Raw genomic sequence first — 115,343 nt, 5'->3', positions numbered from 1 at the left:
GTCGAGCAGGCGCGCCTGGGCCTTGTCCGGGTCGACCGAACGTGGCGCAGCGTATTCCTGCACGTGCACCCAGTCCTGGTACAGGTCGACCGCCAGGGCATATTCGGGCATGTCGGCATCGTACAGGCGGTAGCAATCGACCTGCTCGCGGCGCGCCCACTTGCCCAGTTGCCTGAGGTTTTTCTGCAGGCGGTTGGCGAACATCTGCGCCCCTTCCGACAGGCGCGCCGGCTCGCTGGCCAGCGCTGCCTGATGACGGATTTCCTCGCCTTCAGGCTGCGCCTCGCGACGCTCGCCGGTGACGAACTGGTCAGGCTGCACCTTGAACAGCAGCAGCTTGCACGGCAAGGCGCCGTTCCAGAACGCATACTGCTTGTGGCTGCGAATACCCATGCGCTTGCCCAACTGCGGCGCGCCGGTGAACACCGCCGCCTCCCAGCCCATGCAGGCCTGGCGCAGGCGCTCGCCGAGGTTCTGGTAGAGGTACAGCAGGCTGGCTTCATCACCCAGGCGCTCGCCATAGGGCGGGTTGCTGATGACCAGGCCTTTCTGGTTCTGGTCCGGGCGCGGCTCGAAGGTGCTGACCTCGCCCTGGTAGATCTTCACCCAATCGCCCAGGCCGGCACGCTCGACGTTGTTGCGGCCAGGCTGGATCAGCCGCGGGTCGGCCTCGTAGCCACGGATCCACAGTGGTGGCTTGGCCAAGCCGGCCTGTGCCCGCGCCTGCGCCTCGTCATGCACCTTGCGCCACAACGCCGGCACATGACCGAGCCAGGCACTGAAGCCCCAGCGTTCACGCTTGAGGTTGGGCGCGATATCGGCGGCGATCATCGCCGCTTCGACCAGGAAGGTACCCACACCACACATCGGGTCGGCCAGCGCGCCACCTTCAGCGGCAATGCGCGGCCAGCCGGCGCGGATCAGCACCGCCGCCGCCAGGTTTTCCTTGAGCGGCGCGGCCCCTTGCTGCAGGCGGTAGCCACGCTGGTGCAGGCTGTGCCCGGAGAGGTCGAGGGAGAGAATGGCTTCGCCACGGTCCAGGCGCAGGTGCACGCGCACATCAGGGTCGATCTTTTCCACCGACGGGCGCAGGCCTTCGCGGTTACGCAGCTTGTCGACAATCGCATCCTTGACCTTCAGCGCACCGAAGTGGGTGTTGTCGATGCCCGAGCCATGGCCGCTGAACTCCACCGCCAGGGTGCCGTCGGCTGCCAGGTGATCGGCCCAGTCGACCGCGTGCACACCGTCATAGAGGTCGTCGGCGTTCTTCATGGAGAAGCGCTTGAGTACCAGCAGCACCCGGTTGGCCAGACGTGACCACAGGCACAGGCGGTAGGCGGTTTCCATGTCGGCGGCGCCGCGAATGGCCGAGGTGTGCTCGCGCACGTCATCCAGGCCGAGGCCCCGGGCCTCGTCGGCAAGCAGGCCTTCCAGGCCTTTGGGGCAAGTGAGATAAAGTTCGAAACGGTCCGACATGAGTAATCCAGCGCCTTGGGCTATTTGACTGACGGGGCGACGCATCGCCCCGCGATGTTTGCCCGCACACCTTTCCAGCAGGCGTGCGGGTGGCCTTTCCCGGCACGCGAGCGTGCAATGAAAGGCCGGGCCGCCTGACCGATCTGCGCTTGGCCCAGTGGCAAAGACAGCTTAGATCATCAGGCAGTACGGAAAATTCTGGCGATATCGGGGGCGATGTGACCCTTCGTCGCATTTCAAATTATTTCTGTCATCCGCGAGCAACGCTGGCGAAATGACGTCAACGATCGGCAAACCCCGATCATAGCGGGCTCAACGCTAAACAAGGTTGAGTCGCATTTATTTACTTATCCCCTCACCCTTGGAAAGGTTACGTGCTTATGACAAATCGATCATTCACACCGTGACTCGCATTCGATAGAACTGGTCTCAGGCCACTTCGCAACGAGGTGGCACTTTCAGCTCGCCACGCCGGCAGCGAGCGCACACCGGCAGAAAGACTCTGCCCGGCCTCGGAGAGGCCGACGGGACATTACAGTCAACAAGTGAGGGCAACACCCTATGAGAAGACTTAAGCGTGATCCGTTGGAAAGAGCATATTCACGTGGCTACCAATATGGGGTCACCGGCAAATCCCGCGAACTTTGCCCCTTCAATCTTCCTTCTGTTCGCCAAGCCTGGATCAACGGCTGGCGCGAAGGTCGCGGTGATAACTGGGACGGAATGACTGGCACCGCTGGCATCCATAGACTCAACGAAAATCACGCCGTTGGCTGAACGAGGACACTGAATTCGATTCACCATGCACGCCCTATCCGGGCGGCGGGCGAAGGCCCAGGGGCCCCTTGATGGGGCCCTTTTTTATGGCTTCGAATCCATATCCGTGCGGGCTTCTTCGCGGGCTCGCCCGCTCCCACAGGTACAGCATCAGCTTCAGCAGTGCGCTGAGCCCTGTGGGAGCGGGCATGCCCGCGAATGGGCCGGCCAGGTCACCGCGGCATTGCCGCGATAGCGTCCACCGCCTCGCGAATCAGTGCCGGCCCCTTGTAAATGAAGCCCGAGTAAATCTGAACCAGGCTCGCCCCGGCAGCGATCTTCTCGGCGGCATGGCGGCCTTCGGTAATGCCACCCGCGGCAATGATCGGCAACTTGCCGCCCAGTTCACCCGCCAGCACCTTGACGATATGGGTGCTCTTCTCCAGCACCGGCGCGCCCGACAGGCCGCCCGCCTCGCCACCGTACGGCAGCCCTTCGACACCTTCACGCCCCAGCGTGGTGTTGGTGGCGATCACCGCATCCATGCCCGACTCCATCAGGGCGGCGGCTACCAGGGCGGTTTCTTCGTCGCTCATGTCCGGGGCAATCTTGATTGCCAGCGGCACGCGCTTGCCATGCGTGCCGGCCAGTTGCTCGCGGCGCTCGGCCAGGGCATCGAGCAACTGCTTGAGCGAATCGCCGAACTGCAGACTGCGCAGGCCTGGGGTGTTTGGCGAACTGACGTTGACCGTGATGTAACTGGCGTCGGTGTACACCTTGTCCAGGCAGATCAGGTAGTCATCGACGGCACGCTCCACCGGGGTGTCGAAATTCTTGCCGATGTTGATGCCCAGCACGCCGTTGTAACGCGCAGCCCGCACCCGGCCGAGCAGGTGATCAACGCCCAGGTTGTTGAAGCCCATGCGGTTGATGATGGCCGTAGCCTCCGGCAGGCGGAACAGCCGTGGCTTGGGGTTGCCCGGCTGCGGGCGCGGGGTGACGGTGCCGATTTCAACGAAGCCGAAGCCCAGTTGGGCGAAACCGTCGATGGCCGCGCCGTTCTTGTCCAGGCCGGCCGCCAGGCCCACCGGGTTGGCGAAGTTCAAGCCCATGACCGTAACCGGCAAAGCCGCCGGCTGCTTGCACAGCATGCCGTTGAGGCCGAGACGGCCACCGGCGCCGATCAGGTCCAGGGACAGGTCGTGGGAGGTTTCCGGGGAAAGCTTGAACAGCAGCTGGCGGGCCAGGGTATACATGGGCGGGCAAGGCTCGGGGTGAGTGAGGGGGCGATTATAGCCAGCGTGGGGCTGGCATGACAGCAAATCCTGGGGCTGAAACCTGTGCTGTACCTGTGGAGGCCAGTGCAGGCAGTACAAGGCAGTTGCTCCACAGTGCTGCAGCCAGATGGCACATCGGTTGCACCGGAGAAGCCCACAGCCTTATCAGTACGGGCGAGGAACCTTGTGAACACTGTACCCCGAGCAACGCCCCTGGCCTGGGTCAACGGCAGCGACGCGCCGGAAAAGCCCAGCCTGAACATCGGCTACATGGCCCTGACCGACTGCGCCTCGGTGGTAGTCGCCGCCACCCAGGGCTTCGCCCAACAGCACGGCCTAACCCTCAACCTCAAGCGCCAGGGCTCCTGGGCTGGGCTGCGCGACAAGCTGGTCAGCGGCGAACTGGATGCCGCGCACTGCCTGTATGGCCTGGTCTACGCCGTGCACCTGGGGATCGGCGGTGTACCCGCCAGTGCCATGGCCGTGCTCATGGGGCTGAACCAGAACGCCCAGGCCATAAATCTGTCCCCGGCCCTGCAACGCAAAGGCGTGACCAACCCTGAAGCATTGGCGCGCCTGGTGCACCAGCATGGCGCACGCCTCACCTTCGCCCAGACCTTCCCCACCGGCACCCACGCCATGTGGCTGTACTACTGGCTGGCCAGCCAGGGCATCCACCCGCTGCGCGATGTCGACAGCGTGGTGGTGCCGCCAGCGCAAATGGCCGCGCATATCCAGGCCGGGCGCATCGACGGTTTCTGCGTGGGCGAACCCTGGGCTGCCGATGCAGTGGCCACGGGCCAGGGCTTCACCCTGGCCACCAGCCAGTCGATCTGGCCGGATCACCCGGAAAAGGTCCTGGCCTGCGCCCGCGCCTTCACCGAACAATACCCCAACAGCGCCCGCGCGCTGGTCAAGGCGGTCCTCGCCGCCAGCCGCTTCATCGAGCAAAGCCCGGAAAACCGCCGCAGCACTGCGCAACTGCTCAGCGGCAGCGCCTACCTGGACACCCCGCTGGCGAGTATCGAACCGCGCCTGCTCGGCAGCTATCACGACGGCTTGGGCAACCACTGGCAAGACCCGCACGCCCTGCGCCTGCACGACCAGGGGCGGGCCAACCTGCCGTACCTGTCCGACGGCATGTGGTTCATGACCCAGTTCCGCCGCTGGGGCCTGCTGCGCGAAGACCCCGACTATCTCGGCGTGGCACGCCAGGTCCAGCAGTTGGCACTCTATGGCGAGGCGGCACAAAGTCTGGGCGTGGCCTGCCCCGAGCAGCCGATGCGCAGCAGCCTGTTGATCGACGGCAGCCGCTGGGACGGCAGTGACCCTTACGGTTATGCCCGCAGTTTCAGCCTGCATGCCCTGGGCGACCTGCCCGATGCCCGTGTCGGCGCGTGAGGGGGACCACCATGTTGCGCATCCTGCTGATCGACGACACCCAGAGCAAACTCGGCCGCCTCAAGGCGGCATTGAGCGAGGCCGGCTTCGAGGTCATCGAAGCCCCAGACCTGACCATCGACCTGCCCGCCTGCGTCGAAACGGTGCGCCCGGACGTGGTGCTGATCGATACCGATTCACCGGACCGCGATGTGATGGAACAGGTGGTGCTGGTCAGCCGTGACCAGCCGCGGCCCATCGTCCTGTTCACCGACGAGCACGACCCCGGGGTGATGCGCCAGGCGATCCAGGCGGGGGTCAGCGCCTACATTGTCGAAGGCATCCATGCCGCGCGGCTGCAGCCAATCCTGGACGTGGCCATGGCCCGTTTCGAAAGTGACCAGGCGCTGAAGGCGCAACTGCTTGCGCGCGACCAGCAACTGGCTGAGCGCAAGCGCATCGAGCAGGCCAAGGGTTTGCTGATGAAAATGAAGGACTGCAACGAAGAACAGGCCTACACCCTGATGCGCCGCCAGGCCATGAGCCGGCAGCAGAAGCTGATCCAGGTGGCCGAGCAGATCATTGCCATGCACGAGATGCTCGGGTGATGGGACTGGCATGAGATCTCCCAGGCGGTGAAAATCTCATGCCAGCCCCTGCCAACAGTTGGCCCATCTCTTGCTGAACAAATATCACCGGTAGCCAACGGCGGTTGCCCCACTTAATCCCCGACAAAGACGTCGCTCTCCCCTCCACCCACGTGGAGCGGGTAGCGGCGTCTTTTTCGTTCCGTTGCATTACCGAGTGAGGTGTTCGATGAGTACCAGCTTCTGGAAATCCGGGCATGTGCCCACGCTGTTCGCCGCGTTCCTGTACTTCGACCTCAGCTTCATGGTCTGGTACCTGCTTGGCCCACTGGCGGTGCAGATTGCCGCCGATCTGCAACTGAGTGCACAACAACGGGGCCTGATGGTGGCCACGCCGATCCTGGCCGGGGCGGTCCTGCGCTTCGCCATGGGCGTGCTGGTCGACCGCCTGTCGCCCAAGACCGCCGGGCTGATCGGCCAAGTGGTGGTCATCGTCGCCCTCGCCGCCGCCTGGCACCTGGGCGTGCACAGCTACGAACAAGCGTTGCTGCTGGGTGTATTCCTCGGCTTTGCCGGCGCCTCGTTCGCCGTGTCACTGCCGCTGGCCTCGCAGTGGTATCCGCCACAGCACCAGGGCAAAGCCATGGGCATTGCCGGTGCCGGCAACTCCGGCACGGTATTCGCCGCCCTGCTGGCCCCGGCGCTGGCCGCGGGTTTTGGCTGGAACAATGTGTTCGGCTTCGCGCTGATCCCGCTGTCGCTCGCCCTGGTGGTGTTCGCCCTGCTGGCACGCAATGCTCCACAGCGGCCCAAGCCAAAAGCCATGGCCGACTACCTCAAGGCCCTGGGCGACCGTGACAGCTGGTGGTTCATGTTCTTCTACAGCGTCACCTTCGGCGGCTTCATCGGCCTGGCCAGCGCCCTGCCCGGCTATTTCAGCGACCAATATGGCCTGAGCCCGGTCACCGCCGGCTACTACACCGCCGCCTGCGTGTTCGCCGGCAGCCTGATGCGCCCACTCGGCGGTGCCTTGGCCGACCGCTTCGGCGGCATCCGCACCCTGCTGGGCATGTACAGCGTGGCGGCCATCTGCATCGCGGCGGTCGGCTTCAACCTGCCCAGCGCAGCCGCCGCACTGGCACTGTTCATCAGCGCCATGCTCGGCCTGGGCGCAGGCAATGGCGCGGTGTTCCAGCTGGTGCCGCAACGCTTCCGCCAGGAGATAGGGGTGATGACCGGGCTGATCGGCATGGCCGGCGGCATCGGAGGCTTCCTGCTGGCGGCCGGGCTTGGCACCATCAAGCAGCACACCGGCGACTACCAGCTGGGGCTGTGGCTGTTCGCCAGCCTGGGCTTGCTGGCCTGGTTCGGCCTGCACGGCGTGAAACAGCGCTGGCGCACCACCTGGGGCTCTGCAGCGGTTACCGCAGCGCGGGTCTGAGGCACAGCCATGAGCCTGCAACTGAGCTTTGCCCAGGCCAGCGCCACCGGGCCGCGCGAGGAAAACCAGGACGCCCTGCGCCTGGTTACCCCGGCGCCGGAGCTGGCCGCCAGCAAGGGCTACCTGTTCGCCCTCGCCGACGGCGTCAGCCAATGTGCCGATGGCGGCCTGGCCGCCCGTGCCAGCCTGCAGGCGCTGGCCCTGGACTACTACGCCACCCCCGCGACCTGGAGCGTGCCCCAGGCTCTCGACCGCCTGCTGCTGGCGCAGAACCGCTGGCTGCGTGCCCAAGGTAGCGGCCAGCCATTGCTGACCACCCTCAGCGCGCTGGTGCTGCGTGGCCGGCGCTTTACCCTGGCACACGTAGGCGACTGCCGCGTGTACCGCTGGCACGCCGGACGCCTGCAGTGCCTGAGCGAAGACCATGTGTGGGACCAGCCCGGCATGCAGCATGTGCTCAAGCGCGCGCTGGGCCTGGACCAGCACCTGCTGGTGGACTATCTGGAAGGCGAGCTGCAGCCGGGTGAAAGCTTCCTGCTGCTGAGCGATGGCGTATGGGCAAGCCTGGGCGACCAGCACATCCAGGCGGTGCTGCGCGAGCAACCCGACCTGCAACTGGCCGTCGACACCCTGGTCGCCAGCGCACACCTCAACGGCAGCCAGGACAACGCCAGCGCCTTGTTGGTGCAGGTCGAGCAACTGGGCACGGCCAACCTGGGCGATACCCTGGCGCAGCTGCAGCAATGGCCGATACCCGGCCCGCTGCGTGAGGGCCAGGCAATCGATGGCTGGCAAGCTGAAAAGCTGCTTTCGCACAGCCGCCAGTCGCTGCTGTACCGAGTGCGCGATGGCCAGGGCCAAACCTGGCTGCTGAAGACGCTGCCAGCCGCGCGCGAGCAGGAGCCCGGAGCGGCGCAAGGGCTGTTGCTGGAAGAGTGGTTCCTGCGCCGGGTCGCTGGCCGGCACTTCCCCGAGCTGCACGCTGCCAGCCAGCGCCAGCACCTGTACTACGTGATGCGCGAATATTCCGGCCAGAGCCTGGCGGCGCTGCTGGCCGAGCACGGCCCGCTGCCCGTGCCGCAGTGGCTGGAGCTGGCCCGGCAACTGCTGCAGGCGGTCGGCGTACTGCACCGGCGCAACCTGCTGCACCGCGACATCAAGCCAGAGAACCTGCACCTGGGCAGCGATGGCCAGCTGCGCCTGCTGGACTTCGGCCTGGCCTACTGCCCGGGCCTGTCCGAAGACCCGCTGCACGAGTTGCCAGGCACACCGTCATACATTGCCCCGGAAGCGTTCGACGGCCAGCCGCCCAGCCCACGCCAGGACCTGTATGCCGTTGGCGTGACGCTCTACCACCTGCTGACCGGGCACTACCCGTACGGCGAGGTGGAGGCCTTCCAGCGCCCGCGCTTCGGCCAACCGGTCAACGCCGCACGCTACCGCCCCGACCTGCCGGAATGGCTGCAGCACAACCTGCAGCAGGCGCTGGCAGCCGACCCGGCGCAGCGCTTCGAAACCGCCGAACACTGGTTGCTGCTGCTCGAACGTGGCGACCGCCAGGAACTGCCCAGCCGGCCACGGCCGTTGCTGGAGCGCGAGCCGTTGAAGGTCTGGCGCACCCTGGCCCTGCTGTCCTTGCTGTTCAACCTGATATTGCTGCTCACCCTGCTCAAGGGCTGAACGCACCTTGCCGATGAGGAAACCCTGATGAATGCAAAAGTCTGGCTGGTTGGTGCTGGCCCTGGTGACCCCGAACTGCTCACCCTCAAGGCTGTACGCGCCTTGCAGCAAGCCGCTGTGGTGATGATCGACGACCTGGTCAACCCGGCGGTGCTGGAGCATTGCCCGCAGGCCCGGGTGATTGCTGTAGGCAAGCGCGGCGGCTGCCGCTCTACGCCGCAGGCGTTCATCCAGCACCTGATGTTGCGCCATGCGCGGCAAGGGCGCTGCGTGGTGCGGCTCAAGGGCGGCGACCCGTGCATCTTCGGCCGTGGCGGTGAAGAGGCGCTGTGGCTGCAGGGGCATGGCATCGAGGTGGAAGTGGTCAACGGCATCACCGCCGGCCTGGCCGGCGCCACGCAATGCGGGATTTCCCTGACCTCAAGGGGTGTGAGCCGAGGCGTGACGCTGGTCACGGCACATACCGAGGACGACAGCGAGCTGAACTGGGCGGCCTTGGCCCAGGGCGGGACGACGCTGGTGGTGTACATGGGCGTGGCCAGGCTGGAGCAGGTACGCCAAGGGTTGCTGGACGGCGGCATGGCACCGGGGATGCCGGTGGCGATGATCGAAAATGCATCGTTGCCACAGCAGCGGGAGTGCAGGAGCGATGTGCGCAGGATGGTGGAGGATGCGCGAGGGTTTGGCTTGCGTAGCCCGGCGATATTGGTGATTGGGGAGGTGGTTGGGGAACAGGTGGTTCAGGAATTGGTGGCAATTGCAGGATGATACAGTGCCTGTAAAGGCCCCTTCGCGGGCTTGCCCGCTCCCACAGGTTCGTCGTATCCCGCAGGCTATGCGCAATTTCTGTGGGAGCGGGCAAGCCCGCGAAAGGGCCGGCACACACCACACAAATCCCAGGCAAAGAAAAACCCGGCCGAGGCCGGGTTTTTCATGAAGCTTCAAACCAATTACTTGGCCTGGGCTTCTACCTGAGCTTCAACGCGACGGTTGATAGCGCGGCCTTCTTCGGTGGCGTTGTCGGCAACCGGACGGGTTTCGCCGTAGCCAACCGAGTCAACACGGCTGGATTCTACGCCGTACTGCTGGGTCAGGACCTGCTTGACAGCGTTGGCACGACGCTCGGACAGCTTCTGGTTGTAAGCGTCTGGGCCGACGGAGTCAGTGTGACCTTCCACGGTGGTGGTGGTCTGTGGGTACTGCTTCATGAAGTCAGCCAGGTTCTTGATGTCGCCGTAGCTGTTTGGCTTGACAACCGACTTGTCGAAGTCGAACTTGACGTCCAGCTCAACGCGAACGACTTCGGCAACAGCCGGGCAGCCATCAGCGTCAACGGTAACGTTGGCCGGGGTGTCAGGGCACTTGTCGACATTGTCGCAAACGCCGTCGTTGTCGGAGTCGGAGCACACTTCGGCAACTGGAGCCGGAGCGACTTCAGCTTGCTTCGGGCTACCGCCGAAGTTCAGACCAACACCAACGGTCGGACCCCACTCGGTGTTGCCGTTGTCGATGTTGTACATGGCTTCTACGCCAGCACGGGCGAAGAACATGTCGGTGATGTACCACTTGGCGCCAGCGCCAACGTTGGCGAAGGTGGAGTGGTCGCGGCCGCTACGAGTGGCCTGGCCCAGGCTCTCGTGAGCGAAACCGGCGGAAACGTACGGACGCAGAGCGTCGCCCACGGTACCGAAGTGGTAGGTGGCGTCGAGCTTGGTCTTGGAACCTTTGATGTCTTTGTTGAAGACTTCACCACGAGCGTTGTGGGTCTCGTTGTAGCCGAGGTCCAGGGAAACGTCGTCGGTCAGGAAGTAGCCCAGGCGAACACCAGGATTGGTGCCGTCGTTCTTGAAGTTACGTTCGCTGTCGTAGTACTGCTTGGTAACGTTGCCTTCGATTTCTACAGCGCCTTGGCCTTGAGCCAGAACGCCGAACGAAGTAGCAGCGACGAGCGAGCCAATGGCCAAGCCCAAGGTGTTTTTCAATTTCATCCGTTAAATCCCCATCTGGTGATAGTTAAGCAGTCCCACCACAAACAAGGGGGACAACTCGACGGCTAGTCTAGCAGAACTCGCCGGTTCGTTAGAGATATTTGCACGCCACTAAGTTTCATCGAGGCCGGCAAATTTCTCCCGAAGCTTGTCTAGCGCGCGCTTGTAGCGCATTTTTGTGGCGCTCAGGCCCATGTGCATGATGTCGGCAATTTCCTGAAATTCCAGCTCTGCGACAAAACGCAGCACCAGGATTTCCCGGTCAATCGGGTTCACATGCACCAGCCATTTGTCCAGCCCGCCTTTTTCTTCCGGCTTCGGAGCCTTGTCTTCGGACGCCTCTTCCACAGGGTCCAGACTCAAGGCATCCATCAACCGACGTTTACGGCGCTCCTTGCGGTACTGGGTAATGCATTCGTTGTAGGTGATGCTGTAGAGCCAGGTCTTGAACTTGGACTTACCCTCGAAGTTCTTCAGCCCGTACAGCACTTTCAACATGACTTCCTGACAGACATCGTCCGCGTCACGGTCGTTCCCCAGATAACGCGCACAGACGTTGAACAGGGTCCGTTGGTAGCGCCGCATGAGCTCCTCATAGGCGCGGGTAACGTGGTACAGCTCCTCATGCGAACGCGCCACCAACTCTTCGTCGGTGAGCTCGCGGGGGTCATAACGCATGGGCGGCGAATGAACTTTATTCAAAACGGATCTGGCCGACAGTCAGGTCAATGTCGCCGCGCGACCCCGTGGGTCGATTTTCGCGGCGGCATACATTAACAGCTTTGTGCGGTTAGCGGCTATTGACTCGCTGTTCAAGCAGCTCGCGGTTGGACAGCGACACCAGTTCGCCGTCATCGGTCAGCAGCGTCGTCTTCACCGTACCGATCTCCTCGATATGCCCTTCGACCTCTCCAATCCGCACCTGCTGGCCCACCTGGTACAGCTCGCGCACGTAGATGCCGGCCAGGATCTGCCCGGCGATTTCGCGGCTGCCAAGGCCCATTGCCAGCGCAACGGCCAGACCAACGGTAATCAGCCCGATCACGATCACATGGTTCAGCAGGTCGGTTTTCACCTCCAGCTGGCTGATGGCCACCGAGATGCTGATGATGATCACCAGGCCCTGGGTGATGCGCCCCAGGCCTGCCGAGTATTCCAGGCCGATGCCTTCGGCAGCGCCGCGCACCAGGCCGTTCGCCACCTGGGCCAGCAGCACGCCGGCCAGCAGCACCAGGGCTGCGCCGAACACCTTCGGCAGGTACAGGGCGAGCATGTCGAGGGTTGCCGAAACCCGCTCCAGGCCCAGCGATTCAGCGGCCGAGACCAGGAAGATGAGCAGCACGAACCAGTAGACGATCTTGCCGATCAGGGTCGAGATCGGTACCTGGATACCGACCCGGCCGAGCATCTTGGTCAGACCGGTGCCGGCCATCAGGCGGTCCAGGCCGAACTTGGCCAGCAGTTTGGACAGCAGCGTGTCGAGCAGCTTGGCCACCACGAAACCGAGCAGCACCACGACCAGCGCGCCGAACAGGTTGGGGATGAAGTTCGCTACCTTGGTCCAAAGGGCAGTCATGGCGGTGACCAGGCTCTGGGTCCAGAGATCGAGTTCCATATTCAATCGGCCTTATCTGCTTTGCCGCCGTTGGCAGCGTTGCGGGAAGAGTGTCGACGCACCGGCGCCACATGCGCCGCGCCATTGTTCACGGCGATCAGCAGCGCCTGGCTCCAGCGGCCAAGCAGGCTGAACAGATCACCTGCGCCAACCTGGCGGTTGGCGGTTTTCAGCACGCGACCCAGGCAAGCGGCGTCGTCCCGGTCATCCCGGTCATTGCCGGAGGGTGACGCCTTGAGCAGGTCGCGCAGGGATTCTTCAAACGGATCGTGCATGGGCACCTCGCGCAGTGTCAGTCAGAGACGAGATGGCCGGGCGATGGGTCACACATCGCATTGGGACGAGTGTTTCAAAATGAATGCGTGCCGGCTTCTTCGCGGGCACGCTCGCTCCCACAGGGACCCCACAGAAGGCTGTGGAGTACCTGTGGGAGCGAGCGTGCCCGCGAAGAGGCCAGAACAGGCAGAACATTTCTAGACCCACCGCAACCGCCGGAACAGCCACCACTGCCCCACCGCCAACCCCAGCACGACGATGCAGGCAAACAGGAAGCCATAGGGGTTTTCCGCCCCCGGGATGCCGCCGACATTGATGCCCAGCAGACCGGTGATGAAGCTCATGGGCAGGAAGATGCAGGTGATGATGCCGAAGCGATACATGGTGCGGTTCATCCGCTCGCTGCGCCGGCGATCCTGGCTTTCCAGCACCAGCGCGGCCCGCTCGCGGGTCAGTTCCAGCTCTTCGAGGTAGCGGATCAGGCTGTTGTTCAGCTCGTTCCAGTAATCGGCATCGGCATCGACGAACCAGCTCCATTTGCTACGCGACAGCTGGGCATAGATCTCCCGCTGCGGGGCAAGGAAACGTCGTAAGCCGGCGGCACGCCGGCGAATCTGCTGCAGGCAGCCGTTCTCCGGGGTGTACCGTTCGTCGGATTCAACCTTTTCTTCTTCCAGGTCGACCAGTTCAGACAGATCGCTGACCAGGCCCTGAACCTTTTCGGTCAGCAGTTCGCCCATCAGCAGCAACAGCTCGGAAGCCGATTTCGGCCCCCTGCCCTCTTCGAGCTGCTGGAGAATCTCGTCACTGGCGCGCAACGGCCGCAGGCGCAGCGAGATGACCCGCTGCGCCTCGGCGAAGATGCGCACCGAGACCATGTCCTCGGGCTCTGCACCCGGGTTGAGGTTGACCCCACGCAGGAACAGCAGCAGCTGTTCATCGGCCATGGGCAGCAGGCGCGGCCGGGTGTTTTCTTCCAGCAACAGCTCGCAGGCGAACGCACTCAGGCCGCTGTCGTGCAGCAGCCAGGTGCGGGTTTGCGGATGGCTGCGGTCCCAGTGCAGCCACAGGCTCTGCTCGGGTTGCAGCTGCAGGTCGTCCAGCTCGGTACGGGCAATCGAGCGCGCACCGCCTTTGCCATCGAGCACCAGGGCGTGTACCAGCCCCCACTGCGCGTTGTCTTCCTCGAACATCAAAGCTCCATCAGCGCGGGCGGCGCATCACGCTGGCATTTTCAGCGGGCTTGGCGAGACCAGCACGCCATTGTTGTCGGCGTACACGTACTCGCCGGGGCGGAAGGTCACGCCGGCGAAGGTCACTGGCACGTTGAGGTCGCCGATGCCGCGCTTGTCGGTCTTCATCGGGTGGCTGGCCAGGGCCTGCACGCCGACGTCGGTCTGGATCAGCACGTCGACGTCACGCACGCAACCGTAGATCACCAGGCCTTCCCAGCCGTTCTTGGCAGCCTTCTCGGCGAGCATGTCGCCGAGCAGTGCACGGCGCAGCGAGCCACCACCATCGACGACCAGGACCTTGCCCTTGCCATCGAGCTCGACCTGCTCCTTGACCAGCGAGTTGTCTTCGAAGCACTTGATGGTGACGATCTGGCCGCCGAACGAATCGCGGCCGCCAAAATTGCTGAACATCGGTTCCAGCACCTGCACCAGGTCAGGGTAGGCGTCACACAGGTCGGGCGTTACGTAATGCTGCATGGGAAGCTCCTGTCAGTCACAACGAAAGCGGGTATCGTCCAAGGCTACACCGTAGAGCCCATTGCAGTCATCCGGGACCAGGCAGTCAGTTGTGTTTTGCCTGTTTCGGCCCTTTCGCGGGCACGCCCGCTCCCACAGGGACCTCACAGCATTCAGGCCCTGTGTGATCCCTGTGGGAGCGGGCGTGCCCGCGAAAAGACCAATACAGGCGACGCAAATTCAACTGGCGGGCACAGGCTCCGCCATCACCGTGGACGCATGCACCGGCACCAGCGGATCCCGCAGCCAACGCTCCACCAGCGGCCACACCTGCACCTGCGCGGCCTTGCTCACCAGCATGTCGACATGCCCGAAAGCCTCGAACCCTTCCTCGGGGCCCAGCCGCAGAAACTGCTTTTGCTCACCGCCCAACTGCTCGAACAACTTGCGACAGGCCCACACCGGGTCCTGAAAATCCCCCGCGCCAGCCACGGCCAACAGCGGTACATCCACCTCGGTCAGCCCCGCCCACCAGTCGTTCTGCTTGTCGCCAAAACGTCCGAACAGGCCATGCCAGCGCATGTTCTCCAGCGCCAGGCCGATCGGCTCGTCCTCCGGCCCACGCTTGAAGCGCGGCCCGGAAATCTGCCCCCAGCGCTTGAGCAGCAGCTTCGCCCCCCACGTCAGTGGCGGTACCTTCAACGGCCAGTACACGCGGCTGATCTGGGTACCGAACAGCGCCACGCTAGCCACCTGCTCGGCAGCCAGAAAGCCACCGCCCAGCGCTGCCACCAAGGTCGTACCCCCCAAGGAGTGGCCGACCCAGTGCGGCGCCTGCCCCGACTGCTCGCGCACGAAAGCCGCAATCAGCGGCAGGTCATCGCGGGCATAGGCAGCAACGCTGTTGTGCTTCCAGTCATGGTTGCGCGGCGACAGGCCATGGCCGCGCATTTCCGGGATCCACACATCGAAGCCGGCGCGGGCGAGATAGGCCCCCAGGCCAACCCCTTTGGGCGAATACCAGAAGCGGCGGTTGGAGAAGCTGCCGTGCAGGAGAACGACCGGCACGCCCTGGGCCTGGTCCTGATCGGCCAGCCCCAGACGGGTGACAGCCAGCTCGACGCTGGGGTCAGGGCTGTTGCCGGCCTTGATCCGGTACACGTCTTCGCTGAGGTCGCCGCGGCGTTCGGCACTGAGCAGGGCCACGGGGAATAGAGTGCTGCTGCTTTGCATAAGGTTGCTTGGTGCACAAAAAAGGGCGGGATCCATTGCTGGAGCTCGCCCTGGAAAAAACCAGGCGGGGGTACGCCAGACGCACCCCCGCGTTTTACTGCATCAGACCGCGCCTTGGCCTTCAGCCAGGTAGAACCAGGTTTCAAGTACCGAGTCCGGGTTCAGCGACACGCTGTCGATGCCCTGCTCCATCAGCCACTTGGCCAGGTCCGGGTGGTCCGACGGGCCCTGGCCGCAGATGCCGATGTACTTGCCAGCCTTGTTGCACGCGGCAATGGCGTTGGCCAGCAGCTTCTTCACCGCTGGGTTACGCTCGTCGAACAGGTGGGCGATGATGCCCGAGTCACGGTCCAGGCCCAGGGTCAGCTGGGTCAGGTCGTTGGAGCCGATCGAGAAGCCGTCGAAGTATTCCAGGAACTCTTCGGCGAGGATGGCGTTGGACGGCAGCTCGCACATCATGATCACGCGCAGGCCGTTGTCGCCGCGGGCCAGGCCGTTTTCGGCGAGCAGGTCGACGACCTGGCTGGCTTCGCCCAGGGTACGCACGAACGGCACCATGATCTCGACGTTGGTCAGGCCCATCTCGTTGCGCACGCGCTTCAGGGCACGGCACTCGAGCTCGAAGCAGTCACGGAACGATTCGCTGATGTAACGCGAAGCGCCACGGAAGCCCAGCATCGGGTTTTCTTCTTCCGGCTCGTACAGCTTGCCGCCGATCAGGTTGGCGTACTCGTTGGACTTGAAGTCCGACAGGCGCACGATGACCTTTTTCGGGTAGAAGGCCGCTGCCAGGGTGCTGATGCCCTCGACCAGCTTCTCGACATAGAAGCCAACCGGGTCGTTGTAGCCGGCGATGCGCTTGTCGACACTGTCTTTCAGGTCGGCTGGCAGGCCGGCGTAGTTCAACAGTGCCTTGGGGTGTACACCGATCATGCGGTTGATGATGAACTCCAGGCGCGCCAGGCCGACACCGGCGTTGGGCAACTGGGCGAAATCGAAGGCGCGGTCCGGGTTGCCGACGTTCATCATGATCTTGAACGGCAGGTCGGGCATGGCGTCGACCGAGTTCTGCTTGATGTCGAAGCCCAGCTCACCCTCGAAGATGAAGCCGGTGTCGCCTTCGGCACAGGACACGGTCACACCCTGGCCGTCTTTCAGCACCTGGGTGGCGTTGCCGCAGCCGACCACGGCCGGAATGCCCAGCTCACGGGCGATGATCGCCGCGTGGCAGGTACGCCCGCCACGGTTGGTGACGATGGCGCTGGCGCGCTTCATCACCGGTTCCCAGTCCGGGTCGGTCATGTCGGAGACCAGTACGTCGCCCGGCTGGACCTTGTCCATTTCCGATACGTCGTTGATCACGCGGACCTTGCCGGCGCCGATACGCTGGCCAATGGCACGGCCTTCGACCAGTACGGTGCCCTTCTCTTTCAGCAGATAGCGTTCCATGACGTTGGCGCTGGAGCGGCTCTTCACCGTCTCAGGGCGCGCCTGGACGATGTACAGCTTGCCGTCATCACCGTCCTTGGCCCATTCGATGTCCATCGGGCGCTGGTAGTGCTGCTCGATGATCATGGCCTGCTTGGCCAGCTCGCTGACCTCGGCATCGGTCAGGCAGAAGCGCGCGCGCTCGGCGCGGTCCACTTCGACGGTCTTGACCGAACGGCCGGCCTTGGCTTCTTCGCCGTAGACCATCTTGATCGCCTTACTGCCCAGGTTGCGGCGCAGGATGGCCGGGCGGCCGGCCTGCAGGGTGTTCTTGTGCACGTAGAATTCGTCAGGGTTGACCGCACCCTGCACCACGGTTTCGCCCAGGCCGTAGGCGCCGGTGATGAACACCACGTCGCGGAAGCCCGACTCGGTGTCGAGGGTGAACATGACGCCGGCAGTGCCGGTTTCGGAACGGACCATGCGCTGCACGCCGGCGGACAGGGCCACCAGCTTGTGGTCGAAGCCCTGGTGCACGCGGTAGGCGATGGCACGGTCGTTGAACAGCGAGGCAAACACTTCCTTGGCCGCGCGGATCACGTTGTCGACGCCGCGGATGTTGAGGAAGGTTTCCTGCTGGCCGGCGAACGAGGCGTCCGGCAGGTCTTCGGCGGTGGCCGAGGAACGCACGGCAACCGCCATGTTGTCGTTGCCGGCAGCCATTTCGGCGAAGGCCGTACGGATTTCCGAATCCAGACGTGCCGGGAAGTCGGCTTCCATGACCCACTGGCGAATCTGCGCGCCGGTCTTGGTCAGGGCGTTGATATCATCCACGTCGAGTGCGTCGAGTGCGGCATGGATACGGTCGTTGAGACCACTCTGTTCGAGAAAATCGCGGTACGCCTGCGCCGTAGTGGCAAAGCCGCCCGGCACCGATACACCAGCACCTGCGAGGTTGCTGATCATCTCGCCCAGGGATGCGTTCTTGCCCCCCACATGCTCCACATCATGGACGCCGAGCTTTTCGAGGGAAACTACGTACTCTACCAAGGTGATCTCTCCACTGACTGTATTGGAAAAGCTCAAGGGCGCCCGCCTGCCTTCGTTGACTTGGCCGGACGCTTGTGGCCTGTACCTGGAAAATAAGTGAGAATGCCGACAGCCGCATTCGGCAAACCGAACTTATCATATCCAAGAAACGTCATCAGCTTAAGGCCCAGATCGCAAATGAAACGAACCGCGTTCTTCATCTCCGACGGCACCGGCATCACCGCCGAAACCCTGGGCCAGAGTCTGCTCGCTCAATTCGAGAGCATTCCATTCAGTAAATTCACCCGCCCCTACATCGATTCGCCGGAAAAGGCGCGGACCATGGTCCAGCAAATCAACGCTGCGGCCGAGCGTGATGGCGTACGCCCGATCATCTTCGACACCATCGTCAATCAGGACATCCGTGAGATCCTGGCTACTTCGAATGGCTTCATGATCGACATCTTTTCTTCGTTTTTGTCCCCGCTTGAACAGGAATTGACCGCCCATTCGTCATATTCCGTCGGCAAGTCGCACTCGATTGGCGGCAACTCCAACTACATGGAACGCATCGAGGCGGTGAATTTTGCCCTGGACAACGACGATGGCGCGCGCACGCACTACTACGACAAGGCCGACCTGATCCTGGTCGGTGTATCGCGCTGCGGCAAGACCCCCACCTGCCTGTACATGGCCATGCAATTCGGCATCCGCGCCGCCAACTACCCGCTGACCGAGGACGACATGGAGCGCCTGCAGCTGCCGGCGGTGCTGAAAAAGCACCACAACAAGCTGTTCGGCCTGACCATCGACCCCGACCGCCTCACCGCCATCCGCCACGAGCGCAAGCCCAACAGCCGCTACTCCAGCTTTGCCCAGTGCGAGTTCGAAGTGCGCGAGGTGGAAAGCCTGTTCCGCCGGGAGAACATTCCCAACATCAATTCCACGCATTTTTCGGTGGAAGAGATTTCGGCGAAGATTCTGGTCGAGAAAGGGGTGGAGCGCAGGTTCAAGTAAGCCTGTACCGGCCTCTTCGCGGGCACGCCCGCCCCCACAGGGACCTCACTACACTCAAGCCTTGTGATATCCCTGTGGGAGCGGGCGTGCCCGCGAAAGGGCCGGCACAGGAATAAAAAAAGCCCCGGCATCACTGCCGGGGCTTTCTTTTAGGACGGCACCACCGCCGCCTGCCCGCTCATGGCCAGGTCGACCAGCTCGCGGTTGGCCACCGCGTACATCGCATAGTCGGTGCCGGTGGCATTGCGCAAGTCATCCAGCATGGCGCGCCAGCGCTCCACCATCACCCGGTGCTGCTCGGCCCACAGCGCCACGCGGGCGTCCATGTCTTCCGGTGCATCGGCCATCTGCAGTACCGAGATGGTAATCGCCCGCTGCTGCAGGTCGATGTCGTCGCGGAACGCTTCGCGGGCCAGCGCCTGCCAGTTGTTTTCCACTGGCAGGTTGCTGATTTCCTGCAGGTACCAGGTCAGGTCCAGCGCGCTGCCCACGGCGAAGAACGCCTTGGCCACCTGCGCCGGGTCATGGCCGGTAACATCCGAAGCCTCGATGATCGGCAACAGGGTGTACAGGTGGGTAGTGCCAGCCACCATGCGCGCCAGCAACTCCGGCACACCGGCCTCGACGAAGCCCTGGTAGCGCACCATCCAGCGCTCGCGGGTCGGGCCTTCGAGCAACTCGTCGAGCTTGAGCCCCAGTTGCGCGATCTTCGGTCCGAAGTGCGCGGTGTCGCGCCCGGCGTCCTGCTCGTTGCGGCGGCTGCGCAGGAACCAGCGGGTGGCACGACGACCCAGGCGCATCAGCTCGTCCATCAGGGTCAGCTGGATTTCCGCCGGTACCTGGTAGTCCAGTGCCTCGATCTGGCGGAACCAGTGCGGCAGGTGGAAGATGTCGCGCACGATCACATAGGCCCCGGCCACGTTGGCCGGGCTCATGCCGGTCGACTCCTTCAGGCGCTGGACGAAGGTGATGCCCATGTTGTTGACCAGGTCGTTGGCGATCTGGGTGCTGACGATTTCGCGCTTCAGGCGGTGGCGGCGCATGGACTCGGCGAACTTGCTGACCAGCGACGGCGGGAAGGCGGTTTCCATGTCGCGGGTCAGGTAGTCGTCGTCCGGCACCAGCGACTTGAGCAGCTGTTCCTTGAGGTCGATCTTGCTGTACGAGATCAGCACCGACAGCTCGGCGCGGGTCAGGCCCTGGCCGGCGGCCAGGCGTTCGGCCAGCTGCTCTTCGGATGGCAGGAACTCGATGGCGCGGTCCAGCTTGCCACGGGCTTCCAGGTCGGCCATCAGGCGCTTGTACTCGGCAATCCGCTCGCGGGCGCGGCGGGCAGCCAGCGACAGTGCCTGGGTCTGCTTGTAGTTGTTGCCCAGCACCAGGCCGGCCACTTCGTCGGTCATGCTGCCCAGCAGCTGGTTGCGCTGCTTCTCGGTCATGTCGCCACCCTGCACCACTTCGTTGAGCAGGATCTTGATGTTGACCTCGTGGTCGGAGCAGTCCACGCCACCGGCGTTGTCGATGAAGTCGGTGTTGGTGGCGCCGCCGTGCAGGCCGAACTCGACCCGGCCGAGCTGGGTCATGCCCAGGTTGCCGCCCTCGCCCACCACCTTGCAGCGCAGCTCATTGCCATTTACCCGCAGCGCGTCGTTGGCCTTGTCGCCAACATCGGCGTGGCTCTCGGTGCTGGCCTTGACGTAGGTACCGATGCCACCGTTCCACAGCAGGTCTACCGGTGCCTTGAGCAGCGCGTTGAGCAGCTCGGTCGGGGTCAGGCGATCGGCATCAATGGCGAAGCGCTCTTTCATCTGCGGGCTGATGGCGATGCTCTTGGCACTGCGCGGGAAGATACCGCCGCCTTCAGACATGATGCTGGTGTCGTAGTCGCTCCAGGCCGAACGCGGCAGGTCGAACAGGCGCTTGCGCTCGGCAAAGCTGGAGGCAGGCTCCGGGTTCGGGTCGATGAAGATGTGCAGGTGGTTGAACGCGGCCACCAGTTGCAGCTTGTCGGACATCAGCAGGCCGTTGCCGAACACGTCGCCGGCCATGTCGCCGACGCCAATGACGGTGATCGGGTCTTCCTGCACGTTGATGCCGCGCTCGCGGAAGTGGCGCTGCACGCCCACCCAGGCGCCGCGCGCGGTAATGCCCATCTTCTTGTGGTCGTAACCGGCCGAGCCACCCGAGGCGAAGGCGTCGCCCAGCCAGAAGCCGTAGTCGATGGCGATGCCGTTGGCGATGTCGGAGAACGTCGCGGTGCCTTTGTCAGCCGCCACCACCAGGTACGGGTCGTCATCGTCATGCCGCACCACGTTGGCCGGCGGCACCACGCCACCGTCCTTGAGGTTGTCGGTGATATCCAGCAGGCCGGAAATGAAGATGCGATAGCACGCCACGCCTTCGGCGGCGATCTCGTCACGGCTGCCGCCCAGCGGCAGGCGGCGCGGCAGGAAGCCGCCCTTGGCGCCGACCGGCACGATTACCGAGTTCTTCACCTGCTGGGCTTTTACCAGGCCCAGCACCTCGGTACGGAAGTCTTCCTCACGGTCGGACCAGCGCAGGCCACCACGGGCGACGTTGCCAAAGCGCAGGTGCACGCCCTCGACCCGTGGCGAGTAGACGAAGATCTCGAACTTGGGCACTGGTTTAGGCAGTTCGGGGATCAGCTTGGGGTTGAACTTGAAGCTGAAGTACGACTTGTTATGGCCGTTGGCGTCCGGCTGGTAGAAGTTGGTGCGCAGGGTGGCCTTGATCAGGTCCAGGTAGCGGCGCAGGATGCGGTCTTCGTTCAGCACCTGCACGTCATCCAGCGCGGTCAGGATGGCCTGTTCCAGACGCAGTTGCTTGTCATCCAGGTCGTCCTGGGTGAGCTTGCGCGCCAGGTAGAAGCGGGTCTTGAACAACCGGGTCAGCTCGCGGGCGATGTCAGTGTGGTTGTTCAGGGTGCTGGCGATGTAGCCCAGGTCGAAGCCCAGGCGGATCTGCTTCAGGTACCGGGCGTAGGCACGCAGCAGCGCCACGTCGCGCCATGGCAGGCCGGCGGTCAGCACCAGGCGGTTGAAGGCGTCGTTCTCGGCATCGCCACGGACGATGTGGATGAAGGCGTCCTGCAGGATGTCATTGAGCTGCTGGATATCCAGGCTCAGGCCTTCGCTGTAGGTGAAGGCGAAGTCGTGGATCCAGTAGCCGCGGCCACTGGCATGGCGCAGGCGGTACGGGAACTCGCCGAGCACGCGCAGGCCAAGGTTTTCCAGGATCGGCAGCACGTCGGACAGCGCCAGCGGCGTGTCGGCGTGGTACAGCTTGCAGTGCAGGATGCGCTCGCCGGCCTGGGTCAGCGGCTGGTAGAAGCTCATCGCCAGCGGTTTGCTTTCCGAGAGGTTCAGCACGTGTTGCAAGTCGACCACCGCCGAGTGCGCGGCGAAGCGCTCGCGGTAGCCGGCCGGGAAACCTTTGGGGAAGTCGGCGAGGATGTTGGTGCCCTGGGCTTCGCCGAAGTTCTCGATCACCAGCGCCGAGTAGTCGTCATTCCACGAGCGGCAGGCCTGGATCACTTCGCGTTCCAGTTGCTGCGGGTCGATGTCGATGCGGTTTTTCGGGTCTACCCGCAGAATCAGCTGCACACGGGCCAGCACCGATTCGGAGAAGAAGGTCCAGAACTCGCAGTCGCTGGCCTTCAGGCGCTCCATCAGTACCTGCTGGATCTTCTGCCGCACTTCGGTGGAGTAGATTTCCCGCGGGACATAGGCCAGGCAGTAGCAGAAGCGGCCGTACGGGTCCTTGCGCAGGAACACGCGGATCTTGTTGCGCTCCTGGATCTGCACGATCGACATGACAGTGCTGAACAGCTCGTCGACCGGGGTCTGGAACAGATCGTCGCGCGGCAGCACTTCCAATACCTGGGCCAGTTCCTTGCCCAGGTGGGCCTTGGGATCGAAGCCCGAGCGGCGCTCGACTTCGGTGACCTTCTCACGGATATAAGGGATGGCATGCACGCTTTCGCCGTACACCGACGAGGTGTACAGGCCCATGAAGCGGTGCTCCTTGATCACCTTGCCGTCGGCATCCAGCTGGCGGATCGACACATAGTCCGGGTAGGCCGGGCGGTGTACGCGGCTTGGCAGCGCGGCCTTGGCGAACGACAGCAGCAGCGGCTCGTTGAGGTAGGCCACGGCGTAGTCTTCGATGCGCAGCTCGTCGCTGGTCAGGCCCACGCGCAGGCGCCGCGGCAGGCCGAGGAACGACTGCTCGTCGTAGACCATCTGGCCGCCTTGGGCGTCGCCCTTGACGGTGAATTCTTCATAGCCCAGGAAGGTGAAGTGGTTGTCCAGCAGCCACTCGAGGAACGCCTTGACCTCGCCCTTCTCGTGTTGCGCCGGGCCAAAGGCGGTCTGTTCCACTTCCGCCAGCACTTCACGCAGCTTGGCCTTCATCGGATCGAAGTCGGCAACCACCACCCGCACCTCGGCCAGCACCTGCTCGATCTCGCGGGCCAGCACCGTCAGCTCGGCGGCGTTGGCGCAACGGTCGATCTCCAGGTACATCAGCGACTCATGGCGTACGCCTTCGCCCTGGGTGCCCTTGGGCAGCAGTTCCAGCAGCTCGCCCTTGGCGCCGCGGCGTACGCTGAGCACGGTGGTCTGCAGGGTGTGGATGCTATAGCCGCGGCGGTTGAGCTCGGTACGCACCGAGTCGACCAGGAACGGCAGGTCGTGATGCAGCACTTCGACCACGGTGTGGGTCGATTGCCAGCCATTGCGTTCGTAATCGGGGTTGTACACCCGCACTTGCGGGTATTCGGGGTCGAAACGCTCGATGATGCGCCAGGCTGACAGGGTGCAGCCGGCCAGGTCGGAAAGCCTGCGTTGGGTGAGTTCGTCCAGAGAGATGATGCCGAAGAACTGCTCGGCGAACAGCGCGACTTGTGGCAGGGACTGTTCGCTGATGTGCTGCGCCAGGGCCGCTTGCAGTTGGTGCTGGAAGTCGGCTTTGCTGGCTGCGGTGAAGAACGCCATCTGTGGTACTCCGCTTGGGCTTTGTAATAGTTGAAGCGTCGCTGCGTGCGCCGTGTACGGATCAACGATAGCCAACCCGTGGCAAGGCGGACGGTAAAACCAGGCGTTGAACGTGCACAGGCACGCCCAGGGCTCGCCGAAGCTTAACGACTGATCGGTCATCAAGGCTTGCAGCGCTGCGACAATTTCGGTCAAGGGGCGGTAACTTTACGTTTATGCCTGCCGGCAAGACTGTCAGAATTCCCTTCCGTTTCCTTTGATCCGAGCCTTGTCCATGCAAATCAATACTGCCCTGCTGTTCGCCACCCCTTGCGATGACGAGGAAGACAACATGGCGACCCTGTGCTGCCACAGCGACAAGGGTCAGATGTTCCTGCTGACCCGCTACCCGGACGAAGATACCGTCGACCTGACCCTGGATGACGAGCCGTCGACGCTGGACGGGCTGAAAGTGACCCTGAGCGCCAAGCGCCTGCTGATTGAAGTCGCGGCCGGCGACCGCGATGCACTGAAGGGCGATGAGGTGCTGGAAATCAACCTGACCAGCGAGTTGAGTGACATGGATGAAGTGAAGGAAACCCTGGAGAACATCCTGGCCGGGACTGGTACCTTCGTCTGCGAGCTGTGACGAACTGAATACCGGCGCTGCCCCTGTGGGAGCGGGCATGCCCGCGAACACCGGCACAGCCGGTGCCATCCATCGCGTCGCCTGTTTCGCGGGCTTGCCCGCTCCCACAGTGACCGCGCCAGCTTTCAGGTTTTGTGCAAGGCAGTTCCCTCACAACGATCATGCCAGCGCTTGCTGCATCTCCCGGGCTTGCACCCGCAACGCCTGGCAAAACGGCTCCACCGCCGCCGACGCCGGCCGGTGGTCCGGCCTGATCAACATCACCTGGTATGGCACCGACACCCGCAACCTGCGGATCGGCAACCCGCCCTGCGCCGCCTCCAGCCCACTCAACGGGTTGATGATCGCCACCCCCAGGCCTTGCCGGACCATGGCGCATACCGAGGCAGCACTGGTGGTCTCGATGACCGTGCGGCGGTTCACCCCCGCTGCACGAAAGTGCTGGTCCAGGCGCTGCCGGTAGGTGTCCAGGCTGGCCAGGTTGATGAAGTCGACCTCGTGAAAATCGCTCAACTCCAGTTCGGCCCTGGCCTGCAACGGGTGCCCGTCGGGCAGCACACACACCATGTTGGCGCTGAACAGCAATTCGCCGTAGGCGCCACGCGGTATCTGCTCGACCTCGGTCAGGCCCAGGTCATGCTGCTGGGCCACCAGTGATTCCTCCAGCAAAGGCGACTCCTGCGCCAGGATACTCACGCTCACGCCCCGGTGCTGCTGGTGAAAGCGCTGGCAAGCCTTGGGTAGCAAGGTCTGGGAAAACAGCGGCAGGCAGGTGATGGCCAGCCGACCCTGTTCGAAATTGCGGATGGCCTGGGCAAAGCGGTCAATGCGCTCCAGCCCTACGTAGGCCCGCTCAACCTCCTCGATCAACAGCAACGCCTGGGCGGTCGCCACCAGGCGCCCACCCTCGCGCTCGAACAGGTTCAGCCCGGTTACCTGCTCCAGCCGCGCCAGTTCGCGGCTGACAGTGGGCTGCGAGGTGAACAGCAGGCGCGCCGCACCAGTGACACTGCCAGCGGCCATGATGGCGCGGAACACTTCAATATGGCGGACGGACAGTTTCACGGCAATACCTGGGAAGTCGGCAATGGTCATATCAGATATGAATGGCCGACAGAAAAATAGCTATTTTTCTGAATTCATGCTTTGGCTCATCCTCGTGGCCTTCCTTATATGAGTAGCACCACCATGACTGCACCCTTCACTCTTCTGGCCGAAGCTGTCCGCCAGCACGGCTCACCGCTGTGGGCCTACGACGCCAGCACCATCGCCGAACGGGTCGAACAGCTGAAGGTGTTCGACACCGTGCGCTTCGCCCAGAAGGCCAACCCCAACCTGCATGTGCTGCGCCTGATGCGCGCCCACGGCCTGGTGCTGGATGCAGTGTCGCTGGGCGAAATGGAACGGGCTTTTGCCGCGGGTGCAAGCGTTGATGGCGACCCTGCCGGCGTGGTGCTGACCTGCGATGCGCTGGACCGGCCGACGCTGGAGCGGGTGGTGGCCTCGAAGATCGAAGTCAATGCCGGCTCCATCGACATGCTGCGCCAATTGGGTGAACGCTCTCCCGGCCACCGCGTGTGGATCCGCATCAACCCCGGCTTCGGCCACGGCCATAGCCGCAAAACCAACACCGGTGGCGAGAACAGCAAGCACGGCATCTGGCACGAAGAGCTGGGCGAAGCGCTGGCCTGCGTGAAAACCCATGGCCTGCATCTGGTGGGCGTGCACATGCACATCGGCTCCGGGGTGGATTACCAACACCTGGAGCAAGTGGCCCGCTCGATGATCGAGCTGATCGGCCGCCTGGGCGTGGACATCGAAGCGTTCTCCATTGGCGGCGGGCTTTCCACCCCGTACCGCAGCAGCGACAAGCCGGTCGATCTGCAACGCTACGCCCAGACCTGGGCCGTGGCACGCAAGGAAATCGAAGCGATGCTGGGCCACCCCGTGCGCATGGAGATCGAGCCAGGGCGCTTCCTGGTGGCGGAATCGGGCTACCTGGTGGCCGAGGTGCGCGCCGTGAAGCAGGTGGGCCGCAATACCTTCGTCATGATCGACGCTGGCTTCAACGACCTGATGCGCCCGGCAATGTACGGGGCCTACCACCGCATGACCCTGCTCGACGCCAACGGCCAGCCGGTGGAGCGCCCACGGCAGCCGACCGTGGTGGCCGGGCCGCTGTGCGAGTCGGGCGATGTATTTACCCAGGATGACCAGGAGCTGACCCCGCATGACCTGCCCCAGGCGCAGGTAGGTGACCTGCTGGTGATCCACGACGCCGGGGCCTATGGCGCATCGATGTCGTCGAACTACAATAGCCGACCGTTGCTGCCGGAGTTCCTGATCGAGGAAGGTGCGCTGCGGATGATCCGCCGGCGGCAGACGGTGCAGGACCTGCTGAGCCTGGAGGCCGGCTTCTAAACACCGTTTTCGCAAGCTGTGGGAGCGGGCGTGCCCGCGAAGAATCCAACGCGGAACATGGCACGGGCTTCGCCCGTGTTCGCGGGTAAACCCGCTCCCACAAGTACGGCAGTGCCCTCAAGCCCGGCGCCATACCTATGGGAGCGGGTCTACCCGCGAAAGGGCCAGCCCGGGCAACACATCAACTGATGCGCTACCCACCGTCCATTGCCCCACCCCATACAATCCGGTTACCCTTTTTTCTTAATCCCGCCCTCCCCGGCCATACACCGCCCAGGCATGACTCCATGATCATTCGCCAAAGCATCGCTGCAGACCACCCGCAGCTGCTCGACATCTGGCTGCGCGCCGTGCGCGCCACCCATCACTTTCTGCAAGCGTCCGACATCGAGGCGCTGCTGCCGCAATTGCGCGACGTCTACCTCCCGGCTGTCGAACTCTGGGTTGCGGTAGACACCGATGACCGCCCGCTGGGCTTCATCGGCTTCAATGAAAACCACGTGGAGATGCTCTTCGTCGACCCCGAACGCCACGGCCAGGGCATAGGCCGCGCGCTGCTGGATTTCGGCCGCCAGTCGCGCAGCACGATGAGCGTCGATGTCAACGAGCAAAACCCGCAGGCAGTGGGGTTCTATCGGCACTACGGTTTCATCCAGACCGGCCGCTCAGCGCTGGACGGCGAAGGCCGGCCGTTCCCGTTGTTGCATATGAGCTTGCCCGCCCAGGCCTGATTTCCGGTGCCGCTTTGCGCCCCTGGCGCTGTTACAAATTCGCGAGACAGACCAACGGCATGAACCCGACACGCTATACCACCGTGGCAAAGGACTTGATGGAGGGCATCGCCAGCGGCCGCTACCCGGTGGGCAGCCTGCTGCCGACCGAGTTCGAGCTGTGCGACCTGTACGATGTCAGCCGACACACGGTGCGCGCGGCGATCAACCAGTTGCTCAACCAAGGGCTGGTATCGCGGCGCAAGCGCGTGGGCACCCGGGTCGAGGCCAGCAGCCCGCGCGGTGGCTACTCGCAGTCACTGGCCAGCGTGGCGGACCTGGCGCACCTGGCGAAAACCCAGCAACGGGAAATCCAGGACGTGCGCCACTTCGTCGCCGACTTGAGCGAGGCGGCGCGGCTGGGGCTGGTACCGGGCGAGCATTACTTCTGCGTGTCGAGCGTCCGCGTCGACCGTGTCCACAACGCGGCGCCGCTGTGCTGGACCGATGTGTACGCGCAGCGCGACTATGCCGGGGTCATAGATTTGGCCCGCGAGCACCCCGACCAGCTGATTGCAGGGCTGATCGAGCAGCACTATGGCCGGGCGATCGCAGTGGTCGACCAGCAGGTGCGGGCAGTGTTGCTGACCGCGGAAATAGCCCGGGTGCTAAAGGCCGAGGCAGGCTCGCCGGGGCTGAAGATCATTCGCCATTACCGTGAGGAAAACGGCGACCTGATGGCGGTTTCCGAGACGGTGCACCCGGATGACCGCTTTACCCTGGTTACCCAGATACGCCGCGATCGGTCGCTGTCCTGATTGGCCCATCGCCGGCAAGCCAGCTCCCAAAGCGTTCGCGCATGGCTGAGGTCAATGCGGTCGCGGTGGGAGCGCCGGGCGTGCTCTGGGGGAAAGCGGTTGCGGAGAAGATCGGGCAGGCCTATAAGAGCTCAACTTAACTTGAGGTCAATAGGCATGACAGCGGACAATACACGGATGCTAACGGTAGGTGAAGTGGCCAAACGCAGCGGCGTGGCGGTGTCTGCGCTGCACTTCTACGAGACCAAGGGGCTGATCGCCAGCGTCCGCACGGCGGGTAACCAGCGCCGTTATCCTTCGCTGGTGTTGCGTACGCTGGCCATTATCAAGGTGGCGCAACGCACGGGTATTCCGCTTGAGGAGATCAGGCAGGCCTTCAGCCGCTACGCGCCCAACAGCAAACTCACGGCAGCGCAATGGGGCGAGATGTCGACCGCCTGGCGCGAAGACCTGAACGCCCGTATTCGCACCCTGGAAGCGTTGCGCGACAGCCTGGACAACTGCATTGGTTGCGGCTGCCTGTCGCTGGAGGAATGCCCGCTGCGCAACCCCGAGGATGTGCTGGGCAAGGAAGGTACCGGGGCGCGGATTCTGGAAAAGAAGGCCCGATAAGGCTGCGCTGGCGCGAAGAGGACTGAATTTGCAAGCGGTCCGCGTACCCTGTGGGAGCGGCTTTAGCCGCGAAGAATCCAACGCGTTGCATGGCACCGGCTGCGCCGGTGTTCGCGGCTAAAGCCGCTCCCACAGGGGCCCTGCCAATTCATATGAGCCTTGTGCAGTTCCATGAGATCGCGCCCTCATGGTTCAGTCGCTTTTGCCCAGCACATACCGGTCAAAATGCTCGATATGCTCGTCCAGGTTGTCCTCGAGCATCATCCGGTACTGCTCGCAGAAATACTTCAACAGCTCCTCCCGCGCGGCAGCCAGTTCGGCACTGGTCTTGAAACTGCGGGCGCTCATCCAGGCGTTGAAGCGCGACGCGCCGAAGGTCAGCGAGGCACTGACCTTGCCCAGGTCTTCGATTTTCTCGATCTGCTGGTTGGCCAGTTCGATATGCGCATCCGCGCGGTCATAAAAAGCCTGATCGGTAGCTTGTGTCATTGCGGTTTACCTTGTTGCAGCATTCAAATTGAGCACATTGCGCGGTCCCAGCGGGAGCGGATTTAACCGCAAAAAATTGTACCCCTTACTCGTGAACCTGTATTCAGCCGCACAGTCTTAGCCGAGCCCTCAACTGGCCTTGCCGCCGACATCCACCAGAGCCATTCGCCCCATGCGCCAAGCAGTCCGCCGCTCCCCCTTTGTCTCGCTCTGCCTCATGCCGTTGTTCCCCCTGTTCGTCAGCCCCGCCCATGCCAGCGGGGAACGGCAGCTGGTGGCAGCCATCAACGACTATCGCGCCCAGCCACAGCGCTGCGAGCGGCGCATGATTCGAGGCTCGACGCCGCTGGCCTTGAAGCCGAAACTGGCGTTGCCGGTCGGCTACGGCGGTGGTTTGCGGGAAGGGTTGAAGGCTGCCGGTTATCAGGCGGTGAAGGTGCGGGCCATCCGCCTGGTCGGCGCGCAAGATGCCGAAGAAGCCTTCGACATGCTCCGCAGCGACTACTGCGCCGCCCTGCTCGATAGCCAATATGCCGATATCGGCGTCAGTCGCTCACGCAACGAGTGGCGGGTGCTGCTGGCGCGGCCCTTGCTCGATGCTCAGCTCGGTGATGGGCGATCCGCAGGCAAAGCGTTACTGGCACAGGTCAACGCAGCACGGGCGAAGCCGCGCCTGTGTGGTCGCCAGCGCTTCGCCGCTGCACGTCCGCTGACCTGGAGCACCGCCTTGGGAACGGCAGCGCAGCGACACAGTCGGGCGATGGCCAACGACAATTTCTTCGCGCACCGCGACCTCGACGGTGACTTGCCCGCAGACCGGGCATGGGATGCCGGCTACCGTGGGCGGCAGGTCGGCGAGAACATTGCCGCAGGCCAAGGCTCGCCGAGCAAGGCGATGGCAGGCTGGCTGGCCAGCCCCGGGCATTGCGCCAATCTGATGAACCCGATGTTTACCCAAGTGGGTGCAGCCTTTGCCGAGAACTCGCGTAGCGATAACGGTGTGTACTGGACGATGCTGTTCGGCGCCCCCTGAAAGGGCACGCGCCAGCCCTCTAAGCAGGGCTGGCCTGCCGATCTTTGCCTGCACCACCTCTGACAACCCCCGCCGTACCTGCCCCACCGCGCAGTCCAGATGACTGGCGCGGGTGATGACACATTGCTTGCATATGACACTTTGTGTCATTATTATCCAAAATGTGTCCTGATGGCTCTCCTCGCCGATCAGCAATCCATCGCCACTCCCCATGCAGGTACCGCCCATGACGACCACCATGCAGACCCCCAAGGACCAACTGGTCAAACACGCCCAGCTGCAAATGCTGACGGCACTGGCCGACAACACCTACACCCCACGACAGAAACTCGCCCTCACCTGCCGCATCCTGTTCGACGGCGGCCACGACTCTGGCCTGGCCGGGCAGATCACCGCACGCGCACAGGAACCCGGCACCTACTACACGCAACAACTTGGCCTGGGCTTCGACGAAATCGCCGCCTCCAACCTGCTGGTGGTCGACGAAGACCTCACCGTGCTGCAAGGCCGCGGCATGGCCAACCCGGCCAACCGCTTCCACAGCTGGCTGTACCGGGCACGCCCCGACGTCAACTGCATCATCCACACCCACCCGCTGCACAGCGCCGCCCTGTCGATGCTGGAAGTGCCACTGGCCATCTCGCACATGGACCTGTGCCCGCTGTTCGACGACTGCGCGTTCCTCAAGGAATGGCCCGGCGTGCCGGTAGGCAACGAAGAAGGTGAAATCATTTCCAGGGCGATCGGTGACAAGCGCGCGATCTTGCTTTCCCACCACGGCCTGCTGATCGCCGGCCGCTCGATCGAGGAAGCCTGCGTACTCGCCCTGCTGTTCGAGCGCGCAGCAAAGATGCAGCTGCTGGCCATGGGCGCCGGTGACATCCGCCCCATCCCGGATGCCCTGGGCAAGGAAGCCCACGACTGGATCTCCACCCCCAAACGTCATGGCGCCGCCTTCAGCTATTACGCGCGCCGTGCCTTGCGTGCCCATGGCGACTGCCTGGGCTGATTGAAGCTGTACTCTTTCCCCAACAACGGCAGAGGTGCCTGGTTATGTCTACATCTGTAATTCGCGGCGTTATCGGCTACACCATCACTCCCTTCACGGCAGACGGCACGCTCGACCTGGATGCCCTGGGCACGTCCATCGACCGCCTGATCGCCAACGGCGTACACGCCATCGCACCGCTGGGCAGCACCGGCGAAGGCGCCTACCTGTCCGACAGCGAATGGGAAACGGTGGTGCGCTTCAGCCAGACACGCATTGCCGGCCGCGTGCCCAGCGTGGTCAGCGTCTCCGACCTGACCACCGCACGCACCGTGCAACGCGCCCGCCTGGCACAGGCATGTGGCGCCGCGGCGGTGATGGTGCTGCCCATCTCATACTGGAAGCTCACCGAAGCCGAAGTGGTCGCCCACTACAAGGCGGTGGGTGCGGCCATCGACATTCCGGTCATGCTCTACAACAACCCCGGCACCAGCGGCACCGATCTGTCGGTGGAGCTGATCCTGCGCATCCTCGGCGAAGTGCCCAATGTGACCATGGTCAAGGAAAGCACTGGTGACATCCAGCGCATGCACCGCCTGTTCAAGGCCACCGATGGCCAGGTGGCCTTCTACAACGGTTGCAACCCGCTCACCCTGGAAGCCCTGGTGGCCGGCGCCACCGGCTGGTGCACTGCCGCGCCCAACCTGATCCCGGCCCTGAACCTGGCGCTTTGGGACGCGGTGCAGCAAGGCGACCTGGCTGAAGCCCGCGCGCTGTTCTACCGCCAGTACGAACTGCTGGAGTACATCACCCGCCGTGGCCTGCCCACCACCATCAAGGCCGGTTTGAACATGCTCGGCCAGGATGTCGGCGCGCCACGCCTGCCCCTGCAGCCGCTGGATGCACAAGGCAGCGACTATCTGAAGAGCCTGCTGGTAGAACTGGCCAACTGACCGCGACAACTGCCCCGGCGGCGTCCTGCTGCCGGGCCTCACCGCAACAGCTTTGCGTCCCCTTGGCTGGCCTCGACCTGGCGCAATACCTTCGCCAGTTTCGCCACGGCCAACGCCAGCTCGCCCGGGGTATGCGCCGCAAACCCCATCAACACTCCCGCTTCCCCCATCGACGACGCATACAGGCCGCTGAGCCCCAACAGGTCTATGCCTGCTGCCTGCGCCGCCTTCACCACCTGCTCTTCAGCCATCGGCCTGGTGAAAACACAGGGCATCTGCATGCCGCCCGCCGGCACGCGTGCGACAAGAAAGTCGGACAGCTGCACCTGCACCAGTGCCGCCAGAGCATCTCGGCGCTCGGCATAGATCGCCCGCATCAAGCGCACGTGGGCGCCGAAGTGCCCACCCTCGATGAACCTGGCAAGGGTCAGTTGTGCCAGCGAAGCCGTATGCCCGTCCTGCAACGTCCGCGCTGCGGTCATCGGCCCGACCAGTTGCGGTGGCAAGACCATGTAGGCAATGCGCAAGCCGGCGAACAGGGACTTGGTGAACGTGCCGATGTAAACCGTCCGGTCGTGGGCATCCAGGCCTTGCACGCACGCGGTAGGTTTGCCCGCATAGTGGAACTCACTGTCGTAATCATCCTCGATGATCCAGGCGCGTTGCTGCCGCGCCCACTCGATCACCGCCAGACGCCGGTCCAGGGACAGGGTCACGCCAGTAGGAAACTGGTGCGACGGGGTCAGGAAAACAGCCCTGGCATGGGGGGCCAACCGTGGGATCTGCTCGACCTGCATGCCGTCGGGGTCCACGGCCACGGCAATGCAATGCAGGCCAGCAGCAACCAGCGCCTTCCTGGCGCCATGGTACGCCGGGTCTTCGATAACCACCTGGTCGCCGGCATCGGCCAGTACGTGGGCACACAGGCTGAACGCCTGCTGCGAACTGGTGAGGATCAGCACACGATCGGCCGTGGCCTGTGCGCCCCGTTCGAGATTGACGTAATCGGCAATAGCCCGCCGCAGTGGGCCGGTGCCTTGCGCGGTACTGTGCTGCAGTGCCTGGGTGCCATGGTCCCTGAACACCTGCCGCTGCAGCTTTTCCCAGACCTGCAACGGGAAGTTGCGTGTTTCTGCCACCCCCGGCGCAAACGGGCGAGGGACGAAGAAGTCATGCACCCCGCCCTCCTGGCACAGCGCCTGGCCACGGCGGCTGAGCGCTGGCGGCTCGACCGGGGCTTTCACCCTTCGGCCCCGGGCGCGCGCCGGCAGGTGCTGCGCACGGGGTGAGACGAAGCTACCACTACCCACCCGGCGCTCGATGAAGCCTTCAGCGTGCAACTGGCCATAAGCGGCCTCGACCGTGTCCCGCGACACAGCCAGCGAGGTCGCCAGCGCACGGGAGGCAGGCAAGGCCTTACCCACGGGCAACGCCCCTTCGAGAATCAGCTGACGTATCGCCCGCTGGATACGAACGTGCAAGGGCAGCGACCCGCGCGCCGGGTCGCCGATCCAGGCTTTCACCGACTCCAGCTGTGCATGCTTGAACATTGGTATGGCCATGTCTTGAAAAGTGGCTGGGCAATACCGGCCATTCTAGCGCTATAAAAACCGGGCTTTCCAACCCTATGCGCCAGAACACCGGAGGCCCCCATGAACACGCCAGCACACACTGCTTCAACCCCGCTACGGCTGACAGACATCCTTCACCCCGTGGTGGCGGGGATCGTCTCGGTCATCGTCAATTATGGCGGCACCTTCATCCTGGTGTTCCAGGCCGCCAGGCTGGCCGGGCTGAGCCCGGAGCTGACCTCATCATGGGTCTGGGCCGTGTCGATCGGGGTCGGCGTCAGTGGCCTGGCCCTGTCCTGGTACAGCCGCGAACCGGTAATCACTGCCTGGTCCACGCCGGCCGCTGCGTTCCTGGTCACGGCGCTGGCCAGCGTGCCCTACAGCGAGGCCATCGGTGCCTATCTGCTGTCGGCCGCCGGCTTCGTGATACTGGGGCTGACCGGGTACTTCGAGCGCCTGGTGCGGGTCATTCCCGGCGGGATTGCCGCCGGGCTGCTGGCGGGTATCCTGTTGCAGTTCGGCATCGGTGCATTCGGCGGCCTGTCGGTCGACCCCGCGCTGGCCGGGCTGCTGATCGTGGCCTATGTGACGTTCAAACGCTTTACCGCCCGCTATGCCGTAGTAGGCATTCTGCTGCTGGGCCTGGGCTACCTGCTACTCCAGGGCCAGGTGGGCCTGGCAGCGCTCAAGCTGGAATTCGCATCGCCGTTGTTCACCGCGCCCACCTTCTCCCTCAACGCCGCCCTGAGTGTGGCCCTGCCGTTGTTCCTGATCACCCTCACCGGCCAGTACATGCCCGGCATGCTGGTGCTGCGCAACGACGGCTTCAAGACCAGTGCCAACCCGATCGTGGCGGTCACTGGCCTGGGGTCGTTGCTGATGGCACCGTTCGGGTCGCACGCCTTCAATATCGCTGCCATCACCGCCGCCATCTGTACTGGCAAAGAGGCCCACGAAGACCCGGACAAACGCTGGGTCGCGGGTATCGCTGCTGGTGTCTGCTACATCCTCGTGGGGGTGTTCGGAGTCACCCTGGCCAGTGTGTTCATGGCCCTGCCGGCCACCTTCATCACCACTTTGGCCGGCCTTGCCCTGCTAGGCACCATCGGCACCAGCCTGGCCAGCGCAATGGCCGATGCCCGTTCGCGGGAAGCGGCACTGATCACTTTCCTGGCGGCGGCGGCCAACATCAGCCTGTTTGGCATAGGCGGGGCGTTCTGGGGGCTGGTCATTGGCTTGCTGGCCTACGCAGTACTGAACGGTAGCCTCCGCGATTTAAACCGCTCTCCCCGGTAAGCGGGCTTTCCACCACCCTGCCGTGCGCCAGGTGCGCACGCCGTACAACAGGTATCGACATGCCCAAAGCTGGCCCCAAGCTTCTTCCTCAAATTGCTGCCGTGCACTTCGTCAGCCATGTGCACATCATGCTGATCCCGGCGCTGCTACCCGTGCTCCCCGGCTTGCTTGGAGTTGGGTTCGTCGAACTCGGCGTGGCCCTGGCCGTGTTCAACATCGTCTCCGCCCTGGTGCAGGCGCCGCTGGGTTATGCCGTCGACCATTACGGTGCGCGCAAAGTGCTCAAGGCAGGCTTGCTGCTGGGCAGCCTCAGCTTCCTGCTGGTTGCTGTCAGCCCCGGCTATACGCTGCTGTTGGTGGCGATGGCCATGGCCGGCCTGGCCAATGGCGTGTACCACCCGGCCGACTATGCGCTGCTGACCAACGGCATCGAACAAGGCCGCCTGGGGCGATCGTTCTCGATCCATACCTTTGCCGGTTTCCTCGGTTCGGCGGTAACGCCAGCAATGTTTCTTGGCATTGCTTCCATGTTCGGCACGCAGGCAGCCCTGGCGGCAGGCGCGGCAGTGGGGCTTGCTGCCTTGCTGTTGATATCGGTGCCAGGCAGTGGCGTCTATCAAGTCACCAGGCCTGGCAACACAGGTGGCGCTGACCCCACAGCAGCTCGTGCGCAACTGTTCACGCCCATGCTCGGGGTGCTGACGGTGCTGTTCATTCTGCTCAACCTGAGCACCAGTGCCATCGAGAAGTTCTCCGTAGCCGCCCTCGTCCAGGGCCAAGGCCTGACCCTGGCCTGGGCCAACACGGCGCTCACGGCGTTTCTGCTCAGCAGTGCCGTGGGTGTGCTATGCGGTGGAGCCTTGGCTGACCGGACCCGACGTCATGGCCTGGTGGCGGCACTGGCCTTTGCCCTGGCCGCGGCGTTGACGGCGCTGGTGGCCCTGGGACTGCTTCGGGGCTGGGGGTTGGTGGTGGTGTTGGGTGCCATTGGCTTGCTGACCGGGATCATCGCCCCGTCGCGGGACATGCTGGTCAAGGCGGCGGCGCCACGCGGGGCCGAGGGCAAAGCCTTCGGGCTGGTCTCGACCGGCTTCAACATCGGCGGCGCCCTCGGGCCGGTGGCGTTTGGCTGGATGCTCGACCAGCAACTGCCCAACGGGGTGTTCGTGGCGTCGATCGTGTTCATGCTGCTGACGGTGCTGCTGACCCTGGCACAGGAAGCGTATTCGGCCAGGAAACGTCGATACCCTGCATGAACCCTGGGGCTGCGTTGCAGCCCTATCGCCGGCAAGCCGGCTCCCACCTCGATCGCACTGCCTTCAAGGCCTGTGCAGTACCTGTAGGAGCTGGCTTGCCGGCGATTAGGCCGGTACAGGCTGATCAAGCTGCCGGGTTCGCATGCGCCACCCGCCCTCCTGACGCCGGCCGATTGATGAACAGCACATCCAGCACACTGTTACGCAACCCCTTCAACGCATTCCAGTTCGCCGACGCATGCACGTACCTGTCGCGCAACAAACGCTGCTCATCCTCGGTCAATCCAGGCTGCTCACACTCACCCAAGGCAAACCCATGCAACTTGCGGCTGATGCCCAGCAGCTCATCCGGCAGCCGATGCTCAGCCTGCCCGCCCAACGGCGCAAACGGCACCCCCGCCCGCACCGCCAACTCACGCATGATGCTCAGGTACACCCGGGAAAGCTGCCCCGCCACTACCCGCTCGCGGTACACCGCCGCATACACCTGCTTTTGCGCCTCACTCGGCCGGCCACCGGCAATCGGAACCTCCCAAGCCAGCACCCGCGGCCTTGGCGCGCCCATTTCGCCAAATGACGACGCCAGCAACGCACTGACTGAGGCATGCACACGAGTGTGCTCGGCGCGCATACCCAGCGGCACTCGCTGAGACTGCGGTTTGCACAGCAGCACCTGCTCCTGCGTGATATCCGGGTAACCACCACCAATGTTCGAGTGCACGCCCGGCAATACGATGTCATGGTCGCTGCGCACCAGCGGGAAGTTGTGCCGCTGTTCGTCCCCCGCCACCAACTGCACCACTTGCCGGGCAATGTCCGCGCCCAGACCCAGGCGCAAGCCACCGTTGCGGTCATCGGCGGGGTCAAGGTCTCCCTGCAGTGGCGCGATGATCGCCGCCACCGTGTCGAACAGGCCGATGAAGTTGATCACGATACCGCAGGACACAGCCAAGAGCTCGCCGCCGCCATCGTGCAGGAGGTTGGCCAGATGCCGCACCGCCGCCGCGCCGCGGCTGAAACCGAACAGGTCGAACTCGACCCGCTCGACCCTTGCCTGCGGATGCGCCTGGCGCCAGGCCCGTAGTTGCCCGGCAATCCCCGCCAAGGCCTCGGCGACCCGCGCCTCGGCCCCCCTGCGCCCACGCCCGGTGGCCGAGGCATAGGCATGATCCGCCTCACCCGCCAGGGTGCCCACGCCCTCGACATAGCGCTTCAGAAACGCCATGGTCCCATCAGCATTGGCCCCCTGCGCCGGGTACAGCGCATGCAACAGGGCCAAATTGCTCAAGGCGTTGCCATAACTGGCACCCTTGCCCCCCGGAGCATCCGCCGGCATCACATTGCTCAGGTTGTTGCCGGTACCATCGAAGAACACGCCAAAACGCAGGGTGACCGGCGTAATACGTGCTGTGCAGCCGCTTTTCAAGTCCATCCTCGTGCCTCCTGCTTGTGCAAAAACACAAGCAGGCGCCAGCACGCCGCAGCGGAACATCAGCCAATGGCCAGCCATATGCAGGACATTTCCGGACCTGCATGGCCCCCGGCAAGGATAAATTTCCCTACCGCCATTGGTCGCCACCCCCCCGGATGGATTAAAGTATCACCCCTTGCCAGGGCAGCTGCCTCCAGCCGCCTGCGGCCCCATACCAGGAACCGTCACCGATGGAACACCGTGAAGCGCTGATCGCGCTGCGCACCTTTCTTTCTTCCCAGATCCTAGGCCAGGAGAAACTGGTCGAGCGGCTGTTGATCGTGCTCCTGGCCGACGGCCACATGCTGGTCGAAGGTGCGCCGGGGCTGGCCAAGACCAAAGCCATCAAAGAGCTCGCCGAAGGTATCGAGGCGCAGTTCCATCGCATCCAGTTCACCCCTGACCTGCTCCCGGCCGACATTACAGGCACCGAAATCTACCGCCCGGAAACCGGCAGCTTCGTGTTCCAGCAGGGGCCGATCTTCCACAACCTGGTGCTGGCCGACGAAATCAACCGTGCCCCGGCCAAGGTGCAGTCGGCGCTGCTCGAAGCCATGGCCGAACGCCAGGTCAGCGTGGGTCGCAGCACCTACGACCTGTCGCCGCTGTTCCTGGTCATGGCCACGCAGAACCCGATTGAGCAGGAAGGCACCTACCCGCTGCCCGAAGCCCAGCTCGACCGTTTCCTGATGCACGTGAAAATCGGTTTCCCCGACGCTGCGGTAGAGCGGCGCATCCTGTTGCAGGCCCGTGGTGAAGCCCTGGGCGGCGAAACCAAGCCCGAGCGCCGGGTCAGCCAGCAGGCCATCTTCGCCGCCCGCAAGGAAATCCTCGGCCTGTACATGGCCGACGCGGTGGAGGAATACCTGGTGCAACTGGTGATGGCTACCCGCACCCCCGCCAAGTTCGACGCCGAACTGGCCGACTGGATCGCCTACGGCGCCAGCCCGCGTGGCTCCATTTCGCTGGACCGCTGCGCACGCGCCCACGCCTGGCTGGCCGGGCGCGATTTCGTCAGCCCCGAAGACATCCAGGCGGTGCTGTTCGACGTACTGCGCCACCGCATCATCCTCTCGTTCGAGGCCGAGGCGGCAGGGATCGACCAGGACCGCGTGGTCCAGCGTATCCTCGACGTCGTCGCCGTTGCCTGAGCCCATGCCCACCGCGTCGCTGGCCCAACCCGGCATCCGCATCGGCCTTGCCGAGCTGATCGACATGCGCCACCGCGTGCGCGAAATCCAGCTGTTTTCCCGGCCCGGCCAGCGCAGCCCGCTGGTGGGCCTGCACCATTCCAAGCTGCGCGGGCGCGGCGTGGACTTCGACCAGGTGCGCGTGTACCAGGCCGGCGACGATGTGCGCAACATCGACTGGCGGGTCACCGCGCGCACCCAGGAACCGCACACCAAGCTGTTCCACGAAGAACGCGAACGGCCAATCTTCATCCTCGTCGAGCAGAGCCAGCGGCTGTTCTTCGGCTCGGGGCTGATGTTCAAGTCGGTGCTGGCCGCCCAGGCTGCGGCGCTGTTCGGCTGGGCCGCGCTGGGCCACAACGACCGCATCGGCGGGTTGGTGTTCGGCGACAACGAACACCACGAAATCAAGCCCCGGCGCAGCAAGCAGAGTCTGCTGCAACTGCTCAACCGCCTGGCCAAGGTCAACCAGGCGCTGCACACCGAGGCCAGCCCCGGGGCCGACAGCCTCGGCCTGGCCCTGCGCCGCGCCCGCGAAGTGCTGCGCCCCGGCAGCCTGGCCATCGTGATCTGCGATGAACGCTCGCTCACCGCCCAGGTGGAGCAGCACCTGGCCATGCTTTCGCGCCATTGCGACCTGCTGCTGATGCCGGTGTCCGACCCGCTCGACCACGCCCTGCCCGCCGCCGGCTTGCTGCGCTTCGCCCAGCGCAGCGCGCAACTGGAGCTCGACACCCTGGACGCCAACCTGCGCCAGGCCTACCGCCAGCAGGCCGAAGCACGCATCGAGCGCTGGGAGCTGATGGCGCAAAAGCTGCGCGTGCTGCTGATGCCACTGAGCACCCAAAGCGAAATGATCGAACAACTGCGCGAATACCTGAACGCCCAGCGGCCACGGAGCGCGTCATGAAGAGCTGCGGCCAATGAACCCGCTTGACCAACTGCAGCCGCTGATCGCCCCCACGCCAATCGGCCTGTGGCCACCGGCACCCGGCTGGTGGCTGCTGCTAGCCCTGCTGCCGCTGCTGGCCTGGGGCCTGTGGCGGGTGCGCCGCTGGCGCCCGGGCAAACGCCGCATCGTACGCGCCGAGCAACCCTTGGACCCGGTACGCGTGGAAGCGCTGGCCGAACTGGCCCGCCTGCCGCGCCCCTACGACGGTGCCCCGGCCGGGGCCTGGCTGCAGCAGATCAACGCCCTGCTCAAGCGCCTGTGCCGCAGCCACTACCCGGGCGCCAACAGCCATACCCTCAACGGCCGCCAGTGGCTGGCGTTTCTCGACAACCGCTGCCCGGCCGCCGGCCTGACCCGCTGGATGGTGCTGGTCGAAGGCGCCTACAAACCCGAGTGCAAGCTCGATGACAAGGCCATCGCCGGGCTCAGCCAAGCCGTCGAAACCTGGATCCGCAAGCATGTTTGAACTGGCCTGGCCGTGGGTCTTCGCCCTGTTGCCGCTGCCGTGGCTGGCGCGCCTGATACTGCCGGCCGCCGACAGCGGCGAACCGGTGCTCAAGGTGGGCTTCCTCAACGAACTGGAAGGCCTGGCCGGGCGCCGCGCGCGGCTCAACCTGCCGACCTGGCGCCAGCAGGCGCCCTTTGTCGTCATCTGGCTGTTGCTGCTTTGCGCCGCCGCCCGTCCGCAATGGCTGGGCGACCCGGTGCCAGTGGCTGCCAGCGGCCGCGACCTGCTGGTGGCGGTGGATGTGTCCGGGTCGATGGACTTCCCCGACATGCAGTGGCAGAACGAAGACATCAGCCGCCTCGACCTGGTCAAGGCGCTGCTAGGCGACTTCCTGCAGGACCGCGAAGGCGACCGCGTGGGCCTGATCCTGTTCGGTAGCCAGGCCTACCTGCAGGCCCCGCTCACCTTCGACCGGCGCACCGTGCGCACCTTCCTCGACGAAGCGCAGATCGGCATCGCCGGCAAGAACACCGCCATCGGCGACGCCATTGGCCTGGCGGTCAAGCGCCTGCGCCAACGCCCGGCACAAAGCCGGGTGCTGGTGCTGATCACCGACGGCGCCAACAACGGCGGGCAGATCCACCCGCTGACCGCTGCCCGCCTGGCCGCCCAGGAAGGCGTACGTATCTACACCATCGGCATCGGCGCCAACCCCGAAGCCAGTGGCACCCCTGGCCTGCTCGGCCTGAACCCGAGCCTGGACCTGGACGAAGCCTCGCTCAAGGAAATTGCCGACATCACCCACGGTACCTACTTCCGCGCCCATGACGGCGCCGAACTGGACGCTATCGGCGACACCCTCGACCAGCTCGAACCTGTGGCCCAGCAACCGACCCAGGCACGCACGGCCAAGGCCCTGTATGCCTGGCCCCTGGCCCTGGCCCTGCTGCTGAGCGTGCTGCTGGTGGTGGCCGTGCAATGGCCCGACAACCTGCTGCAGCGCCTGCTGCGCAAGCCGCGCTTCCTGCAACCGCACCCGGAATGGCGCCAGCGCCTGAAGCGCCTGCGCCTGAGGAGGCGGCGATGATCGAACTGTGGCCCGAATGGTTGCGCCCGCTATGGCTGCTGGCCGTGCCCCTGCTCGGCTGGCTGCTGTACAAACTGTGGCACCGGCGCAAGCGCGCCGGGCGCTGGCAGATGATTCTGCCACCGGCGTTCCATGGTGTACTGCTAGGCGGTGGCAGCGGCAGCACCAGCAAGCTGCCGTGGGTGGCACTGGGCCTGGCCTGGGTGCTGGTGATCCTGGCCCTGCTCGGGCCCAGTTGGCAGCGCGTGGAAGAAAACCGCCAGCGCCCGGCCGACCCGTTGGTAATTCTGCTCGAACTGACCCCACAGATGCTCGCCGAGGACAGCCCGCCCAACCGCCTGGAACAGGCGCGGCGCAAAATCCTCGACCTGCTGGAGCACCGCCGCGACAGCCAGACCGCGCTGGTGGTCTATGCCGGCTCCGCGCACACCCTGGTACCGCTGTCCGATGACCTGGCCACCAGCCGCAACCTGCTCGAGGCGATCGACCCGTCGATCATGCCCAAACCCGGCCAGCGTGCTGACCTGGCCGTGCAAAAAGGCCTGGCCCTGCTGGCCCAGAGCGGCCTGGGCCAGGGCCGTCTGCTGCTGATCGGCTCGTCGCTCAGCGCCCCGGAACGCCAAGGCATCGCCCAGGCCCTTGGCCACCAGGGCCCGAGCCTGCTGATGCTGGGCATCGGCAGCCGCGAAGGCGCACCGGTGCGCCAGGCCAACGGCGAATACCTCAAGGACGACCAGGGCGGCATCCTGTTGCCGCGCCTGGACAGCGCCAGCCTCAAGGGCTTCATCAGCGGCACCGGCGGGCGCTACCGGCATGCCCGTATCGACGACCTCGACCTGCGTGGCCTGGGCCTGTTCGACAACCCGCGCGCCGGGCGCAATGATGGCCAGACCCTGCAGCTGGACAGCTGGGCCGACCAGGGTTACTGGCTGCTGCTGCCGCTGTTGCTGCTGGCCGCCTGTGCCGGCCGACGCGGCTGGCTGTTCTGCCTGCCGCTGCTGCTGGCCCTGCCCCAGCCCAGCCAGGCCTTCGAGTTCAATGACCTGTGGCTGCGTCCCGACCAGCAAGGCCAGCGCCTGCTGGAGCAAAACCGCCCAGCCAGCGCCGCGCGCCAGTTCCAGGACCCGCAATGGCGCGGCATGGCCTTGTACCAGGCGGGCGACTATACCGGTGCCGCCGAAGCCTTTTCCCAAGGCGACACGGCCGCCGCCCACTACAATCGAGGCAATGCCCTGGCCCGCAGCGGTGAACTGGAAGCCGCCCTGGACGCTTACGAACAAGCCCTGGAACGCCAGCCCGACCTGCAGGCGGCGCTGGACAACCAGGCACTGGTGCAGCAACTGCTGCAACAGCGCGAGGCCAAGGCCGAGGAACAACCGGCCAGCAGCGATACCCAAGGCACGCCCGGCAGCGAAACCGAAGGCAACAGCAGCTCGGCCAGCAGCCCGGCCCAGGGCACGCCCGGCAACGACGAACAAGCCAGCGCCGAACAGCCCGGCGAAGGCAGCAGCAACAGCCAGGTAGCGCCCGGCAACCAGGCGGGCGCGGATGACAGCGTCATCCAGCCGCCGCAGCGCCCGGTATCGACCAGCCTCGATGCCGAACAGCGCCAGGCCCTGGAACAATGGCTGCGGGAGATCCCCGACAACCCGGCGGAGCTGCTGCGGCGCAAATTCTGGTATGAACAGCAATTGCATCAGGAAACCCCACGATGAGTCGCTTCGGCGTCTTTCTCCTCAGTCTGCTGTGGGCCGTGCTGGCCCAGGCCGAACCACTGCTGCAGGCCAGCGTTGACCGTACCCGCCTGGAAGCCGGCGAAAGCCTGGAGCTGACCCTGGAAAGCCAGGACGTCACCCAGTTCGGCAAGCCCGACCTGCGCGCGCTGGAGGGTGACTTCGAAGTGCGCGGCACGCGCCAGTTGAACAGCCTGCACAGCCTCGACGGTGAAACCCGCGCCAGCACCCGCTGGATCATCACCCTGCTGCCGCGGCGCAGCGGCAGCCTGCGTATCCCCGAACTGCAACTGGGCCAGTCGCACAGCCAGGCCATCGAGCTGCAAGTCCTGCAGGCCGACGCCAACCATCAGGACAGCGCCTCGCAGGTGTTCATCGAAGCCACGCTCGACAGCAACGAGGTCTACGTCCAGGCCCAGGCCGTGCTGACCCTGCGCATCTACCACTCGGTGGCGCTATACGACGACAGCAGCCTCAGCCCGCTGCAACTGGAGAACGCCAAAGTCGAACCACTGGGTGAATCGCGCACCTATGAAAAGGAAATCAACGGCGTCCGTCACGGCGTGATCGAAACCCGCTATGCCGTGTATCCCCAGCAAAGCGGCACCCTCGACATCCCACCGCTGACCTTCACCGCCACTGCCGCCGCCAGCCCGGACGAAGCCCCACAAGCCAACGGCACGGCGCGGGCCGGCCGCCAGGTGCAGGTCAGCTCACTGCCATTGCACCTGGCCGTGCGGCCGATTCCGGCGGCCTGGCCGGCTGGCGTGCCATGGCTACCGGCCCGCAGCCTGACCCTGGAAGAACACTGGAACCCCGACCCTGGCAACCAGCAGGTGCAGATTGGCGACTCGCTGACCCGTAACATCACCTTGCGTGCCGAAGGCTTGTCCAGCACCCAGCTGCCACCGCTGCCAGCCACCGAAATCACCGGCCTGCGCCGCTACCCCGACCAGCCGTTGCTACGCAACGAAATCAGCGACCGAGGCATGATCGCCAACCGCGAAGAGCGCGAAGCCCTGGTGCCGACCCACAGCGGCGCGCTGGCCCTGCCGGTGCTGGAAGTGGCCTGGTGGAACACCCGCGAAGACCATCTGGAGCACAGCAGTCTGCCGGCGCGCACGCTGAACGTGCAGGACAACCCGGCGCTGAGTGCCGACACCCCGGCGGGCGATAACAGCAGTGCCAGCGGCTTGCTGTGGCCCTGGCAGCTAGCCACCCTGGTGTTCGCCCTCACCACCGTGCTGGGCTTTGCCCTGTGGTGGCGCGCCCGCTCGCAGCCAGCGGTGCTGCGCGCCGCGCAGGCCGGGCCGAGCCCGCGTACCCTGCTGGACGACCTCAAGCGCGCGTGCCAGGCCAACGACCCGCAGGCGACCCGCCAGGCGCTGGACGCCTGGGCCCGCCAGCAGCCGGAAACCCTGGCCGAGATGGCGGCGCGGTTCGTGCCGTTGTCGGATGCACTGGATGGGTTGAACGGGGCGCTGTATAGCGAGAGCGGGCAGTATTGGCAGGGTGAGGATTTGTGGCGGGCGATTGGTACGATTCCGCCGGCTGAGCAGGTGTTGTTGCCAGCGGGCGAGAACAGCAGCCTGCCGCCGCTTTATCCCAAGTAATGTGCTGCCTGTGCGGGCCTCTTCGCGGGCGTGCCCGCGAACACCGGCGCAGCCGGTGCCACCGTAAGATATTTCTGAACCTGCACCCCAATGCTTCAGGATCAACCCGCTTAGGAATTATCCTACGCGCGCTGCCGAACTATCGCTGTTGTCGGGGAAACACCTCACGGATAACGTTTCCGGGTCGCTTCGGTGACCGGGTGTGAGAACCCGACAGAGATTTTACGCAGCACCTCTATGGTGGCCGTACGTGGGCGGGCCTTGGCCTGGCCGAGTCTTTGCGTATTTCTCCTCGGTTTCTCACCCCGCGTACGGCTGCCACCCTCAATCCGTGAGAAAGATTCAGATGGCAGTTCCCTTCTCCTTCAGAGGAATACGCCATGAAGAAACTCGTGCCCGATCCACCCGTAAAACTAACGGCCCGCCCCTTCTACACCATCAACCAGGACACACCCTCGGTTGACGCCCTGATCCACACCCTCCAGCTGATGGCCGGCATCGAAGACTCGCTGGACGAATACATCTGCGCCAATGCCGGCGAGCCCGGCATCAACATGCTGGTCAACGCGGTACATCACGTACAGATGACCAAGGCCTTGGCCGAGTTGCTGCTACATCGGCAGACCGGGGATATCACCTGGCACTGACTACGGTCCTACAAAAAGCGTGATCGCGTCATGGCTGCCAGGTGTTCGTCACCACATTTCCGGCGCCTGCAAGATCGAGCGCCGCCCGCGCGGCGCTTCGCAGCACAAGGCTGCTCCTACATCTGTTTCGGGCCAATAATTCCTGTAACAGAGGCGCGCGCCCCTTTGGCGTCCACCTCGATATCGTGTCGGACAAACAAGGCGGTCGCGTGCATTGGCACAGGCTTTACTGGCCAGAAACAGATGTAGGAGCAGCCTTGTGCTGCGAAGCGCCGCGCGGGCGGCGCTCGATCTTGCAGGCGCCGGAAATATATCGACGAACACCTGCATGCACCGAAAATCCACCGACGAACACCTGCCCGCCCTAACCCCTTCCCCGCCCTGCACCCCGAACCCAGCTTGGGTTACCATACCGCCCTTGCGCAACGCCCATCCCCTAAGCCAAGCCCTCGCTTGCTCGACTCGACACCAACAGGTCATCCATGCGTCTGTTTCATACCTCCGACTGGCACCTGGGCCAAAGCCTGCACGGCCAGGAACGCGACTTCGAACACGCCTGCTTCCTCGACTGGCTGCTCGGCCAGCTGCGCCTGCGCCAACCCGATGCGCTGTTGATCGCCGGCGATATCTTCGACACGGTCAACCCGCCGGTCAAAGCCCAGGAACGCCTCTACGACTTCATCGTCCAGGCCCACGAACAACAGCCCAAGCTGGACATCGTGATGATCGCCGGCAACCACGATTCCGGCTCGCGCATCGAGCTGCCCGCCGCGCTGATGCGCCGCCTGCGCACCCATGCCCTGGGCCGTGTGCACTGGCTGGACGAGGGCCAGCTGGACGCCGAGCGCCTGCTGATTCCGCTGACCAACGGCCGTGGCAAGGTCGCAGCCTGGTGCCTGGCCCTGCCCTTCCTGCGACCGGCCGAGGTGACCGGCCCGCAACTGGGTGACGACTACCTGCAAGGCATCACCCAGGTGCACCAACAGCTGATCGCCGCCGCGCAGAAAAAACGCAAGAAGGACCAGGCGCTGATCGCCATCAGCCACGCGCACATGGCCGGTGGTGCGGTGTCGGAGGACTCCGAGCGTAGCCTGATCATCGGCAACGCCGAGGCGCTGCCGGCCAAGCTGTTCGACAAGGCCATCAGCTACGTCGCCCTGGGCCACCTGCACAAGCCGCAGAAGGTCAACCGCGAAGAACGCATCCGCTACAGCGGCTCGCCGATCCCGCTGTCGTTCGCCGAAATCAACTACCCGCACCAGGTGCTGGAAGTGGAGCTGGACGGCACCGGCCTGGTCAGCGTCGAACCGCGCCCGGTACCGCGCGCCGTAGCCCTGCAACGGGTCGGCCCGGCGCCATTGGGCGAACTGCTGGAACAGCTGGCCGACCTGCCAGTGATCGACCTGCTCGAAGACCCCAACCGCCAGCCCTGGCTGGAAGTGCGGGTGATACTGGACGAGCCGCAACCCGACCTGCGCCAGCAAATCGAAACCGCACTGGAAGGCAAGGCTGTGCGCCTGATCCGCATCAGCGCCGAATACGCCGGCCGCAACAACGCCGAAGACGATGACCTGGCCTTTGTCGAACTGGCCCAGATGACCCCGCAAGACCTGTTCAGCCGCGCCTGGGAGCAGGCCTATGGCAACCCCGCCGACGAACAGGCGCTGGCCGACTTCGCCCTGCTGTTGCAGGACGTGCAGCAGGAAGAGGAACAGCCATGAAGATTCTCGCCATCCGCCTGAAAAACCTGGCATCCCTGGCCGGCCCGGTCGACATCGACTTCACCGTCGAGCCCCTGGCCAGCGCCGGCCTGTTCGCCATCACCGGGCCCACCGGTGCCGGCAAGAGTACCCTACTCGATGCCCTGTGCCTGGCGCTGTTCGGCACCGTGCCACGGCTGAACGACATTGGCCGTGAAGCCAAGGTGCCGGACGCCGACGGTGAAATCCCCACCTCCGACCCGCGCAACCTGCTGCGCCGCGGCACCGGCAGCGGCTTTGCCGAAGTCGATTTCGTCGGCATCGATGGCCGCCGCTACCGTGCCCGCTGGGAAGCCAACCGCGCCCGCGACAAGGCCAACGGCAAGCTGCAGCACAGCCGCCAGAGCCTCTACGACCTGGACAGCGAGCAGGTGCTGGGCAGCGGCAAGAACGAATACAAGCAGCTGGTCGAAGCTCGCCTGGGCCTGAATTTCGAACAGTTCACCCGCGCGGTGATGTTGGCCCAGAGCGAGTTCGGCGCCTTCCTCAAGGCCGACGACAAAGAGCGCAGCGAGCTGCTGGAAAAGCTCACCAACACCGCCATCTACACCCGCCTGGGCCAGCGCGCCTTCAGCAAGGCCCGCGAAGCCGGCGAGGCCCACAATGCCCTGAAGGACCGTGCCAGCCACCTGCTGCCGATGGCCACCGAAGCCCGCGCCGAGCTCGACCAGCGCCTGGAGCAGGCGCAGCAGCAGTTCAAGGCCGACCAGGCTGGCGAGCGCCAGCTGGAACAGCAACGCAACTGGCTGAACGAGCAGCGCCAACTGCAGGCCCAGCACGCCGAAGCCGGCATAGCGCTGCAGGCCGCCGAACAGGACTGGCAACAACTGGCTGACCAGCGACTGGACCTCGTGCGCCTGGAGCGCCTGGCCCCGCAGCGTCACCAGTTCCACCGCCAACAGACACTGACCGCGCAACTGGCACCGGTGGCAGCGAAGATCGCCGAGCAACAGCAGCAGCAAGCCGAACTGCAGGTGCGTACCAGCGAACTCGAACAGGCGCTGGACGCCGCGCGTCAGGCGCTTGCCGATAGCCAGGCCCGACACAGCGAAAACGCCCCTCGTCTGCGCCAGGCCTTTGCCGCCCAGGACAACCTGGCCCGCCTGGACCAGGAGCTGGCAGCGCAGCGCAGCGCCAGCCAACAGGCCGAGCAGCAGGTTGCCGAGGGCCAGCAGCACCTGCAGCAGCTGGAGGACAACCAGCAGCGCAGCCAGCAGCAACTGGCACAGATCGACACCGCGCTCGCCGACAGCCAGCACCTGGCGGGCCTGGCCAATGCCTGGCACGCCTACCTGCCACAACTGAAGCAGGTGATGCTGATCGGTGGCCGCCTGGCCAAGGGCCGTGAAGAACTGCCCGGCCTGCAGGCCCAGGCCAGCCAGGCCAATGCGCACTTGCAGGCAGAGCGCGATGCCTTCGAGTTGCTGTTCCGCGAGGCCAAGGCCGAACCCCAGGCCCTGGCAGAACAGATCGACTTGCTGGGTGGCATGCTGCAGGACAACCGCAAGCAGCAGCGCGCCGTGGAAGAACTGTCACGCCTGCATGGCCGTGAACTGGAGCTGCGCCAGCAGCTGGAGGCCGTGCGCGAGCGGCAGCAGCAGGCCATGCAGCAACGCCAGCAGCTGATTACCGAAGGCACCGCCGCCAAAGCCGAGCTGGAAGCCGCCGAACAAGCGCTCAACCTCACCCGCCAGTTGCTGGAGCGCCAGCGCCTGGCACGCAATACCAGCGTCGAAGAGTTGCGCGGCCAATTGCGCGACGGCGAACCCTGCCCGGTATGCGGCAGCGCCGAGCACCCGTTCCACCAGCCTGAAGCGCTGCTGCAAAGCCTGGGTCGCCATGACCAGGCCGAGGAAGACGCTGCGCAGAAACAGGTCGAAACCCTCAACGGCAAGCTGGTGGAGCTGCGCACCCAGCTGGGTGTGGTCAACGCCCAGCTCAAGGACTACCAGCAGCAACAGCAGCACCTGGGCGAACAGCTGCAACCGCTGGTGGCCCAGGTGCAGGCGCACAGCCTGTGGCCCGCTCTCGCCCCGCAGGACGACAAGGCCCGCAGTATCTGGCTCGACAGCCAGCTGCGGCGCCTGGACGAGGAAATCGGCCAGGACGAGAAACGCCAGAGCGCCCTGCTCGCCCTGCAAAAAGATGCAGCCCGTCTCAACCAGCAACTGCAGGCCGCCCAGCAGGCGCAACAGCAGGCCCAGCGCCACCTGGAGCAACAGCACCAGGCCCTGGCCAGCGACGAGCAGCAATTGCAGCAAAGCCTTGAAGACCTGGCAGGCGTGTTGCCCGAAGAGGCCCTCAAGGCCTTGAACGACGACCCGGCCAATGCCTTCCTCGCCCTGGACCAGCAGATCGCGCAGCGCCTGCAGCAACTGGAGCAGCGCAAGGACGAACAGGAAGAACAGCAAGCCCGCCAGGCCCAGCTGGACAAGCTGCGCGACCAGCAACAGGCGCGCGTGCAGACCCTGCAGCAGTTGCAGCAGAAGCTTGCCGCCCTCGACGAGCAGCGCCAACAGGCCCAGGCTTCGCTCAGCGAACTGCTGGGCGAGCACGCCAGCGCCGAAGCCTGGCAACAGCACATGGACGCCGCGCTGGAGCAGGCCCGCGCCCTCGATGCCGACACTGCCCAGCGCCTGCAGGACCTGCGCACCCAAGGCGTGCAACTGGCCAGCGAACTCAGGGCCAACACCCAGCAGCAACAGGCGCTGGACGCCGAATGCCAGCAGTTGCAGGGTCAGATCGCCCAGTGGCGCGGTGAACACCCGGAACTGGACGACGCTGGCCTGGATCGCCTGCTGGCCATGGATGACACGCAGGTCAATGAACTGCGCCAGCGCCTGCAAGGCGCCGAAAAAGCCATCGAACAGGGCCGCGTGCTGCTGCAGGAACGTGAACAACGCCTGCAGCAACATGCCGCGCAAATGACCGTGGACACCTCGGCCGACGCCTTGGAACAGGCCCTGAGCGAACTGCGCGAACGCCTGGCCGGCCACGAGCAGCAATGCGCCGAACTGCGTGCACAGCAGGCCGATGACCAGCGTCGCCAACAGGCGCACCAGGCGCTGGCAGCGGAAATCGAGCAGGCCCATCAGCAGTGGCAACGCTGGGCTCGCCTGAACGCCCTGATCGGTTCGGCCTCGGGCGATGTGTTCCGCAAGATCGCACAGGGCTACAACCTCGACTTGCTGCTGCACCACGCCAACGCCCAACTGCGCCAGCTGGCCCGCCGCTACCGCCTCAAGCGCGGCGGCAGCGCCCTCGGCCTGCTGGTGCTGGACACCGAGATGGGCGACGAGCTGCGTTCGGTGCACTCGCTGTCGGGCGGGGAAACCTTCCTGGTGTCACTGGCCCTGGCCTTGGGCCTGGCCTCGATGGCCTCCAGCACGCTGCGCATCGAATCGCTGTTCATCGACGAAGGCTTCGGCAGCCTCGACCCCGAGTCGCTGCAACTGGCCATGGATGCCCTCGACGGCTTGCAGGCCCAGGGCCGCAAGGTAGCGGTGATTTCCCACGTGCAGGAAATGCACGAACGCATCCCGGTACAGATCCAGGTGCGCCGCCAAGGCAACGGCCTGAGTGACGTGGAGGTGTGCGGGTGATCCTCTACTCGTTCCGCCGCTGCCCCTGGGCCATGCGCGCGCGCCTGGCCCTGCGCTATGCAGGGTGCGAGGTGGAAATTCGCGAGGTGGCGATGAAGAACAAGCCGGCAGAACTGCTGGCCTTGTCGCCCAAAGGAACGGTGCCGGTCCTGGATACCGGTGCCGAGGTACTCGAAGAGAGCCTGGACATCATGCGCTGGGCGCTGGCACAAAACGATCCGCAGGACTGGCGGCTGCAGGCCGACCCTGGGGCCGCGCAGCAGGCTGAAACACTGATTGCGCGCAACGACAGCACGTTCAAGGCGCAGGTGAACCTGTACAAGTATGCCGAGCGCTACCCGGCGCATACCCGCGAGCATTACCGCCAGCAGGCCGAGGCCTGGCTGGCGGAGCTCGAAGGCCTGCTGGCAGGCAGGCCCTACTTGCTGGCCACACACCCGAGCATTGCCGATGCCGCGTTGCTGCCCCTGATGCGCCAGTTTGCCGGGGTCGAACCGCAGTGGTTCGCCGAGGCGGCTTATCCGCGGGTGCGGAGCTGGTTGGAGGGCTGGTTGGCTTCGGACCTGTTCAAGGCAGTGATGGCCAAGTAAACAACTATCAGTACACGGCCCCCTGTGGGAGCGGGCGTGCCCGCGAAGCAGACAGCGCGGTGCATGGCACCGGCTTTGCCGGTGTTCGCGGGCACGCCCGCTCCCACAGGGCCCGTGCCAGGCTTGAGTCAGTGGTGGTGCTTGCCACTCAAGGCCGCATGGAAATTGGCACTCTGGCGCAGGTACTGCTCGGTGTAGCTATGGGTAGCGGACGCCTTGCCGCTGCTGTCAGCGTGGGCATGCGTCGGCAATACCACCGAAGCGGAAATGGCGGATGCGGCAATAACCGGGAAGAGATTGAAGTTCATCTGGGCTGACCTCGACGGCGGTGGTTTGACGTTGGCCCGTTTGGGCCTTGGGTCAAACTTACGCCGCCGAAGCCGCAGGCAAAAATTCATTGCGGCAGTATCGATTATCACGCCGATCGATATCACTCGATGAACTTCAGGTCCGACGGTGCATCCTGCTTCAGCGTCTGCACCGTCTCCAACAGCTTGCCGCTGCGCGGATCGCGGCGTATCACCACGATCTGGTTGCTCTTCTGGTTGGCCACCAGCAGGAAGTTGTCACTCGGGTCGAGGGCGAACTCGCGGGGATGATCACCTTCCACCGAACGGCGCTGCAGGAACGTCAGTTGGCCGTCCTGCCTGCCCACGCTGAACGCCACGATCTCGTTGGCCGTGCCGCGGTTGCTCACATACAGGAAGCGCCCGTCTGCCGACAGGTGCAAGCCACCCGCCGCTTTCGCCGCGGCGTCCTGGCGCTCGGTCAGGGGCAGGCGCTGGCGTTCGACCAGGTTGCCCTCCTGCACATCGAACATTACCACTTCGGCGGTCATCTCCAGGGTCAGGTAGGCGTGCCGGCCCTTGGCGTCGAACAGCAGGTGGCGTGGCCCGCTGCCCGGCGGCAAGTCCACCGACGCGGGGATCGCCGGCGTCAGCGGGTGGTCGGCGCTGGCGCCATCGTAGCGGTAGATGAACACCTTGTCGGCACCCAGGTCGCTGGCATACAGGTGCCGACCGTCCGGTGACAGCACCAGCGAATGCACGTGGGCACCGGACTGGCGCTCGGGGTTGATCCCGCTCGCCTTGTGCCGTGCCTGTTGCACCACCGGCTTGAGCTTGCCGTCCTTGGCCACCGGGACCACCACCAGGCTGCCACCGGGGTCGGGCTTGACCGCATAGTTGGCCACGAACAGATAACGCTGGTCACGGCTGAGGCTGGCGTGGGTCGGCTCGTCACCTTGGCTGGCCACTTGGTTGAGGGGCTTGATTTCGCCTTTTGCACTGACGCCGAAACTGCTGGCATGGCCGTTCGGGGTTTCATTGACCGCGAACAGCTGGCGCTGATCGGCCGACAACACCAGCCACGAAGGGCTGACACTCTTCACCACTTGCTGCGGCGCAGGGTCGATATGGCCGGTCTTTTCGTCGAACTGATAGCGGTAGATGCCCTGGCTGGCGCCATCGGTGTAACTGCCCACCAGCAAGGTGGCGGCATGGGCGTGGAGAGTCACGCTCATCAGGCTAGCGGTCAGCAGGCTCGTCCAGATCCGGTTCATCTTCGTCATCATCCGGGGCGCGAAAGGCACTCATACAGACTAGCCGATGCTCGCCGTTGGCATCGTCGAGTTGCCACTCATCACCCACGGCAATGGCAGCAACGATCTGCTCGGGGGTGAAGGACCAACGGCGGAGCTGGCGGCCGTCCATGCATTCGATGGTGAGGCCGGATTCGTCGGAGGTGAAGTCGAAGGCGTGCAGACCGTCGATCAGGAGCATGTCGCAGGACTGCAGGGCGGTGGCGAGGGGGGACATGGGGGTACCAATCAGAAATGAGTTGGCATTATAACCCTGGGGCTGCTTAGCAGCCCATTCGCAGCACAAGGCTGCTCCTACAGGGGCCGCGAACCTTCTGTAGGAGCAGCCTTGTGCTGCGAATGGGCCGCACAGCGGCCCCCTGCGATCAATGAGCGAAAATGGAGCCCCCTTCCTTGCCCACCATCTTCTCCGGCTTGATCAGGAACCGCGCCAGCGCCGGCAGCAGCCACAGCGCACCGAACATGTTCCACAGCAGCATGAAGGTCAGCATCAGCCCCATGTCCGCCTGGAACTTGATCGCAGAGAAGATCCAGGTGCACACGCCAATGGCCAGGCACAACCCGGTGAACAGTACCGCCTTGCCGGTCGAGCGCAGGGTCTCGTAATAAGCCTCCTGCAACGGCAACCCGGCGCGCAGGAAACTTTCCAGCCGGCTGTAGATGTAGATGCCATAGTCCACGCCAATGCCCACACCCAGCGCCACCACCGGCAAAGTCGCCACCTTGACCCCGATGCCCATGTAGGCCATCAGCGCGTTACCCAGCACCGAGGTCAGCACCAGCGGCAGGACGATGCACAGGGTGGCAGCGAACGAGCGGAAGGTAATCAGGCACATCACCGCCACGCAGATGTACACCAGGATCAGGATGGTCAGCTCGGCCGACTTGATCACCTCGTTGGTTGCCGCCTCGATCCCGGCGTTGCCCGCCGCCAGCAGGAACTGCAGGCCTTCCTTGTTGTGGCTGTCGGCAAACGCCTTGGCCACGGCGGTGACCCGCTCCAGGGTTTCGGCCTTGTGGTCGTTGAGGAACACCAGCACCGGCGCCAGCGAGCAGTCACCGTTGTACAGGCCATCGGCGCGGGCGATGGAGTTGTTGAGGATGTCCGGGTTGCGCGACAGGGTTTCCCATTTCAGGCTGCCCTCGTTCATGCCCTTGATCACCTGCTTGGACACGGTCACCAGGGAAATGGCCGACTGCACGCCCGGGGTGTTCTGCATGGTCCACATCAGCTCGTCGATCGGCGCCATGGTCGAGTGGATCGAACAGCTTTCCGGCGGGGTCTTGACCATGATCACCAGCACGTCGGAACTGGTCGAGTAGTTGCTGATGATGAAGTTGTTGTCCTGGTTGTAGCGCGAGTCGGGGCGCAGCTCCGGCGCGCCCTGGTCGAGGTCGCCGATCTTCAGGTTCTGGCTGTACCACAGGCCACCGGCGAAGGCGACCAGCGCCAGTGCCACCGACACCGGTGCCACCTTGGCACTGGCGAAGTTCGACAGCAGGCGCCAGAACGGGTGCTCGCGGGTGGCGTCCTGCTTGCTGCGCTCGACGGCCTTCTTGCTGATGCCGACGTAGGAGATGGCTACCGGCAGCAGGATAAGGTTGGTGAACACGATCACCGCCACACCGATGGAAGCGCCGATGGCCAGTTCACGGATCACCCCGATGTCGATGATCAGCAGGGTGATGAAGCCCACGGCGTCGGCGAGGATGGCGATCATCCCCGGCAGGAACAGCTGGCGGAACGTGCGCCGCGCGGCGGTCAGGGCGTTGTCGGCATCACTCGACTGCAGGGCGATACCGTTGATCTTCTGCACCCCGTGGGAAATGCCGATGGCGAAGATCAGGAACGGCACCAGCATCGAGTACGGGTCCAGGCCAAAGCCCACGGCATGCATCAGGCCCAGCTGCCAGACCACTGCCACCAGGGTGGTGATGAGCACGGCGATGGTGCTGCGGATGCACCAGGTGAACCAGTACAACAGCACCCAGGTGATGGCCAGGGCGACGCCGAAGAACATCGCCACCATCACCAGCCCGTCGATCAGGTCACCGACCTTCTTGGCGAAGCCGACGATGTGAACCTTCACGTTGGGGTTCTGCGCCTGGAACTTGTCGCGGATCTTTTCTTCCAGCTGGTGCGAGAACTGCTGGTAGTCCAGCTTCACCTGCTTGCCCGGGTCCTGCGGGTCGGGGTAGCTCTCCAACAGAGGCACATCGACGATGCTGGACTTGAAGTTGTTGCCCACCAGGCGCCCCACCTGGCCTGACTTGAGCACGTTGTCGCGCAGGGTGTCGAGGCTGTCCTGCGAGCCGTTGTAGGTGTTGGGGATCACCTCGCCACCAGAGAAGCCTTCTTCGGTGACCTCGCTCCAGCGCACGCTGGGGCTCCACAGCGACTTCAGCCCGGCACGGTCGACGCCGGGGATGTAGAACACTTCGTCATGGACCTGCCGCAGGGTCTCCATGTAGTCCTTGTCGAAGATGTCGCCGTTGACCGCCTCCACCGAGATGCGCACGGTGTTGCCGAGGTTGGCCAGGTCGTTGCGGTGCTCCATCATCTGCTCGATGAACGGGTGCTGCAGCGGGATCATCTTTTCGAAGCTGGTGGACGGGCGGATCTGCGTGGCCTGCCAGAACAGGAAGATGCTGACCAGTACGCACAGGGCGATGACCACGGGGCGGTTGTTGAAGATCAGGCGTTCGAGCAGCGTGGCCTTGTCCTGGTGATGCGGGTGCATGGTGATGCTCTCCCTGCTGGTCATGGACGCACCTCCTGGTCAGCACCCTGCGGGTCAGCCAAGTGCACGCCGCCCTGCCCTACCAGCAGCAGGCCGCCATTGGCCAGGCCGCTGACGCCGGCCAGGGCAATACGGTCGGCGCGGTTGTAGACACTAAAGGTCTGGCCATCATCGGTACTGCGCAGCACGCTGCCGCCATTGCCGACCAGCACCAGGCTGCCATCCTCGACAAGCGTAGCGCCTGCCAGGCCGAATTCGAGGGTGCCGCGTGCAGCCTTGAGTTCGATCGGCTGCCAGCTGTCACCGAAGTCGGTGGAACGGAACAGGTTGCCGCGCAGGCCGTAGGCCAGCAGCGTGCGTGGCTGGGCAGTGCCGATCACGCCGAACAGCGAGCCCTCGTAGGGGCCCTCGACCTTGGCCCAGGTCTGGCCGTTGTCGGCGGAGCGGAACATGCCGCCCTGCTCGCCGACAATGAACAGGCCGGCATCGCGCACCTGGGCGATACCGTTCAGGTGTAGCTGGTCGGGATTGTCCAGGCGCTCGGCCACATCCTGCCAGTGCTGGCCACCGTCGGTGGTTTCCAGCAAGGCGCCGTAGGCACCCACGGCAAAGCCGTGCCGGGCGTCGAGGAAGGTGATATCGAGCAAGGGCGCTTCACGGGCAAGGTCTTCGAACTGCTTGCTCCAGGTGGCACCGCCGTCACTGCTGGTGAGGATCTGCGCGTCATGGCCGACGGCCCAGCCGCGCTTGTCGTCGAGGAAGAACACCGCGGTGAGCAGTTGCCGGGTAGGCACCCGGGCCTGGGTCCAGGTGCTGCCTTGATCATCGGAGAACAGGATATGACCGCGATCGCCTACCACCACCAGGCGCTTGCCGGCATGAGCGGTATCGATCAGCAGGCTTTGGCTGGCCTTGGTCGATTCGGTGGAGTATTCGTCGGCGGCAGCGGCTTGCACGCTGTCAGCCCACACGCCAAGCCCCAGCGCCAGCACCGCGCCGGCTGCCAGTGGCCAGGCGAAGCGCCTGTTCCGTTCCCTCATGACTGTCCCCCTGTTGTGTTCTTATTTGGTGGGTCAATGCATTGCAGATACTGCGAAAAGCCTGATCTAGAGGCCTGCAATAGCCTGAGGGGATCGTAGCGGGGATGTTTGCGGGAATACAACGGGCGGGGTGTTATGTTTTGTTATCGGCCTTGTAAAGCTGGGGCCGCTGTGCGGCCCTTCGCGGGCACGCCCGCGAAGGGCTGCACAGCAGCCCCAGTTTCTACCAGGCTTAAGCCAGGCTCTTGCTCACAACCTCATACACATCACTGGACAGCTCACCAGAAGCCAGAATCCGCTCCAGCTCGCCCTTCATCAGGGCCTGACGCGCAGCGTCATACTTGCGCCAGCGGGTCAGCGGTGCCAGTTGCCGCGAGGCGATCTGCGGGTTCAGTGCATTCAGCTCGATCACCAAGTCGGCCAGGAAGCGGTAGCCCGAGCCATCCGCCGCATGGAAGTTGACCAGGTTCTGTCCGGCAAAGGCGCCAATCAGCGCACGGACCTTGTTCGGGTTCTTCAGGGTGAACGCCGGGTGCTGCATCAGCGCCTTGACCCGCGCCAGCCCGCCCGGCAGCGCGCTGGCCGCCTGCACGCTGAACCACTGGTCCATGACCAGCGGGTTGTCCTTGAAGTGCTCGGCAAAGGCTTCCAGGGCCTTGGCCCGCTCGGCCTCGAACGGCGAGTTGACCAGCACGGCCAGGGCGGTAAGGCGCTCGGTCATGTTGTCGCAGTGTTCGAACTGCTCCAGGGTCGCCTGCAGCACCTGCGGCTTGCCGCTCTGCATCAGGTACGACAGCGCGATGTTCTGCAGGCTGCGGCGGGCGAAGTGCTCGGCCGAGGCCACGTAGGCGGTGCTGCGCGACACTTCGCGGTTGGCCTGGTAGCGCGCCCACAGGGCGTCGAACAGCTGCTCGGCGATCTGCTGGCGGGCGAACTCGCGGGCGGCGTGGATGGCGTCCACGTCGGCCACCTGGCTGATCTCGGTCAGGTAGGCTTCGCCTGGCAGCGAGAGCATTTCGGCAACCATGGCCGGGTCCAGCGACTCGTTACCGAGCACAGTGCCCAGGGCAGTGATCAGGCGCTGGTCGAGCTTCAGTGCTTCGCCACGCTGATGCTGGCCAATCAGCTCCTGCAGCACCTGCACCGACAACTGCTGCCCCGCCTCCCAGCGGTTGAAGCCGTCGCTGTCGTGCTGCATCAGGAACATCAGCTGGTCGCGGTCATAGGGGAAGCTCAGCTTGACCGGTGCGCTGAAGCCACGCAGCAGCGACGGCAGCGGCTTGGCCTGGATGCCCTGGAAGGTGAAAGTCTGCTCGGCTTCGGTCACCGACAGCACGCGGCTAGAGCCCTGCGCCGTCGCTTCACCGGCCAGTTGCAGCGGCAGGTCGTTGCCTGCGGCGTCCAGCAGGCCCAGCTCCACCGGGATCACGAACGGCAGTTTTTCGGCCTTGTCCGGAGTCTGCGGGCAGCTCTGGCGGAAGGTCAGGCTGTAAGTCTGTGCGGCCGCGTCATAGGCCTCGCTGACTTCCAGGCGCGGGGTGCCGGCCTGGTTGTACCAGCGCTTGAACTGGGTGAAGTCGACGCCGTTGGCGTCTTCCATGGCCTTGATGAAATCGTCGGTGGTCACCGCCTGGCCATCGTGGCGTTCGAAGTACAGGTCACTGCCCTTGCGGAAGCCATCGGCACCCAGCAGGGTACGAACCATGCGCACCACTTCGGCGCCCTTCTCGTACACGGTCAGGGTGTAGAAGTTGGAGATCTCGATGAAGCTGTCAGGGCGTACCGGGTGGGCCATGGGGCCAGCGTCTTCGGCGAACTGGTGAGTACGCAGGTAGGCCACGTCTTCGATGCGCTTGACCGTACGCGAGTTCATGTCGGCGCTGAACTCGGCGTCGCGGAACACCGTGAAGCCTTCTTTCAGCGACAGCTGGAACCAGTCACGGCAGGTGACACGGTTGCCCGACCAGTTGTGGAAGTACTCGTGGGCGACCACGCCTTCGACGCGCTGGTGGGCGGCATCGGTGGCCGTTTCGGCACGGGCCAGCACACAGCTGGAGTTGAAGATGTTCAGGCCCTTGTTTTCCATGGCGCCCATGTTGAAGTCGTTGACCGCGACGATCATGAAAATGTCCAGGTCGTACTCGCGACCATAGACTTCTTCGTCCCAGCGCATGGACTTCTTCAGGCTGACCATGGCGTGGTCACACTTGTCGATGTTCTCGGGCTCGACGTAGATGCGCAGGGTCACGTCACGGCCGGACTGGCGGGTGAAGCTGTCTTCGACGCACCACAGGTCACCGGCCACCAGCGCGAACAGGTAGGCCGGTTTCATGAACGGGTCTTCCCAGGTGGCCCAGTGGCGGCCATCTTCGGCCGGCCCGCTGCCGACCGGGTTGCCGTTCGACAGCAATACCGGGTAGCGATGCTGCTCGGCGATCACCGTGGTGGTGAAGGTGCTCATCACGTCCGGGCGATCGAGGTAATAGGTGATCTTGCGGAAGCCCTCGGCCTCGCACTGGGTGCAGAACATCTTGCCCGACTTGTACAGGCCTTCCAGCGCGGTGTTGCTTTCGGGGTGGATCTTCACGCTGGTGTCGAGTGTGAAACGCTCGGCCTTGGGGTGCACGGTAAGGCTGTCGACGTCCAGCTGATAGTCAGCCGCGTTTAGTTCCTGGTCATCCAGCGAAGCGCGCAGCAGCTCCAGCTGCTGACCGTCGAGCACCAGTGGCGGCAGGCCGGCACCGCGTGCCGGGTTGCGGCGCATGACCAGTTGCGCGTGAACCAGGGTGTGGTCCTCGAACAGCTCGAAGGTCAGGTGCGTCTCGTCGATCAGGTACTCGGGCGCCTGGTAATCCTTGAGGTAGATCACTTGCGGTTGTTCGGTACGCATGTAGAGGTCCTTTTACTGGAGCACGGCCAGCTGGTAGGCCGTGTACTTGCGAATATTGATCACACCGGTGTCGAAGATCAGGTACTGGCCCTTGATGCCCAGCAGCGTGCCTTCCACTACCGGGTCCTTGTCGAGGTTGAAGCTGACGATCTTTTTCGGGTAGGCCTCGACCGGGTATTTCATCTGCACCACTTCGGCGTCGCGCAGCGGCTGGATCGCCTGCAGGCCAAAGCGGCCTTGCAGTTCGCGCAGGCCATCGGCGCAGGCATCGAAGACCTGTTCACGAATGGCAACCAGGTCGAGTTCCTCGGCGTCGCCCTTGAGCAGGGTGCGCCAGTTGGTGCGGTCCGGCACCTGGCTGCGCAGCAAGTCTTCGACCAGGCCGGACTGCTGGCGGGTGGCCACGCGCACGATCGGCAGGGCCTGGCTGGCACCCTGGTCGAGCCAGCGGGTGGGCAGCTGGGTGGCGCGCGTGATACCGACCTTGATCCCCGACGAGTTGGCCAGGTAGACCACGTGATCGGTCATGCAGAACTGTTCGCCCCACGACGGTTCGCGGCAGGTGCCGGCGTCGTAGTGGCACTTTTCCGGGGCCATGATGCACACGTCGCACTGGGCCAGCCTGGTCATGCACGGGTAGCAGTAACCCTGGCTGAAGCTGGTCTTGGTGCGCTTGCCGCAATGGCTGCAGTGAATGGCGCCGAGGTATTCCAGGCGCAGGCGCTGGCCGATCAGCGGGTTGACCGGCACCTGCGTGTCATCCAGGCGGAAGCTGTACTGCACCACTGGCGCCTGCAGGCTTACCGCCATCTTGCTCAACGAGCCACGAGCGAGTTCGATCAATGTACCGAGTCCGACTTGAACAGAATGTTGGCGATCGGTGCAGACTTCGACGCGCATTCCTGTGGGCCCATGTAGCCGGTGCGCTGGTCTTCGGGCAGGTTTTTCATTTCCCAGGCGATTACCGCCTGCAGCGACAGCTCTTTCTGCTCGGCGGTGAGCTTGCGGCCATCCGACCATTTGCCGATTTCCACGGCAAGCTTCAGGCTCTCGTAGATTTCCGGGGTGATGTTTTCAATCATTTGCGCGAAAGTGGACATAGAGTCTCCTGATTCAAGCCGACAGTTTACGCCGGGCCAGCGCCCCACCCAAGAGCCCGGTCAGGCATCCGATGAGCAGCCCGCCGACGTGGGCGGCGTTGGCAATCTGGCCAAGGCCCAGGGTGTCGATCACGCCGGTCAGGCACACCACCAGCCAGATCAGCATCATCACCAGCACGCCCTTGGGCAGGTCGAAGTAACGGTTGGGCGCCAGCCACTGGTACAGCCAGATGTGCCCGAGCAGGCCGTACAGCACGCCGGACAAGCCACCGAACAGGCTCGGCCCGCTGGTGTAGTGCTGGGCCAGGTTGGACACCAGGCTGAACAGCACGGTCAGGCCCAGCAGCGCCCACGGGCCCTGGCGCAGCTCGATACGTTTGCCCAGTTCCCAGTACCACAGGCTGTTCATGGCAAGGTGCAGCACGCCGAAGTGCAGCAGCATGGGCGACACCAGGCGCCACCACTGGCCTTCGTCCAGGCTTTGCGCCAGCGGGCTGAAGTACAGGTAGTCGCCCTGGACGCGGAAGTCGAGGAAGGTGAACCAACTGATGGTGGTGAAGTTGTCGCCCAAGCCCGTAAGGCCGGCGACGATGAAACACAACAGCAGGATTATGGTGGTGACTTTGCAAGCGCGGGCCTGTTCCGCCAGGGAGGGCCCTTTCGCGGGCAAGCCCGCTCCCACAGGGTCGGCGGTGGCTGGCAGGTCGGCGTTGCCGTCGGGGTAGCGTTGGTAGAGTTCGCGGACGTCTGCAGCCAGGGTATCGGGGGCCCAGAGTACTTGTACCTCACCCTCCTCGCTGACCCGGTGCGGCACCTGCAGACGCTGCAGCAGTTGGACGAAGCCGCTGAGGTCGACCGACAGCGGCAGGCGCATCACTTCGATAACGTTCATTGGTTGGCCTGTGGGCGGTCGACGTCGACCCAGACGAACTTGTGCGGGTCGATGCGGGTTTCATCATCCAGGCGGTAGGCAGCCAGCTTGCCGTAAAGCACGGCGCTGTAGTCCAGGCAGGCCAGGTTGGCGCGGATCGGCGCCGGGCGGCCGCTGCGCCAGTAGTGGCCGACGAACAGCATGGGCTCGTCTTCGGCATAGCGCAGCAAGGCGTTCTTCTGGCTGTGGCTGAGCGGGGTGCTGGCCACTTCCGCGGGCAGGGCGTCGGGCTGGAACACGATGTCGCCATAGGTTTGCGGGTCTTCTTCCCAGAACTTGGTGCGGAAGAAGGCGCGGGTCAGGCCGTCGCCGCCGGTCAGGGTCAGGCCGTCCGGCAGGCGCATGTCGGTGCCGCGCAGCAGGCGGTTGCACACGGTGGCGGCAAAGCTGCTGCTCACCGCCGAGGCCTGGATGAAGTGCTCGTCGATGCGCCCGTCGGGGTACTGCTGGCGCAGCGGCTCGATCAGCCGCGGGTCCCAGCAGGCATGCACCAGGCGGAAGCGCCCTGCGTCGACGAACAGTGGCAATTCGTAGAACCAGTTGACGAAGTCGTGCCAGTCAGCGGGATGGTTGGCGAATTGGGTCAGGGTCTCGTCGATCAGCCGGGCGTGGCGCGGCGTATGTTCGCGCACAAAGGCCTTGCCGCTGCCGGGCAATGCCGGGGTGACCCAGCCCAGGGCGTTGTACTCGTGGTTGCCCATGATGCAGAACGCCTGGCCGGCCTCGACCATGTCGTGCACGATGTGCAGCGCCTCGCGAATGCGTGGCCCGCGGTCGACGATGTCGCCAAGGAACAGCGCCTGGCGCCGCGGGTGGCGCCAAACGCCGGCCACACGCTTGTAACCGAGGGCGTCGAGCAGGCGTTCAAGGGTCAGCGCACAACCGTGCACGTCACCAATGATGTCGAAACTTCGCGCCGGATCGAGCATCAGTCGTCCCTGCTTCCCAGGCGGCTGCCCCAGCCGAGCTTGGTGCGGCAGACCTCGTAGTAATTGTGATCCAGCGGGTGGATCAGACGCAGTTTCTGCGGTTTCTTACTCACCGTGATGGTGTCGCCGGGGGCGCAGGTGAAGTGGTTCTGGCCGTCACAGGATACTTGCGGGTAGATCTGCAGGTCCTTGGACACCACGATCTTCAGCTCGCTGTTGCCGTCGACCACGATCGGCCGGCCAGACAAGGTGTGCGGGTACATCGGCACGATGACGATGGCGTCGAGCTTGGGGTGCATGATCGGGCCGCCAGCCGACAGTGCGTAGGCGGTGGAGCCGGTGGGGGTGGCGACGATCAGGCCGTCGGCCTTCTGGCTGCAGACGAACTGGCCATCGATGTAGATCTCGAACTCGATCATGCGCGTGGACTTGCCCGGGTGCAGCACCACGTCGTTCAGCGCATCACCCTGGCCAATGGCTTCGTTATGGCGGCGCACCTCGGCCTGCAGCAGGAAGCGGTTTTCCACCAGGTAGTGGCCGTCGAGCACTTCGGCAACCTTCTCTTCCAGCTCGTCGGGGCGGATGTCGGTGAGGAAGCCCAGGTTGCCACGGTTGATGCCCAGCACCGGAATGTTGTGCCGGGCCAGGGCGCGGGCGGCGCCCAGCAGGCTGCCGTCGCCGCCGACCACGATGACCAGGTCACAGACCTCGCCCAGCAGCTTGCGGGTGGAGGTTTGCAGGCCGTGGCCGGGCAGCACTTCGGCGATGGTGTCCTCGAGGATCACGTGCAGGTGGCGCTCGAGGAGGAATTTTTTCAGTCGGCGAATGGTGTCGAGCACCTGGGAGCTGCCAAGGCGGCCGATGATACCGATATTGCGAAATTGCTCCATGGGGCTCCTGCGAGGCTCTGCGGCGGGTGACTATGCCGCGATTATGGGCGAAACCACCGGGTAGCGGCAAACCGGCTATGCTCGCAGGATGATGCCATTTGCCCTGCTCCACCACCTGCCCCGGCAGCTACGCCGCCCCAACGTGCGCGACCTGGCCTGGGCCCTGCTGTCGCCCCCGTTGCTCAGCGCCCCGCCCTGCCCCCAGCGCCACCCGCTGGCGGGCAGCCTGTGGGCGGACCAGCCGCAGCGCCTTGCAGACTGGCTGCGAGCGCTGGATGACGATGACCGCCCATTGCGCGACTGGCTGGCGCAACTGGGCAGCCGGCGCCTGGGGCATTACTACGAACGCCTGTGGCAATTCGCCCTGGGCCAGGCGCCGGGCATCGAACTGCTGGCGGCCAACCTGGCGATTCGCGACGGCGGGCGCACCCTGGGCGAGCTGGACGTGGTGCTGCGCGACCGCGACGGCGTGCACCACCTGGAACTGGCCATCAAGCTGTACCTGGGCCCGGAACACGCCGGGCAGGACCCCGCCGCCTGGCTGGGACCGGGCTGCCATGACCGACTGGGAAGCAAACTGGCGCATCTGGCGCGGCACCAGTTGCCCATGTCGGCGGGGGCGCACAGCCGCGAGGTGCTGGCGCAGCTGGGGGTGGAGCAGGTGCAGGCGCATGTGTGGCTGGGTGGCTACCTGTTCTACCCGCGGCCTGGGCTTGCGCAGCCACCGCAAGGCGCCAACCCGCAACATTTGCGCGGGCGCTGGGTGCGGCGACGGGACTGGGCCATGGCTGAAGGCGAACATTGGCAGCCGCTGCAACGGCATGCCTGGCTGGCACCGGCGCGGGTCGAGGCGAGTGAGAGCTGGGCGGTGGAGCAGTTTGCGGCGTGGCTGCATGTGCTGGAGCGGCAGGCACCGGCGCAGTTGCTGGTGAGGCTGGAGCAAGAAGCTGACGGGGTGTGGCAGGAGGCCGAGCGGGTGTTTCTGGTGGCTGATGATTGGCCGCATCTGCCCGATGTCTGATGTTGTCTGTGTTGGCCCCTTCGCGGGTAAACCCGCGAAGAGGCCGGTGCAGACAACACAATTTTCACAGACCTGGCGCAAAGATTTGTTCCCCGTAGCCATTACAGTACTACCTGAGCGCCAGCAAGAGCGCCATTCCGACCTGATGACGAGGACCGATCATGGTTTCATCCACCCCCGCGACCCATTACACGCGCCTGTCCATTGCCCTGCACTGGCTGATGCTGGTGCTGCTGGCCGCTGTCTATGCCCTTATCGAACTGCGTGGCCTGTTCCCCAAGGACAGCGTCGAACGCAACCTGATGAAGGATCTGCACTTCATGCTCGGGCTCAGCGTGTTCGTGCTGGTCTGGCTGCGCCTGGCCATGCGCCTGAGCAGCCCGACCCCACCCATCGTGCCCAAACCTGCGGCCTGGCAGACCGGCCTCTCGCACCTGATGCACCTGGCGTTGTACCTGCTGATGATCATCCTGCCGGTGGCTGGCTGGCTTATCCTCAGCGCCGCCGACAAACCGGTGCCGTTCTTCGGCCTGGAGCTGCCGCACCTGATCGGCCCGAACCCGGACCAGGCCAAGTTCTTCAAGGGCTGGCATGAGCGCATCGGCAGCTGGGGCTACTGGCTGATCGGCCTGCACGCGCTGGCCGGGCTGTATCACCACTATGTGCAGCGCGACAACACGCTGCTGCGCATGCTGCCTTACAAGTAACCGCGTCGGCCCTGCAGGCCGCCGGTGTGCACAACGATCAGGCGGGTGCCGGGCGCGAACAGCCCGGCCTCGACCTGCTCACGCAGGGCCAGCAGGGCCTTGCCAGTGTACAGGGCTTCGAGCGGCACGCCGGTGTGCCGCTCGCAGTCGGCGATGAACGCCAGCAGCTCATCATCGAATTTGCCAAAACCGCCACGGCAGGCATCGTGTAGCTGGTAGCCATGCGCGCCGGCCAGTGTCGCTACCGCCTCCGCCACACCATGCTCCCTGGGTACAGCCAATGCGCCATGCACGACATGTGCGCCCGCCTCGGCCATTACCAGGCCGGCCAGGGTAGTCCCCGTTCCGGCGGCCAGCCACCAGGCGTCGTAGCCCGACCAGCCCAGTGCCGAGATCTGCGTGCACGCCTGCTGCCTGATCAGCGCGCAGCCCTGTGCACCGGCCAGCCCGCCGCCCCCTTCGGGGATGCAGTGCCAGCCCGGATAGCGTGCTTGCCAGGGTTCCCAGAAACCCGCTTCGTTTCGTGCGCGATAACCGCCGTAGCCCAGCCAGTGCAGTTCCATGCCCAGCGCCTGCAGGTCACGCACGGTTGCCGTGTCCTGGACGTGGCCGCGCAGCAGGCCGGCGGTGGCGAAGCCGAAGCGCTTGCCGGCGGCGGCCAGGGCGTGCAGGTGATTGGAATGGTTGCCGCCGAGGCTGATCAGGCCCGGTGCGTTGCTGGCCGTGGCGTGCTGCAGGTGATGGCGCAGCTTGAACCACTTGTTGCCGCTGATCAGCGGGTCGATCAGGTCCAGGCGCAGGATCGCAGCTTCGACCTGGGCGGTTTCCAGCCAAGGCAGGGTCAGAGGGCGCAGGGGGGCTTGGGGAAGGTCGAGGAGCATGCTGCGAGTTTACCAGCGAAATCCCGGGGGCGCTTTGCGCCCCCTGTGGGAGCGGGTTCACCCGCGAACACCGGCGCAGCCGGTGCCAGGCACCGCGTAGCCCTCTTCGCGGGTGAACCCGCTCCCACAGGGCCGCACAGCGGCCCCGGCAACCTCAGAGCTCAGCCGCCAGTCTCGAACCCTGGTTGATCGCCCGCTTGGCATCCAGCTCCGCCGCCACATCGGCCCCACCAATCAGGTGCACCGACTGCCCCGCCGCCACCAGCCCGTCCTGCAGTTCGCGCAGCGGCTCCTGCCCGGCACAGATGACCACGTTGTCCACCGCCAGCACCTGCGGCTCGCCGTCAGCCACGCGAATGTGCAGGCCGGCATCGTCGATGCTCAGGTACTCGACGCTGTTGAGCATCTGCACCCGCTTGTTCTTCAACCCGGTACGGTGAATCCAGCCGGTGGTCTTGCCCAGGCCGTCACCCACCTTGGATTTCTTGCGCTGCAACAGGTACACCTGCCGCGCAGGGGCATGCGGTTCGGCCTTGATCCCGGCCACGCCACCACGCGCCTGCAGATGGGTGTCGATGCCCCACTCCTTCCAGAACGCCTCACGGTCCTGGCTGGTGGCCACGCCCTGATGCACCAGGTACTCGGAAACGTCGAAACCGATGCCACCCGCGCCAATCACCGCGACAGCCTTGCCCACGGGCTTGCGCTCGAGCAGCACGTCCAGGTAGCTGAGCACCTTGGCATGCTCGACACCGGGGATGGCCGGCGTGCGCGGGGCGATGCCGGTGGCCAGGATGATCTCGTCGTAGCCACCGTCCACCAGGGCCTGCACATTGACCCGGGTGTTCAGGCGCAAGTCCACGCCCGTGCTTTTGACCTTGTTGCGGAAGTAACGCAGGGTTTCATGGAACTCTTCCTTTCCCGGCACCCGCTTGGCCACATTGAACTGCCCGCCGATCTCGCCGGCGGCATCGAACAGGGTCACCGTGTGGCCTCGCTCGGCCGCTACCGTGGCTGCCGCCAGGCCGGCCGGGCCAGCGCCGACCACGGCAATGCGCTTCACGGCGCGCACGGGCAGGTAGTTGAGCTCGGTCTCGTGGCAGGCGCGCGGGTTGACCAGGCAGCTGGTCAGCTTGCCGCCGAAGGTATGGTCCAGGCAGGCCTGATTGCAGCCGATGCAAGTGTTGATCTCGTCGCCGCGGCCGGCAGCGGCCTTGTTGACGAAGTCCGGGTCGGCCAGGAACGGCCGGGCCATCGAGACCATGTCGGCATCGCCCTCGGCCAGCACCGCTTCGGCCACTTCCGGAGTGTTGATACGGTTGGTGGTGATCAGCGGAATGTTCACCACGCCACGCAGCTTGGCGGTGACCTTGCTGAACGCCGCGCGCGGCACCTTGGTGGCAATGGTCGGGATACGCGCTTCGTGCCAGCCGATGCCAGTGTTGATCAGGGTCGCGCCGGCTTGCTCGATGGCCTTGGCCAGCAGCTCGATCTCGTCCCAGCTGCTGCCGCCTTCGACCAGGTCGAGCATCGACAGGCGGAAGATGATAATGAAGTTCGGCCCTACCGCGCCGCGCACCCGGCTGACGATTTCCACCGCCAGGCGCATGCGGTTTTCATAGCTACCGCCCCAGCGGTCGGTGCGATGGTTGGTGTGGGCGGCGAGGAACTGATTGATGAAGTAGCCTTCAGAACCCATGATCTCGACGCCATCGTAACCGGCGCGCTGGGCCAGCACCGCGCAATTGACGAAGTCGGCGATCTGCTTCTCGATACCCGCCTCGTCCAGCTCTCTGGGCTTGAACGGGTTGATCGGCGCCTGGATGGCGCTGGGCGCCACCTGACGCGGGCTGTAGGCATAGCGCCCGGCATGCAGGATCTGCAGGCAGATCTTGCCCCCGGCGGCGTGTACCGCCTCAGTGACGATGCGGTGCTTGTCGGCCTCTTCCTCGGTACTGAGCTTGGCCGCCCCGGAATACACCCCACCCTCATCGTTGGGCGCGATGCCGCCGGTGACCATCAGGCCGACGCCACCGCGGGCGCGCTCGGCAAAGTACGCCGCCATGCGCTCGAAGCCGCCCGGGCGCTCTTCGAGGCCGGTGTGCATCGAGCCCATCAGGGTGCGGTTGCGCAAGGTGGTGAAGCCCAGGTCCAGCGGGGCGAGCAGGTGCGGGTAGCGGTCGGCGGCCATGGAAAGGTCCCCAGGTGGCGTGATCACGGGATGCGGGTGCCGCACCGGCTGGCGGGCCCCGTCGTTTGTCTGCCTGCGACATTAAACAGCCGTTTGAACGGGCTCAATGATCGAAACTGACAAGTTATTGATCCTGACGCACACCGGGACCTGCCAAAACTCGCGAATCCGGGGCCCACGGTTTCTAGGTGCGGGCGACAAGATGTTGGTAACCGGCAGCGCGGGTGAAATCGGCAAGATGCCAGAGACTCCCGTTCGCCCCCCAGGTGCCATCGGCGATGTCGACCAACTGTATCGAAGTCATCAGCATCCTCCCGTCATCCTTCCCGACGCATTGTTCGATGGCCTGGTGCAGGCCCTGCACGTAGTCCTTGCGCATCTGTTCATCGAGCACGCCGGCAGGCACCTTTACCATGACGATGCAGGGAATGGCGTGGCTATGCATGTTCACCCCACCACATAGCCAATCACCGCCCCGTACCTCCTCGATGAGCACCCAGCACAGGCTGCGCTGCGGCAGAGCGTCACCTATGTGCTCATGCGCGATTGCTGCCTCGCTGACGCGCTTCAACAGATGCTCGCGTTGCTGCTCGTTGAAAGCCCCGGTAGGTACCTTGATCAGGATATTGGGCATTGCTGAGACCTTTGTGATGAGTTGAAGCGCCATTAGGCCTGGCGCTCCTCTTACGCAAAAGTGTCGGATCCGTCCTCTTTCGAGCATAATCCGACAATGCACGATTTCACCATTCTGGTCATACCGGGGGCATTCGCCGCTAGCGTAGCCTCCACCCTGGATATCCTCGCCACCGCAGCAACCGTTAGCGAGCGACTCGGCCTGGCCGCACCACGCTGGCGGGTTTGCGGCCCGCAACCGGGAACGGTAGCGCTGGGCCATGACCTGCAACTGCATGTGCAACCGATCGAACAAAGCACCGATGACCAGTCCTGCTGGGTCATACCAGGAATCGGCGTCAGTGATATCGACCAGCTCGAAAGTCGCCTCGCGGAGCCATGGACCGCTCCCTTTCTCTCTGTATTGAGCGATCACATCGCCAACGGCAAGGAAATTGCCGCGTCATGCTCGGCCGTCTTTCTGCTGCATGCAGCCGGGCTGCTGGACGGCAGGAGGGTAACCACCTCCTGGTGGCTGGCACCGCACCTGCAGAGGCTCGCACCCGACTGCCGCGTCGACCCGGACTTCATGGTGCTGGCCGATCATCCATTGACTACGGCAGGAGCTGCCTTCGCGCAAACCGACCTGATGCTGCACCTGCTCCGTCGGCGCCTGTCACCTGCAATCGCCGACGCGGTGGGCAAGGCACTGCTGCTCGACCGCAGGCAACTGCAGTCGCCTTTCGTCATCCCTGCCGTACTGGTGCAGGGTAATGCACTGATCTCGCGCCTGATCGCAGAGATCGAGAAGTCACTGCCTGAACTTACGAGCGTCAAGACACTGGCCGCAAACGTCGGCATGTCCGAGCGGACCCTGTCGCGCCATGTCCACAAGGCAACGGGACACTCCACCCGGCAGCTCATTCAGCGGGTACAGTTGCACAAGGCGCGAGCGCTGCTCGAGTCCGGCGAACATTCCGTCGAGGCGATCTCGGCGCTGGTCGGCTACCAGGACCCGACGGCTCTCCGGCGCTTGATGCGCCGCTTGCTCAACGCCACCCCGCGACAGTTGCGCCAGCGCTGACTCAGGGGCTGCCTGCCCCATGCCCTCAAGGTGACGTCACGACCACCACGTAATGGCCCTGGGTCAGTGGCTCGCCACGCCCATCGACCAGTCTGTAGGCCTGCCCCCGGTCGACGCGTACCGCCTTCGCTGGCAGCGCCTGGCCATCCACGCCCTGAACGCCAATGACACTGTCACGCGCCAGCGCCGGGCAGTTATCCATGCGCCAGCCCGCATCGCCGACGGTGGTCGTGCAAGACGGCTCGATGATGCTGCCGGTGAAGTGCAGCATGCCCGAGGCGACGACGGCGCCTGCCTGGGCCTGGCCGACCAAGGCCAGGCAAATTGCAGCACTCAATGCGAATCGCTTGCCGCTCATGATTACCACTCCCCGATACCCAAGGTTGAGCCTATCGGATGGGCGGTGGCCTGCCTGGCTACGCGCGTGAGGCCGTTCACAAAGCAGGAAAATAAACCACACGGCCGTTTAAGAAACGTCTCAAAGCCGGCGGCGGTGCAACTGTCTAGGATGGCCAGGCCCCTCCCAGCCAACCTCACCGGAGCCCTTCCCAACCATGTCGCGCTTGCTTCACACCCTCTCGCGCCCGGCCATGGCGGCACTCATCCTGATGTGCCTGGCGCCTACCGCCTGGGCCCAGCTCAAGATCGAAGGCACACGCCTGATCTACCAGGGTTCGGACAAGGAAGCGAGCATCAATGTGGTCAATCGCAGTGGCCTCGACACGGTCATGCAAAGCTGGGTCAGCAGCCCCGACGAACGCGGCGATGCCCCCTTCGCCATCGTCCAGCCGTTGACGTTGATTCCGCCCAACGGCCAGCAGATGCTGCGGGTGCTGTACGCCGGCCAGGGCCTGCCCGAGGACAGGGAATCGCTGTTCTGGCTGAACATTCTCGAGATCCCGCGCAAACCCGAACAGGCCGACACCCTGCAGTTCGCCATCCGCCAGCACCTGAAGCTGTTCTATCGCCCTGCCGGCCTGCCAGGCTCGCCCAGCAAGGCGGTCAATGGCCTGGAATGGCGCACGCGTCAGCCTGGCAGGATCGAAGTCAGCAATCCGAGCGCCTTCCATGTCTCGCTGGTCGACCTCCAGCTCGACAGCCCTGGGCAGTCGCACCCGCTTGCGGACTACGTCCTCCTGCGCCCGGGGGAGTCGCTCAGTCTCGAAACGCCCTCGCCCCTGCCAGTGCAGAGTCGCGTGGCGTTCAGCGAGCTGACCGACATCGGCCTGCAGAAGCGACACCACATCGCGCTGCCGTGAACACACCGCCACAGGATAGCCACCCCATGACCCTGATCCGCAAACACCTGCTGGGCCTGCTCTTCGTCGCCGCCAGCTGCCCCGCCACCAGCTACGCCCTGTCCTGCAAGCTGGACCCGTCCAAGGCGTCGGCGCTCAAGGAGGCCCTGGGCACCGCGCTGGCGGTACCGGCCGACGCCCCCGACGGCACGATCATCTGGGAATCGTCGCCACACTCGGTTCCGGTCATCTGTGCCGATGACTATGAAACCGGCGTCAAGGAAGATATCTATTTCTATGTCAACCCGGCCAAGGCCAATATCGGCAAGGGCATACGGGTCGGGATACGCTATGGGTCCCAGACCATCACCCAGACTTCGGGCGCCATCACCACCGGCTTCAACTCGCTTCATGGTTGCAACTGGGCGAACTGCGCGGGTTGGGACAAGGCCCGGTTCACCCTGACCTTCACCGTGTTCATTGAAAAATACGGCGCAACGCCAACCAACGGGCAAGCAAGCACGTTGAGCGAATACCGGGTGTTCCAGCTGGACGGCAAGGGCGGCCTCAACCCCAGGCCCGACAGCAACCTCAACTATGTCGTCACCGGCATGAACAACATCCGCTTCGTGCCTTGCTCTCCCGAGTTGACCATCTTGCCATCAGTGATCAGCTTCCGCCGTGCCTTGGTCAGCTCGGCACAGGTCGGCCAGGTTGCCAGTTCGGCCAGTTTCAGCCTCGATCTGGTCAGGTCCTGCGACACGCCCTACACCGTCGATGCCCGCTTCACCCCGGTTGCCGGCAGCGCCAGTGTCATCGACAAGCTGCTGGTGCCCGGCAACAACAGCTCCGTCGGGATCGCCCTGACCCAGCAGGACAGCAACCAGCCGGTGCCTTTCGACACCTGGTTCAAGCTGGCCGACCTGACCATGCCGGGCCTGATCCGCAACGAGTTCCGCGCCGACCTGATCTGGCGATCGTCCCCCATCCCCGGTACGTTCGAAGCCATGGCGCTAGTGGACCTGTATTACAAGTAAGCCCTCGGCCAAGCGGCCTTTAAGGTTCGTCTGATGTCCAGTTGCCAGCGGCCTGCCTAAATTCGCGGGATGCGACTCAAAGCCTATCTGCAACAGATCAACCCCCTTCTCTCCGACCCCGAGGCGGCGCGCCGCCTGCTTCGGCTACTGGCGGTCGTGCTATCGGCCGGCATTCTCGGCGCGGCCTACAATTTCCTGTCCTTTACCTTCAACACCGACATCGCCCGGCGCCATGGAGCCATGAGCAGCGCAATCGCCGAGGCCCATACTTTCTTCACCAACCGCGAGGCACTGCTCGAAAGCCTGAGCCTCGCGGCCGTGCGTCAGGCGGTTCCGGGTGTCACCGCACCGCCCGTGGCACCGAACGAGGAGGTGCACCTGCAACTGGGCAGCCAGCTGGACAAGCGCTGGAGCCTGTGGCTGACCCAGCGCATGTGTGCCTACCTCAAGGCCCGGCAGGTCAACCTGCTCTACGTCGACGCAGGGGCTCAGGGCCCCATGCGCTGGCTTTACAACAGCGACGCCCAGGCCTCGCCACCTTCGCCTGCCTTGCTTGAGCAGCTGCGCGATGCGGGGCACCGGCCCACAGCCCCCCGGGAACTGTGGCTGGCCGATCAGGATGCGCCCCGCTCGCGCCTGTTCATCTTCCTGCGCCTTGACGAGCGCGACCCCGATTCTGGCTGGCTGGGCCTGGAGATCGACAGCCAGGCGGTGTCGCCATCACTCGAGGATGCCAGCGCAGGTGAATTCATGATGTTCAACGCTGACGGCATGCTGGTATTCACCAACAGCCCGAACCCGACACTGGAGCGCTCGCGCCCCCAAACCTCGGGTGACAACTTCTTCGGCTTCGCCGGCGCGGGGTTCTTGCCCGAATACCTGGTCATCAGCAAGCCGTTGATGTCCTCGGACTGGCAACTGGTCTATGCCATCGACCTGTCCGCCATCCTTGCCGGCCTGTGGCAGCAACTGCTCGGTGCCCTGTTGTTCTGCTTGATCAGCATCACCTTGATAAGGGTGCTGATCCGGCGTTTCGACCAGCGCTTGTTCACCCCCACGGTCGAACGCATCCGCGCGCTGGTGGAAAGCGAGATGTTCAGCCGGGACGTCATCGAAACCGCACCCGTCGCCCTGTGCGTGCTGCGTCGTAGCGATGGGCAGGTTGTGCTGGAGAACCACCTGGCCCAGCAATGGCTGGGCCAGGACCAGGCTCGCGACGCACGCAGTGCGCGATGGATCGAGCAGGCCTTCGAGCGGCACGAAGGCCAGTGCAGCGACTATTTCGAGAGCGCCGAAGGGCGCCACCTGTACCTGAGCTGCTCGCCAACCCGCTACAAGGGCGAGCAGGTTCTGCTTTGCGCGTTCAGCGACATCAGCGCACGCAAGCAGATCGAGGCCGCGCTGGAGGACGCCCGGCGCGCGGCAGACACGGCCAACGAAGCGAAAACCCAGTTCCTGGCCACCATGAGCCACGAAATCCGAACACCGCTGTACGGCGTGCTGGGCACACTCGAGCTGCTGTCTCGCACCGTGCTCGACGCCCAGCAGCGCGATTACCTGCGGGCCATCGAAGGGTCCTCGTCAACCCTGCTGCAGTTGATCTGCGACGTGCTGGACGTGTCCAAGATCGAGGCCGGTCAACTGGCCCTTGAACTCAGCGAGTTCAGTGCCCCGGACCTGGTCCGCGAGGTGATCCAGGGTTACAGCGCGGCAGCCGGGAGCAAGGGGCTGCAGCTCTACAGCTGCCTGGACCCGCGCCTGCCGGAGCACCTGATCGGCGACGTCAACCGGATCCGCCAGATTCTCAACAACCTGTTGAGCAATGCGGTCAAGTTCACCGATTGCGGGCGCGTGGTGCTGCGCGCCAGGTTGCTCAACCGCGATGGCGAGCGCTCCTGCCTGTTGTGGCAGGTCTCGGACACCGGCAAGGGCATCGCCGAACAGGACCAGCCATTCATCTTCGACCCCTTCTACCAGACCGAAGGCCATACCCAGGTAATTCCCGGCACCGGGCTGGGGCTGCCGATCTGCCAGCGTCTGACGCAATTGATGAACGGCCAGCTGCGCCTGGTCAGTGAGCTGGGCCTGGGCAGCAGCTTCAGTCTGACCCTGCCCCTGGAAGTCGCCTCAGGCCGCGCCGGCACCCCGTTCAACCTGCTGGCCGAACGCATTCACGTGGTATCGCCGGTACATGAACTGGCCGAAGCCATCAGTGGCTGGCTATGCCGCTGGGGCGCACGCGCCCAGGTCGGCGCCCCGCCACCGGGCAGCGCCATGGCCGGCGAACTGCTGGTCGAGCTGCATCCAGGCAACGTCGAGCGCCGGCTGGTCGCCGAATGGCCCGGCCCAAGCATCCTGGCCAGCGCCCAGGACTGCTGGGAGGCGCGGCACGAGGCTGGCCATTGGCAGGTCAACCTCAACGACCTGGGTGCTCTGCACCATGCCGTTGGCCAGGCTCAGGGCTTGCGTCGTCCCATGGGCCAGGCCGTGCCGGCCCCTTTGACCGAGCCGCTCGGGTTGCGCGTGCTGGTTGCCGAGGACAACGTCATCAACCAGTTGATCCTGCGCGACCAGCTTGAGGAGCTCGGCTGCAGCGTAGCCTTGGCCAGCAATGGCGAGCAGGCCCTGCAAGCCTGGCAACGCGAGCATTTCGACCTGCTGCTGACCGACGTCAACATGCCCGGCATGAACGGCTACGAACTGGCCCGAGCCCTACGCCAGCGGGGCTGTACCCAACCCATAGTCGGCGCCACCGCCAACGCCCTGCGCGGCGAGGAAGATCTGTGCCTGGCCGCCGGCATGGATCGCTGCCTGATCAAGCCCTTCAACCTGCAAGCCCTGCTCAACTGCCTGGCCCCGTATCGAGGTAGCCGTCTTGAAGCCCTTTAACATCCTGATTGTCGAAGACCATCCGTTTCAGCATATGTACCTGCAACACCTGTTCAGCGAACTTGGCAGCTTCAAACTGGTAGCGGCCCGGGATGGCCAGGAAGCGCTGGAGCGCTTGCGCCAGCATGAAGTCGACCTGGTCCTGACCGACCTGCTGATGCCCGGCATGGATGGTGTGCAGTTCATCCAGCACCTCGCCGGCCTACGCCACAAGCCAGGCCTGGCGATCATGAGTGCGGCCTCACGGCGTATGCTCATGGCGGCGAGCCTGGTGGCCAAGAACCTCGGCGTGGATGTGCTCGGGCTGATCTCCAAGCCAGTCGAGCCCGCCGCGTTGCGCAGCCTGATCGACCAATTGCAGTTGCACCATCAGGCTCCGGCCCGGGAGGCACCGACCATACCCGAGTTCGATCGCCAGACCTTGGTCGATGCCTTGAACAACCGGGCCTTCCAGGCCTGGTTCCAACCCAAGAAGTCCTTGCACAACGGCCGCATCGTCGCGGCCGAGGCCTTGGTGCGCTGGATGCATCCGGAGCAAGGCGTGTTGCTGCCAGGCACCTTCCTGCCGGCGCTCAACGCCTTCGGCCTGGAGGAAAGGCTACTGTGGGTGATGCTCAAGCAAGCCATGGATGCCCAGGCGCGGTGGCGTGACCGGGGCTATGACATTCCGGTCTCGATCAACCTGCCGACCCACCTGCTCAACAGCCATGACCTGGCCGACCGGCTGCTGGAATTCGTCCTGCACCATCAAGGCGTACCTGGCAAGCTCTGCTTCGAACTGATGGAATGCTCCATTCCCGAAGAGTTAAGCAACTTCTATGCAGGCGCCTGCCGCTTGCGCATGAAAGGTTTCGGCCTGTCCCAGGACGACTTCGGCAAAGGCTACAGCTCCTACATGAGCCTAGTCTCGACGCCCTTCACCGAACTGAAGATCGATCGGGCGCTAGTGCAGCGTTGCGATGAAAGCGAGAGCCTGGCTTCGGCCCTGGCCAGCATCGTCGCCCTGGGCCGTAAGCTCGGGCTCACCGTGGTGGCCGAAGGGGTCGAGACGCCCCAGGAGCTCGAGATGCTACGCAAGGTCGACTGTAACCAGGTGCAGGGCTTTTTGATCTCCCATGCCGTGTCGGCGGAACAATTCCAACGCCTGCTGCACAGCGATGGTCCGCCGTCGGCCTATTGACCTGCTGTAACTCAGGGCGCCGGCCGGGCATCAAAGATAACATCCACTGGGTATCGACGCCCCCACGGCCTTCCGGATCCTTGCATGAAACAGTACAACGCCCTGCTGGAAAACCTGGCCCGCAGCTCTCTGCGCCTGAACAAAGGCATGACCGTACTGCTGGGCCTGGCACTGCTGCTGGCCGGTTTCAGCTTCTGGTCGATCGAGCGCCTGGTCGACGAACAAAGCGACACGGTCAGCATCCATTTCGCCCGTCTTATGGAGAATATCCAGGAGCAGGAAACCTTCCTCGAAGCCCTCGTGGAACGCAGCGCCAAAGGGGAGCTGTTCGACTACCCACGCGCGCTCGAGCCGGTGCTGGCGCCGCTGCCCGAGGAAGGGCCGGACATCTACAAGGGCCAGGTCTTTCCATTTTCCATGCCGTTCAGCCTCAAGCTCGACCGACGTAACCTCGCCGGCAGCGAAGAGTCGAGCATTTTCACCCAGGGGGCGAACCTGGCCAGCTTCTACAGCATGTTCTGGTCGGCGTCCCCCTACCGATCGCCGCAGGTGTTCCTGTTCTCGCCGGATGCCCGTTATGACATCACGGTTCCCGCCGCAGGACGCGGGCGGGGCAAGGTCGAGGAAGAACCGTTCATCGAAGTGATCAGGCAAGTCATGGCGCGCCAGCCTCAGGGCAAGCACTGGAGCCCAGGCACCAAGATCATCTGGCGCAGCTATGTCGAACAGCCGGATCAGGCCTCCCCGCCGCGCGTGCTGGCCTACGCCAACATCACCCTGCGCCCGGCCAAGGCCGACGACCAACGCACGCAAGTGGCGTCGCTGGTGGATCTGGCCCAGATCGACGATTTCGAACGCATCATGGACTGGACCGTGTATGACCACTTCAATCTCATCGCCCCGTCCGGCGAGGTACTGATCGGTGCACCCACGCTCCTGGAGGGTATGCACGAAGGCCTCAACATCAAGGCCGAAGGCCTGGTGTTCCGCCTCCACGAGCAGGCCAACGGAGGCTGGAGTGCTGTCTACACCGTGACCTACCGGCACTTCTTCCGTTACGCGTTCTGGTCGCTGGCCAGCATCGCCGCTACCTTCCTGGTGCTCATCGGGATGGGCCGGGTGGCCATCCGCTGGTATCAACGCCAGGTCATCCTGCCCGCGCGCGCAGCCCACGAGGCCATCGCCGAGAGCGAGGCCTTCAGCCGGGTGGTCATCGATACCGCCCCGACCGGCCTGTGCGTGGTCCGCAGCACCGACCACGAAGTGCTACTGGAGAACCAGCGGGCGCAGCAGTGGCAGGGTACCCGAGAACTGGTCAGCACCCTCGCCTCGACAGTGGGCAGCTCCAGCAGTGGCGAGCACTACCTGCAGGTCGAAGGCCGCCACCTGCAGATCGGTTTCGTATCGACCCGCTACCACGGCGAAGACGTGCGTCTTTACGCATTCAACGACGTTACCCGTCATGTCGAGGACGCCCAGGCGCTCGACGAGGCCCGGCGCGCGGCCGACGCAGCCAACACCGCCAAGACACTGTTCCTGGCGACCATGAGCCACGAGATCCGTACCCCGCTGTACGGCGTGCTTGGCACCCTCGAACTGCTCGGCCTGACGCAGCTGGATGCCCGGCAGCAAGGCTACCTGCACACCATCCAGCGCTCCTCGGCAACCCTGTTCCAGCTGATCAGCGACGTGCTTGACGTGACCAAGATCGAATCCGGGCAGATGGCGCTCGAACCCGTGACGTTCTGCCCGCTGGAGATGCTCGAGGACACCGTGCGCACCTATCGCGCCTTCGCCGAGCGCAAGGGCCTGTTGCTCTATGCCTGCCATGACGCCCGCCTGCCAGCCCAGGTGGTGGGCGACCCGATACGCATCCGCCAGATCCTCAATAACCTGCTGAGCAACGCCATCAAGTTCACCGATACCGGCCGGGTGGTGCTGCGCACCCGTGTTCTGGCACTCGACGACACCTACGTCAGCCTGCAATGGCAGGTTGCAGACAGCGGCATCGGTATCTCCCAGGCGCAGCAGGCCAGGCTCTTCGAGCTCTTCTACCAGGTCGTCGACGCTTCCAGCGAGGGTGGTGCGGGCCTGGGCCTGCCGATCTGCGGCTGGCTGGCCGACATGATGGGTGGCCAGATCAAGGTGGTCAGCGAGCCGGGCCTGGGCAGCAGCTTTTCCCTCAACCTCAGCCTGCCGCTGGCCCAAGGGGATCTGAGTGACTGCCCGACCGTGATGCCCGACCCGACCCCGGTATATGTGCGTGCGCCAATACCGGAGCTTGCCCAGCATGGCGTCGACTGGCTGCAGCGCCTGGGCATCGCCGCGACCCTTACGATTCCGCCCATGGAGAAGGACAACCACCAAGCCCTGCTGGTGGACCTGCTCGACTGCCCGGATGCTGCCAACTGGCATGGCCAGCGGATCTGCGCCAGCAGCGACGGCCCGGCCCCCGGCGCGTTCATCGACGGCTGCTGGCGGGTGGACCTGCATGACGTGCGTGCCATCGCCCAGGTCATCGCCCTGGTGCGCCAGGGCGGGGTGCCCAATGGCCATGCCTCAGCGCAGCAGCAACGTGCCGCCCTGCGCCTGCATGTGCTGGTGGCCGAGGACAATCCGATCAACCAGGCGATCCTGCAGGAGCAGCTAGAGGCGCTGGGCTGCACCACGGTCGTCACGGCCAATGGCGAACAGGCCATGCAACGCTGGCAGCCAGGCCTGTTCGACCTGGTCCTGACCGACGTGAACATGCCATTGATGAATGGCTACGAACTGGCCAGGACCCTGCGCCAGCACGACACCCGGTTGCCGATCATCGGCGTCACTGCCAATGCACTGCGAGAAGAGGGCCAGCGCTGCCTCGAGGTGGGCATGAATGCCTGGATGGTCAAACCGTTGAGCTTGCAGACCTTGCGCAGCCATCTGGTCCGCTTGTGCCGGCCGGTGTTGGCCGAGGGGCCCAGCCAAGCGCAAGCAGACGACCGCAGCGCCCTGCTCCCCCACGCCACCATCGATACCGTGCAAGTGTCCGCGGCCATGCGCGAACTGTTCATCACCACCATGCGCGAGGACAAGCAGCGGTTGCGTCTGGCTCTTGAGCAACGCGACCACCGTCGCCTTGGCGAGCGCCTGCACAGTATCGCCGGCGCCCTGGGCGCTGTGCAGGCCAGGGACCTGGCCGAGCAGTGCTGCGCACTGGAGGACGCGCTGGCCAGCTCGCCGCTCGACACGGCCATGACCGATAAACTGCGGGAGGTGCTGAACAGGCTGTCGGCAATACTCGAAACACTTGCATAGAATCAACTTCAGTGCTGATAACGCCTGAAGACAACCCTCCCATCCGCACCGGCTAACGGGTCGTCATTTATGGAAAAACTCAAGGTCATCATCGCCGACGATCACCCCATCGTACTGCTCGGCGTCCGGGAACTGGTCGAACGCGACCCACGCTTTTGCGTGGTTGGCGAAGCTGTCTGCTCGCAAGGGCTGATCGAACTGCTCGAACGCCAACCCGTGGACATGGTCATCTCCGACTACAACATGCCGGCAGACTCACCCTACGGTGACGGCCTGAAACTTATCGATTATCTCAAGCGTCACTATCCCGCCGTCCGCATCCTCGTGCTGACCATGATTTCCAACCCGCTGATCCTTACACGGCTACAGGAACTGGGCGTGGACGGTGTCATTCAGAAAAGCCAGTTGCACGGCGAAATCGAAAAGGCCCTCAATGCCGTCGCCCGCAACAGCACCTACCGGGCGCCGGAGCCGGCGAGGCACTCGGTGGTCGCCTGTAATACAGCCATCGATCAACGGGTGGAAAACCTGTCACCCAAGGAATTTGAAATACTGCGTCTGTTTGTGGCCGGCCAAAGTGTCAGTGAAATTGCCCGCAGCCAGCACCGAAGTACCAAGACCATTAGTGCGCAGAAAGTTTCAGCCATGCGAAAACTTGAAGTGAACAGCGATCAGGAATTATTGGCCTATTGCCTGGCGAGTCATATCTTCAATTAACTGGCGAGCGTTATTGGCCGCCCATTAAGATTCGTCTGATGGGCCAGGGAAACCACCTGACTTATTGTGAGCGTGCATTTAGTTGCAGCACTTACTCACTTTCATGTGGACATCAATATGAATAAATTTTCCCTGGCCGCACTGACCCTCTCGCTTATCACTGCTTCGGCCGGCGTTCTGGCCGCCGATCCCACCGGACCAGTCAAAGGTGGCAGCGGCAAGATTTCCTTTACCGGCGTGATCAACAATGACGCCTGCTCGGTCGACGGCGCCAACGCCGACCGCGTGATCGCCGTGGATATGGGTACCGTCTCGATCAAAGACATGGGCACCGCCGAGAACCCAACGGCAGGCCGCGTGACCGGCAAGGACTTCAACCTCAACGTCAACTGCAACGTCGGCACCAAGGTGGCGATGGTCTTCGATGCCAATAGCGGTGGCTCGGGCCTGGTGACCGGCAAGAAGGTCCTGGCCCTGACCAAGGGCACCGGCACTGCCGCCAACGTCGGTATCGCCCTGCTCGACCCCAACGGCAACCTGATCGACCTGAGCTCGGCCGCCACCGCCAAGATCCAGAGCGAGGTGCATGGCACAGGTGCCGAGGGCGGCGACGCTACCCTGAGTTTCTCTGCAGCCTACGTGACCACCGGCGCCGCCGGCACCGCCACCGCCGGTCGCGGTGATGCCACCCTGCCGTTCATCCTGCAGTACGAGTAATCACTTCGCAGCTTCTCCATGCGCGAGGCTGATCAGCCTCGCCACTTCTTCGTCCCGCAAGGTACCCAACCATGTTGCGTCGTTCTCTGTATCCCGTTCTCGGGTTGCTGGGCATGCTCGTCGCCGCCCAGGCAACTGCCAGCATCTCCCTGAGCGCCACCCGTGTCGTGTTTGACGGTGCTCACAAGGAAGCCAATGTCATCGTGCGCAACGGCAATCAGGAAGTCCTGGTGCAGTCGTGGGTTGATGCCGGCGACAGCGCGCAGGCGCCGTTCGCCATCACCCCTCCATTGGCCAGAGTATTGCCCAAGCAGGAACAACTACTGCGCATTCTCTATGAAGGCCAGGGTCTGCCGACCGATCGCGAATCCGTGGTCTGGCTCAATGTCCAGGAAATCCCGCAAGCCAGTACCAAGGCCAATACCTTGCAGTTGGCAGTGCGCCAACGCATCAAGATTTTCTTCCGCCCGGCCAACTTGCCCGGTAATGCCCTGCTGGCACCGGAACAACTGGTCTGGCAATTGACTCAGCACGCCGGAAAGGCCCAACTGACCGTGAACAACCCAGGCCTGTATCACGTGTCGATGGCCGACATCGAACTCAAACGCGGAAAACAGACCGTGTTCAGCGCCGATTCGAGCATGATCGCCCCCGGCGAGCAAAAGACATTCAGCTCGGCACTTTCCCAGCTGGACGGCCCGCTGACGCTCACGTTCAAGAGCATCAACGACTATGGCGCCCAGCATGGATATTCCGTGCTGCTGAACCCTGCCCAGCCGGGTAGTGCCAAGCCTGCCGAACCCGCCATCACCTTGTGAAAGCGTAGCGACCACCTCGCGCGCCCCGATCGCGTGCGGCCTCCCCGTGCCCAGCCCGTGCCGGGACATGAATTAGGTTCCTTGTATGTCTCTGTCCATCGCCCCCCGCTCCGTAGACGGTGCCGATGCAGGCGCGCGCGCGCTCCATGGCGGCACGCCTCCTTCGCCCTGGAAGCTCAACGCCCTGTCATTGGTGCTCTGCTGCGCGCTGCCCGGCCTCTCGACGGCGCAGGACGATCCCCAGCTTCTGGGCTTCAACACCACCTTCCTGCAGGGTGCGCAATCGGCGGTCGACCTGCAGTTACTGCTGTCGGCCAGCAGCGTGCTGCCGGGCAATTATCGGGTAGACCTGTACAGCAACGAGGTACTGGTGGGCCGGCGCGACATCGATTTCAACCGCAACCTCCAGACCGGGCGCGTGGAACCGTGCCTGACCCTGGAACTGCTCGAGCAGTTGGGCATAGACATGGACAAGCTCAAGGCACAGGGGCACCTGGATACCGCGCAGGCCTGCCACGACCTGCCGACGCTGATCGATCAGGCCAGCCTGAGCTATGACTCGGGTCACCTGCGCCTGTCCGCCAGCATCCCGCAGGTCGCCATGAAGCGCGGCCTGCGCGGCTACGTCGACCCGCAACTGTGGGACGCGGGGGTGCCTGCGGCGTTCATCAACTACCAATTCAACACCAGCCGCAGCGCCGGTGATGCCGACACCCGCATCAACAACAACCTGAGCCTGCGCAACGGCATCAACCTGGGCGGCTGGCGCTTGCGCAACGAGTCAAACTTCAGCAGCGGCACCGGGCGGCCGGACAGCTTCAAGAGCAACCGCAGCTACGTGCAGCACGACGTGACTGCACTCAAGGGCCAGTTCAGCGCCGGCGACATCTTCAGCGACAGCGACCTGTTCGACAGCGTGCGCTACCGGGGCCTGAAGCTGGCTTCGGACGAAGGCATGCGCGCCGACAGCGAGCGCGGCTACGCGCCGGTGGTGCGGGGCGTGGCCCAGACCAGCGCCAGGGTCGAGATCCGCCAGAACAGCTACCTGCTCTACACTGCCAACGTACCGCCCGGCCCGTTCGAGATCAGCGACATTTACCCCAGCGGCTCCAACGGCGACCTGGAAATCACCATCATCGAGGCCGACGGCCGCCGACGGGTCAGCGTGCAGGCATTCTCCAGCCTGCCGCTCATGGTCCGTGGCGGCCAGGTCAAGTACAGCCTGTCCGCCGGACGCTACAACAGCAACACCGAAGGCCTGGCCACGCCGCAGATGCTCAGCACGATGTTGGCCTACGGCCTGACCAACACCGTGACCGGCGTCGTTGGCCTGCAAGCCACCGACGACTACAAGGCGCTGGCAGTGGGCAGCGGCCTGAACACGCTGTTGGGCGCCTTTTCGCTCGATGTCACCCATTCCTCGAGCAAAGCCCAGGGCCAGACCACCCAGGGCAACAGCCTGCGGGCGCTATACGCCAAGACATTCACCGGCACCGACACCAACTTCACCTTGGCCGCCTACCGCTATTCAACCGAGGGCTTCCGCACCCTCACCCAGCATATCGAGGACTTGAGCACCGACGCGATCAAGCGCAGCGGCAACTCCAAGACCCGCACCGACCTGACCATCAACCAGAGCCTGGGCCGCGACCGCGCACTCGGCAGCCTGTATCTGACGGCCACCGACCAGCGCTACTGGAACCGCGGCGGTTCGCAGAGCCTGTCCGCCGGCTACAGCAACAACTGGGGCGATATCTCCTACAACCTTGACGTCAGCCGCACCAGGGAGCTGGGAACCTCAGGCCCTTCGGGGCAGGATACCCAGTTCAACCTGTCGGTGTCGTTCCCGCTCGGCAGCCGCGACCGCGCACCGCGGGCGTTCGTCACCGCCAGTACGCAGAAGGGCAACGACACCACCCAGGCCGGCATCAACGGCTACCTGTCGGAGAGCAGTGACACCTTCTACTCGATCCAGGGTGGTCACAGCCGCACCAGTGGCAGCTCGGCCTCGGCCAACCTGAACACCCGCACCTCGGTCGCCGACATCAGCCTGGGCTATAGCCAGGGGCGCGGCTACGACTCGCAGAACCTGAACGTTGCCGGCGCCGTGGTTGCCCACCAAGGCGGCATCAACCTCGGCCAGACGCTCAGCGAAACCTTCGCCCTAGCCGAAGTGCCGGGTGTGAAGGGTGCGAAGATCAGCAATTTCAGCGGAGTGGAAACCGGGCGCAATGGCTATGCGGTGATCCCCAACGCTCAGCCCTACAGGGTCAACTGGGTCAGCCTGGACACCCGCGACCTGGGGGGCGACATCGAAATCGAAAACGCCACCCAACAGCTGGTGCCTCGCCGCGGCGCCGTGGTGCTTGCCCGCTACACCGGCAAGAGTGGGCGCCGGGTACAATTTGAACTGCTCGACGAGCACGGCCAGTCGATACCGTTCGGCGCCTCCGTCGAGGACGCCGAAGGCAAGCAGCTGGCGATTTCCGACCCGAGCGGCAAGGCGTTGGTGCTGCTCGAACAGGATCAGGGTAGCCTGACAATCAAATGGGGTGAGCACAAGTGCGCAGCGCCTTTCAGCCTGCCAGAGCGGGACAAGGCGGTTAACTACGAACGCCAGCGCCTGATGTGTCGGCCGTGACACCAGGTCTTGTCAGCAGAGAATACTCATAAGCACCCGATAGCTTTGGTATGATCAAACACGATTATGCAAAAGCAGTGCACCAAGGATTCCAAAGCTGATGAATAAGGCCGCACTTTGCCCTTGATGCCCTGCATGGCCAGTTCATTTTTAGGTAAAAGCTGAAGTTTGATGCGAAAACTCCTGGCAAGCACCCTGGCACTGGTGATGGCCGCCGCACTGTGTGGCTACGGTTTCTGGACCCAGCAGCGCCCGGAAGGCCACTACTTGTCCGACCTGCGCATCGAACTGGCGCTGAACCATGGCGTGCCGGGCGAGCACGGCAACCTGCTTGGCGTCGAACCGCTGCTGTTCCCGGGCGATTACCAGAACCTGCAGCGGCTGCACCGCAAGCTCGCGGCCTACCTGGAGCAGGCCCGCACCCAAGGGCTCGTGGGCCCGCGCACGGTGGTGGTGCTACCGGAGCACATCGGCACCTGGCTGTGGGCACGCGGAGAAAAGAACGAGCTGTACCAGGTCACGCAAAGCCGCGAAGCCCTGCAATGGCTGGAGCTGAGCAACCCGCTGCGCTATGGCCTGGCCATGCTCGGTGCCGACGGCGACGACTGGCGCGCCGACGCGCACCTGCGCATGAAGGCCGAGCAGATGGCCGCGGATTACCAGCAACTGTTCGGCGGCCTGGCCAAGGAATTCAATGTCACCTTGGTGGCTGGCTCCATCGTGCTACCCGCCCCTTATGTGAAACAGGGCGTGCTGCACGCCGGCAGCGGCCCGCTGTTCAACAGCAGCGTGGTATTTGCCGGCGACGGCTCGCTGTTGGGCCAGCCGCAACGCCAGCAGTTCCCCGACAGCGAAATGCGCCGCTATGTGCATGATGGCCGCCAGCACCCGCTGCAGGTATTGCAAACCCCTGCCGGGCGCCTGGGCGTGCTGGTGGGCAGTGACAGCTGGTACCCGGAAAACCACCAGCAACTGGCACAACAGGCGGTACAACTGATCGCCAACCCGGTATTCCTCAGCGGCAAGGGCAGCTGGCAAGCGCCCTGGCGCGGCAATCGCCACCAGGACGCCAGCGCCGGGCTGGCCTTGCAGCGCGGCGAAGTCAGCGAACAAGCCGCCTGGCAACGCCTGACCGAAGCGGGCGGAGCCGGTGTCAGCAGCATGAGCGTGTTCATGCGTGGGCAGTTCTGGGAACAGGGCAGCGACGGCCAGGGCTTTGCCCACCAGGCCGGTGAATTGCTGGCGGGCACCCCCAGCCCTGGCGCCCGCCTGCTGAACCTGTGGCTGTAAGCCCATGGCCCGCCCCCGCGTGCGCCTGGGCGACCTGTCGGTTGGTTTTGTCCAGCCGCTGACCGAGGCCCTGCGCGAACTGGGCCACGACCCCGAGCCGCTGCTGCGCCGCTATGGCCTGGATGCGGCGCGCTTGGGCGAGGCCGGCGCGCGCTTGTCGATCCCGCGCTACATGCACCTGGGTCACGCCGCCATCGAGCTGTGCGGCGAGGCCGCGCTGGGCTTGCACATGGGGCGCCTGAGCCGCCTGGCGCATGCCGGCCTGGCCGGGGTCACCGCCGCCCAGGCGCCTACCCTGGGCGAGGCGGCACGCACCCTGTTGCGCTTCGAGCCGCTATACGCCGCCAACTACCGCGGCCACTCCAGCTTCCAGGAAGATGCCCAGGGCGCCTGGCTACGCTTTTACTCCATAAGCCCCTACAACGCCTACAACCGTTTCGTGGTCGATTCGCTACTCGCCGGCTGGCTGGCCCAACTTGCGGACCTTGCCGGTACGGCGGTGCTGGCCGAACGCCTGGACATAGAGTTTGCCGCGCCCGCCTATGCCGCGCGCTACCAGCCCCTGTGCAGTACGCCTGTACAGTTCGCGGCCGACGGCAACCAATTGCGCCTGAGCCGCGCCACGCTGCAGCTGGCCAACCCCAGGCACTGCCCAAGCACCTGGCAGCACCTGCTGCAGCTGTGCGAGGCGGAAATGCTGCAGCGCACGCGGGTGCGCAGCCTGGGTGAGCGCATCACCCACCTGCTGGGGCCGTTGCTTAATGGCGGCCGTGAACCGGACCTGGAAGAAGTGGCGCTGCACCTGCAACTGCCGACCTGGACCTTGCGCCGCAAACTGGCCGAGGAAGGCACGCGCTATCGCGACCTGCTCAGCGAAACACGGCGCGACCTGGCCGAGACCTACATCCGCGATACGGAGCTGGCCTTTGGCGAGATTGCCTATCTGCTGGGGTTTGCTTCGGCCGAGGCCTTCCAGCGCGCCTTCAAGCGCTGGACGGGCCTCACACCGGGGGAGTTTCGCCGCAGCCAGCGGCGGGTGGGCTAGAGCTCGGTAGCGTCGTCAGCCGGTTCCGGAGTGTCCAGTTCATAAGCCTGGAATTCGAGAAGTTCTTCCTGGTATTCGTCCATCGCCCTGCGTCCTCTCATCTCATGATCTTTATCGGTGTCGCCTTCAACCTAAGCAGGTGGAGTGAAGGAATGATGACAAGCTTATGAGTGGTAAACGTAGCAGATGTTCAGGAAGTTATCGCCAGGGGTCTGTAACAAGGGATGTGTCCGGCCGGTAGAAGCTGAAAATCAGAGAGCGGGCGATGCAGCCTCAGCAGGCTGGGCTTCCTGCTGCACCTCGATCGGTGCCGCCTCCGCCGGCGGCGCCACCGGCTGCGAGCCCTGGCTGTCATCCACCACCGGCGCGGCTACCGCCTCGCTGGTCGGGGCCACAGCGGCCGGGGCTGGCGCCGCTTCAACCAAAGGCGCCGCTACCGGGGCCGGAGCCACCGGTGCCGCCGCGGCCTGCTCCGGCAGCCCCAAGGCCGCAGCCGGTGCTTCGACCTTCGGCGCGGGCTCCTCGACCTTGGCCTTGCTTTCCTGCGTCGGCTTGGGCTTTGGCAAGTAGCTCTCCACCAAGGCGAAATAACGGTCATAGAACTGCGCCGCCGTCACCGTCTCGCTGGCCACCTTGACCATCGAGTCGTCGCTGGAGCCGATCGGCATCGACACCGACCCCAGTACACCCACGCCCAGGCTGGCGGAGGTGTTGGACTTTTTCAGGGCGTAGCGGTCCTGCAAGGCGTTGGCGAACATGGTCGAGCGCTGCGCGTCGCTCACATCTGGCGCACAGGTGACGTTGAAACTGATCTGCAGGTGGTTCTCGCTGTTCTGCTGGAAGCTCTTGTTGCCCACCACCTGGTTGGCGCCGCTGCTGGTGATGATATAGCCCTGGCTGAGCAAGGCACGCCGGGCGGCCTCGCAGGAGCCAGCATCGTTCACCGGAAAGCTGCGCGAGAAGGTACCCGAGTCATCGAAGTTCTCGTGCTCGTAGACAGCAGCTTTCTTCGAGGAACAACCGGTCACGCCCGCCAGCACCAGGGCCAGCCCGAGCGCACCAAAGACGGAAGATCTGGTCATTGCGAATTCCGGGTAAGTCGAGAAAGTGCCTATTGTGCAACACAGCAGGCAGGCACAGGAACCGTTGATCGGTGAAGAGTCTGTCAGGTTCGTGTAAATCTGGGTCAAGGGCGGCAATTGCCAGCAGCAAAAACGAAAAAAGCGACCCTAAGGTCGCTTTCCCGTGGCTTCGAGGCGTTCAAGGGGCCTCGAGGCGAAGATGGCGCAGCGGACGGGACTCGAACCCGCGACCCCCGGCGTGACAGGCCGGTATTCTAACCGACTGAACTACCGCTGCGTATCATTCAGGCTTGCGCCCGATTGAAACCTGGGTCTGCCCTTCCGGCGCGGCGGCCTCAGGACAGGCACAAAAAAAGCGATAACATGATCGCTTCTCTTGTGTTTGCTTCAAGGTGTTCATGGGACCTTGAAACGAAGATGGCGCAGCGGACGGGACTCGAACCCGCGACCCCCGGCGTGACAGGCCGGTATTCTAACCGACTGAACTACCGCTGCGTATCGTTCAGGCTTTCGCCCGATTGAAACTGGGTCAGCCCAAGGCATTTTGCCTTGTGGCTTCAGACCGATGCCAGGCACCCATCTGTTACTGAAAAATGGCGCAGCGGACGGGACTCGAACCCGCGACCCCCGGCGTGACAGGCCGGTATTCTAACCGACTGAACTACCGCTGCGCAGTGCGCTCCTCTCTGGCCATCGGCTTCTTGCGAAACCTTAAGCACCAGGAACATCTCAGGAAGTGGTGGGTGATGACGGGATCGAACCGCCGACCCTCTGCTTGTAAGGCAGATGCTCTCCCGGCTGAGCTAATCACCCTCGCGATGTTGCTTGTTGCGTTTGCTTCGCTGAGGCCGCGAAATTTACGCAGGTGGCGAAGCTAAGTCAATAGCCCCATTGAATTTTTTTCAAAAAAGGTCGGTTGGCTGTGCCGGCCTCTTCGCGGGCTCGCCCGCTCCCACAGGATCTCCACCGATCCTGACCTATGTGAAATACCTGCGGGAGCGGGCGAGCCCGCGAAGAGGCCGGCACAGCATAAGCAAAGCGCTCAGGTGTAGATCATCTTGCGGGTCATGCCGCCATCGACCACGAACTCCTGGCCTGTGACGAACGCCGCCTGGCGCGACAACAGCCAGGCCACCATGGCCGCCACGTCCTCCACCGTCCCTACCCTTCCCGTCGGGTGCTGGGCATGGTCCGCCTCGGTCAACGGTTCGGCACGGCGCTGCGACGGGTCACGGGCATCGATCCAGCCAGGGCTCACCGCATTGACGCGGATCTCCGGGCCCAGGCTCATGGCCAGAGCATGGGTCAAAGCCACCAGGCCGCCCTTGCTCGCCGCGTAGGCCTCGGTATCGGGTTCGGACTGCCGCGCCCGGGTGGAGGTGAGATTGACGATCGCCCCGTTGTGCGCCCGCAGGTACGGCGCACAATGCTTGGCCAGCAACATCGGGCCGTTGAGGTTGACCGCCAGCACCCGGTTCCACTGTGCCAGGCTCAGGCTTTCCAGGGTCTGGTTGTGCGGGTTGGCAATGGCCGCATTGCACACCAACGCGTCCAGGCGGCCAAACTGCCCCAGCACCTCGGACACCCCGGCGCTAACCTGGGCCTCGTCGGCAACGTCCATGGTGATGAACCAGGCATTGTCACCCAGGGCCTTGGCCGCCTTGGCCCCGCGCTGGCGGTCGAGGTCGCTGAGCACTACCTGCCAGCCTTCGCAGATCAACCAGGCGGCAATGCCCAGGCCGATGCCGCGCGCGGCACCGGTCACCAAGGCTACCCGGCCGTTGTGGCCGGGCGTACCGCCGCCGATTTCGATCACAGCGCCGCCAACCCGCGCGCCAGGTCGGCCTGCAGGTCGGCCACGTCTTCCAGGCCCACGGCAACGCGGATCAGGCTGTCGCGGATACCCGCGGCTTCACGCTCCTGCGGCGTCAGGCGGCCGTGGGAGGTGGTGGCCGGGTGGGCGATGGTGGTCTTGCTGTCACCCAGGTTGGTGGTGATGGAAATCACCCGGGTAGCGTCGATGAAGCGCCAGGCGCCTTCTTTGCCACCCTTGACCTCGAAGCTGACCACCGCACCAAAGCCACTCATCTGGCGTTTGGCCAGTTCGTGCTGCGGGTGGCTCGGCAGGCCGGCGTAATGCACCTTTTCCACGCCCTCCTGCTGCTCCAGCCACTCGGCCAGCACCTGGGCGCTTTCGCAGTGCGCACGCATGCGCAGGCGCAGGGTTTCCAGGCCCTTGGTGAAGATCCAGGCGTTGAACGGGCTGAGGGTCGGGCCTGCGGTACGCAGGAAACCCACCACTTCTTTCATCTGCTCGGCACGGCCGGCAACCACGCCACCCATGCAGCGACCCTGGCCGTCGATGAACTTGGTGGCCGAGTGGAACACGATGTCGGCACCCAGCTTCAGCGGCTGCTGCAGCGCCGGAGTGCTGAAGCAGTTGTCCACTACCAGCATCGCACCGTGGGCATGGGCGATTTCGCTCAGGGCGGTGATATCGACCAGCTCGGCCAGCGGGTTGGATGGTGATTCGACGATCAGCAGCTTGGTGTTGGCCTTGATGGCCTTTTCCCAGCCCGCGAGGTCGACCAGTGGCACGTAGTCCACCTGCACGCCAAAGCGCTTGAAGTACTTCTCGAACAGGCTGATGGTCGAGCCGAATACGCTCTGCGACACCAGCACATGGTCACCGGCACTGCACAGCGACATCACCACGGCGAGGATTGCCGCCATGCCGGTGGAGGTACCTACGGCCTGCTCGGCGCCTTCCATGGCCGCCAGGCGTTCCTCGAAGGCACGCACCGACGGGTTGGTGTAGCGCGAATAGACGTTGCCCGGTGTTTCGCCAGCAAAGCGTGCGGCCGCGTCGGCAGCCGTACGGAACACATAGCTGGAGGTCAGGAACAGCGCTTCGCTGTGCTCGGCCTCCGGTGTACGGTTTTGACCGGCGCGCACCGCCAGGGTGTCGAAACCGACACCCTCGAGGTCACTGTCCAGTCGGCCGGCATCCCATTGATCCGTCATGCCGTCGCTCCCGAAATCAGTTGTTGTAGAGGTCGATGATCGCGCTGACCGCCTGGTTCTTGACCTTGGCCAGGTCGTTACGCGCCTGCTCGATGCGGTCGAGGTAGGCTTCGTCGATATCACCGGTGACGTACTCACCGTTGAATACCGCGCAATCGAAGTGGTCGATCTTGATCTTGCCGCCACCGACCGAGTCGATCAGGTCCGGCAGGTCCTGGTAGACCAGCCAGTCGGCGCCAATCAACTCGGCCACTTGTTCGGTGGTACGGTTGTGGGCGATCAGTTCGTGAACACTCGGCATGTCGATGCCGTAGACGTTGGGGTAGCGTACCGCAGGGGCTGCGGAGCAGAAGTAGACATTCTTGGCGCCGGCTTCGCGGGCCATCTGGATGATCTGCTTGCAGGTGGTGCCGCGCACGATCGAGTCGTCCACCAGCATCACGTTCTTGCCACGGAACTCCAGCTCGATGGCATTGAGCTTCTGGCGTACCGATTTCTTGCGCGCGGCCTGGCCGGGCATGATGAAGGTACGGCCGATGTAGCGGTTCTTGACGAAACCTTCGCGGAACTTCACGCCCAGGCGGTTGGCCAGTTCCAGGGCCGCGGTGCGGCTGGTGTCCGGGATCGGGATGACCACGTCGATGTCGTGTTCAGGGCGCTCGCGCATGATCTTGTCGGCCAGTTTTTCACCCATGCGCAGACGGGCCTTGTACACCGACACGCCATCCATGATCGAGTCCGGGCGGGCCAGGTAGACATGCTCGAAGATGCACGGTTGCAACTTCGGTGCTTCGGCGCACTGCTTGGTGTACAACTGGCCTTCTTCGGTGATGTACACCGCTTCGCCCGGTGCCAGGTCGCGGATCAGGGTGAAGCCGAGCACGTCCAGGGCCACGCTTTCCGAAGCGATCATGTACTCCACGCCTTCGTCGGTGTGACGCTGGCCGAACACCACCGGGCGGATGCCGTTGGGGTCACGGAAGCCGACGATGCCGTAGCCGGTGATCATCGCCACCACGGCATAACCGCCAACGCAGCGGCTGTGCACGTGGGAAACCGCGGCGAACACGTCTTCTTCGGTCGGCTGCAGCTTGCCACGCACGGCCAGCTCATGGGCGAACACGTTCAACAGCACTTCCGAGTCGGAGTTGGTGTTGACGTGGCGCAGGTCGGACTCGTAGATCTCCTTGGCCAGCTGCTCGACGTTGGTCAGGTTGCCGTTGTGTGCCAGGGTGATGCCGTACGGCGAGTTGACGTAGAACGGCTGGGCCTCGGCCGAGGTCGAGCTGCCCGCGGTCGGGTAACGCACGTGGCCAATGCCGATGTTGCCGACCAGGCGCTGCATGTGGCGCTGCTGGAAAACATCGCGCACCAGGCCATTATCCTTGCGCAGGAACAACCGGCCGTCATGGCTGGTCACGATACCGGCAGCGTCCTGGCCGCGGTGCTGGAGGACCGTAAGCGCGTCATACAGCGCCTGATTGACGTTCGACTTACCGACGATACCGACGATGCCACACATGCGACGCAACCCCTACTTTGATGAAACTTGAGTGAATAGCGCTCAGGGCTTTGCCGGCCCGAGCAACTGTTCCTTGAACGGAAGATCAGCCGGAGTGCCGATCAGCCCACTGGGCGTCCACTGGCCGGTAAAACCCAGGATCAGGTTTTTTGACCAGTCGGCGACCAAGAGAAATTGTGGTATCAGGCGTGATTCCTGCCACCAGGTGTCTTGTTGAACCGGCCCCAGGCTGATCAGCCCGATGGCCACCACCACCAGCAAGGCCCCGCGCGCAGCACCGAAGGCCATGCCCAGGAAACGATCGGTACCGGACAGCCCGGTCACGCGGATCAGCTCGCCGATGAGGAAGTTGATCATGGCCCCCACCAGCAAGGTGGCGACGAAAAGAATGGCGCAGCCGGCGATGACGCGCATCGACGGCGTCTGGATGTAGCTTTCAAGATACACCGAGAGCGAACCACCGAACATCCAGGCAACCGCACCGGCAATGATCCAGATGAGCAAGGACAAGGCCTCCTTGACGAAGCCGCGCTTGAGACTGATCAGTGTGGAGACGGCGATGATCGCGATGATCGCCCAATCAACCAAGGTAAATGCCACGGTGCTGCCTGCAGACGTTTGAGGCGGCGCATTTTACCAGAGCGACGGGGGCTTGGGTAAGCGGAATGTCAGGTGATTAGCGCCACCCGGGCTTACGCGATTTTTGTGGGAGCGGCCTTGTGTCGCGAAAGGGGCGCAAAGCGGCCCCGGCGATTCTGGCTGTGTCGCTGAGACCCTGGGGCCGCTTCGCGCCCCTTTCGCGAGACAAGGCCGCTCCCACATGGACCGCGCCGCTGCAAGACCCATACTGAACCTGTGGGAGCGGGTTTACCCGCGAATGGGCGGCAAAGCCGACCCCGGGTATCAGCTGCGCTCAGGCTGGAAGCGCACCACAAAGCCCTTGAGGCTGTTCTGGCGGTTGATCGCGTCACGCACGCGCTCGGCCTCGGCGCGCTCGATCAACGGCCCGACGTACACCCGGTTCATGCCACCCGCCGAGCGGATATAGGCGTTGTAACCCTGGCTACGCAGCGTTTGCTGGAGCTTTTCGGCACCGGCGCGGTTGGACAGGCTGGCCAGCTGGATCGACCAGCTGACCGGCAGACCGTTGACGTCTATCTTCGACGGCGTTGCTGGAGCCGCCGGCTTGGCCACCGGCTCGGCCGGCGCTGGCGTAGTGACAGGCTTGGGCTCGACCCTGGCCACGGGCGCCTGCGGCTTGGCGGGCTGCACCTGTGCCTGAGGCTGGGTCTGCGGCGACGGTTCAATCGGCTGGCTGGGCGTGCTCGCTGGCGCAGTGGACTCGTCCACCACCACCGGCGGCTGCTGCGGCTCCTGCGCAATGGCCTGCGGCTCCGGCACGGCGACCGGCTCCACCTTCACTTCCGGCAGGCTTGGCATGGCCGGCGCCTGCGGGGCCTCGACGCGCACCTGGCGCATCTCGTCCTCGCGGGTGAACAGCATCGGCAGGAAGATAACCGCCAGCGCCACCAGCACCAACGCACCCACCATGCGCTGTTTCATCCCTTTATCCAGCACTGCCATCTACTCCACCCTCCTGGGCGTGCCGCTCCAGCCATTCCAGTGCCTGGGCAACACAGAAAAACGAACCGAACAGCAAGATCTGGTCATCCGCCGTCGCCTGCGCGCATTGCCCTTCAAGGGCGGCATCGACACTGGCATAAGACTTCACCGCGGCGCCGACGTTCGTCAAGGCCGTGGCCAGTTCTACAGCCGGGCGGCTGCGCGGGGTGTCCAGCGGCGCCACCGCCCAGTGGTCGACCAGACCCTGCAGCGGCGCGACAACGCCGTCCAGGTCCTTGTCGGCGAGCAGGCCGAACACCGCCAGGCGGCGCCCCTTGAGCGGCCGGGCCGCCAGGCGCCGGGCCAGGTACTCTGCAGCATGCGGGTTGTGCCCGACATCCAGCAACAGCTCCACCGGCTTGCCCTGCCAGCTCAGCAGGCGACGGTCGAGGCGGCCAGTGATGCGCGTATCCAGCAGCGCCTGGCGAATCTGCCCGGCGTCCCAGGGCAGGCCCATCAGCAGGTAGGCCTGCAGGGCCAGCGTGGCGTTTTCCATGGGCAGGTCGAGCAAAGGCAGGTCATGCAGCTCTACCTGCGCACCATCGGCCGCAGTACCCCGCCAGCTCCAGTGGCCATCGGCACTGGCCAGGTCGAAGTCACGCCCACGCAGGAACAGCGGCGCAGCCAGTTCGGCAGCCTTGTCCAGCAGCGACTGAGGCGGATCCAGGTCACCGCACAGTGCCGGCTTGCCCTGACGGAAGATGCCGGCCTTCTCGAAGGCCACCAGCTCGCGGGTATCACCCAGGTAATCGACATGGTCGACGCCGATGCTGGTCACCAGGGCCAGGTCGGCATCCACCACGTTCACGGTGTCCAGTCGGCCACCAAGACCCACTTCCAGTACCAAGGCATCCAGTTGCGACTGGTAGAACAACCAGAACGCGGCCAGGGTGCCCATCTCGAAATAGGTCAGAGAAATTTCGCCCCGCGCCGCCTCGACGGCGGCGAAGGCTTCGCACAGGCGCTCATCGCTGGCTTCCTGGCCATCGATCAGCACCCGCTCGTTGTAACGCAACAGGTGAGGCGAGCTGTACACGCCCACCTTGAGCCCCTGGGCTCGCAGCAGCGAGGCCACGAAGGCGCAGGTCGAGCCTTTGCCGTTGGTGCCGGTCACCGTCACCACGCGTGGCGCCAGCTTGCCCAGCGCCAACCGGGCAAGCACCTTCTGCGACCGCTCCAGGCCCATGTCGATGGCCGAGGGGTGCAACTGCTCGAGGTAGGCGAGCCATTCGCCCAGGGATCGTTGTTTCATCACGCGACGGCAGCCGCCTCACGCGCTTGCTCCGGGGTTTCCTGGCCGGTCATCTGCGCCAGCAGGCGGGCCAGACGCGGGCGCAGCTCGCCACGGGCGATGATCAGGTCGATGGCGCCGTGCTCCAGCAGGAACTCGCTGCGCTGGAAGCCTTCCGGCAGTTTCTCGCGCACGGTCTGCTCGATCACGCGCGGGCCGGCGAAGCCGATCAGTGCCTTCGGCTCGCCAACGATCACGTCACCGAGCATGGCCAGGCTGGCGGAAACACCACCGTACACCGGGTCGGTCAGTACCGAGATGAACGGAATGCCTTCTTCGCGCAGGCGTGCCAGCACGGCCGAGGTCTTGGCCATCTGCATCAGCGAGATCAGCGCTTCCTGCATGCGCGCACCGCCAGAGGCGGAGAAGCACACCATCGGGCAGCGGTGCTCCAGGGCGTAGTTGGCCGCGCGCACGAAGCGCTCGCCGACGATGGCGCCCATGGAGCCGCCCATGAACGAGAACTCGAAGGCGCTGACCACGATCGGCATGCCCATCAGGGTGCCGCTCATGGAGATGAGGGCGTCCTTCTCGCCGGTCTGCTTCTGCGCGGCAGTCAGGCGGTCCTTGTACTTCTTGCCATCACGGAACTTCAGGCGGTCGACCGGCTCCAGGTCTGCGCCCAGTTCGGCACGGCCATCGGCGTCGAGGAAGATGTCGATGCGCGCACGTGCGCCGATGCGCATGTGATGGTTGCACTTGGGGCAGACATCCAGGGTCTTTTCCAGCTCCGGACGATACAGCACGGCCTCACAGGCCGGGCACTTGTGCCACAGGCCTTCAGGCACCGAGCTCTTCTTCACCTCGGAACGCATGATCGAAGGGATCAGTTTGTCGACTAACCAGTTGCTCATGCTTTCTTTCTCCAGTATTGGCAGGCATGGGCCGGTGTCGCCGGCCCTGCCCTGCCCTTGAGCTCAAAATCTTTATGAAACGATGATGGACCGGCCGCCTGGACTTCCAGCGCGCCACCCCACCGCTAATGTATTGTTCTGCCGCCACAGGCTCGGGCGGCTGCCCCGCAGGGCTGCGAAAGCTATGGACGATGGCGCGCAGCCAGCCGTCACATCTGCCATCACGCCTGTTTCACCGCACGCATGAAGGCCTCGATCTTCGCTGCGTCCTTGATGCCCTTGGCTTGCTCCACGCCGCCACTGACATCCACCGCGTATGGCCGCACCTGGGCGATGGCCTGGCCGACATTGTCGGCAGACAGCCCGCCCGCCAGAATGATCGGCTTGCTCAGGCGCGCCGGCACCAGCGACCAGTCGAACGCTTCACCGGTGCCTCCGGGTACGCCCGGCACATAGGTGTCCAGCAGGATGCCGCGAGCACCGGCGTAAAGCTGGCAGGCGGCCTCCAGGTCGTCGCCCGGGCGCACGCGCAGGGCCTTGATCCAGGGGCGGTGGTAGCCTTCGCAGTCCTGCGGGGTTTCGTCGCCGTGGAACTGTAGCAGGTCCAGCGGAACCACTTCGAGGATCTCGTTCAGCTCGCAACGCGAGGCGTTGACGAACAGCCCGACCGTGGTCACGAACGGCGGCAGCTCGGCGATGATCGCGCGCGCCTGGCGCACGTCCACGGCGCGCGGGCTCTTGGCATAGAAGACCAGGCCGATGGCATCGGCACCCGCTTCGGCAGCGGCCAGTGCATCTTCGATGCGGGTAATCCCGCAGATCTTGCTGCGAACATTGCTCATGGACAGCGAACCTTGCTTGTTACGGTGAAAGGCCGGATGTTAGCAAATGACTTTTCGCCCGTCAGTCTGCCAATGCCTCGTAGCCGGTCAAAAAGTGTGGGCCGATGTAACGCTTGGGTAGCGCGTACTCCTCAGGGTACTCCACCTGCACCAGGTAGAGGCCGTACGGGTGCGCCGTGACCCCGCCTTCGCGGCGGTTGCGCCCCTCCAGCACCTCACGCGCCCAGGTGACCGGGCGCTCGCCGGCACCAATGGTCATCAGTACACCGGCAATGTTACGCACCATGTGGTGCAGGAAGGCCGTGGCGCGCACGTCCAGCACGATCATCTGGCCATGGCGGGTGACGCGCAGGTGGTAGATGTGCTTGATCGGCGATTTGGCCTGGCACTGGCTGGCGCGGAAGGCACTGAAGTCATGGGTACCGAGCAGAAACTGCGCGGCTTCGGCCATGCGCTCGACATCCAGCGGTCGGTGGTTCCAGGTGACTTCCTCGGCCAGGTGCGCCGGGCGGATCGGGTCGTTGTAGATGACGTAGCGGTAACGCCGGGCGCAGGCCTTGAAACGGGCATGGAAGTCGGCCGGCATCGGCCGCGACCAGACCACGCTGATGTCGTGGGGCAGGTTGAAGTTGGTGCCCATGGTCCAAGCGCGTTCGTCGCGCACGGCACGGGTGTCGAAGTGCACGATCTGCCCGCAGCCATGCACGCCGGCGTCGGTGCGTCCGGCGCAGATTACCGAGATCGGCTCGTTGGCCACCTTGGACAGCGCCTGCTCCAGGGCCTGCTGGACACTGGGCACGCCACTGGCCTGGCGCTGCCAGCCACGGTAGCGCGCGCCTTTGTATTCCACGCCCAGGGCGATGCGGGAGTAGCCTTCGGCCGCGGACTCGGCGGCGGTGTCGATGATGTCCAAGAGCATGAAACCTGTGGGGGTGTACGGAATGGCGGGGATTATAACGACAACGGCAGCCGTGTAGGGCTGCCGTTGAATGTGTGTTGCGCTTGAGGGCCTCTTCGCGGGCATGCCCGCTCCCACAGGTTACTCACAAGGTCCGAATTTGTGGGAAACCTGTGGGAGCGGGCGCGCCCGCGAAGAGGCCAGTGCCGGCGACCTCAGACCAACCGGGAGAGCATGTCCTCGGCTTCCTGGCGCTGGCTGTCGTCGCCATCCTTGACCACTTCATCGAGGATGTCGCGCGCACCCTGGTTGTCGCCCATGTCGATATAGGCGCGTGCCAGATCAAGCTTGGTGGCCACTTCGTCGCTGCCGGAGAAGAAGTCGAAGTCCAGGTCGTCCAGTGGTTCGGGCTCGGGCTGGGCAGCCGCGTCTTCGCTGGTGAAGTGTGGCTCCAGCGACGGCGATTCGAGGCTCTGCGACAGCTTGTCCAGTTCGGCGTTGACGTCGTTCAGCTCCGAGGCAAAGTTCTTGGCCGCCGGCGAATCGTCTTCCAGCGACAACGACAGGTCGAAGTCGGATGGCAGGTCGAACTCGGAAAGCGGGTCGAACGCTGGCTCGCTGTCGAAGGCAGCCAGCTCGGCAGCGACATCCACCGGGGTTTCGTTGACCGCAGCCGGGGCGGCCGGGGCAACCGGTTCGCTGATATCGAGGTCAAAATCGGACAGATCCACAGCGGGCTGTGGCTCGGCCTGGGCCAGCATGGCCTCGAAATCGGCGTCGGCATCGGCCTGTAGCTCGGCATCCACGGCAAACGGCTCCTCTTCCGGCTGAGCCGCTTCGAGCACGGGCTCATCCGGCACCGGCTCGTCGAGTACAGGTTGCTGCGTCAACGGCTCGTCCAGCAGCGGCGCTGCCAGCGGGTCTTCGTCAGGCAGGTCTTCACCCAGGCTCAGGTCGAAGGCACTATCCAGGCCCTGCTCGTCCAGGCCCGGCGCATCGAGGGTCGGCACTTCGTCGAAGGCATCCAGCTCAGCATCCAGCCCAACTTCGGGCTCGAGCACTGCCGCAGGTTCCGCTTGCGCGACGGCCTCTGGTTCAACCGCCACCTCTGGCTCGAACGCCGACACTTCCTCGGGCGCCACATCAGCAACCGCTGGCGTTTCAGGCTGATCCTGCAGCAGCTCCTGCACGTACTGTTCATCCATCTCGGCAGCCAGGGCTGCCGCACCCAGGCCGACAGCGGCCAGGCCGAGCATGGCCGGGTAGCGCTCTTTCAGCCCGGCAACCGCTGCGCTGTTCTGCTCGCTGGCAGGCAACTTGCGCTCCTGCTCGACGAACGCGCTCTGGTCACCCTGGCGGGCGTACACGTCCATCAGTTTCAGGCGCAGGTCGTCACGCTGTGGCGCGGCGGCCACGGCAGGCTCCAGCAGGTCGGTAGCGCGGTTCAGGCGACCTCCGACCAGGCATTGCTCGACCTCCGCCAGCACCGCGGCGTACGGGTCGGCTTGCGGTTCAGGCTGCGCTTCGACGGCGGGTGCCGCCGGTTTTTCCGCGGCGGCTGCGGCGGCAGCCGAAGCGGCGACCACGGCCGGCGACAGGGTCACGCTCGGTGCCGAGACCTCAACGCCATCGAGGCTTGCGCTATCGCTGTCGAAGCCTGCGCCCTGCTCTTCTTCCAGCGCCCGCGCCATGCGCAGGTGCTTTTCAGCCTCCTGCTGAGCCTTGCGCTTGCGCGCCAGCAGCAACAGCAGAAGCAGCAGCACGAGGAAGGCGCTACCGGCGATCAGCCCAAGCAGCAGCGGGTTGCCCATGACTTCGTCGACCACGCTGCCGGCAGGTGCGGCCTCGGCGGCCGGTACCGGCTTGGGTGCAGCGGGCGCAGGCTTGACCACCGGCTGGCCCGGGGCGGCCGCACCCTGGGCTTCAAGGCGGGCCAGCTGGTTGTTCTTCAGCTCGATCAGACGCTGAAGCTTATCCAACTGACTCTGCAGATCGGCCATGCGGCTCTTGAGTTCTTCGTTGTCGCGACGGCTGGTGTCCAGGCTTTCCTGGGCCACCGCCAGTTTGTCGTTGAGGGCCTTGGCCTGGTCGGCACCGGCCTGGTTGCCCGGGCTGACCAGGCGCAGGTTGTCGCCCTGGGCGATACGCGCTGGCGCTGCCTCGGCGGCACCGCGACGGGTGGCGTCCAGCTGACGGGCCCGCGGGCCCAGGCGGCGGCCTTCACGCCAGGCGGCATACTGCTCGGCCACCTCAGCGGTCGCCTCGCCCTGCGGGATATTCTGGATCTGCTGCTGGTCGGGCAGGCGCAGCACCTGGCCAACCTTCAGCTGGTTGATATTGTTGCCGATGAAGGCGTCCGGGTTCAGCGCCTGGATCGCGATCATGGTCTGCTGGATCGAGCCCCCCTGGGTGTTGCGCGCGGCAATCTGCCACAAGGTGTCGCGGCGCTGGGTGGTATAGCTGCCGGCACCGGTCACCGCCGGCGCGACGTTGCCCGCCGCCGGCTTGTCGCCCTGGGCCTTGGCCTGGTCGAGCAGCACACTGTAGTCACGCAGCAGGCGGCCCTGCGGCCACATCACCTGGACCAGGAACTTTACCACCGGCCCCGGCAGCGGCTGGCTGGAGGTAACCCGCAGCACACTCTTGCCGTTGGGGTTGATCACCGGCGTGAAGGTGAGGTCTTCGAGGTAAGTCGGCAGCGCCACCCCGGCCTTGCTGAACTCTTCCGGCGGCGCCAGGCTCGGCGCCACTTCGGCGGCGGTGAGGTCGCGCACGTCGAGCAGCTCGATCTCGGCGTCCAGCGGCTGATTCTGTGCCGACTTGAGGGTCAGCTCCCCCAGGCCCAGGGCATTCGCCATGCCCGACGACAGCGCCGATGCTGCAGCCATGGCCAGAACCAGTTTGCGAATTCGAAGCATGACCTCTTCCCTTGTATGAAGCGTCCTGAAACCTGCATGCGGAGCAGGACAAAAGTGCTCGCCAGTATCTTTTACGGCATGTGTTTAATCAACAATTGCGCCACTTGCACGGCATTGAGCGCGGCGCCTTTTCGTACGTTGTCGGTGGTCAGCCAGAGGTTGAGCTGCTGGTCTTCATCAACACCGTGCCGTACACGACCAACATAGACCACGTCTTGGCCCACTGCGTCGCCAACCGGGGTCGGATAATCATCGCGCTCCACCAGCTCGACGCTGTCGGCCGCCTCGAGGGCCTGGTTGATTGCATCCAGGTCTACCGGGCGACGGCTCTGCACCGCCACACTGAAGCTATCGCCGAAAAACACCGGGACTTGAACGCAGCTAACGGAAATCTTCAGTTCAGGCAGACCCAGCAGCACACGCAGCTCGCCGACCAGGCGGCGCTCCAGCGTCGTGTGGCCATGCCCATCGGCGGCGCCGACCTGGGCCAACAGGTTGAACGCCACCTGGCGGTCGAAGAAGCGCGGCTCCAGCGGCCGGGCATTGAGCAGCTCGGCGGTTTGCCGGGCCAGTTCGTTGACCGCTTCACGGCCTTGCGCGGACACCGCCAGCGCGGCCATCACCTGCACCCGCTCGATATCCAACAGGCCCTTGAGCGGTGCCAGCGCAACGGCCAGGGCAACGGCGGCCGAGCATGGGCTGACGATACGCGCGGGCAATGGCAAGCCGGCCAGGCGTTCGGCGTTGGCTTCGGGCACCAGGGCCAGGGCGTCGTCCAGGCCAGCGGACAGGTCGATGACCGTGCAGCCCGCCTGCAGCGCCTTGCTGGCAAAGCTGCGGCTGACGGCGGCGCCTGCGGCGAAGAAGGCCAGCTTGACCTGGCCGAAGTCGAAGCTGTCCACTTCGCGCACTTTCAGCTTCTTGCCGGCGAACATCACGCTGCTGCCCGCCGATTCCATGCTGGCCAGCAGGTGCAGAGTGGCGACCGGGAAATCCAGCTCTTCGAGGATCTGCACCAAGGCTTCACCGACGCTGCCGGTGGCGCCGACGACGGCGATATCCAAAGGGTGTGTCATGGAAGGGATCCTTTTGCTGAAAACGGCGGGGGGCGGCACTTTACTCGGATTGTAGAGTTTTGTCTGTGCTGGCCCAAACCTAGAGCTGCGCTGCTCTTGATCTTGATCTTGATCTTGATCTTGATCTTGATCTTGATCTTCGCGACTTCAGGAGGCCGAGCAGAGGTCTGGAGGTGACGGGCATGGATGCCCGTCAAGCGCTGAGGCCCCATGGATGGGGCCTGCAGCGCGTACTTCCCGGGAGCAAGACCGGCGCGAGGGAACCCCGGAGCGCAGCGGAGGGGCCGGATGATGGGAGCGCAGCGTTTTTTGGTTACTTTTTGCCGCGTTTGGCAAAAAGTGACTCGCCGTAAGGGCGAAAAGGTGAGTCAGCGTCGCCATCGCAAACGGACTGTTCGCCATATCAAAACCGCCGCTTAAGCTTTTTGGCTTTTTGGATGCGGGCATTCCCATCGAGTAGGCATTCATTCGCGATGGTGGCGCCAAGTCACCTTTCCGCCCTTACGGCGGGTCCCTTTTTGTCGTGGCAAAAAGGAACCAAAAACCGTCGGCTCCCATCATCCGGCCCCTGCGCTTCGCTCCGGGGTCCCCTCGCTACGGGCCTGCTCCCGGGAGTACGCGCTGCAGGCCCCATCCATGGGGCCTCAGCGCTTGACGGGCATCCATGCCCGTCACCTCCCTCCGCAAGTCGCAATCGGCGGCGCCTGAACTATCGCGCGCCTAGAAGCAAAAGCAAAAGCAAAAGCAAAAGCAAAAGCAGAGAAGAGCCGGGCCGGCCGGGATGGATCGGAAATAAAAAACCCGCGCTGTCACCAGCGCGGGTTTTCGGTCAAACCGGAACGATCAACGCTCCAGCAGAATCCGCAGCATGCGGCGCAGCGGTTCGGCCGCGCCCCACAGCAGCTGGTCACCAACGGTGAACGCACCCAGGTACTGCGAACCCATGTTCAGCTTGCGCAGGCGGCCAACCGGGATGTTCAGGGTACCGGTAACCTTGGTCGGGCTCAGCTCCTGCATGCTGATTTCACGCTGGTTCGGCACCAGTTTCACCCAAGGGTTGTGCTGGCTGATCATGCCTTCGATGTCGGCCAGCGGCACGTCCTTGTTCAGCTTGATGGTCAGCGCCTGGCTGTGGCAACGCATGGCGCCAATGCGCACGCAGATGCCGTCGACCGGGATCGGGCTCTTGAAGCGGCCGAGGATCTTGTTGGTCTCGGCCTGGGCCTTCCACTCTTCACGGCTCTGGCCGTTCGGCAGTTCCTTGTCGATCCACGGGATCAGGCTGCCAGCCAGCGGTACGCCGAAGTTCTCGGTCGGGAACGCTTCGCTGCGCATGGTCTCGGCAACCTTGCGATCGATGTCGAGGATGGCGCTGGCCGGGTTGGCCAAGTCATCGGCAACGGCAGCATGGGTAGCCCCCATCTGCTTGATCAGCTCGCGCATGTTCTGCGCGCCGGCACCCGAGGCCGCCTGGTAGGTCATGGCACTCATCCACTCGACCAGGCCGGCTTCGAACAGGCCGCCCAGGCCCATCAGCATCAGGCTGACGGTGCAGTTGCCGCCGATGTAGTTCTTGGTACCCGCGTCCAGCTGCTGGTCGATGACCTTGCGGTTGACCGGGTCGAGGATGATCACCGCGTCATCCTGCATGCGCAGGGACGAAGCGGCGTCGATCCAGTAACCCTGCCAGCCGGCTTCACGCAGCTTGGGGAAGACCTCGTTGGTGTAGTCGCCGCCCTGGCAGGTCAGGATCACGTCGAGGGTCTTGAGTTCTTCAATCGAATAAGCGTCCTTGAGCGGAGCTGTATCCTTGCCCACGTTCGGGCCCTGGCCGCCAACATTGGAGGTGGTGAAGAACACCGGCTCGATAAGGTCGAAATCCTGCTCCTCCAGCATCCGCTGCATGAGCACGGAACCGACCATACCGCGCCAACCGATCAGACCTACACGTTTCATCGCAACTACACCTTTGCTAAAAGTGGGCCGCCACCGGGAATTTTGGGTGGCGGGCCAGAGAGATTACAGATTCCGCAGCGCTGCGACTACTGCGTCGCCCATTTCCTGCGTACCAACTTTGCGGCAGCCTTCCGAGAAGATGTCGCCGGTGCGCAAGCCCTGGTCCAGGACCACGCTCACGGCCTTCTCGATTGCCTCGGCGGCAGCCGACTGATTGAAGCTGTAACGCAGCATCATCGACACCGACAGGATGGTCGCCAGCGGGTTGGCAATGCCAAGGCCTGCGATGTCCGGTGCCGAGCCGTGGCACGGCTCGTACATACCCTTGTTGTCGGCATCCAGCGACGCCGAAGGCAGCATGCCGATGGAACCGGTCAGCATGGAAGCTTCATCCGACAGAATGTCACCGAACATGTTGTCGGTCACCATCACATCGAACTGCTTTGGCGCACGCACCAGCTGCATGGCAGCGTTGTCGACGTACATGTGGCTCAGTTCCACATCCGGGTAGCCCTTGGCCACGTCCTCGACCACTTCACGCCACAGCTGGCTGGAAGCCAGGACGTTGGCCTTGTCCACCGAGCACAGCTTCTTGCCACGCACGCGGGCCATGTCGAAACCGACACGGGCAATGCGGCGCACTTCGCTTTCGCTGTACGGCAGGGTGTCGTAGGCCTGGCGCTCGCCGCCTTCCAGCTCGCGCTGGCCACGCGGGGCACCGAAGTAGATACCGCCGGTCAGCTCACGGACGATGAGGATGTCCAGGCCCGAAACGATCTCTGGCTTGAGCGACGAGGCATCGGCCAGTTGCGGATAGAGGATGGCCGGGCGCAGGTTGGCGAACAGGCCCAGTTGCGAACGGATTTTCAGCAGGCCGCGCTCCGGGCGGATGTCACGCTCGATCTTGTCCCACTTCGGCCCGCCCACGGCGCCCAGCAGCACGGCATCGGCCTTGCGCGCACGCTCCAGGGTCTCGTCGGCCAGCGGCACGCCGTGCTTGTCGATGGCGGCGCCACCGATCACGTCGTGCTCCAGGTTGAAGCCGAGCTGGAACTTGTCGTTGGCCAGCTCCAGCACCTTGACCGCCTCGGCCATGATTTCCGGACCGATACCGTCACCTGGGAGAATCAGAATCTGCTTGCTCATGCTTTCCTCTATCCATTCACGCGGTGCGGCCAAACGGGCCCCACCGAAAAGTTCTTAACGCTCGGCCCACAACACCAGCACATCGGTGCTGAACGAGCCATCGGCCTCGATCTGGTAATACTGCCGTACTTCTTCGCCCATGGCTTGCTGCAATTGGCGGATGGCCACGCGCATCGGCTCGGGGGTACGCATGCGCTCGACCCAACTGCCGAACTCCAGGCGCAGCGGCTGGCGGGTGTGGCTGCGTACGTGCAGGCCGGCTTCGCTGACCTGGCGCTGCCATTCGGCGGCGGAGTAGTCGCGCACGTGGCTGGTGTCGCGCAGCACTTCGACCGTTTGCAGGTAGGTGTCGAGCAGCGGGCTGCCCGGCGACATGACGTCGATGAACGCTGCCACGCCACCCGGCTTGAGCACCCGGCGCACCTCGCGCAGGGCCAGGCCCAGGTCGCTCCAGTGGTGGGCCGAGTAGCGGCTGAAGACGAAGTCGAACGAAGCGTCGGCGAACGGCAGGCGTTCGGCGGCACCGCGTTCGGTGCTGATATTGGCCAGGCCGCGCTCGGCGGCGGCACTGGCGACCACGTCGAGCATGGCTTGCGAGAGGTCGTAGGCGACCACTTCGGCGACCAGCGGGGCGACATGGAAGCTGACATGACCGGCACCGCAGCCCAGGTCGAGCACGCGGGCATCGCCCTGCCCCGCCAGCGCGGCCTGCAGCAGGGCGAATTCACTGCCCTGGGCGTGCACGGCGCTGCTGAGGTAGGCGTTGGCCTGTTCGCCGAACTGGCGTTGGACCACATCGGTGTGCTGGGTGCTGGTCATGTCTCGATCCTTTGTTTTTTTGCTGCCTGTACCGGCCCTTTCGCGGGCGTGCCCGCGAAGAGGCCGGTACTGTTACCTGCACACTTCAGGCATCACGGAACAGCCAAGGCTGCCCGGCGCGGTGCTTGCCTTCAAAGGCCTTGATCGCATCGCTGTCCTGCAGGGTCAGACCGATGTCGTCCAGACCGTTGAGCAGGCAGTGCTTGCGGAACGCATCGATCTCGAAGTGCAGTACCTTGCCATCCGGGCGGGTCACCGCCTGCGCCTGCAGGTCGATGGTCAGCTGGTAGCCCGGGTTGGCTTCGACCTGCTTGAACAGCTCGTCGACTTCCTCGTCACTGAGGATGATCGGCAGCAAGCCGTTCTTGAAGCTGTTGTTGAAGAAGATGTCGGCAAAGCTTGGCGCGATGACGCTGCGGAAGCCGTACTCGTCCAGCGCCCACGGGGCGTGCTCACGGCTGGAGCCGCAACCGAAGTTCTCCCGCGCCAGCAATACGCTGGCACCCTGGTAGCGCTCGTGGTTGAGCACGAACTCCTTGTTCAGCGGGCGCTTGCTGTTGTCCTGGTAAGGCTGGCCCACGTCCAGGTAACGCCACTCGTCGAACAGATTGGGGCCGAAGCCGGTGCGCTTGATCGACTTCAGAAACTGCTTGGGGATGATCTGGTCGGTGTCGACGTTGGCACGGTCCAACGGCGCGACAAGGCCAGTGTGCTGGGTAAAGGCTTTCATGCTGCGCTCCCTTGGATCAACTCGCGGACATCGATGAAGTGGCCGGTCACCGCGGCGGCGGCGGCCATGGCCGGGCTGACCAGGTGGGTACGGCCACCGGCGCCCTGACGGCCTTCGAAGTTGCGGTTGGAGGTGGACGCGCAGTGCTCGCCGCTCTCCAGGCGGTCCGGGTTCATCGCCAGGCACATCGAGCAGCCTGGTTCACGCCATTCGAAACCGGCTTCGAGGAAGATCTTGTCCAGGCCTTCACGCTCGGCCTGGGCCTTGACCAGGCCCGAGCCCGGTACCACCAGCGCCTGCTTGACGTTGGCAGCGACCTTGCGGCCCTTGGCGATTTCGGCGGCAGCGCGCAGGTCTTCGATGCGCGAGTTGGTGCACGAGCCGATGAATACGCGGTCGAGCTTGATATCGGTGATCGCCTGGTTGGCGGCGAGCCCCATGTACTTGAGGGCACGCTCGATCGAACCACGCTTGATCAGGTCAGGCTCGGCAGCCGGGTCCGGCACGCGCTGGTCGACGGCGAGGACCATCTCCGGCGAGGTGCCCCAGCTGACCTGCGGCTTGATTTGCGCAGCGTCGAGCTCGACCACGGTGTCGAACACCGCGTCAGCGTCGGAAACCAGGCCTTTCCAGGCTTCGACCGCCTGCTTCCACTGCTCGCCCTTCGGCGCGTACGGGCGGCCTTCGACGTAGGCAACGGTGGTGTCGTCCACTGCCACCAGGCCAACGCGGGCGCCAGCCTCGATGGACATGTTGCAGATGGTCATGCGGCCTTCCATCGACAATTCGCGGATGGCGCTGCCAACAAATTCCATGGCGTGGCCGTTACCACCGGCGGTACCGATCTTGCCGATCACGGCCAGTACGATGTCCTTGGCGGTAACGCCGGCAGGCAACTGGCCTTCCACGCGTACCAGCATGTTCTTCATCTTCTTGGCGACCAGGCACTGGGTAGCGAGCACATGCTCGACCTCGGAGGTGCCGATGCCGTGGGCCAAGGCACCGAAGGCGCCGTGGGTGGAGGTGTGCGAGTCACCGCAGACCACGGTCATGCCAGGCAAGGTGGCACCCTGCTCCGGGCTGATGACGTGGACGATACCCTGACGCTCGTCATTCATCTTGAATTCGACGATGCCATATTCGTCACAGTTCTCGTCGAGGGTCTGCACCTGCAGGCGCGACACCTGGTCGACGATGGCTTCGATACCACCCTTGCGCTCTGGCGTGGTCGGCACGTTGTGGTCCGGCGTGGCGATGTTGGCGTCGATGCGCCAGGGTTTGCGGTTGGCCAGGCGCAGGCCTTCGAAGGCCTGGGGCGACGTCACTTCGTGGATGATGTGGCGGTCGATGTAGATCAAGGACGAGCCGTCATCACGGCGCTTGACCTCATGGGCTTCCCAGAGTTTGTCGTAGAGCGTTTTGCCAGCCATCAGACTGTTCCTCATCAGCGTCTTTCTATGCCAAAGACCCCTTGGCTTGTACGGACGATGCTATGGCGATAGATTGAATAACTCAAATTCATAATTTTCATGCTTTGCATAACCATCAGGAATTCAAGCAATGGACCTGGCCAACCTCAGCGCTTTCATCGCCATCGCCGAAACCGGCAGCTTCTCTGGCGCCGGCGAGCGGCTGCACCTGACCCAGCCGGCCATCAGCAAACGCATCGCCGGCCTGGAGCAGCAGCTGGATGTGCGCCTGTTCGACCGCCTGGGCCGTGAGGTAACCCTGACTGAAGCCGGGCGCGCCTTGTTGCCACGGGCCTACCAGATTCTCAATGTGCTCGATGATACCCGCCGGGCGCTGACCAACCTGACCGGGGAAGTGAGCGGTCGCCTGACCCTGGCCACCAGCCACCACATCGGCCTGCACCGCCTGCCGCCGCTGCTGCGAACCTTCACCCGTCAGTACCCGGCCGTGGCACTGGATATCCAGTTCATGGATTCGGAACAGGCCTACGACGAGATTCTGCATGGCCGCGCCGAGATTGCCGTGATCACCCTGGCGCCCGAGCCGCACCACCTGGTCAAGGCCGTGCCAGTATGGGACGACGCGCTGGACTTCGTCGCCGCCCCCGAGCACCCGCTGGCCAACAACCATGCGGTCAGCCTGGCCGATGTCGCCCGTCACCCGGCCGTGTTCCCCGGCGGCAACACCTTTACCCACCATATTGTCCAGCGCCTGTTCGAAAGCCAGGGCCTGACGCCGAACATCGCCATGAGTACCAATTATCTGGAAACCATCAAGATGATGGTGTCGATCGGCCTGGCCTGGAGCGTGCTGCCGCGCACCATGCTCGACGAACAGGTTGCACCCATCGCCTTGCCGGGCATACAGCTGTCGCGCCAGCTAGGCTACATTCTGCACACGGAGCGTACGCTATCGAACGCAGCCAGGGCATTCATGGCCCTGCTCGACAGCCACGCGGGGCCCGCCTGACCGGTCGTCAGCCCGGTATTGCCACCTCCAAGGACGCGTCATACGCCAAAGGTCTGGTACCGATGCCCAAATCAGCTAACCGCTTTTTGCGCCTGCCGCGTATACCAGCGGCCGACCCCCAGGAGTCGGAACAGGCCTGGCAGAACGCCCCGCAACTGCTGGCCGCGCTCAACGGCGCGCGGCTGGGAGCCTGGCTATGGGATATCGACAGCGGCCGGGTCAGCTGGTCGCGAGGCACCCAGGCCCTGTTCGGCTTCGACCCGCAGCGCCCGCTACCCGCCGATGTCGACTACCTCGACCTGTTGCCCGAGGAAGACCGCGCGCGCACACGCCAGGTGTTCCAGGCGGTGTTCAACGGCGAACCGGTGGAACAGGCCATGCGCCATCGCATCCGCTGGCCGGACGGTAGCCTGCACTGGCTGGAAATCAATGGCAGCCTGACCCACGACCCAAATGGTCGGCCACAGATGATCGGGGTGATCCGCGAAATCACCCGTCAGCGCGAACGTGAAACGGCGCTGATCAATTCGGAAAAACGCTTCGCCACCCTGTTCCACCTCAGCCCTAATGCCATTTTGCTCACCCGCCGCCACGACGGCATGATCTTCGAGGTCAACCAGCACTTCGAAGACATGTTCGGCTGGCCCGGCAGCCAGGTGATCGGCAAGACCAGCCTGGAGCTGGGCCTGTGGGTCAACCCCGAACAGCGCCACCAGTTGCTGGAGTCGACCCGGGCCAATAGTGGCCCGTTGATCCTGGAAGTACAGTTCCGCGCCGTCAGTGGCAAGGTGCACGACGGCATTCTCTGCACCCAGGGCATCGAGCTGGAGGGTGTGACCTTCCTCCTCAGCACCTTTATCGACACCACCGATCGCAAGCGCGCCGAGCAGGCCCTGAAGGACAGCCAGGAGCGCCTGGACCTGGCCCTGGACTCGGCACAACTGGGCACCTGGGACTGGCATATCCCCAGCGGCATGCTTTACGGCTCGGCCCGCGCCGCGCAGTTGCACGGCCTGCCGCCCATACCCTTTCACGAGTCGTTCGACGCATTTTTCGAAGGGGTACCGGAGCAAGAGCGCAACTCGATGCGCCAGGCCTACCGCAGCCTGCGCGAAGGGCCTGCCGGCAACTACCAGATCACCTACCGGGTGCAACTGGAAAACGGCATCTCGCGCTACATCGAGAGCCGCGCCCGACTGTACCGCGACGAGCAGGGCAACCCGCTGCGCATGGCCGGCACCTTGCTCGACATCACTGACCAGGTTGAGCGAGAACAGCGCCTGAGCGCCTCGGAAGAGAAGTTCGCCAGCCTGTTCCAGGTCAGCCCCGACCCGATCTGCGTCACCCGCCAGGACACCGGCCAGTTCATCGAGATCAACCCGGCGTTCACCCAGACCTTCGGCTGGGGCACCGACCAGGTGATCGGCCGCACCGCCGAGGAAATCGGCCTGTGGGCGGAGTCCATAGAGCGCGCACAACGCATCGAGCGGGTAATTCGCGAGCAGGCCCTGAGCAACGTCGCCGTGGTGGTCAACCACCGCAATGGCGCACCGCTGACCTGTGTGATTTCCAGCCGCCTCATCACCGTCGACGACCAGCCCTGCAGCGTCACCACCCTGCGCGACATCACCCAGCAGCAGCGCGCCGAGGCGGCACTCAAGTCCAGCGAGGAGAAGTTTGCCAAGGCCTTCCACTCCAGCCCCGACGCCATCACCATCACCGAACGCCACAGCGGTCGTTACCTGGAAATCAACGACGGCTTCTGCCGCCTGACCGGCTACGACGCCACCGAAGTGGTCGGCCACACGGTGTACGAGATCGGCATCTGGGCCGACGACAAGCAGCGCGCCGCCCTGCTGGCCGAGTTGCGCGAGCGTGGCCGGGTGCACCACCGCGAGATGCTCGGGCGCAACAAGCGTGGCGATATCCTCACCGTAGAGGTTTCGGTGGAGCCGATCACCCTCAACGAGGTGGACTGCCTGCTGCTGACCGCCCGCGATGTCAGCCAGTTGAAAAATGCCCAGGCGCAGATTCGCCACCTGGCCTACCACGACCCGCTGACCAACCTGCCCAACCGTGCACTGCTGATGGACCGCCTGAGCCAGCAGATCGCCCTGCTCAAGCGCCACAACCTGCGCGGCGCCCTGCTGTTCCTCGACCTCGACCATTTCAAGCACATCAACGACTCGCTGGGCCACCCGGTGGGCGACACGGTGCTGAAGATCATCACTGCACGCCTGGAAGCCAGCGTGCGCCTGGAAGACACCGTGGCGCGCCTGGGTGGCGACGAGTTCGTGGTATTACTCAGCGGCCTGGAAGGCAGCCGCGAGCTGGTCGAAGAGAAAGTCCGCGGGCTGGCCGACACCCTGCGCGAACTGCTGGCCGAACCGATGTCGCTGGACGGCCAGCGCCTGCAGGTAACACCCAGCATCGGCGTGGCGCTGATCCCTGACCACGGCGCCACCCCGGCCGACCTGCTCAAGCGTGCCGATATCGCCCTGTACCGGGCCAAGGATTCCGGGCGCAACACCACTCAGTTGTTCCACACCACCATGCAGAAGGCCGCCAGCGAGCGTCTGCGCATGGAAAACGACCTGCGCCTGGCCCTGGCCCGTGGCGAACTGGCGCTGCACTTCCAGCCACAGGTGGATGCCCGCGACAACCGCATCGTCGGCGCCGAGGTGCTGCTGCGCTGGCATCACCCGCTACTGGGTCAGCAGCCGCCTGCGCAATTCATTCAGGTACTGGAAGAAAGCGGCCTGATCCTGGAAGTTGGCAGCTGGATCCTCGACGAAGCTTGCGATGCCTGCGCGCGCATGCTCGGCGACGGGCTGATCGACGCCGACGATTTCAGCCTGTGCGTGAACATTAGTCCACGGCAGTTCCGCCAGAACGACTTTGTCGGGCGGGTGCTGCGCAGCCTGGACGATTACCGCCTGCCACGGCAGATGCTGAAGCTGGAAATTACCGAAGGCATCGTCATCCAGAACCTGGAAGACACCATCAGCAAGATGCGCGAGTTGAAGCGCTACGGGGTGAGCTTTGCCATGGATGACTTCGGCACCGGCTACTCCTCGCTTACCTACCTCAAGCGCCTGCCGGTGGATACGCTGAAGATCGACCAGACCTTCGTGCGCGATGCGCCGGTGGACCCCAACGACGCCGAAATCGTCCGCGCCATCGTCGCCATGGCCCGCAGCCTGGACCTGACGGTGATTGCCGAAGGAGTGGAGCTGACCGAACAGCTGGAGTTCCTGGAGCGGCTGGGGTGCCACCTTTACCAGGGGTACTTGCACAGCCGGCCGCTGCCGCTGCCGGAGTTCCGGCAAATGTTGCTGGAGGCGCCGGCGGATTACTGAAACCGATGCGGATGCGCTCCCACAAGGGAGGGGCACCCTCAGGCGATGAGCACAAAAAAGGGCACCCCGAAGGGTGCCCTTTTTCACATCTGCACGATCAGTTCAGCGCTGGCTTGTCGCCGTTGATCGGAATGCGCTTGGCCTTGGCTTCTTCAGGCACGATGCGCAGCAGGTCGATGCTGAGCAGGCCATTGGCCAGGCCGGCGGCCTTGACCTCGATATGGTCGGCCAGGCGGAACGACAGTTTGAAGGCGCGCTGCGCGATCCCCTGATGCAAATAGGTCACTTCAGCGGCACCATTGTCGCGCTTGCCACCGGTTACGGTCAGGACGCCTTTTTCAACCTGCAGGTCGAGGTCGTCTTCCTGGAAACCGGCTGCGGCAACCACGATGCGGTAGTGGTCATCGCCATGCTTTTCAACGTTGTAGGGCGGGTAGCTGCTACCGGCCTCGTTACGTGCCGCGGACTCGAACAGGTCGTTGAAACGGTCGAAACCAACGGAATGGCGGAACAGTGGAGCGAGAGAGAAAGCGGTAGTCATGGTCATGAACTCCTGAGATTCAGCAAGTAAGTCATTACGCGACCCGACTTCGGCATCGCGCACTCAAGAGATATGGCCGAGGGAAATGCTTTCAAGGGGCGAGCAGAAAAAATCTGGATTCCTGCATTGGGCTTGTTGGCCTCTTCGCGGGCAAACCCGCTCCCACAGGGAGCTCACACATTCCAAAACCTGCGCCGAACCTGTGGGAGCGGGTTCACCCGCGAAAGGGCCGGATCAGGCAACACAAGCTTCGAAGGAAGCCACCTCAACCCCCAGCAACCGGCTGATCCGCGCGCAGTCATCCTCGCGCCGCAACTCGGCAAACAGCACCACCGCTTCGGGATAACTGCGGGTCAGCATCGCCAGCCACTGCTTCATCCGCCCCGGCGCATAACGCGGCGAAAGCTTGGCCTGAGCCTGGCGCCAGAACTCGCGCAGCAACGGCAGCAGGTCGTCCCAGCTCATCGGCTGGTACTCCCGCCCGTCACGCGCTGCGGCAATCTGCAGCCCCAGGTCGGGGCGCGAAACCAGCCCACGGCCCAGCATGATGTCTTCGGCACCGCTGACCTCACGACAGCGCCGCCAGTCGTCCACGGTCCAGATCTCGCCATTGGCGAACACCGGCACCTTGACCACATCCTGCACGCGCGCCACCCACTCCCAATGGGCCGGCGGTTTGTAGCCCTCGACCTTGGTCCGCGCATGCACCACCAGGTGCGCCGAGCCACCTTCGGCCAGCGCCGTGGCACACTCCAGAGCGCCATCAGGGCTGTCGAAGCCCAGGCGCATTTTCGAGGTGACCGGGATATCCGCCGGTACGGCACGGCGCACTTCGCGCACAATGGCGTGCAGCAGCTCCGGCTCCTTGAGCAGCACCGCGCCACCACGCGACTTGTTCACAGTCTTGGCCGGGCAACCAAAGTTCAGATCGATCACCGGCGCCCCCAACTCGCAGGCCAGCGCAGCGTTTTCCGCCAGGCACACAGGGTCCGAGCCCAACAGCTGCACACGCATGGGCACCCCGGCGGCGGTCCGCGCGCCATTGCGCAACTCGGGGGCCAGCTTGTCGAACGAGGACGGCGGCAGCAGGCGGTCGCACACGCGAATGAACTCGGTGACGCACCAGTCGATACCGCCCACGCGGGTCAGCACGTCGCGCAGGATGTTGTCGACCAGCCCCTCCATGGGGGCCAGGGCAATTTGCATGTCGGGGTCTCGGCGGAAAAAGCCGGCAGTCTAACAAAAATTGCCGGTGTTTCAGGCGCCGATCAGCGCCGGGCCATAACCGTCGAGGAATTCCGCCGGCATACGTTTGGGCTTGCCGCTGGACAGCTCGATGCAGGCAAAAGTGGTCTGGGCGCGCAGCAAGGTCGCACCGTCACGCGGGCGCTTGAGCTGGAAGCGCCGGGTCATGCGCAAACGCTGGTCCCAGTCGATGATCCAGGTGGCCAGTTGCAGCTCGTCGTCCTCGTAGGCGGCGGCCAGGTAGTCGATTTCGTGACGCACCACGGCCATGGCCCGGTCCAGCCGGCGGTACTCGGCCAGGTCCAGGCCCAGGCGCTGGGAGTGGCGCCAGGCGCAGCGCTCCAGCCAGGTGACGTAGACCGCATTGTTGGCGTGGCCAAGGCCGTCGATGTCCTCGCTGCCGACGCGCAGGTCGATGACGAAGGGTGTTGCCAGGTCCCAGCTCATGTTCGCTTCCTTGGAGGAAAACTGGATTTAGCAGGGCCCTGCAGAAAAAAGTCCAGCCTTTGTGGAGGATTTACCGGCCTCATCGCCAGCAAGCCAGCTTGTGTCTTCAAGGTCTGCGCGGGATCAAAGGCTTGCGCTGTACCTGTGGGAGCAACTGTCTTTGAAGATTTTTTTGAGGCTGCCCCGCTAGGCATAGCTTCGCCAGCGATACCACGTAGAGGTGTCGCTGGCGAAGCCCGCGTTTCAGCAGATCAACCCTCGCTTGCTATCAGGTCGCGGGCACCTTGA

Annotated in this window: 93 protein-coding genes and 4 tRNA genes (1 of these 97 running past the window's edge); 43 read left to right on the top strand and 54 right to left on the bottom strand. The window is 64.4% G+C overall.

Annotated elements, in window-relative coordinates:
• On the bottom strand, positions 1-1,476 hold the 5' portion of the coding sequence (rlmKL, locus tag A4C63_RS17910; protein WP_063913862.1) for a bifunctional 23S rRNA (guanine(2069)-N(7))-methyltransferase RlmK/23S rRNA (guanine(2445)-N(2))-methyltransferase RlmL. It extends 717 nt beyond the left edge of the window; 1,476 of the gene's 2,193 nt are visible here — the first part of the coding sequence; it begins with the start codon at positions 1,474-1,476; its stop codon lies off the left edge, out of view.
• Positions 1,477-2,037: 561 nt separating this feature from the next.
• Here rlmKL and rmf point away from each other — a divergent pair.
• Positions 2,038-2,253: a ribosome modulation factor gene (gene rmf / locus A4C63_RS25865; protein ID WP_003248687.1), complete on the top strand. Its 216-nt coding sequence runs from the start codon at positions 2,038-2,040 to the stop codon at positions 2,251-2,253.
• Between the two features lie 212 nt (positions 2,254-2,465).
• On the opposite strand, the gene A4C63_RS17905 is transcribed toward rmf, so the two are convergent.
• Positions 2,466-3,488 (bottom strand): quinone-dependent dihydroorotate dehydrogenase, encoded by a 1,023-nt coding sequence (locus tag A4C63_RS17905; protein ID WP_063913861.1) that lies wholly within the window; start codon positions 3,486-3,488, stop codon positions 2,466-2,468.
• A gap of 207 nt (positions 3,489-3,695) precedes the next feature.
• Here A4C63_RS17905 and A4C63_RS17900 point away from each other — a divergent pair, with 207 nt between their 5' ends.
• The 5 genes from A4C63_RS17900 (at position 3,696) to cobA (ending at position 9,365) form a co-directional block, all read left to right on the top strand.
• Positions 3,696-4,910 carry a CmpA/NrtA family ABC transporter substrate-binding protein gene (locus tag A4C63_RS17900; RefSeq protein WP_063913860.1) on the top strand — a complete coding sequence of 405 codons (1,215 nt, stop codon included), beginning with the start codon at positions 3,696-3,698 and terminating at the stop codon, positions 4,908-4,910.
• Between the two features lie 11 nt (positions 4,911-4,921).
• Positions 4,922-5,497, top strand: a complete 576-nt coding sequence (locus A4C63_RS17895; RefSeq protein WP_025338289.1) for an ANTAR domain-containing response regulator — start codon at positions 4,922-4,924, stop codon at positions 5,495-5,497.
• 208 nt (positions 5,498-5,705) lie between these two features.
• Positions 5,706-6,917, top strand: a complete 1,212-nt coding sequence (locus A4C63_RS17890) for a NarK/NasA family nitrate transporter (protein ID WP_063913859.1) — start codon at positions 5,706-5,708, stop codon at positions 6,915-6,917.
• Between the two features lie 9 nt (positions 6,918-6,926).
• Positions 6,927-8,597 (top strand): bifunctional protein-serine/threonine kinase/phosphatase, encoded by a 1,671-nt coding sequence (locus A4C63_RS17885; RefSeq protein ID WP_063913858.1) that lies wholly within the window; start codon positions 6,927-6,929, stop codon positions 8,595-8,597.
• A 27-nt stretch (positions 8,598-8,624) separates the two neighbouring features.
• On the top strand, positions 8,625-9,365 hold the full coding sequence (gene cobA, locus A4C63_RS17880; RefSeq protein WP_063913857.1) for a uroporphyrinogen-III C-methyltransferase: 741 nt from the start codon (positions 8,625-8,627) through the stop codon (positions 9,363-9,365).
• Positions 9,366-9,547: 182 nt separating this feature from the next.
• Here cobA and A4C63_RS17875 read toward each other — a convergent pair whose 3' ends face one another.
• The 8 genes from A4C63_RS17875 to ppsA all read right to left on the bottom strand — a co-directional run bounded on the left by A4C63_RS17875 (position 9,548) and on the right by ppsA (position 17,878).
• Positions 9,548-10,585 carry an OmpA family protein gene (locus tag A4C63_RS17875; RefSeq protein ID WP_063913856.1) on the bottom strand — a complete coding sequence of 346 codons (1,038 nt, stop codon included), beginning with the start codon at positions 10,583-10,585 and terminating at the stop codon, positions 9,548-9,550.
• A 111-nt stretch (positions 10,586-10,696) separates the two neighbouring features.
• On the bottom strand, positions 10,697-11,263 hold the full coding sequence (gene sigX / locus A4C63_RS17870) for an RNA polymerase sigma factor SigX (protein ID WP_003248665.1): 567 nt from the start codon (positions 11,261-11,263) through the stop codon (positions 10,697-10,699).
• Between the two features lie 112 nt (positions 11,264-11,375).
• Complete coding sequence (locus tag A4C63_RS17865; protein ID WP_004376138.1) at positions 11,376-12,200, bottom strand: mechanosensitive ion channel domain-containing protein; 825 nt, start codon at positions 12,198-12,200, stop codon at positions 11,376-11,378.
• 2 nt (positions 12,201-12,202) lie between these two features.
• On the bottom strand, positions 12,203-12,475 hold the full coding sequence (locus tag A4C63_RS17860) for a hypothetical protein (protein ID WP_063913855.1): 273 nt from the start codon (positions 12,473-12,475) through the stop codon (positions 12,203-12,205).
• Between the two features lie 198 nt (positions 12,476-12,673).
• On the bottom strand, positions 12,674-13,669 hold the full coding sequence (locus A4C63_RS17855; RefSeq protein ID WP_063913854.1) for a zinc transporter ZntB: 996 nt from the start codon (positions 13,667-13,669) through the stop codon (positions 12,674-12,676).
• Positions 13,670-13,696: 27 nt separating this feature from the next.
• Entirely contained in the window at positions 13,697-14,188 is a 492-nt protein-coding gene (rraA, locus tag A4C63_RS17850) for a ribonuclease E activity regulator RraA (RefSeq protein WP_063913853.1), read from the bottom strand.
• 219 nt (positions 14,189-14,407) lie between these two features.
• Positions 14,408-15,400 carry an alpha/beta fold hydrolase gene (locus tag A4C63_RS17845; protein ID WP_256202953.1) on the bottom strand — a complete coding sequence of 331 codons (993 nt, stop codon included), beginning with the start codon at positions 15,398-15,400 and terminating at the stop codon, positions 14,408-14,410.
• A 102-nt stretch (positions 15,401-15,502) separates the two neighbouring features.
• Positions 15,503-17,878, bottom strand: coding sequence for a phosphoenolpyruvate synthase (gene ppsA, locus A4C63_RS17840; protein WP_063913851.1), 2,376 nt, complete (start codon positions 17,876-17,878; stop codon positions 15,503-15,505).
• Between the two features lie 177 nt (positions 17,879-18,055).
• Here ppsA and A4C63_RS17835 point away from each other — a divergent pair, with 177 nt between their 5' ends.
• Positions 18,056-18,874, top strand: coding sequence for a pyruvate, water dikinase regulatory protein (locus A4C63_RS17835; RefSeq protein WP_063913850.1), 819 nt, complete (start codon positions 18,056-18,058; stop codon positions 18,872-18,874).
• Positions 18,875-19,023: 149 nt separating this feature from the next.
• On the opposite strand, the gene A4C63_RS17830 is transcribed toward A4C63_RS17835, so the two are convergent.
• Entirely contained in the window at positions 19,024-23,889 is a 4,866-nt protein-coding gene (locus A4C63_RS17830) for an NAD-glutamate dehydrogenase (RefSeq protein WP_063913849.1), read from the bottom strand.
• A 274-nt stretch (positions 23,890-24,163) separates the two neighbouring features.
• Between A4C63_RS17830 and A4C63_RS17825 the strand changes: the two genes are divergently transcribed.
• Positions 24,164-24,517, top strand: coding sequence for a hypothetical protein (locus A4C63_RS17825; RefSeq protein ID WP_013971664.1), 354 nt, complete (start codon positions 24,164-24,166; stop codon positions 24,515-24,517).
• Positions 24,518-24,676: 159 nt separating this feature from the next.
• On the opposite strand, the gene A4C63_RS17820 is transcribed toward A4C63_RS17825, so the two are convergent.
• Positions 24,677-25,582 carry a LysR family transcriptional regulator gene (locus A4C63_RS17820; RefSeq protein WP_015269490.1) on the bottom strand — a complete coding sequence of 302 codons (906 nt, stop codon included), beginning with the start codon at positions 25,580-25,582 and terminating at the stop codon, positions 24,677-24,679.
• Between the two features lie 123 nt (positions 25,583-25,705).
• Here A4C63_RS17820 and lysA point away from each other — a divergent pair, with 123 nt between their 5' ends.
• The 4 genes from lysA (at position 25,706) to soxR (ending at position 29,078) form a co-directional block, all read left to right on the top strand.
• Positions 25,706-26,938, top strand: a complete 1,233-nt coding sequence (gene lysA, locus A4C63_RS17815; protein ID WP_063913848.1) for a diaminopimelate decarboxylase — start codon at positions 25,706-25,708, stop codon at positions 26,936-26,938.
• A 287-nt stretch (positions 26,939-27,225) separates the two neighbouring features.
• On the top strand, positions 27,226-27,669 hold the full coding sequence (locus A4C63_RS17810) for an acetyltransferase (RefSeq protein ID WP_063913847.1): 444 nt from the start codon (positions 27,226-27,228) through the stop codon (positions 27,667-27,669).
• 59 nt (positions 27,670-27,728) lie between these two features.
• Positions 27,729-28,466 (top strand): GntR family transcriptional regulator, encoded by a 738-nt coding sequence (locus A4C63_RS17805; RefSeq protein WP_063913846.1) that lies wholly within the window; start codon positions 27,729-27,731, stop codon positions 28,464-28,466.
• A 156-nt stretch (positions 28,467-28,622) separates the two neighbouring features.
• A complete protein-coding gene (gene soxR, locus A4C63_RS17800; RefSeq protein WP_063913845.1) occupies positions 28,623-29,078 on the top strand; it encodes a redox-sensitive transcriptional activator SoxR in 456 nt (151 codons plus the stop codon).
• Positions 29,079-29,270: 192 nt separating this feature from the next.
• On the opposite strand, the gene A4C63_RS17795 is transcribed toward soxR, so the two are convergent.
• Positions 29,271-29,567, bottom strand: coding sequence for a DUF3144 domain-containing protein (locus A4C63_RS17795; RefSeq protein WP_063913844.1), 297 nt, complete (start codon positions 29,565-29,567; stop codon positions 29,271-29,273).
• Between the two features lie 172 nt (positions 29,568-29,739).
• On the opposite strand from A4C63_RS17795, the gene A4C63_RS17790 reads away from it, so the two are divergent.
• The 3 genes from A4C63_RS17790 (at position 29,740) to A4C63_RS17780 (ending at position 32,541) form a co-directional block, all read left to right on the top strand.
• Positions 29,740-30,600, top strand: a complete 861-nt coding sequence (locus tag A4C63_RS17790; protein WP_063913843.1) for a CAP domain-containing protein — start codon at positions 29,740-29,742, stop codon at positions 30,598-30,600.
• A 226-nt stretch (positions 30,601-30,826) separates the two neighbouring features.
• Positions 30,827-31,609 (top strand): aldolase, encoded by a 783-nt coding sequence (locus tag A4C63_RS17785; protein ID WP_063913842.1) that lies wholly within the window; start codon positions 30,827-30,829, stop codon positions 31,607-31,609.
• Between the two features lie 44 nt (positions 31,610-31,653).
• Positions 31,654-32,541 carry a dihydrodipicolinate synthase family protein gene (locus A4C63_RS17780; protein ID WP_063913841.1) on the top strand — a complete coding sequence of 296 codons (888 nt, stop codon included), beginning with the start codon at positions 31,654-31,656 and terminating at the stop codon, positions 32,539-32,541.
• 38 nt (positions 32,542-32,579) lie between these two features.
• Here A4C63_RS17780 and A4C63_RS17775 read toward each other — a convergent pair whose 3' ends face one another.
• Positions 32,580-34,091 carry a PLP-dependent aminotransferase family protein gene (locus A4C63_RS17775; RefSeq protein ID WP_063913840.1) on the bottom strand — a complete coding sequence of 504 codons (1,512 nt, stop codon included), beginning with the start codon at positions 34,089-34,091 and terminating at the stop codon, positions 32,580-32,582.
• Positions 34,092-34,193: 102 nt separating this feature from the next.
• Here A4C63_RS17775 and A4C63_RS17770 point away from each other — a divergent pair, with 102 nt between their 5' ends.
• Both A4C63_RS17770 and A4C63_RS17765 read left to right on the top strand, forming a co-directional pair.
• Positions 34,194-35,408 carry a benzoate/H(+) symporter BenE family transporter gene (locus A4C63_RS17770; RefSeq protein ID WP_063913839.1) on the top strand — a complete coding sequence of 405 codons (1,215 nt, stop codon included), beginning with the start codon at positions 34,194-34,196 and terminating at the stop codon, positions 35,406-35,408.
• 59 nt (positions 35,409-35,467) lie between these two features.
• Positions 35,468-36,664, top strand: coding sequence for an MFS transporter (locus tag A4C63_RS17765; protein WP_063913838.1), 1,197 nt, complete (start codon positions 35,468-35,470; stop codon positions 36,662-36,664).
• A 124-nt stretch (positions 36,665-36,788) separates the two neighbouring features.
• Here A4C63_RS17765 and A4C63_RS17760 read toward each other — a convergent pair whose 3' ends face one another.
• Positions 36,789-38,096, bottom strand: a complete 1,308-nt coding sequence (locus A4C63_RS17760) for a DUF2235 domain-containing protein (protein WP_063913837.1) — start codon at positions 38,094-38,096, stop codon at positions 36,789-36,791.
• Between the two features lie 230 nt (positions 38,097-38,326).
• On the opposite strand from A4C63_RS17760, the gene A4C63_RS17755 reads away from it, so the two are divergent.
• From A4C63_RS17755 to A4C63_RS17710, 10 genes are all read left to right on the top strand, one after another.
• Positions 38,327-39,286, top strand: coding sequence for a MoxR family ATPase (locus A4C63_RS17755; protein WP_013971644.1), 960 nt, complete (start codon positions 38,327-38,329; stop codon positions 39,284-39,286).
• Positions 39,287-39,290: 4 nt separating this feature from the next.
• Positions 39,291-40,235 (top strand): DUF58 domain-containing protein, encoded by a 945-nt coding sequence (locus A4C63_RS17750; protein ID WP_063913836.1) that lies wholly within the window; start codon positions 39,291-39,293, stop codon positions 40,233-40,235.
• A 13-nt stretch (positions 40,236-40,248) separates the two neighbouring features.
• Positions 40,249-40,743 carry a DUF4381 domain-containing protein gene (locus A4C63_RS17745; RefSeq protein ID WP_063913835.1) on the top strand — a complete coding sequence of 165 codons (495 nt, stop codon included), beginning with the start codon at positions 40,249-40,251 and terminating at the stop codon, positions 40,741-40,743.
• Positions 40,736-41,812, top strand: coding sequence for a VWA domain-containing protein (locus A4C63_RS17740; protein WP_063913834.1), 1,077 nt, complete (start codon positions 40,736-40,738; stop codon positions 41,810-41,812). Before A4C63_RS17745 ends, A4C63_RS17740 begins: the two co-directional genes overlap by 8 nt.
• A complete protein-coding gene (locus A4C63_RS17735) occupies positions 41,809-43,527 on the top strand; it encodes a tetratricopeptide repeat protein (RefSeq protein WP_063913833.1) in 1,719 nt (572 codons plus the stop codon). The genes A4C63_RS17740 and A4C63_RS17735 overlap by 4 nt, the downstream gene beginning before the upstream one ends.
• Entirely contained in the window at positions 43,524-45,158 is a 1,635-nt protein-coding gene (locus tag A4C63_RS17730) for a BatD family protein (RefSeq protein WP_063913832.1), read from the top strand. The genes A4C63_RS17735 and A4C63_RS17730 overlap by 4 nt, the downstream gene beginning before the upstream one ends.
• 380 nt (positions 45,159-45,538) lie before the next feature.
• Positions 45,539-45,805, top strand: coding sequence for a hypothetical protein (locus A4C63_RS17725; RefSeq protein ID WP_024086543.1), 267 nt, complete (start codon positions 45,539-45,541; stop codon positions 45,803-45,805).
• Between the two features lie 482 nt (positions 45,806-46,287).
• A complete protein-coding gene (locus tag A4C63_RS17720) occupies positions 46,288-47,526 on the top strand; it encodes an exonuclease SbcCD subunit D C-terminal domain-containing protein (RefSeq protein ID WP_063913831.1) in 1,239 nt (412 codons plus the stop codon).
• Positions 47,523-51,167 carry an AAA family ATPase gene (locus tag A4C63_RS17715; protein WP_063913830.1) on the top strand — a complete coding sequence of 1,215 codons (3,645 nt, stop codon included), beginning with the start codon at positions 47,523-47,525 and terminating at the stop codon, positions 51,165-51,167. Before A4C63_RS17720 ends, A4C63_RS17715 begins: the two co-directional genes overlap by 4 nt.
• Positions 51,164-51,757, top strand: a complete 594-nt coding sequence (locus A4C63_RS17710; protein ID WP_063913829.1) for a glutathione S-transferase — start codon at positions 51,164-51,166, stop codon at positions 51,755-51,757. The genes A4C63_RS17715 and A4C63_RS17710 overlap by 4 nt, the downstream gene beginning before the upstream one ends.
• Positions 51,758-51,885: 128 nt before the next feature.
• Here A4C63_RS17710 and A4C63_RS17705 read toward each other — a convergent pair whose 3' ends face one another.
• The 11 genes from A4C63_RS17705 to A4C63_RS17655 all read right to left on the bottom strand — a co-directional run bounded on the left by A4C63_RS17705 (position 51,886) and on the right by A4C63_RS17655 (position 63,878).
• A complete protein-coding gene (locus A4C63_RS17705; RefSeq protein ID WP_063913828.1) occupies positions 51,886-52,065 on the bottom strand; it encodes a hypothetical protein in 180 nt (59 codons plus the stop codon).
• A gap of 122 nt (positions 52,066-52,187) precedes the next feature.
• Positions 52,188-53,318 carry a lactonase family protein gene (locus A4C63_RS17700; RefSeq protein WP_256202952.1) on the bottom strand — a complete coding sequence of 377 codons (1,131 nt, stop codon included), beginning with the start codon at positions 53,316-53,318 and terminating at the stop codon, positions 52,188-52,190.
• On the bottom strand, positions 53,284-53,574 hold the full coding sequence (locus A4C63_RS17695; protein WP_063913826.1) for a DUF5629 family protein: 291 nt from the start codon (positions 53,572-53,574) through the stop codon (positions 53,284-53,286). Before A4C63_RS17695 ends, A4C63_RS17700 begins: the two co-directional genes overlap by 35 nt.
• Positions 53,575-53,722: 148 nt before the next feature.
• The gene (locus tag A4C63_RS17690) at positions 53,723-56,098 is read right to left on the bottom strand and encodes an RND family transporter (RefSeq protein WP_063914079.1); all 2,376 of its coding nucleotides are present in this window, start codon (positions 56,096-56,098) and stop codon (positions 53,723-53,725) included.
• A gap of 20 nt (positions 56,099-56,118) precedes the next feature.
• The gene (locus A4C63_RS17685; RefSeq protein WP_063913825.1) at positions 56,119-57,138 is read right to left on the bottom strand and encodes a YCF48-related protein; all 1,020 of its coding nucleotides are present in this window, start codon (positions 57,136-57,138) and stop codon (positions 56,119-56,121) included.
• Between the two features lie 232 nt (positions 57,139-57,370).
• Entirely contained in the window at positions 57,371-60,028 is a 2,658-nt protein-coding gene (pepN, locus tag A4C63_RS17680; protein ID WP_063913824.1) for an aminopeptidase N, read from the bottom strand.
• A 12-nt stretch (positions 60,029-60,040) separates the two neighbouring features.
• A complete protein-coding gene (locus tag A4C63_RS17675; protein ID WP_063913823.1) occupies positions 60,041-60,871 on the bottom strand; it encodes a DUF2797 domain-containing protein in 831 nt (276 codons plus the stop codon).
• A complete protein-coding gene (locus A4C63_RS17670; protein WP_003260154.1) occupies positions 60,868-61,128 on the bottom strand; it encodes a YeaC family protein in 261 nt (86 codons plus the stop codon). The genes A4C63_RS17675 and A4C63_RS17670 overlap by 4 nt, the downstream gene beginning before the upstream one ends.
• A 13-nt stretch (positions 61,129-61,141) precedes the next feature.
• Positions 61,142-62,020 carry a rhomboid family intramembrane serine protease gene (locus A4C63_RS17665; RefSeq protein ID WP_063913822.1) on the bottom strand — a complete coding sequence of 293 codons (879 nt, stop codon included), beginning with the start codon at positions 62,018-62,020 and terminating at the stop codon, positions 61,142-61,144.
• On the bottom strand, positions 62,017-62,988 hold the full coding sequence (locus A4C63_RS17660; protein WP_063913821.1) for a metallophosphoesterase: 972 nt from the start codon (positions 62,986-62,988) through the stop codon (positions 62,017-62,019). Before A4C63_RS17660 ends, A4C63_RS17665 begins: the two co-directional genes overlap by 4 nt.
• Positions 62,988-63,878 carry an NAD(+) kinase gene (locus A4C63_RS17655; protein WP_025338255.1) on the bottom strand — a complete coding sequence of 297 codons (891 nt, stop codon included), beginning with the start codon at positions 63,876-63,878 and terminating at the stop codon, positions 62,988-62,990. The genes A4C63_RS17660 and A4C63_RS17655 overlap by 1 nt, the downstream gene beginning before the upstream one ends.
• Before the next feature lie 88 nt (positions 63,879-63,966).
• Here A4C63_RS17655 and A4C63_RS17650 point away from each other — a divergent pair, with 88 nt between their 5' ends.
• Both A4C63_RS17650 and A4C63_RS17645 read left to right on the top strand, forming a co-directional pair.
• Entirely contained in the window at positions 63,967-64,899 is a 933-nt protein-coding gene (locus A4C63_RS17650) for a DUF1853 family protein (RefSeq protein WP_063913820.1), read from the top strand.
• 161 nt (positions 64,900-65,060) lie between these two features.
• Positions 65,061-65,606: a cytochrome b gene (locus A4C63_RS17645; RefSeq protein ID WP_063913819.1), complete on the top strand. Its 546-nt coding sequence runs from the start codon at positions 65,061-65,063 to the stop codon at positions 65,604-65,606.
• Here the strand turns inward: A4C63_RS17645 and A4C63_RS17640 are convergent.
• The 3 genes from A4C63_RS17640 to A4C63_RS17630 all read right to left on the bottom strand — a co-directional run bounded on the left by A4C63_RS17640 (position 65,597) and on the right by A4C63_RS17630 (position 69,312).
• The gene (locus A4C63_RS17640; protein ID WP_063913818.1) at positions 65,597-66,487 is read right to left on the bottom strand and encodes a 1-aminocyclopropane-1-carboxylate deaminase/D-cysteine desulfhydrase; all 891 of its coding nucleotides are present in this window, start codon (positions 66,485-66,487) and stop codon (positions 65,597-65,599) included. The genes A4C63_RS17645 and A4C63_RS17640 overlap by 10 nt on opposite strands.
• A 154-nt stretch (positions 66,488-66,641) precedes the next feature.
• Positions 66,642-68,678, bottom strand: a complete 2,037-nt coding sequence (locus A4C63_RS17635; protein ID WP_063913817.1) for an NADPH-dependent 2,4-dienoyl-CoA reductase — start codon at positions 68,676-68,678, stop codon at positions 66,642-66,644.
• A 184-nt stretch (positions 68,679-68,862) separates the two neighbouring features.
• On the bottom strand, positions 68,863-69,312 hold the full coding sequence (locus A4C63_RS17630) for a tautomerase family protein (protein ID WP_063914078.1): 450 nt from the start codon (positions 69,310-69,312) through the stop codon (positions 68,863-68,865).
• Positions 69,313-69,408: 96 nt separating this feature from the next.
• Between A4C63_RS17630 and A4C63_RS17625 the strand changes: the two genes are divergently transcribed.
• Positions 69,409-70,374 (top strand): GlxA family transcriptional regulator, encoded by a 966-nt coding sequence (locus tag A4C63_RS17625; RefSeq protein ID WP_063913816.1) that lies wholly within the window; start codon positions 69,409-69,411, stop codon positions 70,372-70,374.
• Between the two features lie 25 nt (positions 70,375-70,399).
• On the opposite strand, the gene A4C63_RS17620 is transcribed toward A4C63_RS17625, so the two are convergent.
• On the bottom strand, positions 70,400-70,732 hold the full coding sequence (locus A4C63_RS17620) for a type 1 fimbrial protein (protein WP_063913815.1): 333 nt from the start codon (positions 70,730-70,732) through the stop codon (positions 70,400-70,402).
• A gap of 196 nt (positions 70,733-70,928) precedes the next feature.
• On the opposite strand from A4C63_RS17620, the gene A4C63_RS17615 reads away from it, so the two are divergent.
• The 11 genes from A4C63_RS17615 to A4C63_RS17565 all read left to right on the top strand — a co-directional run bounded on the left by A4C63_RS17615 (position 70,929) and on the right by A4C63_RS17565 (position 87,243).
• Positions 70,929-71,633: a molecular chaperone gene (locus A4C63_RS17615; RefSeq protein ID WP_063913814.1), complete on the top strand. Its 705-nt coding sequence runs from the start codon at positions 70,929-70,931 to the stop codon at positions 71,631-71,633.
• A 26-nt stretch (positions 71,634-71,659) separates the two neighbouring features.
• Positions 71,660-72,649, top strand: a complete 990-nt coding sequence (locus A4C63_RS17610) for a fimbrial protein (RefSeq protein ID WP_063913813.1) — start codon at positions 71,660-71,662, stop codon at positions 72,647-72,649.
• Between the two features lie 69 nt (positions 72,650-72,718).
• On the top strand, positions 72,719-75,538 hold the full coding sequence (locus tag A4C63_RS17605) for an ATP-binding protein (protein WP_063913812.1): 2,820 nt from the start codon (positions 72,719-72,721) through the stop codon (positions 75,536-75,538).
• A complete protein-coding gene (locus tag A4C63_RS17600; RefSeq protein ID WP_063913811.1) occupies positions 75,525-76,718 on the top strand; it encodes an EAL domain-containing protein in 1,194 nt (397 codons plus the stop codon). The genes A4C63_RS17605 and A4C63_RS17600 overlap by 14 nt, the downstream gene beginning before the upstream one ends.
• Positions 76,719-76,802: 84 nt before the next feature.
• On the top strand, positions 76,803-80,015 hold the full coding sequence (locus A4C63_RS17595) for a hybrid sensor histidine kinase/response regulator (protein WP_063913810.1): 3,213 nt from the start codon (positions 76,803-76,805) through the stop codon (positions 80,013-80,015).
• A gap of 69 nt (positions 80,016-80,084) precedes the next feature.
• The gene (locus A4C63_RS17590; RefSeq protein WP_063913809.1) at positions 80,085-80,732 is read left to right on the top strand and encodes a response regulator; all 648 of its coding nucleotides are present in this window, start codon (positions 80,085-80,087) and stop codon (positions 80,730-80,732) included.
• A 117-nt stretch (positions 80,733-80,849) separates the two neighbouring features.
• Complete coding sequence (locus tag A4C63_RS17585; RefSeq protein ID WP_063913808.1) at positions 80,850-81,449, top strand: fimbrial protein; 600 nt, start codon at positions 80,850-80,852, stop codon at positions 81,447-81,449.
• A 71-nt stretch (positions 81,450-81,520) separates the two neighbouring features.
• Entirely contained in the window at positions 81,521-82,267 is a 747-nt protein-coding gene (locus A4C63_RS17580; protein WP_063913807.1) for a molecular chaperone, read from the top strand.
• Between the two features lie 85 nt (positions 82,268-82,352).
• Positions 82,353-84,908: a fimbria/pilus outer membrane usher protein gene (locus A4C63_RS17575; protein WP_063913806.1), complete on the top strand. Its 2,556-nt coding sequence runs from the start codon at positions 82,353-82,355 to the stop codon at positions 84,906-84,908.
• Positions 84,909-85,079: 171 nt separating this feature from the next.
• Positions 85,080-86,198, top strand: coding sequence for a nitrilase-related carbon-nitrogen hydrolase (locus A4C63_RS17570; RefSeq protein WP_063913805.1), 1,119 nt, complete (start codon positions 85,080-85,082; stop codon positions 86,196-86,198).
• 4 nt (positions 86,199-86,202) lie between these two features.
• Complete coding sequence (locus A4C63_RS17565; RefSeq protein WP_063913804.1) at positions 86,203-87,243, top strand: AraC family transcriptional regulator; 1,041 nt, start codon at positions 86,203-86,205, stop codon at positions 87,241-87,243.
• Positions 87,244-87,494: 251 nt separating this feature from the next.
• On the opposite strand, the gene A4C63_RS17560 is transcribed toward A4C63_RS17565, so the two are convergent.
• The 21 genes from A4C63_RS17560 to leuC form a co-directional block, all read right to left on the bottom strand.
• Positions 87,495-88,325, bottom strand: coding sequence for a DUF2242 domain-containing protein (locus A4C63_RS17560; protein ID WP_063913803.1), 831 nt, complete (start codon positions 88,323-88,325; stop codon positions 87,495-87,497).
• 200 nt (positions 88,326-88,525) lie between these two features.
• Positions 88,526-88,602 (bottom strand) — tRNA-Asp (locus A4C63_RS17555).
• 141 nt (positions 88,603-88,743) lie between these two features.
• Positions 88,744-88,820, bottom strand: a tRNA-Asp gene (locus A4C63_RS17550).
• 99 nt (positions 88,821-88,919) lie between these two features.
• Positions 88,920-88,996, bottom strand: a tRNA-Asp gene (locus tag A4C63_RS17545).
• Between the two features lie 66 nt (positions 88,997-89,062).
• Positions 89,063-89,138, bottom strand: a tRNA-Val gene (locus A4C63_RS17540).
• 229 nt (positions 89,139-89,367) lie between these two features.
• Positions 89,368-90,141, bottom strand: coding sequence for an SDR family oxidoreductase (locus tag A4C63_RS17535; protein ID WP_063913802.1), 774 nt, complete (start codon positions 90,139-90,141; stop codon positions 89,368-89,370).
• Positions 90,138-91,349, bottom strand: coding sequence for an O-succinylhomoserine sulfhydrylase (locus tag A4C63_RS17530; RefSeq protein WP_025338247.1), 1,212 nt, complete (start codon positions 91,347-91,349; stop codon positions 90,138-90,140). Before A4C63_RS17530 ends, A4C63_RS17535 begins: the two co-directional genes overlap by 4 nt.
• A gap of 16 nt (positions 91,350-91,365) precedes the next feature.
• Entirely contained in the window at positions 91,366-92,871 is a 1,506-nt protein-coding gene (purF, locus tag A4C63_RS17525) for an amidophosphoribosyltransferase (RefSeq protein ID WP_025338246.1), read from the bottom strand.
• A gap of 42 nt (positions 92,872-92,913) precedes the next feature.
• On the bottom strand, positions 92,914-93,471 hold the full coding sequence (locus A4C63_RS17520; protein ID WP_013971612.1) for a CvpA family protein: 558 nt from the start codon (positions 93,469-93,471) through the stop codon (positions 92,914-92,916).
• A 303-nt stretch (positions 93,472-93,774) separates the two neighbouring features.
• Positions 93,775-94,455, bottom strand: a complete 681-nt coding sequence (locus tag A4C63_RS17515; protein ID WP_063913801.1) for an SPOR domain-containing protein — start codon at positions 94,453-94,455, stop codon at positions 93,775-93,777.
• On the bottom strand, positions 94,439-95,746 hold the full coding sequence (folC, locus tag A4C63_RS17510) for a bifunctional tetrahydrofolate synthase/dihydrofolate synthase (RefSeq protein WP_063913800.1): 1,308 nt from the start codon (positions 95,744-95,746) through the stop codon (positions 94,439-94,441). Before folC ends, A4C63_RS17515 begins: the two co-directional genes overlap by 17 nt.
• Positions 95,746-96,639 (bottom strand): acetyl-CoA carboxylase, carboxyltransferase subunit beta, encoded by an 894-nt coding sequence (accD, locus tag A4C63_RS17505; RefSeq protein ID WP_063913799.1) that lies wholly within the window; start codon positions 96,637-96,639, stop codon positions 95,746-95,748. The genes folC and accD overlap by 1 nt, the downstream gene beginning before the upstream one ends.
• A 221-nt stretch (positions 96,640-96,860) precedes the next feature.
• Positions 96,861-97,481, bottom strand: a complete 621-nt coding sequence (locus A4C63_RS17500; RefSeq protein WP_025338242.1) for a phosphoribosylanthranilate isomerase — start codon at positions 97,479-97,481, stop codon at positions 96,861-96,863.
• A gap of 61 nt (positions 97,482-97,542) precedes the next feature.
• Positions 97,543-98,400: a tRNA pseudouridine(38-40) synthase TruA gene (gene truA, locus A4C63_RS17495; protein WP_063913798.1), complete on the bottom strand. Its 858-nt coding sequence runs from the start codon at positions 98,398-98,400 to the stop codon at positions 97,543-97,545.
• A gap of 194 nt (positions 98,401-98,594) precedes the next feature.
• A complete protein-coding gene (locus A4C63_RS17490) occupies positions 98,595-101,297 on the bottom strand; it encodes a FimV/HubP family polar landmark protein (RefSeq protein WP_063913797.1) in 2,703 nt (900 codons plus the stop codon).
• Positions 101,298-101,368: 71 nt separating this feature from the next.
• The gene (locus tag A4C63_RS17485) at positions 101,369-102,373 is read right to left on the bottom strand and encodes an aspartate-semialdehyde dehydrogenase (protein WP_063913796.1); all 1,005 of its coding nucleotides are present in this window, start codon (positions 102,371-102,373) and stop codon (positions 101,369-101,371) included.
• 843 nt (positions 102,374-103,216) lie between these two features.
• Positions 103,217-104,329: an aspartate-semialdehyde dehydrogenase gene (gene asd / locus A4C63_RS17480; protein ID WP_003260268.1), complete on the bottom strand. Its 1,113-nt coding sequence runs from the start codon at positions 104,327-104,329 to the stop codon at positions 103,217-103,219.
• 63 nt (positions 104,330-104,392) lie between these two features.
• Positions 104,393-105,475, bottom strand: coding sequence for a 3-isopropylmalate dehydrogenase (gene leuB, locus A4C63_RS17475; RefSeq protein ID WP_063913795.1), 1,083 nt, complete (start codon positions 105,473-105,475; stop codon positions 104,393-104,395).
• A 54-nt stretch (positions 105,476-105,529) separates the two neighbouring features.
• Positions 105,530-106,294 (bottom strand): class I SAM-dependent methyltransferase, encoded by a 765-nt coding sequence (locus A4C63_RS17470; protein WP_063913794.1) that lies wholly within the window; start codon positions 106,292-106,294, stop codon positions 105,530-105,532.
• Positions 106,295-106,379: 85 nt separating this feature from the next.
• Positions 106,380-107,024 (bottom strand): 3-isopropylmalate dehydratase small subunit, encoded by a 645-nt coding sequence (gene leuD / locus A4C63_RS17465; protein ID WP_054901139.1) that lies wholly within the window; start codon positions 107,022-107,024, stop codon positions 106,380-106,382.
• Positions 107,021-108,454, bottom strand: coding sequence for a 3-isopropylmalate dehydratase large subunit (gene leuC / locus A4C63_RS17460; RefSeq protein WP_063913793.1), 1,434 nt, complete (start codon positions 108,452-108,454; stop codon positions 107,021-107,023). Before leuC ends, leuD begins: the two co-directional genes overlap by 4 nt.
• A gap of 130 nt (positions 108,455-108,584) precedes the next feature.
• Here leuC and A4C63_RS17455 point away from each other — a divergent pair, with 130 nt between their 5' ends.
• Positions 108,585-109,463, top strand: a complete 879-nt coding sequence (locus tag A4C63_RS17455; RefSeq protein ID WP_063913792.1) for a LysR family transcriptional regulator — start codon at positions 108,585-108,587, stop codon at positions 109,461-109,463.
• A gap of 62 nt (positions 109,464-109,525) precedes the next feature.
• A complete protein-coding gene (locus A4C63_RS17450; protein ID WP_063913791.1) occupies positions 109,526-112,822 on the top strand; it encodes a bifunctional diguanylate cyclase/phosphodiesterase in 3,297 nt (1,098 codons plus the stop codon).
• Positions 112,823-112,919: 97 nt separating this feature from the next.
• Here the strand turns inward: A4C63_RS17450 and A4C63_RS17445 are convergent, their stop codons facing one another.
• From A4C63_RS17445 to A4C63_RS17435, 3 genes are all read right to left on the bottom strand, one after another.
• The gene (locus A4C63_RS17445; RefSeq protein ID WP_063913790.1) at positions 112,920-113,363 is read right to left on the bottom strand and encodes an Hsp20 family protein; all 444 of its coding nucleotides are present in this window, start codon (positions 113,361-113,363) and stop codon (positions 112,920-112,922) included.
• 234 nt (positions 113,364-113,597) lie between these two features.
• On the bottom strand, positions 113,598-114,569 hold the full coding sequence (locus A4C63_RS17440; RefSeq protein WP_063913789.1) for a tRNA-dihydrouridine synthase: 972 nt from the start codon (positions 114,567-114,569) through the stop codon (positions 113,598-113,600).
• A gap of 51 nt (positions 114,570-114,620) precedes the next feature.
• Positions 114,621-115,055 carry a thioesterase family protein gene (locus A4C63_RS17435; protein ID WP_063913788.1) on the bottom strand — a complete coding sequence of 145 codons (435 nt, stop codon included), beginning with the start codon at positions 115,053-115,055 and terminating at the stop codon, positions 114,621-114,623.
• Between the last annotated feature and the right edge of the window lie 288 nt (positions 115,056-115,343).

The sequence above is a fragment of the Pseudomonas sp. p21 genome (assembly GCF_001642705.1).
In the GTDB taxonomy this organism is placed as follows: domain Bacteria; phylum Pseudomonadota; class Gammaproteobacteria; order Pseudomonadales; family Pseudomonadaceae; genus Aquipseudomonas.
Note: the sequence above shows the minus strand (reverse complement) of the source record. Positions and strands in the feature narration are given on the sequence as shown.

Excerpts from the sequence above, each read along its gene's own strand:
- rmf (WP_003248687.1), top strand. The coding sequence starts at position 2,038 with ATGAGAAGACTTAAGCGTGATCCGTTGGAAAGAGCATATTCACGTGGC.
- A4C63_RS17905 (WP_063913861.1), bottom strand. The coding sequence starts at position 3,488 with ATGTATACCCTGGCCCGCCAGCTGCTGTTCAAGCTTTCCCCGGAAACC.
- A4C63_RS17895 (WP_025338289.1), top strand. The coding sequence starts at position 4,922 with ATGTTGCGCATCCTGCTGATCGACGACACCCAGAGCAAACTCGGCCGC.
- A4C63_RS17890 (WP_063913859.1), top strand. The coding sequence starts at position 5,706 with ATGAGTACCAGCTTCTGGAAATCCGGGCATGTGCCCACGCTGTTCGCC.
- A4C63_RS17885 (WP_063913858.1), top strand. The coding sequence starts at position 6,927 with ATGAGCCTGCAACTGAGCTTTGCCCAGGCCAGCGCCACCGGGCCGCGC.
- cobA (WP_063913857.1), top strand. The coding sequence starts at position 8,625 with ATGAATGCAAAAGTCTGGCTGGTTGGTGCTGGCCCTGGTGACCCCGAA.
- A4C63_RS17875 (WP_063913856.1), bottom strand. The coding sequence starts at position 10,585 with ATGAAATTGAAAAACACCTTGGGCTTGGCCATTGGCTCGCTCGTCGCT.
- sigX (WP_003248665.1), bottom strand. The coding sequence starts at position 11,263 with ATGCGTTATGACCCCCGCGAGCTCACCGACGAAGAGTTGGTGGCGCGT.
- A4C63_RS17865 (WP_004376138.1), bottom strand. The coding sequence starts at position 12,200 with ATGGAACTCGATCTCTGGACCCAGAGCCTGGTCACCGCCATGACTGCC.
- A4C63_RS17860 (WP_063913855.1), bottom strand. The coding sequence starts at position 12,475 with ATGCACGATCCGTTTGAAGAATCCCTGCGCGACCTGCTCAAGGCGTCA.
- A4C63_RS17855 (WP_063913854.1), bottom strand. The coding sequence starts at position 13,669 with ATGTTCGAGGAAGACAACGCGCAGTGGGGGCTGGTACACGCCCTGGTG.
- rraA (WP_063913853.1), bottom strand. The coding sequence starts at position 14,188 with ATGCAGCATTACGTAACGCCCGACCTGTGTGACGCCTACCCTGACCTG.
- A4C63_RS17845 (WP_256202953.1), bottom strand. The coding sequence starts at position 15,400 with ATGCAAAGCAGCAGCACTCTATTCCCCGTGGCCCTGCTCAGTGCCGAA.
- A4C63_RS17835 (WP_063913850.1), top strand. The coding sequence starts at position 18,056 with ATGAAACGAACCGCGTTCTTCATCTCCGACGGCACCGGCATCACCGCC.
- A4C63_RS17830 (WP_063913849.1), bottom strand. The coding sequence starts at position 23,889 with ATGGCGTTCTTCACCGCAGCCAGCAAAGCCGACTTCCAGCACCAACTG.
- A4C63_RS17825 (WP_013971664.1), top strand. The coding sequence starts at position 24,164 with ATGCAAATCAATACTGCCCTGCTGTTCGCCACCCCTTGCGATGACGAG.
- lysA (WP_063913848.1), top strand. The coding sequence starts at position 25,706 with ATGACTGCACCCTTCACTCTTCTGGCCGAAGCTGTCCGCCAGCACGGC.
- A4C63_RS17810 (WP_063913847.1), top strand. The coding sequence starts at position 27,226 with ATGATCATTCGCCAAAGCATCGCTGCAGACCACCCGCAGCTGCTCGAC.
- A4C63_RS17805 (WP_063913846.1), top strand. The coding sequence starts at position 27,729 with ATGAACCCGACACGCTATACCACCGTGGCAAAGGACTTGATGGAGGGC.
- soxR (WP_063913845.1), top strand. The coding sequence starts at position 28,623 with ATGACAGCGGACAATACACGGATGCTAACGGTAGGTGAAGTGGCCAAA.
- A4C63_RS17795 (WP_063913844.1), bottom strand. The coding sequence starts at position 29,567 with ATGACACAAGCTACCGATCAGGCTTTTTATGACCGCGCGGATGCGCAT.
- A4C63_RS17790 (WP_063913843.1), top strand. The coding sequence starts at position 29,740 with ATGCGCCAAGCAGTCCGCCGCTCCCCCTTTGTCTCGCTCTGCCTCATG.
- A4C63_RS17785 (WP_063913842.1), top strand. The coding sequence starts at position 30,827 with ATGACGACCACCATGCAGACCCCCAAGGACCAACTGGTCAAACACGCC.
- A4C63_RS17780 (WP_063913841.1), top strand. The coding sequence starts at position 31,654 with ATGTCTACATCTGTAATTCGCGGCGTTATCGGCTACACCATCACTCCC.
- A4C63_RS17775 (WP_063913840.1), bottom strand. The coding sequence starts at position 34,091 with ATGTTCAAGCATGCACAGCTGGAGTCGGTGAAAGCCTGGATCGGCGAC.
- A4C63_RS17770 (WP_063913839.1), top strand. The coding sequence starts at position 34,194 with ATGAACACGCCAGCACACACTGCTTCAACCCCGCTACGGCTGACAGAC.
- A4C63_RS17765 (WP_063913838.1), top strand. The coding sequence starts at position 35,468 with ATGCCCAAAGCTGGCCCCAAGCTTCTTCCTCAAATTGCTGCCGTGCAC.
- A4C63_RS17760 (WP_063913837.1), bottom strand. The coding sequence starts at position 38,096 with ATGGACTTGAAAAGCGGCTGCACAGCACGTATTACGCCGGTCACCCTG.
- A4C63_RS17755 (WP_013971644.1), top strand. The coding sequence starts at position 38,327 with ATGGAACACCGTGAAGCGCTGATCGCGCTGCGCACCTTTCTTTCTTCC.
- A4C63_RS17750 (WP_063913836.1), top strand. The coding sequence starts at position 39,291 with ATGCCCACCGCGTCGCTGGCCCAACCCGGCATCCGCATCGGCCTTGCC.
- A4C63_RS17745 (WP_063913835.1), top strand. The coding sequence starts at position 40,249 with ATGAACCCGCTTGACCAACTGCAGCCGCTGATCGCCCCCACGCCAATC.
- A4C63_RS17740 (WP_063913834.1), top strand. The coding sequence starts at position 40,736 with ATGTTTGAACTGGCCTGGCCGTGGGTCTTCGCCCTGTTGCCGCTGCCG.
- A4C63_RS17735 (WP_063913833.1), top strand. The coding sequence starts at position 41,809 with ATGATCGAACTGTGGCCCGAATGGTTGCGCCCGCTATGGCTGCTGGCC.
- A4C63_RS17730 (WP_063913832.1), top strand. The coding sequence starts at position 43,524 with ATGAGTCGCTTCGGCGTCTTTCTCCTCAGTCTGCTGTGGGCCGTGCTG.
- A4C63_RS17725 (WP_024086543.1), top strand. The coding sequence starts at position 45,539 with ATGAAGAAACTCGTGCCCGATCCACCCGTAAAACTAACGGCCCGCCCC.
- A4C63_RS17720 (WP_063913831.1), top strand. The coding sequence starts at position 46,288 with ATGCGTCTGTTTCATACCTCCGACTGGCACCTGGGCCAAAGCCTGCAC.
- A4C63_RS17715 (WP_063913830.1), top strand. The coding sequence starts at position 47,523 with ATGAAGATTCTCGCCATCCGCCTGAAAAACCTGGCATCCCTGGCCGGC.
- A4C63_RS17705 (WP_063913828.1), bottom strand. The coding sequence starts at position 52,065 with ATGAACTTCAATCTCTTCCCGGTTATTGCCGCATCCGCCATTTCCGCT.
- A4C63_RS17700 (WP_256202952.1), bottom strand. The coding sequence starts at position 53,318 with ATGAACCGGATCTGGACGAGCCTGCTGACCGCTAGCCTGATGAGCGTG.
- A4C63_RS17695 (WP_063913826.1), bottom strand. The coding sequence starts at position 53,574 with ATGTCCCCCCTCGCCACCGCCCTGCAGTCCTGCGACATGCTCCTGATC.
- A4C63_RS17690 (WP_063914079.1), bottom strand. The coding sequence starts at position 56,098 with ATGCACCCGCATCACCAGGACAAGGCCACGCTGCTCGAACGCCTGATC.
- A4C63_RS17685 (WP_063913825.1), bottom strand. The coding sequence starts at position 57,138 with ATGAGGGAACGGAACAGGCGCTTCGCCTGGCCACTGGCAGCCGGCGCG.
- pepN (WP_063913824.1), bottom strand. The coding sequence starts at position 60,028 with ATGCGTACCGAACAACCGCAAGTGATCTACCTCAAGGATTACCAGGCG.
- A4C63_RS17670 (WP_003260154.1), bottom strand. The coding sequence starts at position 61,128 with ATGTCCACTTTCGCGCAAATGATTGAAAACATCACCCCGGAAATCTAC.
- A4C63_RS17665 (WP_063913822.1), bottom strand. The coding sequence starts at position 62,020 with ATGAACGTTATCGAAGTGATGCGCCTGCCGCTGTCGGTCGACCTCAGC.
- A4C63_RS17660 (WP_063913821.1), bottom strand. The coding sequence starts at position 62,988 with ATGCTCGATCCGGCGCGAAGTTTCGACATCATTGGTGACGTGCACGGT.
- A4C63_RS17655 (WP_025338255.1), bottom strand. The coding sequence starts at position 63,878 with ATGGAGCAATTTCGCAATATCGGTATCATCGGCCGCCTTGGCAGCTCC.
- A4C63_RS17650 (WP_063913820.1), top strand. The coding sequence starts at position 63,967 with ATGATGCCATTTGCCCTGCTCCACCACCTGCCCCGGCAGCTACGCCGC.
- A4C63_RS17645 (WP_063913819.1), top strand. The coding sequence starts at position 65,061 with ATGGTTTCATCCACCCCCGCGACCCATTACACGCGCCTGTCCATTGCC.
- A4C63_RS17640 (WP_063913818.1), bottom strand. The coding sequence starts at position 66,487 with ATGCTCCTCGACCTTCCCCAAGCCCCCCTGCGCCCTCTGACCCTGCCT.
- A4C63_RS17635 (WP_063913817.1), bottom strand. The coding sequence starts at position 68,678 with ATGGCCGCCGACCGCTACCCGCACCTGCTCGCCCCGCTGGACCTGGGC.
- A4C63_RS17630 (WP_063914078.1), bottom strand. The coding sequence starts at position 69,312 with ATGCCCAATATCCTGATCAAGGTACCTACCGGGGCTTTCAACGAGCAG.
- A4C63_RS17625 (WP_063913816.1), top strand. The coding sequence starts at position 69,409 with ATGCACGATTTCACCATTCTGGTCATACCGGGGGCATTCGCCGCTAGC.
- A4C63_RS17620 (WP_063913815.1), bottom strand. The coding sequence starts at position 70,732 with ATGAGCGGCAAGCGATTCGCATTGAGTGCTGCAATTTGCCTGGCCTTG.
- A4C63_RS17615 (WP_063913814.1), top strand. The coding sequence starts at position 70,929 with ATGTCGCGCTTGCTTCACACCCTCTCGCGCCCGGCCATGGCGGCACTC.
- A4C63_RS17610 (WP_063913813.1), top strand. The coding sequence starts at position 71,660 with ATGACCCTGATCCGCAAACACCTGCTGGGCCTGCTCTTCGTCGCCGCC.
- A4C63_RS17605 (WP_063913812.1), top strand. The coding sequence starts at position 72,719 with ATGCGACTCAAAGCCTATCTGCAACAGATCAACCCCCTTCTCTCCGAC.
- A4C63_RS17595 (WP_063913810.1), top strand. The coding sequence starts at position 76,803 with ATGAAACAGTACAACGCCCTGCTGGAAAACCTGGCCCGCAGCTCTCTG.
- A4C63_RS17590 (WP_063913809.1), top strand. The coding sequence starts at position 80,085 with ATGGAAAAACTCAAGGTCATCATCGCCGACGATCACCCCATCGTACTG.
- A4C63_RS17585 (WP_063913808.1), top strand. The coding sequence starts at position 80,850 with ATGAATAAATTTTCCCTGGCCGCACTGACCCTCTCGCTTATCACTGCT.
- A4C63_RS17580 (WP_063913807.1), top strand. The coding sequence starts at position 81,521 with ATGTTGCGTCGTTCTCTGTATCCCGTTCTCGGGTTGCTGGGCATGCTC.
- A4C63_RS17575 (WP_063913806.1), top strand. The coding sequence starts at position 82,353 with ATGTCTCTGTCCATCGCCCCCCGCTCCGTAGACGGTGCCGATGCAGGC.
- A4C63_RS17570 (WP_063913805.1), top strand. The coding sequence starts at position 85,080 with ATGCGAAAACTCCTGGCAAGCACCCTGGCACTGGTGATGGCCGCCGCA.
- A4C63_RS17565 (WP_063913804.1), top strand. The coding sequence starts at position 86,203 with ATGGCCCGCCCCCGCGTGCGCCTGGGCGACCTGTCGGTTGGTTTTGTC.
- A4C63_RS17560 (WP_063913803.1), bottom strand. The coding sequence starts at position 88,325 with ATGACCAGATCTTCCGTCTTTGGTGCGCTCGGGCTGGCCCTGGTGCTG.
- A4C63_RS17530 (WP_025338247.1), bottom strand. The coding sequence starts at position 91,349 with ATGACGGATCAATGGGATGCCGGCCGACTGGACAGTGACCTCGAGGGT.
- purF (WP_025338246.1), bottom strand. The coding sequence starts at position 92,871 with ATGTGTGGCATCGTCGGTATCGTCGGTAAGTCGAACGTCAATCAGGCG.
- A4C63_RS17515 (WP_063913801.1), bottom strand. The coding sequence starts at position 94,455 with ATGGCAGTGCTGGATAAAGGGATGAAACAGCGCATGGTGGGTGCGTTG.
- folC (WP_063913800.1), bottom strand. The coding sequence starts at position 95,746 with ATGAAACAACGATCCCTGGGCGAATGGCTCGCCTACCTCGAGCAGTTG.
- accD (WP_063913799.1), bottom strand. The coding sequence starts at position 96,639 with ATGAGCAACTGGTTAGTCGACAAACTGATCCCTTCGATCATGCGTTCC.
- A4C63_RS17500 (WP_025338242.1), bottom strand. The coding sequence starts at position 97,481 with ATGAGCAATGTTCGCAGCAAGATCTGCGGGATTACCCGCATCGAAGAT.
- truA (WP_063913798.1), bottom strand. The coding sequence starts at position 98,400 with ATGCTCTTGGACATCATCGACACCGCCGCCGAGTCCGCGGCCGAAGGC.
- A4C63_RS17490 (WP_063913797.1), bottom strand. The coding sequence starts at position 101,297 with ATGCTTCGAATTCGCAAACTGGTTCTGGCCATGGCTGCAGCATCGGCG.
- A4C63_RS17485 (WP_063913796.1), bottom strand. The coding sequence starts at position 102,373 with ATGACACACCCTTTGGATATCGCCGTCGTCGGCGCCACCGGCAGCGTC.
- asd (WP_003260268.1), bottom strand. The coding sequence starts at position 104,329 with ATGAAACGTGTAGGTCTGATCGGTTGGCGCGGTATGGTCGGTTCCGTG.
- leuB (WP_063913795.1), bottom strand. The coding sequence starts at position 105,475 with ATGAGCAAGCAGATTCTGATTCTCCCAGGTGACGGTATCGGTCCGGAA.
- A4C63_RS17470 (WP_063913794.1), bottom strand. The coding sequence starts at position 106,294 with ATGACCAGCACCCAGCACACCGATGTGGTCCAACGCCAGTTCGGCGAA.
- leuD (WP_054901139.1), bottom strand. The coding sequence starts at position 107,024 with ATGAAAGCCTTTACCCAGCACACTGGCCTTGTCGCGCCGTTGGACCGT.
- leuC (WP_063913793.1), bottom strand. The coding sequence starts at position 108,454 with ATGGCTGGCAAAACGCTCTACGACAAACTCTGGGAAGCCCATGAGGTC.
- A4C63_RS17455 (WP_063913792.1), top strand. The coding sequence starts at position 108,585 with ATGGACCTGGCCAACCTCAGCGCTTTCATCGCCATCGCCGAAACCGGC.
- A4C63_RS17450 (WP_063913791.1), top strand. The coding sequence starts at position 109,526 with ATGCCCAAATCAGCTAACCGCTTTTTGCGCCTGCCGCGTATACCAGCG.
- A4C63_RS17445 (WP_063913790.1), bottom strand. The coding sequence starts at position 113,363 with ATGACTACCGCTTTCTCTCTCGCTCCACTGTTCCGCCATTCCGTTGGT.
- A4C63_RS17440 (WP_063913789.1), bottom strand. The coding sequence starts at position 114,569 with ATGCAAATTGCCCTGGCCCCCATGGAGGGGCTGGTCGACAACATCCTG.
- A4C63_RS17435 (WP_063913788.1), bottom strand. The coding sequence starts at position 115,055 with ATGAGCTGGGACCTGGCAACACCCTTCGTCATCGACCTGCGCGTCGGC.